Origin of the sequence: Streptomyces sp. NPDC050549 (assembly GCF_040655035.1) — a bacterium.
Lineage (GTDB): Bacteria > Actinomycetota > Actinomycetes > Streptomycetales > Streptomycetaceae > Streptomyces.
In genome coordinates this window covers 57239-168905 of sequence record NZ_JBFAJD010000013.1, presented here as the reverse complement: position 1 = coordinate 168905, position 111667 = coordinate 57239, and the positions used below count along the sequence as shown (strand labels likewise).

Genomic DNA, 111667 nt, shown 5'->3' with positions numbered 1-111667 from the left:
GGCGGGCGCTGCGGGAGGCGACCGCCTGAGTACCGGTGGCGTGCCGCTTCTGAGTACCTGTTCTGAGTACTTGTACGGATGTGGCCGCGCTCGGGTGATCGGCAGGCTGTGCCGCATGACAACTCACCGTTCTCCGAAGCCCGTTGCCAGTCCGAGCCAGCCGATCGAGCGTGCCGTGACGATCGCGCTCGTCCTGTCCGTGGCGGCGGGCCTCGCCTGGATCGGCGGGATGATCTACACGCTGTGGCCGTGAGCCGGACGGGTGTGCGGAGGCGGAGAACACTCGAGCCCCACACCGCAACAACCGGTGTGGGGCTCGGACTTGAGCGCCGGGCAGGCCTTGCACCTGCATCTCCCCGCAGGAAGCGGGGCGTCTTTCCTTGGACCACCAACGCGTAACCAGGCTCCGGGTGTTACGGCGACCGGCTCGTGATCAACTATAGCCCATCCCGAGGGCCGCTCCGAACTCTCCGATCAGCGGGGCCAGTTCGTGGCCCGGCGTTCCGCCTCGGCGTGCCACCAGCCCGGCGGGGACGGGCCGACGGCCTGGGCGGTGGGCCGGTCCGGATGCAGTCCGAGGCGTTGCAGCGCGTCGGCGCGCACCCGGACGTCGAACCAGCCGTGCCAGTGGCCGTCCGGCCCGATGCCGCAGGCGAGACCCCAGCTCAACTCGCCCTCGGCGAAGGGCATCCAGTCGATGCCGTGCTCGCGCAGTCAAGCGCGTGCGGCCGCCCACGGCGTGAGGCGGCCGGGCACGTTCTCGTAGGCCGCGACGGTGATCCAGTCGGTGTTCGGCGTCCGCATGACGCCCATGGTGCCATGGGGAGCCGACACGCTCACCGCGTCGCCGCCACCCGGAACACGATGCCCGCGGCGCGGAGTCGCTCGACGAGGGCGTTGCCCATCGCGGCCGCCGTCGTCACCTGGCCGGCGGTGGGCGGGAGTTCGTCGAGGGCCAGGGAGAGGGCCGCCTCCGCGAACATCTTCGCCGTCTCGTCGTAGCCGGGGTCGCCGCCCGAGACCTCGGTGAAGACGCGTCGGCCGCCGCCCTCGCCCACGAACCTGACGGAGAACCAGCTCTTCGCGCGTTTCTCCGGGCTCGGTCCGTCGCCCGGCTTGAGGCGGTCGGACAACCAGCGGCGGGCGGGCGGGAGTTGAGCGGCGGTGGCCAGTGCGCCGACCGCAGTGACACCGCCGAGCGCCACGGGAAGGTGCCGTACGGCCGCGTAGTGGCGGTAGCGGAAGTCGGGACCGTAGCGCTCCAGGGCCCTCGCGGATCGTTGAACGATCTGCGGGTCGATGGTCGGCAAGGGCACCGCCCAGGAGCCGATCTCCCCGGCGAACCGCGGTGCCCCGGCGGGTGCGGTGGCCCGCCGTCCCACCAGCCGCGGTTCGTGGCGCCGCCGGTCCCGCGCGGCGGCCAGCACCTGCCGGCCGCGCCCGAGTTGGGTCAGCGCCGTGGCGAACGTACCGCCGGAGAACATCGCGTCGGCGGTCACGAAGCCGTCCACCGTCAGGGGCACCCCTTCCGGCAGCTGCTGGACGGTGAAGTACGCCCCCAGGTCGTGCGGAACCGAGTCGAAGCCGGCCGCGTGCACCAGCCGTGCGCCGGTCTCACGGGCGCGTGCGTCGTGGCGGACGTACGTCAGGTCGACGAACTCCGGCTCGCCGCTGAGGTCGAGATAGTCGGCGCCGGTGTCCGCGCAGGCGGCGACGAGGTCCTCGCCGTAGGTCACATAGGGGCCGACCGTCGTGGCCACCACGCGCGCGTGCTCGGCGAGTTCGCGCAGCGAGGCCGGGTCGGCGACGTCGGCGCGCAGGACGCCCAGCGCCGTGCCGCCGGGCAGCCGTTCGCGCAGCCGCTTCAGTTTGAGCTCGTCGCGGCCGGCGATCGCCCAGCGCAGGCCCTCGGGTGCGTGCGCTGCGAGGTACTCCGCGGTGAGCGCGCCGACGAAGCCCGTGGCTCCGAAGAGCACGATGTCGTAGGGACGGTCCGTCCTGTTCAGCCTGCTCATGACACTCCTGGGTCCCGCAGCCCGCGCCGCTGTCGGTGGCTGAGGCTAGCGTGAAGAGTGCGGAGCCCGACGACGAGCCCGGAGGTATCAGGTGGCCGTGCCCAGGAACGCCCTGAAGAAGTGGGCGAAAGTACGTGAGTTCGCCCTCGGGCTGCCGGGCGCGGTCGAGGAGTTCCCCTGGGGCGAGAGCGTCGCCAAGGTCAACAAAAAGGTGTTCGTCTTCCTCGGTGTCGACGACGGCAGCCACCCGCTCGCCCTCACGGTCAAGCTCACGGACGAGACCGCCCGCACCCACGCGCCGACCTCACCGGGCGCCGAGCCCGCCGGCTACGGCCTCGGCAAGGCCGGCTGGGTGCGGATACCGCTCGCCGGGCGGGGCGCCCCGGCCGCCGAGCTGCTGAGCGACTGGGTGGAGGAGAGCTACCGCGCGATCGCCCCGAAGCGACTGACGGCCGAGCCGGCCGCGGAGGGCCGTGGCCAGGGGCGGCCCGCGGAGGTACTTTGACTAAGCGCTTGCTCGCCGAGCTCTTGTATCGAATGGAACACGTTCTTAGCATCATCGGTGTTACATCAGTTGTGTCACAGCTGGGGGCTGGATGACAGCGGCAACGACGCCCGGGCACGGCCCGCTCTCCGGCGTGCGCGTGGTCGAGCTGGCCGGGATCGGCCCCGGCCCCTTCGCGGCCATGCTGCTCGCCGACCTCGGTGCCGACGTCGTCCGCGTCGACCGGCCCGGCGGCCCCGGACTCGGCATCGCCCCCGAGCACGACATCACCAACCGCAACAAACGCTCGGTCCTCGTCGACCTGAAGGCAACCGAAGGTCCCGCACGCGTCCTCGACCTGGTCGAACGCGCCGACATCCTCATCGAGGGCAACCGCCCCGGTGTCACAGAACGCCTCGGCGTCGGCCCCGAGGCCTGCCACGCCCGCAACCCCCGGCTCGTCTACGGCCGGATGACCGGCTGGGGCCAGGACGGCCCCTTCGCCCCGCGCGCCGGCCACGACATCGCCTACATCGCGCTGACCGGCACCCTCGGCATGATCGGCAGCCCGGGGGAGCCCCCGCCCGCCCCCGCCAACCTGCTCGGCGACTACGCGGGCGGCTCGCTCTACCTCGTCGTCGGCGTCCTCGCGGCCCTCCACCACGCGCGCGTGACCGGCACGGGCCAGGTCGTCGACGCCGCCATCGTCGACGGCACCGCCCACCTCTCCTCGATGATCCACGGCATGCTCGCCGCCGGCGGCTGGCAGGACCGGCGCGCCGCCAACCTCCTGGACGGCGGCTGCCCCTACTACGGCACCTACGAGACCGCCGACGGCAGGCACATGGCGGTGGGCGCGCTGGAGCCGCGGTTCTACGACGAGTTCACGCGCCTCCTCGGCCTCGCCGACTTCGCCGACGCCCGCAGGGACTGGACCCGCTGGGGCGAGCTGCGCGAGGCGGTCGCGGCCCGCTTCCGCAGTCGCACGCGAGACGAGTGGACCGTCGTCTTCGAGGGCACGGACGCGTGCGTGGCGCCCGTGCTGTCGCTCCGTGAGGCCCCGAAGCATCCGCATCTCGCCGCGCGCGGGACCTTCACCGAGCACGGCGGGATCACCCAGCCCGCCCCCGCGCCCCGGTTCTCCCGAACGCCCACCTCGGTGCGCGGCGGGCCCGCCCTGCCGGGCGCCGACACCTCGGACGTGGCCCGTGACTGGGACGTCCCCCGGCTTGCCGACGTCGTTGAGGACTCCGGTCGGGGAACACCTCGACGCGTCCTCGAAAACCCTCAGTGAAAGGCTTGGCAGTGAGCACCGAAGCGTATGTCTACGACGCGATCCGCACCCCGCGCGGGCGCGGCAAGGCGAACGGATCCCTGCACGGTACGAAGCCCATCGACCTGGTCGTCGGACTCATCCACGAGATCCGCGAACGCTTCCCGGACCTGGACCCGGCGGCGATCGACGACATCGTGCTCGGCGTCGTCGGCCCGGTCGGCGACCAGGGCTCCGACATCGCCCGGATCGCGGCCGTGGCCGCCGGGCTCCCGGACACGGTGGCCGGCGTGCAGGAGAACCGCTTCTGTGCCTCGGGTCTGGAGGCCGTCAACATGGCCGCCGCCAAGGTGCGTTCGGGCTGGGAGGACCTCGTCCTCGCCGGTGGCGTCGAGTCGATGTCCCGGGTGCCGATGGCCTCGGACGGCGGTGCCTGGTTCAACGACCCGATGACGAACCTCGCCGTCAACTTCGTGCCCCAGGGCATCGGCGCCGACCTGATCGCCACGATCGAGGGATTCTCGCGGCGCGATGTGGACGAGTACGCGGCGCTCTCGCAGGAGCGGGCGGCCACCGCCTTGAAGGAGGGCCGCTTCGAGCGTTCCGTGGTGCCGGTGAGGGACCGCAGCGGCCTGGTCGTCCTCGACCACGACGAGCACCTGCGCCCCGGCACCACCGCCGACTCCCTCGCCCGGCTCAAGCCGTCCTTCGCGGACATCGGCGAACTCGGCGGCTTCGACGCCGTGGCCCTGCAGAAGTACCACTGGGTCGAGAAGATCGACCACGTCCACCACGCGGGCAACTCCTCCGGCATCGTCGACGGCGCCTCGCTCGTCGCCATCGGCTCCAAGGAGGTCGGTGAGCGCTACGGCCTCACCCCGCGTGCGCGGATCGTCTCCGCCGCCGTCTCCGGCTCCGAGCCGACCATCATGCTCACCGGGCCCGCCCCGGCCACCCGCAAGGCCCTCGCCAAGGCCGGGCTGACCATCGACGACATCGACCTCGTCGAGATCAACGAGGCCTTCGCCGCCGTCGTCCTGCGCTTCGTGCGGGACATGGACCTGTCCCTGGACAAGGTCAACGTCAACGGCGGCGCCATCGCGCTCGGCCACCCGCTCGGCGCGACCGGCGCGATCATCCTCGGCACGCTCGTCGACGAACTGGAGCGCCAGGGCAAGCGCTACGGCCTCGCCACGCTGTGCGTCGGCGGCGGCATGGGCATCGCGACGATCGTCGAGCGCCTCTGAGACCCCGGCGGCCGGCAGCGCTGTCTGCGGCCACCCGAGGCTTCCGCGGCGACCAGAGACTTCTACGGAGAACCCCCTCATGACCGAGAGCACCACCATCCGCTGGGAACAGGACGACACCGGCGTCGTCACCCTCGTCCTCGACGACCCGAACCAGTCCGCGAACACCATGAACGCGGCCTTCCGCGACTCCCTCGCCGCGATCACCGACCGCCTCGAAGCCGAGCAGGAGTCCGTCCGGGGCATCATCTTCACGTCCGCCAAGAAGACCTTCTTCGCGGGCGGCGACCTGCGCGACCTGATCCGCGTCACGCCCGACACCGCCCAGGAGCTGCTCGACGGCGGCCTCGCCATCAAGCGGAACCTGCGCCGCATCGAGACCCTGGGCAAGCCGGTCGTCGCCGCGCTCAACGGCGCGGCCCTGGGCGGCGGTTACGAACTCGCCCTCGCCTGCCACCACCGCGTCGCGCTCGACGCCCCCGGCTCGAAGATCGGCTGCCCGGAGGTCACCCTCGGCCTGCTCCCCGGAGGCGGCGGAGTCGTCCGTACGGTTCGGCTGCTGGGCATCACCGACGCCCTGCTGAAGGTGCTGCTCCAGGGCACCCAGTACAGCCCCCGGCGGGCCCTCGACAACGGCCTCATCCATGAAGTGGCCGCCACCCCGGCCGAGTTGATCGCCAAGGCCCGCGCCTTCATCGACGCCAACCCGCAGTCGCAGCAGCCCTGGGACAGGCCCGGCTACCGCATCCCGGGCGGCACTCCGGCCAACCCCAGGTTCGCGGCCAACCTGCCCGCCTTCCCGGCCTCCCTGCGCAAGCAGACCAACGGCGCCCCCTACCCGGCCCCGCGCAACATCCTCGCCGCCGCCGTCGAGGGCGCCCAGGTCGACTTCGAGACCGCGCAGCTCATCGAGGCCCGCTACTTCGTCGAGCTGGCGGCCGGGCAGACCTCGAAGAACATGATCCAGGCGTTCTTCTTCGACCTCCAAGCCGTCAACTCCGGCGCCAACCGCCCCAAGGGCATCGAATCGCGACCCGTCCGCAGGGTCGCCGTCCTCGGAGCCGGGATGATGGGCGCGGGCATCGCCTACTCGTGCGCCCGCGCGGGCATCGACGTCGTCCTGAAGGACGTCACGACGGAGGCCGCGGCCAAGGGCAAGGCCTACTCCGAGAAGCTCTGCGCCAAGGCCGTCTCCCGCGGTCGTACGACCCAGGAGAAGGCGGACGCGCTGCTCGCCCGCATCACCCCCACCGCCGACCCGCAGCAACTCGCGGGCTGCGACGCGGTGATCGAGGCCGTCTTCGAGGACACCTCCCTCAAGCACAAGGTGTTCCAGGAGATCCAGCACATCGTCGAGCCCGACGCGCTGCTCTGCTCCAACACCTCCACCCTCCCCATCACCGTCCTCGCCGAAGGCGTCGAGCGCCAGGCCGACTTCGTCGGGCTGCACTTCTTCTCGCCGGTCGACAAGATGCCCCTCGTCGAGATCATCAAGGGCGAGCGCACCGGCGACGAGGCCCTCGCCCGCGCCTTCGACCTGGTCCGGCAGATCAAGAAGACGCCGATCGTCGTCAACGACTCGCGCGGCTTCTTCACGTCACGGGTGATCGGGCAGTTCATCAACGAGGGTGTGGCGATGGTCGGCGAGGGCATCGAGCCCGCGTCGATCGAGCAGGCCGCCGCACAGGCGGGCTACCCGGCCAAGGTCCTCTCCCTGATGGACGAGCTGACGCTCACCCTCCCGCGCAAGATCCGCAACGAGTCCAGGCGGGCCGTCGAGGAGGCGGGCGGCACCTGGCCCGCGCACCCCGCCGAGGCCGTCATCGACCGGATGGTCGACGAGTTCGGCCGCACCGGGCGCAGCGGCGGCGCGGGCTTCTACGACTACGGTGACGACGGCAAGCGCGCCGGCCTGTGGCCGGGTCTGCGCGAGCACTTCACCCGTGAGGGCGCCGGGATCCCCTTCCAGGACATGCAGGAACGCATGCTGTTCTCCGAGGCGCTCGACACCGTCAAGCTCCTTGAGGAGGGCGTCCTGACGTCCGTCGCGGACGCCAACATCGGGTCCGTCTTCGGGATCGGCTTCCCCGGCTGGACCGGCGGTGTCCTGCAGTACATCAACGGCTACGAGGGCGGCCTGCCCGGATTCGTGGCACGCGCGCGTGCGCTCGCCGAGTGCTACGGGGAGCGGTTCACGCCGCCCGCGCTGCTCGTCGAGAAGGCCGAGAAGGGCGAGCGGTTCGGCGACGCGCGCTGACGTGTCGGCGTATCGCTGAGCGACACGCTGCCCTTGCCCTCGGGGGACGGGACCCCGACGCTGACCCGCGAACCGGTCAGCGGTCCCGTCCCCCGAGGAGCCCCCATGGGTCACCGTCCCGCCCTCGCCCTCCTCGACATCCTGCGCGGTGAGAGCGTGGACCGGATCTTCGGCAACCCCGGCACCACCGAACTCCCCTTCCTCGCCGCCTTGTCGGAGGCCGAGGACGCCCCCGAGTACGTCCTCGGCGTCCACGAGGGCGCCGTCGTCTCCATGGCCGACGGCTACGCGCGCGGCACCCGCCGCCCCGCGTTCGTCAGCCTGCACATCGCCGCCGGACTCGCCAACGGCCTCGGCGGCCTGCTCAACGCCCGCCGTTCGCGCACCCCGCTCGTCGTCACGGCCGGCCAGCAGGACCGCCGCCACCTCCAGCAGGACCCCATGCTTTCCGGTGACCTCCTCGGCCTCGCCCGGCCCGCGGCCAAGGCGACGTACGACATCCAGCACGCCCGCGACCTGCCCCTCGCCCTGCGCCGCGCCTTCGCCCAGGCCCAACGGCCGCCCGCCGGGCCGGTGTTCCTGTCCCTGCCCATGGACCTGCTGACCGAGGACACCGAGGTCGAGGTCCCCGCCCGCACCGCACCGCCCCGGCCGGGCCCCGCCGCCGGACTCGACCGGGCCGCCGTACTGCTCGGCGGTGCCGCCCGCCCCGCGATCGTCGCCGGGGACGGAGTGGGCCGCGAGGACGCGGTCGGCGCACTCGTCCGTACGGCCGAGGCCTGCGGGGCGACCGTCCACCACCAGCCGATGGCCGACTGCCTCAACTTCCCCGCCACACACCCCCTTTACGCCGGGATGCTGCCACCCCGCCACGACGCGATCCGAGCCGCCCTCTCGGCCTACGACGCCGTCCTGATCGTCGGCGCCCACGCGTTCACGCCCCACCACTACAGTCCCGGGCCCGCCCTGCCGCCCGGCATCACCGTCGTCCAACTCGACTCGGACGCCGACGAGATCGGCCGCAACTTCCCCGCCGACGCGGGCCTGGTCGGCTCCCTCGCCCCCTCGCTGCACCGCCTGGCCGAGCTGTTGCGCGAGCAGGTCCCCGACCACATCGCGAAGGCCCGCCTGCTGCGCGCCGGTGAACGGCACACCGCCGAACGGGCCCGCGCCGAGTCCGCCGCCCGCGCCGCCTACTCGGCGGCACCCCTCGCACCCTGGGCCGCCGCCCACGCCGTCGCCCGCGGCCTGCCGCCGGACGCCGTGGTCGTCGAAGAGGCCATCACCGTGGGCCTGTTGCTCCGCAGGCTGCTACGCCTGGACCGGTCCGGCAGCTACACCCACACCGTCGGCGGCGGCCTGGGCTGGGGCATCGGCGCCGCCGTCGGCCGCTCGCTCGCCGACCCCGGCCGGCCGGTCGTCTCGGTCCTGGGAGACGGCTGCGCGCTCTTCGGACTCCAGGGACTGTGGAGCGCGGCCCGGCAGCGCGTGCCGGTGCTGTTCGTGGTGATGGGCAACGGCAGCTACCGCACCCTCCAGGACACCTACAAGGCGATGGGCGGCAGCGGCAGTTGCCCCGGCACCGAACTCGGCGCCCTGGACTTCACCCGGGCCGCGCGCTTCTTCGGAGTCGACGCGGCACGGGCGGAGAGCGCGGACCACCTGCGCGAACTGGTCGCCGGAGTCGACGAGTTGACGCGCCCGATGCTCGTGGACGTACCGCTGCGGACCGCGTAGAGATACCGCTTCGATTGCGGTCGCGACTCACCGTGACCCACACCTTGTCACCCGTGCGCTGAAGCGACCACCATCGGTCCATGACGGACGGGCAGTTGCCGAAGTCGGTGCTCGCGCGCGGAGTGTTGCTGCTGCGCGCCTGCGGCGAGGCCGGGACCGCGCTCTCCCTCGCCGAACTGGCCGTGCGCACGGGCCTGCCCAAGCCGACGGCACACCGGCTGATCGGCGAACTGGTCCGCCTCGGCCTGGTCGAGCGCATGGCGGACGGCAGCTACCGCATCGGGCTCGCCCTCTTCGTCCTGGGCCAGTCCTCGCCGTCCGTACGGGAGTTGCGGGACGTGGCGCTGCCCTACCTGGGCGACCTGCACGAGGCGACCCACGAGAACGTGCACCTGGCCGTGCCGGACGGCACCGACACCCTCTTCCTGGAGAAGATCACCGGCCGCCGCGCCACCCCGATCGTCTCCCGCACCGGCGGCCGGCTGCCCGCCCACTGCACGGCCACAGGCAAGGTCTTCCTCGCCCAGGACCCCCGCCCGCCCCGCCGAACCCTGCCGCGCCTCACCCCGCGCACCCTGGTCCTCCCCGGCCAGCTCGCCCGCGACCTCGCCCTCACCCGGGCCCGCGGCTACGGCGTCAACCTGGAGGAGGCCGAGATCGGCATCTCGGCGGTCGCGGCCCCCGTCTACGCCGCCGACCGCGGCTCCCGCCCGATCGCCGCGATCTCCGTCACCGGCGGCACCCGCCGCCTGGACGTGGACCGCATCGGAGCCCGGCTTTGCGCGGCCGCGCGGGCGATCACGCGGAGCCTGTCAGTCTGACGCGGCCACCTCAGGACCCTGCCGGTCCGACGCCGCCGCCTCGGGCCGCTGCACAGCCACCGCCAGCCCGTGCTCGGTCAGCTGCTCCCCGCGCACCTCCTCCGTGACCCGCCCGCGCACGAACACCAGCACCCGGTCGCACACCTCCGTCAGCTCCGCGAGGTCGGTCGAGGCGATCAGGACGGCCGCGCCGCCCGCCGCCAACTCGCCGACGATACGGTGCATTTCGGCGCGTACGCCGACGTCGACACCACGGGTCGGATCGTCCAGGACGACGATCTTCGGCTCGGTTGCGAGCCACTTGGCGAAGACGACCTTCTGCTGGTTGCCGCCGGAAAGGCGGGCCACCAGGTCGTACGGCCCGCCGCGCAGTCGCAGCCGCCCGGTCAACTCGGCCGTCAGGCGGACGAGTTCGGAGCGGGCGGGGGCGATCCCGCCCCGGCCCAGCGCCAGCCAGCTGACCGCCGTGGTGTTCTCCCACACCGTACGGTCCGGCATCAGCCCGTACCGTTTGCGGTCGCTCGGCACGAAGGCCACGCCTGCGCGCACCGCGCCCCGCAGCGAGTGCGGCAGACCGCGGCCGCCGACGTCCACCCGGCCCCCGGCGACCGCCGTACGCCCGCACACCACCGCCAACGCGTCGAGATGACCCGCCCCTTGCAGGCCCGCGACCCCGACCACCTCACCCGCCCGCACGGTGAACGTCACATCGGTCAGCCGCCCGGGCACGGTCACCCCGGAGAGCACCACGGGCGGCGGCCGGTCCGCCAACGACCGTGCCCGGCGCGGTGGTTGCTCCGGGCGGCCGCCCAGCATCGCCGACACCAACTCCGGTACGCCGACCTCGGCCCGCTCCACGCCCGCCAGGACGACCCGCCCGTCCCGCAGGACCGTCACCCGCTGCGCGAAGCGCATCACCTCCTCAAGGAAGTGGGAGACGTACAGGACGGCGATGCCCCGGTCGGTCAGCGTGCGCAGGACGCGTTCGAGGCGGTCGACGGCCGCGGTCGGCAGCGCCGACGTGGGCTCGTCGAGGATCAGCAGCCCCGGGCGGCGCAACAGTGCGCGCGCGATCTCCGTCAACTGCTGGTCCGCGAGGGAGAGTTCACCCAGTTCGGTGCGCGGGTCCACGTCGAGCCCGAGTTCCGCGAGGACCGGCCGGGCCGCCCGGTCCATGGCGCGCCGGTCCAACAGGCCCAGGCGCAGGGGTGGATGCTGGGGGAAGAGGTTCTCGCGGACGGTGAGGTCCGGGAAGAGGCTCAACTCCTGGGAGACGACGGCGATCCGGGTGTCCTTGGCCGCCCGCACCGTCCCGCCGTCCGCACCCAGCGTCCCCGACAGGATGCGCACCAGCGTCGACTTCCCGGCACCGTTCTCGCCGACCAGCGCGTGCACCTCACCGCCGCGCAGCCGGATCGACGCGCCGTCCAACGCCCGTACACCGCCGTAGGACCTGACCAGTCCCTCCGCCACGAGGATGTCGTCGTGGACCATCTCAGCGCGCGTCCTTCAGCGGCTTGAGGTTGGCCGCCTCGTCGCCGAGCAGCTTGTCGATCGTCGGCTTGTACCAGTCGTAGGCCGCCTGCGCCGACTTCTGCCGGGCGATGATGTCGTCGATGTCGGACGAGTCGACGACCGCGCCGGGGGACAGGAACCAACCGTCGGGCAGCTTCCCCTTCTTGTCCCGGACGGCCTCGATCAGCATCGCCGTGGACAGATAGCCCTTGAGGAAGTGCTGCGGGTCGATGGTCACGAAGTTGGAACCGTCCTTCACCGCGTCCAGGGTCTTCGGGTCGACGTCGAAGCCGGCCGTGAGCCACTTGCCGTGCTCCGCCTTCTTGATCTTGGCGAGGTTGTAGCTGTCGGCGTCACCGACACCGAGGAAGGCGAGCGCGTTCGGATGGGCGTTGACCTGTGCCGACCAGGAGCTGTAGTTCTGGCCGGGGTCGCTGTACGTCTGGAAGGGGCCGAGCACCTTGACGCCGGGGGCTTCCTTCTTGAACGTGTCGGAGATGCCCTTCGCGCGGTTGTCGAGCACCGGGGTCCCCGGGTTCGGCACACCGATCACGATCTGGCCCTTCGGGTCGGCGCCGAGCCGCTTCAGGGCCTCCTTCGCCATCAGCTCGCCGAGCGCGTAATTGTCGTTGCCCACATAGAAGTTCACCTTGCTGCCGTCGGTGGGGGAGGTGTCCAGGGCGACGACCGGGATGCCCTGGTCGACGGCGCGGGCGGCGGGCCGGGTGAAGATCGGCGGGTCGAGGTTCTCCAGGACGATGCCGTCCTTGGCGACCGTGGTGAGGTTCTGGAACAGCTGCACCTCTGCCGGGCCGTCCGTGTTGGGCGGTCCCACGGCCTTGAAGTCGACCTTCCCCGCGTGGCTCGCCGCGCTCTGCGCGCCCAGCACCATCTCGTGGGCGAAGTTCAGGGAGATGTTGGCGACCGAGATCCCCATCTTCAGCCGGCCGCCGCTGCCACCGGAGCCGGCGCTGCCGCAGCCTGCGGCGGCCAGCAGGACCAGGGCGCCGAGCGCCGCGGACCACGTACGCGAACGGGGGTGCATCACGGCCTCCAAAAGGCTGGACCACTAAGGGACTTGGGGCGGAGAGGGGTTTGGGCCAGGGGGACTCGGCGGCCCACAGGTGAGACCTCACTTGCGACGGCGTCCGGCGCGGCGCAGCGCGCTGTCGGCCGCGACGGCGACGAGGATCACCCCGCCGGTCGCGAACGACGTCCAGTTGATGGGGACTTCGAAGAACACCAGGCCGGAGGCGACGACCGACAGGATCATCGCCCCGGCCACCGCACCGACCACCGAGCCGCGGCCCCCGGCGAGCGGAGTGCCGCCGATGATGCACGCGGCGATCGCCTGCAACTCGTAGCCCTGGCCCAGAGTCGGATCTCCGGCGCCGTAGAAGGCGAGCGCGAGCGCGGCGGCGCAGGCCGTGGTCAGGCCGGACAGGGCCAGCGCCTGGACACGGGTGCGGACGACCGGGATGCCGCTGAACGCGGCGGCGTCGGGGTTGGACCCGATCGCCCGCACCCGGGCCCCGAAACGGGTCCGGGACAGCACGACCGCCAGCACGACGATCACGGCCAGCAGCACCCACAGCGCGAACGGCACCCCGCCCGGATCACCGCCCGCGAACGTGAAGAACGAGTCGTCCAGCGGGAGATCGGTGATCTGCTTGCCGTCCGCGAGCGCCAGCCCGACACCCCGGAACAGCATCAGGGTGCCCAGCGTGACGATGAACGACGGCAGCGCCAGCAGCGTCGTCACCAGCGCGTTGAACACCCCCAGCACGACCCCGGTGGCCAGCATCACCGGCACCGCCAGCCAGGGCGGGGTGCCGTCCCGCACCAGCAGCGCCCCGACGACCAGGCACATCGCGTAGCTGCCGCCGACCGACAGATCGACCTCGCGCATCGACAGCGCGAAGACCATGCCGCACGCCATCAGCGAGATGTAGACGGAGTTGTGGGCGGTGGACAGGAGGTTGTTCGTGTCCAGGAAGTCCGGGTACGGGATGCCGATCCCGGCGATCAGCAGCCCCAGCACGAGCAGCACACCGAACTCGTCCCGGACCCAGCGGCGCGGGAACGGCATCGACCGGCGCCCGAAGGACCCCAACAGGCCCTGCCCGCCGCCCTGTTCACGGGCGCGCTCGGCGTCGTCCGCGTCGTCCACGGCACGCTCGGTCTCGGTCATCGGGCAGGCTCCCGTAAGCGGCTGGTGCTGGGGTCGTCACGCAGGGTGGGCCCACCGGGCGTGAGCGGCAACCAGGGCGTTTCAGCGAGTGGAATGCGCTCTTGCCGGGTGCCTGACGGATCGTCACACTCGGCCCCATGGAGACGCGTACCGCCCTGGTGACCGGAGCGGCGCAGGGCCTCGGGCAGGAGTTCGCCGTCGCGCTCGCCGGGCGCGGCTACCGGGTCGCCGGACTCGATCTCGTCGCACAGCCGGAGACCGCCGAAAAGGTCCTGGACTACGTGGAGTTGATCGGCGACGTCACCGACGAGGCCCAGATCCAGCAGGCGTTGGACCACCTCATCGGCCAATTCGGCACCCTGCACGTCCTGGTCAACAACGCCGGCGTCTACCCGTCGCACCCCTTCGAGGAGACCACCCCCGAGGAATGGCGCCGCATCATGCGCGTCAACCTGGAGGCGCCGTTCCTGCTGACCCGCGCGGTCCTGCCGTATCTGAAGGCCGCCGGCCGGGGCCGCGTCGTCAACATCGTCTCGGCGGCCGTCCTCACCGCACCGCCCACGATGGTCCCCTACGTCGCCTCGAAGATGGGCCTGATCGGCTTCACCCGATCGCTCGCGGCGGCGCTCGGGCCCTACGACATCACCGTCAACGCGATCGCGCCCAGCATGGTGCGCACCGCGACCGCCGAGCGGACGGTCGGCGCCGACGGCGGCTTCGAGCACGTCCGCGACCAGCAGGTGGTGCCGCACACCCAGCAGCCGTCCGACCTGGTGTCGACCCTGCTGTACGTGGTCGACGAGGGCAGCGGATTCCTCACCGGACAGACACTCAACGTGTCAGGAGGATCCGCCTACTTGTGAGGCGCCGAGCCACTGCTGGAGCTCCTCCCGCAGCGACCGCTGAAAGACCGTCAGCAGGGCCTGCAGCACCAGGGGTTGCATGTGCGCGGACAGTGACTTCACGTCCTGCGCGGCGCGTTGGGACACCTCCTCGCGGAATACCTGCGACAGCTCGTGGGCCGCCGCGCGGGAATGCTCGATCAGTACGGTGCGCGCGGCGAGGATCGCCGCCTGCGGCAGCGGTACGTCGAGCAACCGCACCCCGAGCCGCAGCAGACCGGAGTCGACGCGGTACGCGGCACCGTCGACCCGCACCACGTCCATCGCGCCGAGCCGCTCCACGTCCTCCTCGGTCAGCGTCCGCCCCGCCCGCCGCTCCAGCTCCCGCCGGTCCAGGGTCTCCGTGCCGTCCGGGGCCCAGGAGGCCACCACCGCGCGGTGGATCGCGAGGTCGTGTGCGCCGAGGTCCGGCGGCAGTTGCCCCACGTACCGCTCGATCGCCGCCAGCGTCATGCCCTGGTGCTGCAACTCCTCGATCAACGCGAGCCGCGCCAGATGCTGCTGCCCGTAGTGCCCGACCCGCCGGGCCCCGATCACCGGGGGCGGCAGCAACCCCTTCGTGCCGTAGAACCGGACCGTGCGGACCGTGGTGCCGGCCCGCGCGGCCAGTTCGTCGATCGTGAGCGTCGGCTCCCCGGCGTCGGTCGTCATGCGCAGCAGTATCGCTGTCTCACCAACGCTGTGAAACCACCGGAAGCTCTGTGGAACCACCGGAAGGCCGTTGTCAGTGGTGCCCTCTACGGTGGATGGCATGGGGGAGATCAACTATGTCCGGGGTGACGCCACCGTTCCGTCGGTCAAGGGCGTCAAGGTGATCGCGCATGTCTGCAACGACATCGGGGGCTGGGGAAAGGGCTTCGTGCTGGCCGTGTCGCGCCGCTGGCCGGAGCCGGAGAAGGAGTACCGCGCGTGGCATCGCGCCCGCGCGGCCAACGACTTCGGGCTGGGCGCAGTCCAGTTCGTCCAGGTCGAGCGCTACATCTGGGTGGCCAACATGATCGGCCAGCGAGGGACACGCACGGGCAGCAAGGGCGTCCCCGTGCGCTACGAGGCGATCGACACGGCCCTGGGCCTGCTGGCCGAGCGCGCGGCGGAGCTCGGCGCGTCCGTGCACATGCCCCGCATCGGGTGCGGCCTCGCGGGCGGTAAATGGTCACGGGTGGAACCACTCGTCACCGAGCGGCTGGTACGGCGGGGGATCGCGGTGACGGTGTACGACCACGAGGACTGAACCGCCGAACCAACTTGCCCCACGCTGAAAGGAGTTGCAGAATCTTGCGCAACTGCGGAGAAGGTCGTGATCATGAGCCGTGACATCGACGTCCTCGTCCTGGGCGGCGCCGGCGTGGACACCATCGTCCACGTCCCCGAACTGCCGCTCCCGTACGCCGACAGCTACATGATCGACCCGGGCATCACCACCCGGGCCGGCCAGACCGGCGACTTCGTGGCCCTGGGTCTGAGCGCGCTCGGCCTGCGCACCCACCACCTCGACCTGCTCGGCGCCGACCCCGAGGGCGACCTGGTCCGCGCCTTCCACCGCGACCACGGCATCCCGCTCACCGAAGTCCCCGGGCCCGCCGGCACCAAGCGCGCGGTCAACCTCGTGGGCCCCGACGGGCGGCGACTCTCCCTCTACGACTCGACCCGCGCCCACCCCGACGACCGCCTGCCGGAACCCACGGTCCGGGCCCTCGCCGAGGCGAGCCGCCACGCCCACGTCTCCATCACCCAGCCCTGCGCCCACGCGCTGCCCACCCTGCGCGAGGCAGGGGTGACGATCTCGACGGACCTGCACAACTGGGACGGCAGGAACCCGTACCAGGAGGAGTTCGCCCTCGCGGCGGACGTCGTCTTCCTGTCCACCACCGCGCTCACCGGCGACCCCGCGCGCACCATGCGCGCCATCGCCGAGCACGGCCGCGCCGAACTGGTCGTCGCCACGGCCGGAGCGAAGGGCGCGTACCTGCTGGCCGACGACGAGGTGACCCACATTCCGCCGGTCACCCCGCCCTCCCCACTGGTCGACTCGAACGGCGCGGGCGACGCCTTCGCCGCCGCGTTCCTCTACGGCTGGCTCAACCGGGAGACACCGCAACGCGCCGCCTTCTACGGCGCGGTCGCGGGCGCCCACGCCTGCACGGTTCCGTCGACGGAAGCGGAGGCGATAGCTCGCGGCGACCTTCTGACGAGGGCAGGGGCAGCGCGCCGTTAGGAGCGCGGGGCTGTATCAATGTGCGGCTCCGCCGCGTGGGCGCGACCAGCCACAAACCGGCCCGCAGTGCCCCACTGCCGAACCCGGCAGACGCTCAGTGCACGTCGTTGGTAGCCGCGATCTTCTTCCAGGACTTCGGCTGCGCCGGTAGAGCCGACGACTTGGTGATCGCTGCTGCCCCAGCCGCCGGGGCCGCAGGCTTCGAGGGCTGGAACAGCCACGTGTCGAAGAGCGCCGACAACGACTTCCCCGACATCTTCTCGGCGTAGGCCTGGAAGTCCTGGACGGACGCGTTGCCGTAGGCGTGCTCCTTGGGCCACCCCTTCAGAATGGCGAAGAACGCGTCGTCGCCGACCTCGTTGCGCAGCGCCTGGATGGCCAGCGCCCCCCGGTCGTAGACCGGGAGCTCGAACTGGTTGTCCGGACCCGGGTCACCGGGCGCGATCGTCCAGAACGCGTCGTCCGCCGGATGCGAGGCGTAGACGTAGTCGGCGAGTTGCTGCGCAGTGCCCTCGCCCTCGTGCTCGGACCACAGCCACTGCGCGTAGCGCGCGAAGCCCTCGTTGATCCAGATGTCCTTCCAGCCCTTCAGCGACACGTCGTCGCCGTACCACTGGTGGGCCAGCTCGTGCACGACGACAGAGGTGTTGGCGCCGTTCGCGAACTGCTTCTGGCTGTAGTAGACGCGGGTCTGCGTCTCCAGCGCGTACCCGGTGGTCGTGTTGGGCACGTACCCGCCGGCCGAACTGAACGGATACGGCCCGAAGTAGCCACTCAGCCAGTCGACGATCTCCCCGGTCCGCTCGACACTCGCCCGTGCGGACCCGTCGTTGTCGCCGAGGTCCTTGCTGTAGGCGTTGATGACCGGGACCCCGCCCTCCGAGGTACTGGTCGTGATGTCGAACTTTCCGACGGCGAGCGTGGCCAGATAGGTGGCCTGCGGCTTGTTCTCCCGCCAGTTGTAGCGGGTCCAGCCGAGCTGTGAACTCGTCGACTGGAGCGTGCCGTTGGAGATCGCCTGGGTGCCGTTCGGTACGGCCACCGACACGTCGTAGGTCGCCTTGTCGCTCGGGTGGTCGTTGCTCGGGAACCACCACCACGCCGACTCGGGCTCGTCCGCCGCGACCGCGCCGTCCGGAGTGCGGTGCCAGGTGTTGAAGCCGTAGGCGCTCTTCGTCGACGGCACCCCGCTGTAGCGGACCACGACCGTGATCGGTGTGCCCGTCGGCAGCGGGGTCTTCGGGGTGATCTCCAGCTCGTGCTGGCCGGAGGTCGCGAAGGTCGCCTTCACGCCGTTGACCCGTACCTCGCTCACGTCGAGGAGGAAGTCCAGATCGAACCGTGAGAGATCCTGCGTGGTCCTGGCGAGGATCGTCGCCGTACCCGCCAACTCGTCGGTGGCGGGCTGGTATTGAAGCCTGAGGTCGTAGTGCGAGACGTCGTATCCGCCGTTGCCGTAGTACGGGTAGTAGGGATCGCCGATACCGGGAGCGCCGGGGGAGTAGCTTGCCGCCGAGGCCGGGATCGCCAGCAGCAGGGAGGCCGCCGCGAGCGCTCCCGGCGCGATGATTCTGCGGTGCACGAGAACTCCAAGTCGTAGGGCTCCCCGGGAAACCGAAGAGCCGTGGGGGTCCACGAAGGTCGAAGCGCCGAAGAGCCGAAGAGTCCGCTCGGTCTTCAGTCTGTTCAAAGGCTATTCAGTCCCTGTGCTCCCACGCCTGTCCACGGCACCTCCTGTCACACGATCGCCATTCGGCCGACATGACTCCGAGTGCCTCTTCCAGCACGGGAGTTGATCGATGTACCGTCCGCGCATGCCGAAACGCACGCGCTTCACGATCTGGAGATCGCTCGCGACGGCGGCGACCGCCGCCCTCCTGGCCACCTTCCTCACCCCGGCAGTGGCCCAGAGCGCCCCGCAGGAAAGCCAACCCGTCTACTCCTACGCGAACGCCGTCCGCGAGGCCGTCTGGGTGGACACCGGACTCGACGGCGACGGTGACGGAAAGCCGGACCGTGTCGCCGTCGACATCGTCCGGCCGAGCGAACCCGCCCGCGAGGGCCGCAAAGTACCCGTCATCATGGACGCCAGCCCCTACTACTCCTGCTGCGGACGCGGCAACGAGAGCCAGCTGAAGACCTACGACGCCAACGGCAACGTTGTCCAGATGCCGCTGTTCTACGACAACTACTTCGTGCCCCGCGGCTACGCCTTCGTCGGCGTCGACCTCGCCGGGACCAACCGCTCCGACGGCTGCGTCGACGTCGGCGGCCGTTCCGACATCCAGTCCGCGAAGGCCGTCGTCGACTGGCTGAACGGACGCGCCAAGGCGTACACCACACGCACCGGAACCGCCCGCGCGACCGCGAGCTGGACCAACGGCAAGACGGGAATGATCGGCAAGAGCTGGGACGGCACCATCGCCAACGGCGTTGCCGCCACCGGCGTCAAGGGCCTGAAGACGATCGTCCCGATCAGCGCCATCTCCTCCTGGTACGACTACTACTTCGCCAAGGGCGCCCCGCTCTACGACTCCGGCCCCGACTGGCTCTCCGGCTACGTCGACAGCCCCGACGCGCAGGCCAAGTGCGCCGCCGTCCAGCAGAAGATCGTCGACGGGGCCCCGCGCACCGGTGACTGGACGCCGTTCTGGACCGAACGCGACTACGTGAAGGACGCGAGCAAGGTCAAGGCCAGCGTCTTCCTCGTGCACGGGCTGCAGGACCTCAACGTCCGCACCAAGAACTTCGGCCAGTGGTGGGACGCCCTCGCCAAGAACGGCGTAGAGCGCAAGATCTGGCTCTCCCAGACCGGCCATGTCGACCCCTTCGACTACCGGCGCGACGCCTGGGTCGACACCCTGCACCGCTGGTTCGACCACGAGCTCCTCGGCTACGACAACGGGATCGACCGCCGGCCGATGGCCGACGTCGAACGCCACCCCGACCAGTGGGTGACGTCCAAGGTCTGGCCGCCGAGCGGCACCGCGACCACGACCCTCCACCCCGCGCAGGGCACCCAGGCGGGCGTCGGCACCCTCGGCCTCGGCAAGGGCACCGGAACCGGGACCTTCACCGACAACCTGCAGGAGAGCGAGACCGACTGGGCCGCCGCGATCGACAAGTCGACGGCGGACAAGGCCGGTTTCGTCACGGGACCGCTCAAGGAGGACCTGCGTCTTTCGGGTTCCTCGAAGGTGACGATCACGGCGACACCCACCACCGCCACGGCCCATCTCTCCGCCGTACTGGTGGACCTGGGCCCGGACACCATCCGCGACTACGCCGACTCGGCCGAGGGCATCACGACACTCACCAACCGCACCTGCCGGGGCGAGAGCACGGCCGGCGACAGTGCCTGTTTCCTCGCAACTCAGGCCAAAACCATGGCAGTCGACTACAACGTCTTCAGCCGCGGCTGGGCGGACCTCGGCAACTACGCCTCCGCCACGAAGGGTGTACCGCTCACCCCCGGCAAGGCGTACACCATCACGCTCGACCTGGCGGCGACCGACCACGTCGTCCCGGCCGGGCACCGCCTCGCCCTGATCGTCGCGGGCACGGACAAGGACCTCATCGACCCGCCGTCCACCACCCCGACGCTCACCCTGACCCTGTCCCGCACCGCGGCCCAACTCCCGCTCGTCGGCGGCGCGTCGGCGTTCGCGAAGGCCACGGCGGGCGCCAGGTCCACGGCCCCCACCGCCCCAGCCCTCGACGGCGTACGGACACCCCGTTCCGCCACCCATCGGGTACCCGGCAGCTGATCACCGCCCCGGAGCGGAGCGGCGGCGCGAACACGCTCCGGCGCCCCGCTCCGGGCACGCCGTTCGGGGGTCTCGCCGGGCGCCCGCTCCGGGCACGCCGATCGCACACCTCGCTCCGCGTCTGCCGCTCGCGGATCTCGCTTCGCGTCGGCGTCGGGCACGGCTGCCCCAGACCTCTCGCCCGTGTCGGGCACGCCGGCGCGCACCCCGCTCCGCCGCCCGCCTCGGACACGTCGGCCGCCGAAGGATCCGAGGCTCAGCCCAGCCGGAGCCGTGCCAACTCCGCGGCCTCCTCCGCGCACCCCCACGCCACCGTGATCCCCGCCCCGCCGTGACCGTAGTTGTGCACCAACACCCGCCCGCCGCGCAGCACTTGACGCTCCAGCCGGACCGCGGGCCGGGTCGGCCGCAGGCCCACCCGGTGCTCCAGGACCCGGGCGTCGGCGATCTCCGGGCGGATCGCCGCGCAGCGGGCGATGATCGCCTCGGCGGTCGCGGGGTCGGGTGTCATGGACCAGGCGCCGTCCTCGGCCGTACCGCCCAGGATCAGCCCGCCCGGCTGGGGGAAGAAGTACGTGGACGTGTCCGCCGTGTGGTCGACCGACGTGAACCAGGTCGTGATCCCCGGGTTCTCCACCACGACCAGCTGACCGCGCACCGGCCGCATCGAACGGTCGGGCACCAGGTCCAGGGAGTCCAGCCCGGTGCAGTTGACCACGACGGGCGCCGGCACCTCGGTGAGGTCCGTCACCGACGCCTCCTCCACCGTCCCGCCCGCGCGCAGGAACCGCTCCCGCAGCCACGGCAGATGCGTCGACATGTCGATCAGCGGCAACCGTGCCCACAGCCCGCCGCCCGCGTACTCCTCGGCCCGCGCCTCGCGCAGCCCCGGCACCCGGCGCGCCCACGGGCCCAGCTCGTCCAGCCGTGTCCCGCCCTGTACACCCTCGACCATGCGTACGCCCGTCTCGCCGGGCCGCGCCGCCAACTCCTCGTACACGCCGAGCGATCGGAGCGCCCACTCACCGACGAGTGCCTCCGGCTCGATCCGGTACGGCCACCACAGCGCGCCCGCGACCGCCGAGGTCGTCAGCTCGACGGTCTCGCGCGTCCACACCCGGACCCGGGCACCGCCCTCGGCCAGGACGACTGCCGTCGTCAGCCCGATGACGCCCCCGCCGACCACGATGACTTCGCCACCCACACCGCTCTCCATGCGCGGACGGTAGCGGAATACACCATGCCGTGCTCACACCGGCATCGCGCTGGGGATACTCACAGCATGTCTGCCGAACACGCGATGTCCGCCGCGTACGCGGCCTTCGGCCTGGCACCGGCGATGCGCGCCGGTGAAGTCCTCGCGGACGGCGGCTACCAGGTGCACCGCGACTTCGTCGACTTCCTCGTCGACGGCCGCCCGCTGCTCTTCCGGCTCGCCGACCTGGACGCCGTCTCCCCGCTCGCCTCCGACGTCCCGCCCGCGATCTTCACCGCCCAGGTCCGCAGCCTCCTCCTGGAGACCGACCCACCGCTGGAGGGCGGACGCCACATCATCTACGGCTGCCCCGAGTGCGCGGACCTCGCCTGCGGCGCCGTCACCGCCGTCATCGAGCGTGTCGGCACCGACTACATCTGGCGCGACTTCGCGTGGCAGACCGACGAACACGCCGACCTGGAGCGCAACGGCTACCACGGCATAGGGCCCTTCCGCTTCGCCGGCACCGAGTACCGCACGGCCCTCGACTCCCTCATCGACGGCACCGAACCCCCGGCCGCCCGACGCCGCGTCCTCCTCATCGGCGCCCGAGTCGCCGTCCTCAACAAACTCGCCGCCGCCCTCCGCGCCATCGGCATCGGCGCCGAGATCACCGGCGACGCGACCCATGTCCCCGCCGACGAACTCCGCCGCTACGGCGCCGTCGCCTTCGGCCGCGCCGTCACCCAGGACGAACGCGCCGCCGTACGGACCGCCTTCGACCGCGCCGGAGTCGACGTGGCCTACGTCGACGGCCTCGCCCCCATCGTCCCGCTCCTCGTCGCCCAGATCGAACACGCCCTGGACGCCCGTCCGTTGGAGCAGCACCGGCTGACCCGCCTGGTCGCCGCCGACGGCGAGGCGGGCATCGAGGTCACCTCTCCCTGCCGGGTGCGCGTCACGGCGTACCGGCTCGACCGCCTCTACCGCAGCCACGCCCAGGACGTCTTCGACGGCGTCCTGGAACCCGGCCGCCACCGCATCGCCCTGGACGCGAAAGCCGTGAAGGGCGAGTCCTTCGTGGTGGCCCGCACCATGGGGAGCGTGCTGGTGGAGCCGATGGCGCGCTGAAGACCGCGGCGAGGGCGGGCAAACGGACCGATTAGGATCGGCGGTCTGATGACTGCCACTCTCGTCGCCAAGAATCTCGCCGCCGGACACGGCGACCGAGCCCTGTTCAGCGGGCTCGACCTCGTCGTCGCCCCCGGCGATGTGATCGGCCTTGTCGGTGCCAACGGCGCCGGCAAGTCCACCCTCCTGCGGATGCTCGCCGGACTCCTCGCACCGGAGGAGGGCGAGCTGCGCCTCTCCCCGCCGGCCGCGACCGTAGGACATCTCCCGCAGGAGCCGGAGCGGCGCCCGGGCGAGAGCGTGCGCGAGTTCCTGGCGCGCCGCACCGGCGTCGCCGAGGCCCAGCGCACGATGGACGAGGCCACCCAGGCACTGGTCGACGGCGCACCCGGCGCCGACGACGCCTACTCGACGAGCCTGGAGCGCTGGCTCGACCTCGGCGGCGCCGACCTCGACGAACGCGCCGAGGAGATCGCCGACACTCTCGGCCTCACGATCGACCTCGACCAGCCGATGACGTCCCTGTCCGGCGGCCAGGCGGCGCGAGCGGGCCTGGCTTCCCTTCTTCTGTCGCGTTACGACGTCTTCCTCCTCGACGAGCCGACCAACGACCTGGACCTCGACGGCCTGGAACGTCTCGAACGCTTCGTCTCCGGCCTGCGCGCGGGCACCGTCGTCGTCTCGCACGACCGCGAGTTCCTCACTCGCACCGTCACCAAGGTCCTCGAACTCGACCTGGCCCAGAACCAGATCAACCTCTACGGCGGCGGGTACGAGGCCTACCTGGAGGAGCGGGAGGTGGCCCGCCGGCACGCCCGCGACGACTTCGAGGAGTACGCCGACAAGCGCACAGCCCTCCAGGACCGAGCCCAGATGCAGCGCGGCTGGATGGACAAGGGCGTCAAGAACGCCCGCCGCAAGGCGAACAACGACAACGACAAGATCGGCCGCAAGTTCCGCAGCGAGGCCAGCGAGAAACAGGCCGCGAAGGCCCGGCAGACGCAGCGCATGATCGAACGCCTCGACGTCGTCGAAGAGCCCCGCAAGGAGTGGGAGCTGCGCATGGAGATCGCCTCCGCGCCCCGCTCCGGCGCGGTCGTCGCGACCCTGCGGGACGCCGAGGTGCGACGCGGGGACTTCACCTTCGGCCCGGTGTCCCTGCAGATCGACTGGGCGGACCGGGTCGCGGTGACCGGCGCGAACGGCGCGGGCAAGTCGACCCTCCTCGGCGCGCTGCTCGGCCGTGTCCCGCTGGACGCGGGGCAGGCTTCGCTGGGCTCGGGCGTCCTGGTCGGCGAGGTCGACCAGGCCCGCCAGCTGTTCCACGGCACGGAGTCCCTGCTCGACGCGTTCTGCGCGGCCGTCCCTGACACCGAACCGGCCGAAGTCCGCACCCTGCTCGCCAAGTTCGGCCTCAAGGCGAACCACGTGATGCGTCCGGCCGGGAGCCTCTCACCGGGCGAGCGCACCCGTTCGGCCCTGGCGCTGCTCCAGGGCCGGGGCGTCAACCTCCTGGTCCTGGACGAGCCGACGAACCACCTGGACCTGCCGGCGATCGAGCAGTTGGAGTCGGCGCTCGATGCCTACGAGGGCACGCTGCTGTTGGTCACCCATGACCGTCGGATGCTGGACGCGGTGCAGGTGACTCGGCGGTTGGAGGTGGCGGACGGGAAGGTGACGGAGCAGCGGTGAGGTTCGGGAGCGTCGTTCACTGCGGGTCGGCGGGGGCCGGTCGCGCAGTTCCCCGCGCCTCTGAAGGGGCGCTCTCCGTACCGGAGTTGAGACGATCGGCTTCTTTGGCGGCGCGCTCCACCCGATCCCGATGGGCCGCCCACCAACTCGCATCGCCCGGTGCCATGTTGTCGCCCCCGGCCCGCTGGCCCACCGCTCCGTCGATGAGTTCTCGTACGACGTCGGCGTGGCCCGCGTGCCGGGACGTCTCGTAGATCATGTGGGCGAGGGCGCGGTGCAGGGTCAGTTCGCTTCCTCCCTCACCGGGCATGCGGCCGACCGCGTCCAGGGGCAGCGCCTCGATCGTCGCGTCCGAGTGGGCGCAGATCCGCCGGTAGTCCCCGACGATCTGCTTCCGTGTCTCATCGGGCCTCGCCCACAGATCCGCGTTGGGCTCCGCGTCTCCCGCGATCCACAACTCCGGTGCGTCGACGGGCCGTCCGAAGACCGTCCCGAAATAGAACGCCTCGGCCCCGGCCAGATGCTTGACCAGCCCCAGCAGATTGGTCCCGGTCGGCGTCATCGGCCGCCGGATGCCGTACTCCGACAGCCCTTCGAGCTTCCAGAGCAGTGTGTCCCGGGCGTCCTGCAGAATGAGGCGCAGGTCGGCTTTGAAGTCCGGTGAGATCATGCGCCCAGTCTGTCGGCGAGATGATCCACGTCCACCAATTTTCGCCGCCCAGCGTCCACACCCCGGGGGCGCGGGGAACTGCGCGACCAGCCGCAACTGACCCGCAGCTCCCCACTGCCCGACCGGCAAAACCGTCAGCGCTTGCCCTTCTTGCCCGGGTCCAGCAGCCCCGCCTTCCGCAGAGCATCAGCCATCGCACTGTTGCCCGGCGGCGGAGCCACCTGCCGCGATCCACCACCTTGACCGCCATGCCGCTGCTGGCGCTGCTGAGGAGGACGCCCTCCACTCCGCTGCCCGCGCTGGGCACCCCCACCCTGCTGTCCCCGCTCACCGCCGGCGGCCGCCGCCTCGTCCTCCAGCCGCAGCGTCAACGAGATCCGCTTCCGCGGAATGTCGACATCAAGCACCTTCACCTTGACGATGTCGCCCGGCTTCACCACGTCCCGCGGGTCCTTGACGAACCTCTTCGACAGGGCGGAGACGTGCGCCAGCCCGTCCTGGTGGACACCGACATCGATGAACGCCCCGAACGCGGCGACGTTCGTGACGACCCCCTCCAGGACCATCCCGGGCGCCAGGTCGGAGATCTTCTCGACGCCGTCCTTGAACGTGGCCGTCTTGAACGCGGGCCGCGGGTCACGGCCCGGCTTCTCCAGTTCCCTCAGGATGTCGGTCACGGTCGGCAGACCGAACTTCTCGTCCACGAACTCCGTCGGCTTCAGCGAACGCAGCACCGCCGTGTTGCCGATCAGCGACGCCACCTCGCTGCCCGCCGTCTTCACCATCCGCCGTACGACCGGATACGCCTCGGGGTGCACGCTGGACGCGTCGAGCGGGTCGTCGCCGCCGCGGATGCGCAGGAAGCCCGCGCACTGTTCGTAGGCCTTCGGGCCGAGCCGGGCCACGTTCTTCAGCTGGGTGCGCGAGGTGAAGGGGCCGTTGGCGTCGCGGTGCGACACGATGTTCTCGGCGAGGCCGGAGGTGATGCCGGACACGCGCGAAAGGAGCGGTGCGGAGGCCGTGTTGACGTCCACGCCGACGCCGTTCACACAGTCCTCGACCACCGCGTCCAGCGAACGCGACAGCTTCACCTCGGACAGGTCGTGCTGGTACTGGCCGACACCGATGGACTTGGGGTCGATCTTCACCAGCTCGGCCAGGGGGTCCTGGAGCCGGCGCGCGATGGAGACGGCGCCGCGCAACGACACGTCCATGTCGGGCAGTTCCTGCGAGGCGAACGCGGACGCCGAGTACACGGACGCGCCGGCCTCGGACACCATCACCTTGGTGAGCTTCAACTCCGGATGCTTGGTGATGAGTTCACCGGCGAGCTTGTCGGTCTCTCGGGACGCCGTGCCGTTGCCGATCGCGATCAGGTCGACCGAGTGCTGTGCGGAGAGGCGGGCCAGCTTGGCGAGCGCCTCGTCCCACTTGTTCGCCGGGACGTGCGGGTAGATCACGTCCGTGGCCACGACCTTGCCGGTCGCGTCGACCACCGCCACCTTCACACCCGTTCGGAAACCGGGGTCCAGGCCCAGCGTCGCGCGGGTGCCGGCCGGGGCGGCGAGCAGCAGGTCGCGCAGGTTCGAGGCGAATACGTCGACCGCCTCGTCCTCGGCCGCCGTACGCAGCCGCAGCCGCAGATCGATGCCGAGATGCACGAGAATGCGGGTGCGCCAGGCCCAACGGACCGTGTCCTGCAGCCACTTGTCGCCGGGACGGCCCCGGTCGAGGATCTGGAAGCGATGGGCGACCATCCCCTCGTAGGAAGAAGGCCCCTCGGTGGACTCCTCGGGCTCCAGGACGAGATCGAGGACCTCCTCCTTCTCGCCGCGCAGCATCGCGAGGACGCGGTGCGAGGGCAGCGCGGTGAACGGCTCCGAGAAGTCGAAGTAGTCGGCGAACTTGGCGCCCGCCTCCTCCTTGCCCTCCCGCACCTTCGCCGCGAGCCGTCCGCGCACCCACATCCGCTCGCGCAGCTCGCCGATCAGGTCGGCGTCCTCCGAGAACCGCTCGGTGAGGATCGCCCGGGCGCCGTCGAGGGCGGCCTGCGGATCGGCGACCCCCTTGTCGGCGTCGACGAACGCGGCGGCAGCGGCCAGCGGCTCCACGGACGGGTCGCCCAACAGGCCGTCCGCAAGCGGTTCGAGCCCCGCCTCGCGCGCGATCTGCGCCTTGGTGCGCCGCTTGGGCTTGAAGGGCAGGTAGATGTCCTCGAGGCGCGCCTTGGTCTCGGCGGCCCGGATCTGCGCCTCCAGCTCCTCGGTGAGCCTGCCCTGCTCGCGCACCGATTCGAGGATCGCGGTCCGCCGCTCCTCCAGCTCCCGCAGATACCGCAGCCGCTCCTCGAGCGTGCGCAGCTGCGCGTCGTCGAGCATCTCGGTCGCTTCCTTGCGGTAGCGGGCGATGAAGGGCACCGTCGAACCGCCGTCGAGCAGCTCGACGGCGGCCTTCACCTGCCGCTCCCGTACGCCGAGCTCCTCGGCGATCCTGCCTTCGATGGACCCTACGAGGGGTGTCGTCACGCCCGTACCGCCTTCTCCACTGAGGTTGCGCGGCAATTGTGGCAGGTGGCACCGACACTCGGGGATCAGGGCGCAGTCCCGGAGTCGATTTTCGGTGATCTTCTGGACGGTGGGAGCAGAGATAGGAGAGGCTGCTGGTATCGCCTGGTATGAGCAGGCAACAGCCAACTGACACCCTTCCCAGCGAAGTTGAGGCTCATGCCCGCGACAGTCCCCCTTGCGCCCCCGTCCCCCGCAGTCGCCGAACTGGCGGCACAGCACGAACTGGGTGCGCTGCTCGCCACCTTCAAGCCACAGCGGTTCGGGTGGTTCGTGAAGTCGTCGTTCTACCTGACGCTCGCGGTGCTGTTCTTCATGTTCGTGGTGCCGGCCGTGATCTTCTACTACGTGGCGCTGCGCCGCACCCCTGACTTCAACCCCAGACAGGCGGCCAAGCGGCTGCACCTGTTCGAGCACGGCATGATCGCCGACCAGGAGACGGGTGCGGGCGCGGTGGCCGTGAGATGGGACCGGATCAGGCTCTACGAGGAGCAGGTCCAGAAGATCATCAACGGCATACCGGGTCCGATCCTGTACACCTGCGCGGCGACGAGCCCGGGCGCGAGCGTGACGGTCACCAACTTCTACGAGAACCCCCGCACCTGGGCCCCGGCCATGCAGAGGGCGGTACTTGGAGCCCAGGGCGCCGCCGCGCAGCAGGCGTTCCTGGCCGGCGAGGTCCTGGACTTCGGCGAGTTCGACCTCTCCACCGCCGGCGTCGCGCACCGCAAGAAGGTGCTGCCCTGGACCCAGGTGGGGCAGGTCAAGCTCGGCGGCGGCGCCGTCGCCGTGATGAAGAACGGTGAATCGGCCTTCTGGGCCCGCGCCATGGCCAAGAGCGTCCCGAATCTTCAGGTGTTCCTGGCCATGGTGGACAAACACCGCAGCGCGTGAGCCTTCTCTTCGCATCGCTCGGCGGGAGTGCGCCGGCGTTGCCGCGGTGACTTCCCGCCGCTGCGCCGTCGGCTAGCTCTTGCCGAGCAGATTCCCCGGAAACGCCCCGGCGGCGAGCGCGCGCCGGGCGAACCCGGTCGCCAGCTCGGTCAGCCGTACGACCCCTTCGGCGCCCAGGTGCTCGTACGGTGCCCGGTCCAGCCGGTCCGTCTCCGTCTCGATCCCGGCGCGCAGCGCGACGCCCGCCTCGGTCAACTCGCCGTCCCCGTCGAGCAGTCCGCGCTCCCGCAGCCGTCCGGCGGCGGCGTCCCACTCCTCCTGGCTCCAGCCGCGAGTGCCGAACACCCACTTCGGGGTCATGCCCTTGCCGGTCGCGGTGTGGGTCACCACGGCCTCCAGACCGTCGAGTTCGGCGGACATCAGGACGGCCAGATGACCGTCGCCGCGGTGCTCGCGCAGCAGGGTGGCGGCGTGGAAGTACGCGAGGTGCGGCTCCTCGGGGACCGGCAGATCGGCATGCGCGGCGTACAGGGGACGCGCGGCACGCGTGCACGCCTCGGCGGCCCGCAGCGCCAGCCGCGCGGCCTCGGCCATCTCCGCCGACTCGACGACGACGTCGTCCAGCAGCCGGCGCAGGGTCGCGTCGACGGCACGCGCGCGTGCCCGCAGGGCCTGCTCCGGGGAGACGGTCTCCCACACGGCGGGCACATGCCGGGCCACGAGCTCGTACTTGTAGTTGTAGAAGGTCGCCGCCACCACGCCGGGCCCGACCCGCCCCAGCGCCGCCGCCCGTACGGCGAAGTTGACGGCCCTGGAGTCCGTGACACCGAGCTCCGCCAGTTCCCTCCCCAGGTCGGGCGAGAAGTAGAGCGTGGCGTGCAGGGAGTTGAGCGCGTTGTGGCAGCGGCGCCCGGCACGGGGGTCGACGGCGGCAGTAGTCATGACGGTCACGTTACCGACTGGTTGGTACGGCCTCCAGTGGCGGGCGTCGGATGGCGGAAAAGGTGGGGTAGTCGTCATTGCGGCCACTGCGGGGAGCGCGAAGAACCGGCGGTGTGCGAACCGTCCCGGTGGCCCTCTTCGACGATGTGCAGAGCCTCGACGCCACCGGCCCGTTGAAGGTCTTCACGGGCGCCGGGCTTCCTCCTCACGCAGTCCAGGTGAAGCGCGGCGCCCGGCGCTCCAGGAACGCGGCGACCCCCTCGGCGGTGTCCTCGCTGCCGCGTGCCTGCTCGGCCCAGTAACCGTCCCTGTCCGTACGCCCGTTGGCGAACTCCTTCGCCGCGGCCTGCGTCAGCCGCGAGCGGGCGGCCAGCACCCGGGTGAACTCCGCGACACGCTTGGCGAGTTCGCCCTCGGGCAGCAGCTCGTCGAGGAACCCGGTGCGCAGCGCGCGCTCCGCGTCGATCAACTCGCCCGAGAAGAGGAGGTACTTGGCGGTCCCCGGGCCCACCAGCGACACCAACCGCCGGGTGGAGGACGCCGGATACACGATCCCCAGCTTCGCCGGAGTCACCCCGAACAGCGCCCCCTGCTCCGCGAACCGCAGATCGCAGGCCGCCGCCAACTGCGCGCCGCCGCCCACACAGTGACCCCGGATCGCGGCCAGCGTCGGCTTGGGGAACGCCGCGAGCGCCTCCTCCGCGAGCACCGCGAGCTTCTGCGCCTCACCCGCCGACTCCCGCAGCGCGGAGATGTCGGCCCCGGCACAGAACGTCCCGCCCTCACCGGTCAGCACCAGCGCCCGTACGGCCGGATCGGCGGCCAGGGTGTCGAGCAGCGGCGGCAGCGCGCGCCACATCGCGGCCGTCATCGCGTTGCGCTTGCCGGGGTGGTGGACGACGACGGTGGCGACCGAGTCGGTGACATGGTCCAGCAGTCGGGGCTCCATGCGCCGGATGCTACGTACAACCGGAAGAGTTCGCGAAGTCATCATGATCGCGACAGGACCGGTCATGAAGAGCGGTCGTACCGTGCCCGAACGGTCGGAAGGCGCCCGATAACTGCTGACTTCTGTTCAGTCGTCCGAGGTGGTGCGGGTCGTTGCCAACACTCGTCGTGTGGTGACAATCGAGCGCAAGGGTGGCGACCGGACGATGGACGACCACGGGCGTGGGTCAGGCCCACGCCCAGAAGGTGGCAGAGACGATCCCCCGGCCCCCGCCCCGCCGGATCCGCTGCCGTACGAGGGGGTCTGGCGGTTCACCGCCTCCGCCGTCGACGCCTCCGTCCCGCAGGCGCGGCACGCCGTACGGGACCTGCTCCTCCGTCAGGGCGTGCCCCTGACGGACGACCTGCTGCAGGGACTGTTGCTGATCGTCTCCGAGCTGGTCACCAACGGGGTCAAGCACGCGGCGCTGCTGTCGCCGATACTCGCGGTGGAGGTCGCCGTGGGCGCCGAGTGGGTGCGGGTGTCCGTCGAGGACAACCACCCCTACCGCCCGACCGCCCTGGTGGCCGATCACGACGAGACCGGTGGCCGTGGACTGCTCCTGGTGCGCGAGGTGACCCGGGAGGCGGGCGGCGTGTGCGACGTCGAGCACACGGCGAGCGGCGGCAAGGTGATCTGGGCCGCGCTGCCGCTCACCGCCGCGCGGGTGCCGTAGGCCGGGCGGTCACCAGCCCGCGGACGGGCCCGTCAGCTCGCGGACCGCCGGGCGGGCCGCGTCCAGCACCGTCATGAACCAGGACGAGAAGGTGTCCTTCGCGTGCCGCTCCGCCAGCTCGGAGGGGGTCACGAACGCGGTCGTGCCCACCTCCTCCGGGTCCGGCCGCAGCGCGGACTGCACCATGCCGACGAAGAGGTGGTTGTACTCCTGCTCCACCAGACCCGAGGCCGGGTCCGGGTGGTTGTAGCGCACCGTGCCGGCCTCGGCGAGCAGTGACGGCGACACCCCGAGCTCCTCGTACGTCCGCCGGGCCGCCGCCGCGAAGGGCGCCTCGCCCGGGTAGGGGTGACCGCAGCAGGTGTTGGACCAGACGCCGGGGGAGTGGTACTTGCCGAGCGCCCGCTGCTGGAGCAGCAGGCGGCCCTGCTCGTCGAAGAGGAAGACGGAGAAGGCGCGGTGCAGCCGCCCCGGTGGCTGGTGGGCGGAGAGCTTCTCCGCGGTGCCGATCGTCACGCCGTTCTCGTCGACCAGTTCGAGCAGGATCGCTTCGGCGGTGCCGTTCGACGAGCTGTGCGTCGCGGTGGCAGGTGTGATCGGCATACCCATCCTTCACATCGGTCTTCAAAGCCAAGTCTGCCGTACGAATCCGGCACTCCCGGCAGTTCATCGTGCCCGGCGCGGCGACGGGGGAACCGTCCGGGGGTGGGGTCACGGGAGTGTGGACACGGGTGTGCGCCGGACGGTTGCGTTCCGTCCGACCTGGTCGGTTTCCCTCAGATCTCGTCGGCTTCTGTCAGTCGTCAGTGGCAGAGCTTCGCCTCGTGCTCCGCGTGGCCGCCGGGCTCCAGCTGGAAGGTGCAGTGCGCCACGTCGAAGTGGCCGCCGAGGCAGCCCTGGAGTTCGTGGAGCATCTTCTCGTTGCCGATGGCGTTCAGCGCGTCCGAGCCGACGACCACGTGCGCGGAGAGCACCGGCATGCCCGAGGTGATCGTCCAGGCGTGCAGATCGTGGATGTCCTCGACACCGTCCAGGGCCAGGATGTGGGCGCGCACCTCCCGCATGTCGACGTCCTTGGGCGCCGACTCCAGCAGTACGTCGAGGGTCTCGCGCAGCAGCCTCAGTGTGCGCGGCACGATCATCAGGCCGATGACGAGCGAGGCGATCGGGTCGGCGGCCTGCCATCCCGTGGCCAGGACCACCACGGCCGAGACGATCACCGCGAGGGAGCCCAGCGCGTCGGCGGCCACCTCCAGGAACGCGCCGCGCACATTGAGGCTCTCCTTCCGGCCGCGCGCCAGCAGCGTGAGGGAGATCATGTTCGCGACCAGGCCGACCAGACCGAACACGACGGTCGGCCCGCCCTCGGTGTCGGCGGGCACGACGAACCGCTGGACCGCCTCGTACAGGACGTACCCGCCGACGCCGAGCAGCAGCAGACAGTTGGCGAGCGCGGCGAGGATCTCCGCACGGGCGTAGCCGAAGGTGCGGTTGCCGGCCGCCGGGCGGTTGGCGAAGTGGATCGCGAGCAGCGCCATGCCGAGGCCCAGCGCGTCCGTCGCCATGTGGGCCGCGTCCGCGATGAGCGCGAGGGAGTCCGCGAGCAGCCCGCCGACCACCTCGACCACCATCACGGTGAGCGTGATCCCCAGCGCGACGCGCAGCCTGCCCCGGTATGCCGCCGCGGCCGTACCGGTGACGGGAGTGACGTGCGCAGGGGAATGCCCGTGGTCGTGCCCTGCCCCCATGAAGAGCCGCCCTCCTGATTGCTGCCCGGGATCACAGTGAACTACGGGTGGGGGGTATTGGGCAACGCTGCACTGAACACCGTTGTCATCTGCCCTGACCTGCGTAAACGGATTACTGGCCGGGTCGGCGCAGAGCGGCCGGGGGAGGGGTCGGAAGGCGGGCCCGGCCGACACCCGCTCCGGTGGACCGCCGCCGTGGGCTCCGCGGAATGTCCGGCGATGCCCGCTCTGGCAGGTGCGGTTTGTCGGCCGGGGCCCGAATCCCTGATGATGATCTCGGCGGAGGCGCCTGCAGACCCTGTTGATCAGCCCATGAACGGCCGGTGAACACGGGCTTGAGAGCATCCGATAGCCTCTGCCGACATGCCGCCCGGGTGCCACCCAAGGGGCGCCACCACCATGCACATGACCGGCGCCCACGCGTCGGCACCAGGGAGTGAGTTCGGTTGTCGACCGCCATCCTCACCGGTCAGCCGGTCCCCGGATCGTCGATCGAGGACGACCTGCGCTCGCTCGGCTTCGACGTCCGGATCGCCGCCGACACCACCGAGGCGGAAACGCTTCTGGCGGCCGTTCCCGGTGACCGTCGCGTCGCCGTCGTGGACGCCCGCTTCGTCGGTCACCGGCACGCGCTGCGCCTCGGCCTCACCGACCCCCGTTTCCCGCTCGCCGCGGTACCGGGTGCCGTCACCGCGCAGCCGGTCGGCCGCCAGGCACTGACCCGAGCGATGGCCCGCGAGAACTCGGCCGGCGGCGGTACGACCCTCCTGGACAACCTCGCCGACCGCATCGTCACCGCCCTCGACGCCGACGGCTCGGACGTGCACCGCCCCGAGCTGGGCAGCCTCGTCGCCACGGTCCCCGCCGACGCGCAGGCCGGCAGCGAGGCACGGCAGGCCGTCGCAGCCGTCGACGACGAGGCCGTACGCCTGAAGTCGGCCGTGAAGTCCCGCGACGGCTTCTTCACCACCCACTTCATCAGCCCGTACTCCCGCTACATCGCCCGCTGGTGCGCCCGCCGCGGCCTCACCCCGAACCAGGTCACCACCGCCTCCCTGATCACCGCGCTCATCGCGGCGGGCTGCGCGGCCACCGGCACCCGCGCCGGGTTCGTCGCGGCCGGCGTCCTGCTGATCGCGTCCTTCGTCCTGGACTGCGTCGACGGCCAGATCGCCCGCTACGCCCTGCAGTACTCCACCCTCGGCGCGTGGCTCGACGCCACCTTCGACCGGGCCAAGGAGTACGCCTACTACGCGGGCCTCGCGCTGGGAGCGGCCCGCGGTGGCGACGACGTATGGGCACTCGCGCTCGGCGCGATGATCCTGCAGACCTGCCGACACGTCGTGGACTTCTCCTTCAACGAGGCCAACCACGACGCCACCGCCAACACCAGCCCCACCGCTGCCCTCTCCGACAAGCTCGACAGCGTCGGCTGGACGGTCTGGGTGCGCCGGATGATAGTCCTGCCCATCGGCGAACGATGGGCGATGATCGCCGTCCTCACGGCAGTGACCACACCCCGCATCACCTTCTACGTCCTCCTCGTCGGCTGCGCCTTCGCGGCGACGTACACGGCGGCGGGCCGGGTGCTGCGCTCGCTGACCCGCAAGGCGCGGCGCACGGACCGGGCGGCACAGGCGCTGGCGGACCTGGCGGACAGCGGGCCACTGGCCCAGGGCCTGACGCGCATCGCGCGCCGGGTGTCCCTGCGCGCGCCGGCCTACACCGCGCTGGTCGGTACGGCGGTCGTCCTCCTGACGGCCTGGTTCGGCGGATACGGCAGCTGGGTGCCCGTCCTGGGCGCCGTCTTCTACGTGCTCCAGTCCCCGCTCGCCGTCGCCCGCCCCCTCAAGGGCGCCCTCGACTGGCTGGTCCCCCCGCTCTTCCGGGCGGCCGAATACTGCACGGTCCTCATCCTCGCGGCTGAAGCGGAGGTGAACGGAGCCCTTCCTGCGGCTTTCGGTCTGGTGGCCGCGGTCGCCTACCATCACTACGACACGGTGTACCGCATCCGCGGCAACGCCGGGGCGTCCCCGGCCTGGCTGGTGCGCGCCATAGGGGGGCACGAAGGGCGGATTCTGCTCGTCACCGTTCTCGCCGCCGTGCTCACCGCGTCGCAGTTCACGGTCGCGCTCACGGTCCTGGCCGTGGCCGTGGCCCTGCTGGTGCTCTTCGAGAGCATCCGCTTCTGGGTGTCCGCAGGGGCGCCCGCCGTACACGATGAAGGAGAACCCGCATGATCGGCCTCGTGCTGGCGGCCGGCGCCGGACGGCGTCTGCGCCCCTACACCGACAGCCTTCCCAAGGCTCTGGTGCCGGTGGGGCCCGCGGGCATAGAGGGCGAACCCACGGTCCTGGACCTGACCCTCGGCAACTTCGCCGAGATCGGTCTGACCGAGGTCGCGATCATCGTCGGCTACCGCAAGGAAGCCGTGTACGAGCGCAAGGCGGCCCTTGAGGCGAAGTACGGCCTCAAGCTCACCCTCATCGACAACGACAAGGCCGAGGAGTGGAACAACGCCTACTCCCTGTGGTGCGGACGTGACGCCCTCAAGGACGGCGTGATCCTCGCCAACGGCGACACCGTCCACCCGGTCTCCGTCGAGAAGACGCTGCTGGCCGCCCGCGGCGACGGCAAGAGGATCATCCTCGCGCTGGACACCGTCAAGTCCCTCGCGGACGAGGAGATGAAGGTCGTCGTCGACCCCGCCAAGGGCATGACGAAGATCACCAAGCTGATGGACCCCGCCGAGGCCACCGGCGAGTACATCGGCGTCACCCTCATCGAGGGCGAGGCCACCCCCGAACTGGCCGACGCGCTCAAGACGGTGTGGGAGACCGACCCGCAGCAGTTCTACGAGCACGGCTACCAGGAACTCGTCAACCGCGGCTTCCGGATCGACGTGGCCCCGATCGGCGACGTCAAGTGGGTCGAGATCGACAACCACGACGATCTGGCCAAGGGACGTGAGATCGCGTGCCTGTACTGACCCGGCTGATCCCCTCACCCGTCGTCGTCGACATCCGCCCGGGTGCCCTCGACGACCTGGCCTGTGTCCTCGCCGACGAACGCATCTCGCACTCCGGCAAGCTCGCGATCGCCGTCAGCGGCGGCTCGGGCGCCCGGCTGCGCGCCCGCCTCGAACCCAGCCTGCCCGGCGCCACCTGGTACGAAGTCGGCGGCGGCACCCTCGACGACGCGATCGAGCTGGCCGGCGAGATGAAGGCCGGTCACTACGACGCGGTCGTGGGCCTCGGCGGCGGCAAGATCATCGACTGCGCCAAGTTCGCCGCGGCACGCATCGGCCTGCCCCTGGTCGCCGTACCGACGAACCTCGCGCACGACGGCCTCTGCTCGCCGGTCGCCACCCTCGACAACGACGCGGGGCGCGGCTCCTACGGCGTGCCGAACCCGATCGCGGTCGTCATCGACCTCGACGTCATCCGTGAGGCACCGGCGCGCTTCGTGCGGGCCGGTATCGGTGACGCGATCTCCAACATCAACTCGATCGCGGACTGGGAACTGTCCAACCGCGTCAACGGCGAGAAGATCGACGGCCTCGCCGCCGCCATGGCCCGGCAGGCCGGCGAGGCGGTGCTCCGGCACCCCGGCGGCATAGGGGACAGCGGCTTCCTCCAGGTGCTCGCCGAGGCCCTGGTCCTCACCGGAATTGCGATGTCGATCTCGGGCGACTCACGTCCCGCCTCCGGTTCCTGCCACGAGATCAACCACGCCTTCGACCTGCTCTTCCCCAAACGCGCCGCCGCTCACGGCGAGCAGTGCGGACTGGGCGCGGCCTTCGCGATGTACCTGCGCGGAGCCCACGAGGAATCGGCGTACACGGCCGAGGTACTGCGCCGGCACGGACTGCCGGTGCTGCCGGAGGAGATCGGCTTCACGGTGGACGAGTTCGTCCGCGTCGTGGAGTTCGCTCCGCAGACCCGCCCCGGCCGCTACACGATCCTCGAACACCTCGACCTGAAAACCGACCAGATCAAGGACATCTACGCCGACTATGTCAAGGCCATCGGTAGCTGAACTCCGTCCCGTCGTCCACCCCGCAGGGGTGAAGGACCGGCGCAGCGGTGAGCACTGGATGGGACGCCTCTACATGCGTGAGGTGTCCCTGCGGGTGGACCGCTACCTGGTGAACACCAGGGTCTCGCCCAACCAGCTCACGTACCTGATGACCGTATTCGGCGTGCTCGCCGCCCCGGCGCTGTTGGTACCGGGGATCACGGGCGCCGTGCTGGGCGTGGTGTGCGTCCAGATGTATCTGCTGCTGGACTGCGTCGACGGCGAGATCGCCCGCTGGCGCAAGCAGTACTCCCTTGCGGGGGTCTACCTCGACCGGGTCGGCGCCTACCTGACCGACGCGGCCGTCCTCGTCGGCTTCGGGCTGCGCGCCGCCGACCTGTGGGGCAGCGGCCGTATCGACTGGCTGTGGGCCTTCCTCGGCACGCTGGCCGCGCTCGGCGCGATCCTGATCAAGGCCGAGACCGACCTGGTCGGCGTCGCCCGGCACCAGACCGGCAAGGCCCCGGTGCAGGAGTCCGCGGCCGAGATGCGGTCCTCCGGGATGGCGCTGGCCCGCCGGGCCGCCGCCGCCTTCAAGTTCCACCGGCTGATCCTCGGCATCGAGGCCTCCCTGCTGATCCTGGTCCTCGCGCTGGTGGACCAGGTCCGCGGCGACCTGTTCTACTCGCGGCTCGGCGTCGCCGTACTGGCCGGCATCGCGCTGCTCCAGACCCTGCTGCACCTGGTGTCGATCCTCGCGTCGAGCAGGCTGAAGTGAGCGGCATGAAGGTCGGCGCGGTGATCATCACCATGGGCAACCGGCCCGAGGAACTCCGTGCCCTGCTCGACTCGGTCGCCAAGCAGGACGGCGACCGGGTCGAGGCGGTCGTCGTGGGCAACGGCTCGCCCGTCCCGGACGTCCCGGGCGGCGTCCGGACCATAGAACTGCCCGAGAACCTCGGCATTCCCGGCGGACGGAACATCGGCCTGGAGGCCTTCGGGCCCTGCGGTCGAGATGTCGACATAGTGATGTTCCTCGACGACGACGGGCTGCTCGCCCAGCACGACACCGCCGAGCTGTGCCGGCAGGCCTTCGCCGCCGACCCCCGGCTCGGCATCATCAGCTTCCGCATCGCCGACCCGGAGACGGGTGTCACCCAACGCCGGCACGTCCCCCGGCTGCGCGCCTCCGACCCGATGCGTTCCTCCCGGGTCACCACCTTCCTCGGCGGCGCCAACGCCGTCCGTACGAAGGTCTTCGCCGAGGTCGGCGGACTTCCGGACGAGTTCTTCTACGCCCACGAGGAGACCGACCTGGCCTGGCGGGCCCTGGACGCCGGCTGGATGATCGACTACCGGTCCGACATGGTCCTGTACCACCCGACCACCGCGCCCTCCCGGCACGCGGTCTACCACCGCATGGTCGCCCGCAACCGCGTCTGGCTGGCCCGCCGCAACCTCCCCGCCCCCCTCGTCCCCGTCTACCTCGGGGTGTGGCTGCTGCTCACCCTCCTGCGCCGCCCCTCGCGGCCGGCCCTGCGGGCCTGGTTCGGCGGGTTCAAGGAGGGCTGGACCACTCCGTGCGGGCCGCGCAGGCCCATGAAGTGGCGTACGGTGTGGCGGCTGACCCGACTGGGTCGACCCCCCGTGATCTGACAGGCTCGACGGTGCGTGACCGCGCGCTCGGCGCGCGGACGCCCCTGGAACCTGTCCGGCGGCGGATACGTGTCGCGTCCTGTAGCACAATTCCGTAAGACGAACACAAGACGATCGTAAGACGCATCCGAACATGAAGGCTTCCACCCTTGAGTGAGACAACGCATGACGGCGGGGTCGCGGTGAGCCCGCGCCCGTCGCCCGACGAAGGCCTCACGGCGCCGCAGCTGGCCGCCAAGTACGGGCTGACCGTGAGCGGCGCCCGCCCCGGACTCGTCGACTACGTCCGCCAGCTCTGGGGGCGACGTCACTTCATCCTGGCCTTCTCCCAGGCGAAGCTGACGGCCCAGTACAGCCAGGCGAAGCTGGGCCAGCTGTGGCAGGTGGCCACCCCGCTGCTGAACGCGGCCGTCTACTTCTTCATCTTCGGCGTCATCCTGAAGGCCAGCCGGGGCATGTCGCGGGACGTGTACATCCCGTTCCTGGTCACGGGCGTGTTCGTGTTCACCTTCACGCAGAGCTCGATCATGGCGGGCGTCCGCGCGATCTCCGGCAACCTCGGCCTGGTGCGCGCGCTGCACTTCCCGCGGGCCTCGCTGCCGATCTCCTTCGCGCTCCAGCAGCTCCAGCAGCTGCTGTTCTCGATGACCGTGCTGTTCGTCATCGTGATCGGCTTCGGCAGCTACCCGAGCCTGTCCTGGCTGCTGATCCTCCCGGTCCTGCTGCTGCAGTTCCTCTTCAACACCGGGCTCGCGCTGATCGTGGCGCGGATGGGTGCCAAGACCCCGGACCTCGCCCAGCTGATGCCGTTCATCCTGCGCACCTGGATGTACACGTCGGGCGTCATGTTCTCCATCAGCAAGATGATGGAGGGCCGCTCCGAGGTGTTCGTCCGCCTGCTGCAGGTGAACCCGGCCGCCATCTACATGGACCTGATGCGCTTCGCGCTCATCGACGGCTACGGCGCCTCGAACCTGCCGCCGCACGTCTGGGCCATCGCCACCTTCTGGGCCGTGGTCCTGTTCGCCGGCGGTTTCGTGTACTTCTGGCAGGCGGAGGAGAGGTACGGCCGTGGCTGAGCCCGACGTCGAGCAGAACCCGGTGGACCGGGCCCCGGGGTCGCCGATCCCCACCGTCGTCGCGGACGAACTGCACATCGTCTACCGCGTGCACGGCGCCAAGACCGGCAAGGGCAGCGCCACCTCCGCCCTCAGCCGCATAGTCAAGCGCGGCGAGGAGCGCGGGGTGCGCAAGGTGCACGCCGTCAAGGGCGTCTCCTTCGTCGCCTACCGCGGCGAGGCCGTCGGCCTGATCGGTTCCAACGGCTCCGGCAAGTCGACCCTGCTGCGCGCCATCGCCGGTCTGCTCCCGGCCGAGAGCGGCCGGGTCTACACCAACGGCCAGCCCTCGCTGCTGGGCGTCAACGCGGCCCTGATGAACGACCTCACCGGCGAGCGGAACGTCATCCTGGGCGGTCTCGCCATGGGCATGAGCCGCGAACAGGTCAGGGAGCGCTACCAGGAAATCGTCGACTTCTCCGGGATCAACGAGAAGGGCGACTTCATCACCCTTCCCATGCGCACCTATTCCTCCGGAATGGCGGCCCGGCTGCGCTTCTCCATCGCCGCCGCCAAGGACCACGACGTCCTGATGATCGACGAGGCGCTGGCCACCGGCGACCGCAAGTTCCAGGTCCGCTCCGAGCAGCGCATCCGTGAACTGCGCAAGTCCGCGGGCACGGTGTTCCTGGTCAGCCACAACAACAAGTCGATCCGCGACACCTGCGACCGGGTGCTGTGGCTGGAACGCGGCGAACTGCGGATGGACGGGCCGACCGAAGAGGTCCTCAAGGAGTACGAGAAGTTCACCGGTAAGTAGTCCACTCGCATATGGGCGCAAAAGCCCAGAACGCTTCCCAGGGCCCCGCCGGAACTGCTCCGGCGGGGCCCTGCGTCTGCAAAGGAAACGTCAACTCGGCCCGACCCAAGGAATCTTGACGCCAATCGGTGTGTTGTTGTGACGTGCAGGACACCCCGAGGAAGCTCGCTGCGTTGTACAACGTAAGCTGTACCGGTGTCGAATAGCGGGAAGTGGGGCGATACTGCGCGACACCCAAATACGGGTCACGGTGCGGACGACTGGGCGGCGTGTCCGAAATAGTGCGTATTGGGTCGGCAGTGTAGAACGGGAGATGTGACGGCAATGGCTACGGAAACTCCCCAGCTCACCGAAGCGTGTGCCGTCCCTGCCCCTGGCGGCGAGCGGTGACGGGAAGCGGCGCCGCCGCCTCCGGCGATCCGGAGCGCGGCACACTCGACAAGGCCGCGGGCGAGAACTTCCCCGTGGCGCCTTTTTTCCTGCCCAGGGCGTGGCGCACCGACCTCATGGCGGTCTACGGATTCGCCCGCCTCGTCGACGACATCGGTGACGGCGACCTCGCCCCCGGCGGCGCCGACGCCAGGCTGCTCGGGGTGTCGCCCGAGGATGCCGAGGACCGTCTCGTCCTCCTCGACGCCTTCGAGGCCGATCTGCGCCGGGTCTTCGACGGCACCCCGCACCACCCCCTGCTGCGCCGCCTCCAGCCGACCGTCCGCCGCTGCGCGCTCACCCCGGAACCCTTCCTCGGCCTGATCGCGGCGAACCGTCAGGACCAGCTCGTCACGCGCTACGAGACCTACGACGATCTCCTTGCCTACTGTGAACTCTCCGCAAACCCGGTCGGCCGCCTCGTCCTCGGTGTCACCGGCACCGAGACCCCCGAACGCGTCCGGCTCTCCGACGCGGTCTGCACCGCACTGCAGATCGTCGAACACCTTCAGGACGTGACCGAGGACCTCGGCCGCGACCGCATCTACCTGCCCGCCCAGGACATGAAGCGCTTTCACGTCCAGGAAGCGGATCTCGCCACGCCCTCCGCGGGCGCATCGGTGCGCGCACTGGTTGCATACGAAGCAGAACGCGCCCGCGATCTCCTGAATGAAGGCGCCCCCCTGGTGGGTAGCGTCCACGGCAGACTGAAGCTGCTGCTCGCGGGGTTCGTGGCGGGGGGACGGGCGGCGGTCCGAGCGATCGCCGCCGCCGAATACGACGTACTTCCCGGCCCGCCCAAGCCCGGCAAGATCCAGTTGCTGCGTGAGGTGGGCGTGACTCTGCGAGGAGAGGGGTGATCCGGACCGTGGAGTCTGCACCGCACATGTCCGCGCCGGTACTCGCCGCCTACAGCTACTGCGAGGCCGTCACCGGACAACAGGCGCGCAATTTCGCGTACGGCATCAGACTGTTGCCCACGCCCAAGCGCCGCGCCATGTCGGCGCTGTACGCGTTCTCACGGCGTGTCGACGACATCGGCGACGGCACGCTGGCGACCGAGGTGAAGGCGGCGCGACTGGAGGACACCCGGGCGCTGCTGACCCGGGTGCGCGAGGGCAAGGTCGAGGAGGACGACACCGACCCCGTCGCGGTCGCCCTCGCCCACGCGGCCGAGGCCTTCCCGATCCCGCTCGGCGGCCTGGACGAGCTGATCGACGGCGTCCTGATGGACGTCCAGGGCGAGACCTACGAGACCTGGGACGACCTGAAGGTCTACTGCAGGTGTGTCGCGGGCGCGATCGGGCGGCTCTCGCTCGGCGTGTTCGGCGCGGAGGCGGGGGCGCGCGGCTCCGAACGCGCCTCGGAGTACGCCGACACGCTGGGGCTCGCGCTCCAGCTCACCAACATCCTGAGAGACGTCCGCGAGGACGCCGAGGGCGGTCGTACCTATCTGCCCGCCGACGACCTCGCGAAATTCGGGTGTTCGGCCGGGTTCGACGGACCGACCCCGCCCGAGGGCTCCGACTTCGCGGGTCTCGTGCACTTCGAGGTGCGCCGGGCCCGCACTCTTTTCGCCGAGGGCTACCGGCTGCTCCCCATGCTCGACCGCCGCAGCGGCGCCTGTGTCGCCGCCATGGCCGGCATCTACCGCCGCCTCCTGGACCGCATCGAGCGCGAGCCGGAGGCCGTGCTGCGCGGCCGGGTCTCGCTGCCCGGCCGCGAGAAGGCCTACGTCGCCGTGCGCGGCCTGTCCGGACTGGACACCCGCCACGTCACGCGCAGGACCCTCAGGAGGCGCAGCTGATGGACAAAGTGGGCCAAGGTGGCGTCACCGGAGAAATGCGGCACGCAACCCTCCGGTGCGAAGTCGCGTCCCTGACTGCAACGACCTGCCACGGCGGGTACGCAGGGGGGAGTGCACGATGAGCGACGGGACGCAGCCGGCCGGGCTGCCCTCGGACAAACCGGCCGACGGGGCCGGACGGCATGCCGTCGTGGTCGGCGGCGGGCTGGCCGGAGTCACCACAGCGCTCGCGCTCGCCGACGCCGGAGTCCGCGTCACCCTGCTCGAAGGCCGCCCGCGCCTGGGCGGACTCGCCTTCTCCTTCCAGCGCGGCGACCTCACCGTCGACAACGGCCAGCATGTGTATCTGCGCTGCTGCACCGCCTACCGCTGGTTCCTCGACCGCATCGAGGGCACGGCGCTGTCCCCGCTGCAGGATCGTCTCGACGTGCCCGTACTCGACGCGAACCGCCCCGAGGGACGCAGGCTCGGCAGACTGCGGCGCGACCCGCTGCCCGTACCTCTGCATCTGGGGCGCAGTCTCGCGACCTACCCGCATCTCTCGCTCGCCGAGCGCGCCAAGGTCGGCCGTGCGGCTCTCGCGCTCAAAGCGCTCGACCTCAACGATCCCGCCCTGGACACGCAGGACTTCGGCAGCTGGCTGGCCGCGCACGGTCAGTCGGCGCGTGCCGTCGAGGCACTGTGGGACCTGGTGGGGGTCGCCACCCTCAACGCGGTGGCCGGCGATTCCTCGCTGGCGCTGGCCGCGATGGTGTTCAAGACCGGTCTGCTCTCCGACCCGGGTGCGGCAGACATCGGCTGGGCCCATGTGCCGCTGGGTGAACTGCACGACCGGCTGGCCCGCAAGGCGCTCGACTCCGCGGGCGTGCGCACCGAAGTCCGTACACGCGTCACCTCCATCTCTACTGACGAGAACGGGCGTTGGAGCGTTCAGGTTCCCGGCGAGACCCTTCAGGCCGACGCCGTCGTCCTCGCCGTACCGCAGCGCGAGGCCCATGATCTGCTGCCCGAGGGCGCTCTCGACGCCCCTGAGCGGCTGCTGTCCATCGACACCGCGCCGATCCTCAACGTCCACGTCGTCTACGACCGCAAGGTGCTCGCCCGGCCCTTCTTCGCCGCGCTGGGCAGCCCGGTGCAGTGGGTGTTCGACCGGACCGGGGCGTCCGGGCTGAAGGACGGCCAGTACCTGGCGCTGTCCCAGTCCGCCGCGCACGACGAGATCGACCAGACCGTCGCCGAACTGCGCGAGCGCTACCTTCCCGAGCTGGAACGGCTGCTGCCCGGTGCGCGCGGCGCCGAGGTGAAGGACTTCTTCGTGACCCGGGAGCGCACGGCGACGTTCGCTCCCGCCCCCGGCGTCGGACGGCTGCGGCCCGGCGCCCGCACCAAGGCCCCCGGCCTGTACCTGGCCGGAGCGTGGACCGCCACAGGGTGGCCCGCGACCATGGAAAGTGCGGTCCGCAGTGGGGTGAGCGCCGCGGACGCCGCGCTCGCTGCCCTGGGCCGGCCCCGCCCCCGACAACTCTTCGAGTTCGAGGAGGCGGCGTGATGCTCGATCGGCATGCGGCAGGCCCCCGCACCCCCGGTAGCGCGACAAGAGGAGAGACTGTGCCCACTGTGCCCCCGGCCGAGACGGCCGCTGCGAGGACCGCGGTGGACGTGTCCGCGCTCCTGGAGCGCGGCCGGACCCTTGCCACACCGGTACTGCGGGCCGCCGTGGACCGCCTGGCACCGCCCATGGACACCGTCTCCGCCTACCACTTCGGCTGGATCGACGCCGAGGGCAACCCGGCCGCAGGCGACGGCGGCAAGGCCGTACGTCCCGCGCTCGCCGTGCTCTCCGCCGAGGTCACCGGTGCCGCGCCCGAGGTCGGTATCCCGGGTGCCGTCGCCGTCGAGCTGGTGCACAACTTCTCGCTGCTGCACGACGACCTGATGGACGGCGACGAACAGCGCCGGCACCGCGACACCGTGTGGAAGGTGCACGGCCCCGCGCAGGCCATCCTGGTCGGCGACGCCCTGTTCGCGCTCGCCAACGAGGTCCTGCTGGAGCTCGGCACCGTCGAGGCCGGCCGCGCCACCCGCCGCCTCACCACCGCGACCCGCGCCCTCATCGACGGCCAGGCGCAGGACATCTCCTACGAGCACCGCGACCGCGTCAGCGTCGAGGAATGCCTGGAGATGGAGGGCAACAAGACCGGCGCCCTGCTCGCCTGCGCCTCCTCCATCGGGGCCGTGCTCGGCGGTGCGGACGACCGCACCGCCGACGTCCTGGAGAAGTACGGCCACCACCTCGGCCTGGCCTTCCAGGCCGTCGACGACCTCCTCGGCATCTGGGGCGACCCGGAGTCCACCGGGAAGCAGACCTGGAGCGATCTGCGCCAGCGCAAGAAGTCCCTGCCCGTGGTGGCGGCGCTCGCGGCGGGCGGACCCGCCTCCGAGCGGCTCGGCGAGATCCTCGCCGCCGACGCCAAGAGCAGCGACTTCGAGAACTTCTCCGAGGAGGAGTTCGCGGCCCGCGCCGCGCTCATCGAGGAGGCCGGCGGCCGCGAGTGGACCGCCGAAGAGGCACGCCGTCAGCACACCATCGCCATCGAGGTCCTCGACGCCATCGACATGCCCGACCGGGTTCGGGCGCAGTTCACGGCGCTCGCCGACTTCGTCGTCGTACGAAAGAGATGATCACTATCGGTCGAATAGCCCTCGCGTAGTCGCCGGCCGGTGCTGCGAACGAACGAGTACCGGCCGACGGCGGACCCACAGCAGAGACATGCCACTGCACGAAGGGGAAGCCATGACAGCGACGACCGACGGAAGCACCGGGGCCATGCAGCCCCGTGTTGCCGCGGCCAGCGAAACCGACATCAACACCCCCGTGGCGGCCGGGGTGCACGACGCCGCCGCACTCGCCGTACAACGCGCCACCGGCTTCCTGCTCTCCCTTCAGGACGCCCAGGGCTGGTGGAAGGGCGACCTCGACACGAACGTCACCATGGACGCCGAGGATCTGCTGCTCCGTCAGTTCCTGGGCATCCGCGACGAGTCGACGACCCGGGCCGCCGCGCTCTTCATCCGCGGCGAGCAGCGCGAGGACGGCACCTGGGCCAGCTTCTACGGCGGCCCGGGCGAACTCTCCACCACCATCGAGGCGTACGTCGCCCTCCGGCTGGCCGGTGACGCGCCGGACGCCCCGCACATGGCGAAGGCGTCCGCCTGGGTCCGCGAGCGGGGCGGTATCGCCTCGGCCCGGGTCTTCACCCGGATCTGGCTCGCGCTGTTCGGCTGGTGGAAGTGGGACGACCTGCCCGAACTCCCCCCGGAACTCATCTACTTCCCCACCTGGGTACCCCTCAACATCTACGACTTCGGATGCTGGGCCCGGCAGACCATCGTGCCGCTGACGGTGGTCTCCGCGAAGCGGCCGGTACGGCCCGCGCCCTTCCCGCTCGACGAACTCCACACCGACGCGAACAACCCGAACCCGGTCAAGCCCCTTGCCAAGGCGGCGAGTTGGGACGGCGCCTTCCAGCGGCTCGACAAGGCGCTGCACCTCTACCGCAAGGTCGCACCGCGCAAGCTCCGCAAGGCCGCGATGAACACGGCCGCGCGCTGGATCATCGAGCGGCAGGAGAACGACGGCTGCTGGGGCGGCATCCAGCCGCCGGCCGTGTACTCGGTGATCGCCCTGCACCTGCTGGGCTACGACCTCGAACACCCCGTGATGCGCGCGGGACTTGAGTCCCTCGACCGGTTCGCGATCTGGCGCGAGGACGGGGCCCGGATGATCGAGGCCTGCCAGTCCCCGGTGTGGGACACCTGCCTCGCGACCATCGCCCTTGCCGACGCTGGCGTGCCCGCCGACCACCCCCAACTGGTCAAGGCCGCCGACTGGATGCTCGGGGAGGAGATCGTCCGCCCCGGCGACTGGGCGGTCAAGCGACCCCAACTGCCGCCCGGCGGCTGGGCGTTCGAGTTCCACAACGACAACTACCCCGACATCGACGACACCGCGGAGGTCGTGCTCGCGCTGCGCCGGGTCAGACATCACGACCCGGAACGCGTCGACCGGGCCGTGGGGCGCGGAGTCCGCTGGAACCTCGGAATGCAGTCCAAGAACGGCGGTTGGGGCGCCTTCGACGTCGACAACACCAGCCCCTTCCCCAACCGGCTGCCGTTCTGCGACTTCGGCGAGGTCATCGACCCGCCGTCGGCGGACGTCACCGCGCACGTCGTCGAGATGCTCGCCGTGGAGGGCCTCGCCCACGACCCGCGCACCCGGCGCGGCATCGAGTGGCTGCTCGCCGAACAGGAGCCGGACGGCTCGTGGTTCGGGCGCTGGGGCGTCAACTACGTATACGGCACAGGGTCCGTGGTGCCCGCCCTCGCCGCGGCCGGGCTGCCCGGCTCGCACCCGGCGATCCGGCGCGCGGTCACCTGGCTGGAGACCGTGCAGAACGACGACGGCGGCTGGGGCGAGGACCTGCGCTCCTACAAGTACGCCAAGGAGTGGAGCGGCCGGGGCGCCTCGACCGCCTCGCAGACGGCCTGGGCGCTGATGGCCCTGCTGGCGGCCGGTGAGCACGACTCCAAGGCCGTCGAGCGCGGCATCGGATGGCTCGCGACCACCCAGCGGGAGGACGGCTCCTGGGACGAGCCCTACTTCACGGGGACCGGCTTCCCGTGGGACTTCTCCATCAACTACCACCTCTACCGGCAGGTGTTCCCGCTCACCGCGCTCGGGCGCTATGTCCACGGAGAACCGTTCACCCGGACCGTCTCCCCGGCCGTCCCCCAGACCAAGGGGGGCTGATGAACACCCAGCCCGCCGCTCCGCCGCTGTTGATCGCCTGCGCGCTCGGCATCGAGCACCTCGCCCTGCGCACCGGCGACCGCTCCGGCGGGCCGGTCACCGTCCTGCGGACGGGCATGGGGCCCGAGGCGGCCGAAGCGGCCGTCACCCGGCGCCTCGCCGACCCGGCGCTGTCCGAGGCCGCCGTACTGGCCACGGGCTTCTGCGCCGGACTCGCCCCCGGGATGCACCCCGGCGACCTGGTGGTCGCCGAGGAGACCCGGGACCCGCGCGGAACCGTTCCGTGCGTCGCCACCGAACTGCTCGTCAAGGAACTGGTGCGGGCCCTGCCCGGACGCACCGTCCACACCGGCCCCCTCACGGGTTCCGATCATGTCGTCCGCGGTCAGGAACGGTCGGATCTGCTCGCGACCGGCGCGATCGCGGTCGACATGGAGTCGGCGGCCACGCTGCTGAGCGCCGTGCGCACGGGCGCGCGCCCGGTTGCGGCCGTACGGGTGGTCGTGGACGCTCCTGAACATGAACTCGTCCGGATCGGCACGGTGCGCGGTGGAATATCGGCTTTCCGCGTTCTTCGATCTGTTCTTCCCGCTTTTTTCGAATGGCACCGTTCTTTGCTGCTCCCCCGGAGGTGAGCCAGATGGCCATGCCGCTGCGCCAGACAATCAAGGTCGCTACATACTTGGCTGAACAGAAGCTCCGCAAGCGGGACAAGTTCCCCCTGATCGTGGAGCTGGAACCTCTCTTCGCGTGCAACCTGAAGTGCGAGGGCTGCGGCAAGATCCAGCACCCGGCGGGCGTGCTCAAGCAGCGCATGCCGGTGGCGCAGGCCGTCGGGGCGGTGCTCGAATCCGGTGCGCCGATGGTGTCCATCGCGGGCGGCGAACCCCTGATGCACCCTCAGATCGACGAGATCGTGCGGCAGTTGGTGGCGAAGAAGAAGTACGTCTTCCTCTGCACCAACGCCATGCTGCTGCGCAAGAAGCTCGACAAGTTCAAGCCCTCGCCGTACTTCGCGTTCGCGGTGCACATCGACGGGCTGCGTGAGCGGCACGACGAGTCCGTCGCGAAGGAGGGTGTGTTCGACGAGGCGGTGGAGGCGATGAAGGAGGCCAAGAAGCGTGGCTTCCGGGTCACCACCAACTCGACCTTCTTCAACACCGACACCCCGCAGACCATCATCGAGGTCCTCAACTTCCTCAACGACGAGATCAAGGTCGACGAGATGATGATCTCGCCCGCCTACGCCTACGAGAAGGCGCCCGACCAGGAGCACTTCCTGGGCGTCGCGCAGACCCACGAGCTGTTCAAGAAGGCCTTCGCGGGCGGCAACCGCAGGAAGTGGCGGCTCAACCACTCCCCGCTCTTCCTGGACTTCCTGGAGGGCAAGGTCGACTTCCCGTGCACGGCCTGGGCGATCCCGAACTACTCGCTCTTCGGCTGGCAGCGCCCCTGCTATCTGATGAGCGACGGATACGTCCCGACGTACCGGGAGCTGATCGAGGACACCGACTGGGACAAGTACGGCCGCGGCAAGGACCCGCGCTGCGCCAACTGCATGGCGCACTGCGGCTACGAGCCGACCGCCGTCCTCGCCACCATGGGCTCCCTCAAGGAGTCGCTGCGGGCCATGCGCGAGACCGTCGCCGGAAACCGCGACTGACGTCATGACCGCCGTATCCCTGGGCGTCCCCGAGATGCCGGTCCGGCCGATCGCCGAGCGACGTGTGTCGCGACGCATCCAGGTCGGACCGGTGGCGGTCGGGGGCGGGGCTCCCGTCTCGGTCCAGTCGATGACCACGACCCGTACGTCGGACATCGGCGCCACCCTCCAGCAGATCGCCGAACTCACCGCGTCCGGCTGCCAGATCGTCCGCGTCGCCTGCCCCACGCAGGACGACGCGGACGCACTGGCGACCATCGCCCGCAAGTCGCAGATCCCGGTGATCGCGGACATCCACTTCCAGCCCAAGTACGTCTTCGCCGCGATCGAGGCCGGGTGCGCAGCGGTCCGCGTGAACCCCGGCAACATCAAGCAGTTCGACGACAAGGTCAAGGAGATCGCGCGGGCCGCCAAGGACCACGGCACGCCGATCCGGATTGGGGTCAACGCCGGTTCCCTGGACCGGAGGCTGCTCCAGAAGTACGGCAGGGCCACCCCCGAGGCGCTCGTCGAGTCGGCCCTGTGGGAGGCCTCGCTCTTCGAGGAGTACGGCTTCGGCGACATCAAGATCTCCGTGAAGCACAACGACCCCGTGGTGATGGTCAACGCCTACCGGCTGCTGGCCGCGCAGAGCGACTATCCGCTGCATCTCGGGGTCACCGAGGCGGGACCCGCCTTCCAGGGCACGATCAAGTCGGCGGTCGCCTTCGGGGCGCTGCTCAGCGAGGGCATCGGCGACACGATCCGGGTGTCGCTGTCCGCTCCGCCGGTGGAGGAGGTCAAGGTCGGCCTCCAGATCCTGGAGTCGCTCAATCTCAAGCCCCGCCGGCTGGAGATCGTGTCCTGTCCGTCCTGCGGGCGCGCACAGGTGGACGTCTACAAGCTTGCCGACGAGGTCACGGCCGGGCTCGAGGGCATGGAGGTGCCGTTGCGCGTCGCGGTCATGGGCTGTGTCGTCAACGGACCCGGCGAGGCGCGGGAGGCGGACCTCGGCGTTGCCTCCGGCAACGGCAAGGGCCAGATCTTCGTCAAGGGCGAGGTCGTCAAGACCGTGCCCGAGTCGAAGATCGTGGAGACCCTCATCGAGGAGGCGATGAAGATCGCCGAGCAGATGGAGCAGGACGGCGTCGCGGCGGGGGAGCCGGCCGTCACCGTGAGCTGAACAGCACGGACCGAAGGGGGCCCGACGTGACGATTCTGGAGAGCATCCGTCAACCACGCGACCTGAAGGCGCTGTCCGAGGCGGAACTCGGTGAACTGTCCGAAGAGATAAGGGAGTTCCTGGTGCACGCGGTGGCCAGGACCGGCGGCCACCTCGGGCCCAACCTGGGCGTGGTGGAACTGACCATCGCGCTCCACCGGGTCTTCGAGTCACCGGTCGACCGCATCGTCTGGGACACCGGCCATCAGAGCTATGTGCACAAGATTCTGACGGGCCGTCAGGACTTCTCCAAGCTGCGCGGCAAGGGCGGCCTGTCCGGCTACCCCTCGCGCGAGGAGTCCGAGCACGACGTCGTCGAGAACAGCCACGCGTCCACCGCGCTCGGCTGGGCCGACGGTCTCGCCAAGGCTCGCCAGGTACAGGGCGAGAAGGGCCATGTCGTCGCGGTCATCGGTGACGGCGCGCTCACCGGCGGCATGGCCTGGGAGGCGCTGAACAACATCGCCGCCGCCAGGGACCGCCCGCTGATCATCGTGGTCAACGACAACGAGCGCTCGTACTCGCCCACGATCGGCGGCCTCGCCAACCACCTGGCCACCCTGCGCACGACCGACAGCTACGAGAAGGTGCTCGCCTGGGGCAAGGACGTCCTGCTGCGCACCCCGGTCGTCGGCAACACCGTCTACGAGTCGCTGCACGGCGCGAAGAAGGGCTTCAAGGACGCGTTCGCCCCGCAGGGCATGTTCGAGGACCTGGGCCTCAAGTACGTCGGTCCGATCGACGGACACGACATCGGCGCCGTCGAGTCGGCACTGCGCCGCGCGAAACGCTTCCACGGCCCGGTCCTGGTCCACTGCCTCACGGAGAAGGGGCGCGGCTACGAACCGGCCCTCGCCCACGAGGAGGACCACTTCCACACCGTCGGCGTGATGGACCCGCTCACCTGCGAGCCCCTCGTGCCCTCCAACGGCCCTTCCTGGACCAGCGTGTTCGGCGACGAGATCCTGCGGATCGGGGAGGAGCGGGACGACATCGTGGCGATCACGGCGGCCATGCTGCACCCGGTCGGCCTCGGCAAGTTCGCCGCGAGGTTCCCCGACCGGGTCTGGGACGTCGGCATCGCCGAACAGCACGCGGCCGTCTCCGCGGCGGGCCTCGCGACCGGCGGACTGCATCCCGTCGTCGCCGTCTACGCCACCTTCCTCAACCGCGCCTTCGACCAACTCCTGATGGATGTCGCCCTCCACCGCTGCGGAGTCACCTTCGTCCTCGACCGGGCCGGCGTCACCGGCGTCGACGGAGCCTCTCACAACGGCATGTGGGACATGTCCATCCTCCAGGTCGTGCCGGGCCTGCGGATCGCCGCACCGCGCGACGCCGGCCAACTCCGCGCCCAGCTGCGGGAAGCGGTCGCCGTCGACGACGCGCCGACCCTCGTCCGCTTCCCGAAGGAGTCGGTCGGACCGGAGATCCCGGCGATCGACCGGGTGGGCGGCCTCGACGTCCTGCACCGGGGGGCGGGGACACCCGAGGTGCTGCTCGTCGCCGTAGGAGTGATGGCGCCCGTCTGCCTTCAGGCCGCCGAACTCCTCGAAGCCCGCGGCATCAACTGCACGGTCGTGGACCCCCGTTGGGTCAAACCCGTCGACCCGGCCCTGCCCGGCCTCGCCGCCGAGCACCGCCTGGTGGCCGTCGTCGAGGACAACAGCCGGGCCTCCGGCGTCGGCGCCGCCGTGGCGCTGGCGCTGGGCGATGCCGAAGTCGACGTCCCCGTACGGCGGTTCGGCATCCCGGAGCAGTTCCTCGCGCACGCCAAACGCGGCGAGGTGCTCGCCGACATCGGCCTCACACCCGTCGAGGTCGCCGGACGGATCAGCGCAAGCCTGGCGGTCAAGGACGCGACCGGCCACGCAGCCAAGGAGAAACCCGAATGACCAAGGAGTTCGACCTCACCGCGCTCTTGGCCGAGCGCGGAGCCGAGCGCTACGAGCTGCACACGAAGTACCTCAACCACCAGCTCCCGCGCATGCTGCACACCATCGGCTTCGACAAGGTCTACGAGCGCGGCGAGGGCGCCTACTTCTGGGACGCGGACGGCAACGACTACCTGGACATGCTCGCCGGGTTCGGGGTGATGGGCCTCGGCCGCCACCACCCCGTCGTCCGCAAGGCGCTGCACGACGTCCTCGACGCCCAGCTCGCCGACCTCACCCGCTTCGACTGCCAGCCGCTGCCGGGTCTGCTCGCCGAGAAGCTGCTCACCCACAGCCCGCACCTGGACCGGGTGTTCTTCGGCAACAGCGGCACGGAGGCGGTCGAGACCGCGCTCAAGTTTGCCCGGTACGCCACCGGGAAGCCGCGTGTCCTGTACTGCGACCACGCCTTCCACGGCCTGACCACCGGTTCGCTCTCGGTCAACGGCGAGGACGGCTTCCGGGACGGCTTCGCCCCGCTGCTGCCCGACACCGCCGTACCGCTCGGTGATCTCGACGCCCTGGCACGGGAGTTGAAGAAGGGCGACGTCGCCGCCCTGATCGTCGAGCCGATCCAGGGCAAGGGTGTGCACGAGGCCCCGCCCGGCTATCTGCGCGCCGCGCAGGAACTCCTGCGCCGGCACAAGGCGTTGCTCATCGCCGACGAGGTGCAGACCGGCCTGGGCCGCACCGGCGACTTCTACGCCTACCAGCACGAGGACGGCGTGGAACCGGACTTGGTGTGTGTGGCCAAGGCGCTGTCCGGCGGATACGTCCCGGTCGGTGCCACCCTCGGCAAGGACTGGATCTTCAAGAAGGTCTACTCGTCAATGGACCGCGTGCTGGTCCACTCGGCGAGCTTCGGGTCCAACGCCCAGGCCATGGCGGCGGGGCTCGCCGTGCTGTCCGTCATGGAGAACGAGCAGATCGTCGCCAACGCCCGTGCCACCGGGGACCAGTTGAGGACCCGGCTCGCCGCGCTGGTCGACAAGTACGAACTGCTCGCCGACGTGCGCGGCCGGGGCCTGATGATCGGCATCGAGTTCGGGAAGCCCAAGTCGCTGAAGCTGCGCAGCCGTTGGGCCATGCTGCAGGCCGCGCGCAAGGGGCTGTTCGCGCAGATGGTGGTCGTACCGCTGCTCCAGCGGCACCGCATCCTCACCCAGGTCTCAGGCGACCACCTGGAGGTGATCAAGCTGATCCCGCCGCTGATCGTCGGCGAGCGCGAGGTGGACCGGTTCGTCGAGGCCTTCACGGCCGTGATGGACGACGCGCACAGCGGTGGCGGGCTCATGTGGGACTTCAGCAGGACGCTCGTCAAGCAGGCGGTGGCCAACCGCTGAGCCGCCAGGACGGGTCTTTGCCTCTGTGGCAAGAAATTTGCCGCAGAGGCAAACGTCCGGCTGAATGGAGGGCATGAGCTCCTCCGAGACCGAGCCGGAACCGCCGGCCGGACCGGCCGACGACCTGCCGGCCACCGTCGCACCCCAGCTCCGCGCCCTGCGCCGCCGCGCCTCCCTCACCCTGGAGGCCGCAGCCCGCTCGGCCGGACTCTCGCCCGCCCATCTCTCCCGCCTGGAGACCGGGCAGCGCCAGCCCTCGCTGCCGATGCTGCTCGCGCTGGCCCGCATCTACGGTACGACAGTCTCGGACCTGCTCGGCGAGACGGTCACCGACCGGGAAGCCGTCGTACGCGCCGCCGACATGGAACCGACCAGGGCGGGCGGCTGGACCTACTGGCAGGCCGGCGCCCCCGGCCGCGGGATGCAGTCGCTGCGCGTCCGCATCCCGCACGGCTCCCAGGGCGACATCGTGCGCGTGCACCCCGGCGAGGAATGGCTGTACGTCCTCACAGGGCGACTGCGGCTGCGGCTCGGCGACACCGCGCACGTCCTCGCGCCCGGCGACAGCGCGCACTTCGACTCGCTCACCCCGCACCGCCTCGCAGCCGCCGACGAGAACGGCGTCGAGGTCCTCTTCGTCCACACCCTGCTGCAGAGTCCCACGGCCACCCTGTGCCTGGGCCCGATCACCGGAGACACACCATGAGCGGCAACAACATCGAGGACAGGTTCCCCCGTGCTCTGTGGGTACGGCTCCTCATCTACATCGCCGTCGGCCACCTCTTCGCGGCCTTCATCTACCTGTTGTTCTCCCTGGGCGCCAAGTAGCCTTCCGCAGCCGCGAGTTCAGTCGAGCAGTCGCTCCCGCAGCCGCTCCCGGATCTCCGGGGTGATCCCCAACCCCTGCTCCAGATAGGTGTCCACGCCGCCCCACGTCTCCTCGACGGTCTCGAAGGCCGCCGTCAGATACTCGGCGCGGGCGTCGAAGAGAGGGCTGAGGAGCTCCATCACCTCGGGGGAGTAGCCGGCCGAGGAGGAGTCGCTGCGGCGCACCTTGTAGCGGCGGTGCTTGGCGTTCGACTCCAGATAGTCGGCGACGATCGCCTCCCGCTCCACACCCAGGGCGAGCAGCGTCACGGCTATCGACAGGCCCGCGCGGTCCTTGCCCGCCGCGCAGTGCATCAGCGCCGGGACGCTGTCCTCGGCGAGCGCGCGCAGTACCTGGGAGTGCTCGGCGGTGCGGTCCGTGACGATCGTGCGGTACGAGGCGATCATCCGGTTGGCGCCCTTGTCGCCGCCGAGGATCTCGCGCAGCTGCTCTATCTCGCCGTCGCGGACCATCTTCCAGAACTCGGAGCCGTCCGCCGGGTCGGACAGCGGCAGGTTCACATTCCGCACGCCGGGCAGCTCGACGTCGGGGCCTTCCAGCTTCTGGTCCGACGCGTTGCGGAAGTCGAAGATGGTGTGCAGGTCCAGTGAGCCGAGGAACGCGGTGTCCTCCTCGGTCGCGTGCGCGAGATGACCGCTGCGGAACAGCACGCCGTGCCGTACCCGCCGCCCGTCCACCGTCGGAAGTCCGCCCACGTCCCGGAAATTGCGTACTCCGGACAACTCCGGCTCGGTCGACGGAATCTGCTGCGTCACGAGGGCTCCTCCCACTCGGCCCGACGACGCGGCTCACCGGCGGGCACCCAGTCGACGATACGACATGCGTACCGCCGGCCGGAGGTCGTTGGCCCTCTGACCAGGCTCTCTCGCCGAGGGCGGGGCCTCGCCGTCAGGGCAGGATCGAGTCGACGTAACCCCCGTCGACCCGCAGCGCACCGCCCGTCGTGGCCGAGGCCTGGTCGGAGCTGAGGTAGACGACCATGTTGGCGATCTCCTCGGGCTCGATCAGCCGTTGCAGCAGGGACTGCGGCCGGTGCTTCCGCATGAACTCGCGCTGCGCCTCGTCCCACGGCAGGTCGCTGTCGACCAGTTCGTAGACGAAGTCCTCGACGCCACCCGTGTGCGTGGGGCCCGCGACGACCGAGTTGACCGTCACCCCCGTGCCCGCCGCCTGCTTCGCGAAGCCGCGGCCGACGGCCAGGAGCGCGGTCTTGGACATGCCGTAGTGGATCATCTCCGCCGGGATGACGATCGCCGAGTCGCTGGCGATGTTCTGGATCCGGCCCCAGCCGCGTCCTGTCATGCCCGGCAGATACAGACGGATCAGCCGTACGGCGGCCAGCACGTTCACCTCGAAGTAGCGGCGCCACTCCTCGTCGCTGATCTCCAGCGGGTCGGCGGAACCGAAGACGCCGAGGTTGTTGACGAGGATGTCCACCTCCGGCAGCGCCTCCAGGACGCGCGCGGCACCCTCCTCGTTCGTCACATCGGCGGCCACGGGCACGAAGGCGCCACCGGGCACCAACGCCGCCAGTCGTGCGACACTCTCCGCGACCCGCTGCCCGTTCCGGCCGTTCACCCCCACCCGGGCGCCCGGGCGCGCGAGTCCGGCGGCGATCGCCGCGCCGATGCCCTGGGTCGAACCCGTCACCGGCGCGGTGCGTCCCGTCAGGTCGATCTGCATGTGGAACCAGTCCCTCTGTCGCGTCGGTCCGTCCGCGTGCCGGCACGTCTGCCGTCAGCCTGGCGGCAGGGCGACCGGCTCGCCACTTCGGCCGCTACCCCGAGCGGAGCCGTCCGATCCTCTAGACGTGCATGTCGACGACCACCCAGGTCGCGCAGTCCATCCAGTGGGCGATGGCGGCCAGGTGTGCGGGGCGGTCGAAGTACCGCTGGAAGGCGGCGGTGTCGTCGAAGAGGCTGTTCGGGGCGAAGCCGTGCCGGCGGGCGAAGAACCCCGACCTCGCCGTCCTGGGAGCCTGTCACGAACCGTTCCACGCCATGCTGAGCGGGCGCCACGACGACGTGGAGGAACTCTTCGTACGGGCCGAGAACGGCATCACGGGCACCGCCTTGCACTGGGACCGGGCGGTCCTCCGGACCAACTGGACGACGTACTGCCTCCAGCGCGGCGACAGCGACGGCGCCCGCGCCCACGGCCGGACCGCCGTCGCGGCGGCGCGTGCCGCGGGCGACGACTACGCGCGGGCGTTCTCCCTCGTGCTGCGCGGCGACGCGGACGAGAGCGGCGGCTTCCGCGACCGGGCCCGCGCGCACTGGACCGAAGCGGTCCAGCTCCTGGGACCCATCGGCGCGCGTGCGCTCTACGCGCACACCACGCTGCGGATCGTCTGCCTGGACATCGGGGAGGGCGCGATCGCGACGGCCGAACACCGGCTCGCGGAGGTGGCGCGGCTCGCCGACGAACTGGGCGCGGACGATCTGCGCGCCACCGCGGCCATCCTGCGTGGCGCACTCGCCTTCCACGGAGACCGCTTCCCGGAGGCCCGGGCGATCTTCGCCGGTGTCTGGGACAGCCCCACGGCACCGCTCGACCGCAGGGCGATGTCCGCCCTCGGCCTGGCGGTCGTCGCGGCGTTCGGACCGCCCACCCCGTCGGCGGCCGACGAGGCACGGCTGTGGAGGGACCGCGCGGCCAAGGAGCACGACCGGGTGCGCGAGCCGCTGGCCGGCCGCGCGGTCGGCGCCCTGCTCGACACCCTGGACACCTGTTTCCGGTCCGGTCCGGCGGACGGGCAGCGGGCGGACCGGGTACGGGCCCGGCTCGCCGGCAACCCCTCCGTGCTGGCCGGCTTCAGCGGAGTGCTGACCGGACCGGGCCGGCATCGCTGACCCGGACGCGGCACATGGGTTTCCACAGGTTATGAGTTCTCCACAGGCGTTGCCTCGCAGGTCCCGCACCATTGATGATGTTGGCGCTTGAGTGGACTTGTTCGAATCTGTGAGGGACTTGATGCTGGAGACCGCCGAGAACGGCCGTACGTGGGTGCTGTCCGGGCCCACGAGCAGTTACGCCGTCCATCTCACCGAGCGCGACGAACTGCTCCATCTCCACTGGGGTCCCCGTATCGCGCTCGCCGACGCCGAGGAACTCGCCGCCCGTCCGCTCCCCGGCGGCTCCTCCTTCGAGTCCCCGCTCGACGGACGCGAGGAGTACCCGGTCGAGGGCGGCCCCCGCTTCGTCCGGCCCGCCCTGTCTGTGCGCACGCCGGAGCGGCGCGGCACCGAGTGGTCCTTCGACCGCCACGACACGGACGGCGACGAACTGCGGCTCCGCTTCCGCGACGCGGGACTGACGATCACCCTGCACTACCGGACGCGCGGTGACGTCGTGGAGCGCTGGACGGTCCTCGACAACGAGGGGACCGAGCCGCTGGAGCTGCTGCGCGCCGACTCCGCCACCTGGACGCTGCCCGACCGCGAGGAGTGGCAGCTGTCGCACGTGCACGGGCGCTGGGCCGCCGAGTCACGGCTGGTGCGCTCCCCCCTCACCTACGGCGAGAAGGTCATCGGCAGCCGGCGCGGCCACACCGGACACCAGTACCTTCCCTGGGTCGCCCTCGACACCGACGCGACCGAGGAACGCGGCGAGGTCTACGGCTGCGCCCTCGGCTGGTCGGGGTCCTGGCGGATCGCCGTGGCCCAGCTCCCGGACGCGCGCGTGCAGATCACCGGCGGCGCCGGGTACGACGAGTCCGGGCTGCTGAGCCTCGCGGCCGGGGAGTCCTTCACGACGCCCCTCTTCGCGGCCCTGTGGAGCGACGCCGGCTTCGGCGGCGCCAGCCGCGCCTGGCACACCTACCAGCGGACGTACGTCATCCCGGACGCCGACCGGGACCGGCCCGTGCTCTACAACTCCTGGGAGGCCACGCAGTTCGACATCTCCGAGGAGCAGCAGGAGGTCCTCGCGCAGCGTGCGGCGGCGGCCGGCGTCGAGCTGTTCGTGGTCGACGACGGGTGGTTCGGCGCCCGCACCAGCGACCGTGCCGGACTCGGCGACTGGACCCCCAACCCGGACCGCTTCCCCGCCGGCCTCAAGCCGCTCGCCGACCGCGTCCACGCACTGGGCATGCAGTTCGGCATCTGGGTCGAGCCCGAGATGATCAACCCGGACAGCGACCTGTACCGCGCCCACCCGGACTGGGTGCAGTACCAGGAGGGACGAAAGCGGACGGAGTTCCGCAATCAGCTCGTCCTCAACCTGGCCCGTGAGGACGTCCAGGAGTACCTCTGGGAGCAGCTCGACGGACTCCTCTCCAGCGCCCCGATCGACTATGTGAAGTGGGACTTCAACCGCTGCTTCACCGACGCGGGCTGGCCCGGCGACGCTTATCCGCAACGCCTCTGGGTGGACCATGTGCGCGCGCTGTACGCCCTGTTGGACCGGCTGCGGGCGGCCCACCCCGGTGTGGCCTTCGAGTCCTGCTCGGGCGGCGGCGGCCGGATCGACCTCGGCATCCTGAGCCGTACCGACCAGGTGTGGACCTCCGACAACACCGACCCGCTCGACCGGCTCGCCATCCAGCACGGCTTCAGCCAGATCCACCCCGCGCGCGTGATGGCCGCCTGGGTCACCGACAGCCCCAACACCCAGCTCAACGACCGGGTCAGCAGCCTGCGCTTCCGGTTCGTGAGCGCCATGGCCGGCGTCCTCGGTGTGGGCGGCGACCTCTCGGAGTGGACCGAGGAGGAACTCGCCGAGGCCCGCGAGTGGATCGCCCTCTACAAGGAGATCCGGCCGCTCGTGCAGCACGGCGACCTCCACCGGCTGCGCCCGCCGACCGGCGGACTCAGCGCCGTGCAGTACACGCGCGGCGACGAGAGCGTCGTCCTCGCACTGCTCCAGGCGCAGCACTACGGCGAGCCGGTACCGGCGCTCCGGCTGCGCGGGCTCGACCCGACGGCATCGTACGAATGCCTTGAAACGGGCGAAGTCCACCGAGGTGCGGTCCTGTTGCATCACGGGCTGCGGACCGGGCTGCGCGGTGACCTCGATGCGACGGTTCTCCGGCTGCGTCACATCTGAGCATTCTGCCCGAATTGCAGCCTTCGTTACAACTCGCTCTGGAATAAGGGAAGCTGAGGGGTTGTACGTGAGCAGCGTCATATCCGTGACCGTACGTCGCTCGTCATGTTCACGTAATTGACATGCTTTTCCAGGGGAATTGAGGGAGGAGGCGGGTGGGAATTCACGGAGGGTGACTGTGAATTCCCACAGGAGATCACAAGAAAGACAAAACCGTGGAACCTCCTGCTTGTCCCTTTGCGTCTTCCTCGCTTACGTTCGCCACCAATCCGGACGGACGCCCAATCCTGCCGCCGACCGGACTCCGCACACACCCACCCGTATGCGGCAGGAGCGGGGGACCCACAGGTAGGACGCCTGTTCCGGTCTCCGGAACGGGCTTGGGGTAAAGCCGCGACCAGCGCGCGGCCGGGCATCTCCAGCCCGCACCCGACAGCTCACCTCGCAGGCGCCGGAGAGGAATTCGTCATGCCCGCGAAGGGTAAGCACCGCCGTCCCAAGTCCCAGCGCCTCACCCGCTCGATAGCCGTAGCCGGAACCGGCGGCGCCGCGCTCGCCCTTCCGCTCATGGGAGCCACCGGTGCCCATGCGGCCACTTCGACTTCCGCTCCGGAAAAGGCCGTTCAGGCGGCTCCGGCAACCGAGGGGACGGTGGCGCAGAAGGCGGCGACCGCCAAGACCGAGGGCGTCAAGACGTATTCGGTGAAGGCGGGCGACTGGCTCGCGAAGATCGCCGACGAGCAGGACGTCACCGGTGGCTGGAAGAAGATCTACCAGGACAACCGCGAGGCCATCGGCGCCGACCCGTCGCTGATCCACCCGGGCCTGAAGCTCTCCCTCGGCAAGAAGGCCACGACGAGCACGACCAAGTCGTCCGGTTCGTCCTCCTCGTCGTCCTCCTCTTCGTCGAAGAAGACGACCGCCACGCAGAGTGCCGACACCACCAGCACCGCCGGCGGCTACACCCTCCCCGTGACCGGCGGCACCATCGGCACCGGCTACCACGTCGCGGGCAGCATGTGGTCCAGCGGCTATCACACGGGCGTCGACTTCGTCGTCCCGACCGGCACCACCGTCAAGGCGGTCGCCGCGGGCACGGTCGTCTCGGCGGCCTACGACGGCGCCTACGGCAACGAGGTCGTCATCCGGCACGCGGACGGCGAGTACTCGCAGTACGCCCACATGTCGCAGCTGTCCGTCTCGGCCGGCCAGACCGTGACCGAGGGCCAGCAGATCGGCCTCTCCGGTGCGACCGGCAACGTCACCGGCCCGCACCTGCACTTCGAGATCCGGACCACTCCGTACTACGGCTCGGACGTGGATCCGGTCGCCTACCTCCGCTCGCACGGCGTCACCGTCGGCTGACTCCGGAGCCCGGCGCAGGGCAGTTCCCGGGGTCAACGCCCCTGGCCAGGGGCTTATTCCGACTTTGGGCAACCCTTTACGAGTGGCTTATCTCACCGTCCGTCAACCCCATATTACGATCGCGTAGGTCACACTCCAGGGTGAACTATGGTTGCCGTGGCTAACGATTCGAAGAGTGACAACAGATCAGTGATCGGGTCGTACGTGGCGGTGGGGGACAGCTTCACCGAGGGCGTCGGCGACCCCGGTCCCGACGGGGCGATGGTCGGCTGGGCCGACCGGTTCGCGGTACTGCTCGCGGACCGGCGGCCCGAGGGCGACTTCGAGTACACCAACCTCGCCGTGCGCGGGAAACTGCTCGACCAGATCGTGGCCGACCAGCTCACCCGGGCCAAGGAGATCGGCCCCGACCTGGTCTCCTTCTGTGCGGGCGGCAACGACATCATCCGGCCCGGCACCGACCCCGACGAGGTCGCCGAGCGCTTCGAGCGCGCGGTCGCCGACCTCACCTCCGCCGTCGGCAGCGTCCTGGTGACGACCGGCTTCGACACCCGCGGTGTGCCGGTCCTCAAGCATCTGCGCGGCAAGATCGCCACCTACAACGGACATGTGCGGGCCATCGCCGACCGCTACGGCTGCCCGGTGCTCGACCTGTGGTCCCTCAAGACGGTCCAGGACCGCCGGGCCTGGGACGGCGACCGGCTCCACCTCTCTCCCGAGGGCCACACACGCGTGGCGCTCCGCGCCGGTCAGGTCCTCGGCATCGAGGTCCCGGCCGACCCGGACCAGCCCTGGCCGCCGCTTCCGCCGCGCGGCACGCTCGACATCCGCCGCGACGACGTGCACTGGGCACGCGAGTACCTGGTGCCGTGGATCGGACGCCGACTGCGCGGCGAGTCCTCGGGCGACCACGTGGAGGCCAAGGGAGCGCTGTCGCCGTACGACATCAAGATGCGGATCGAGTCGGTCGCTTGACGGGGCGACGGGAGCGGCGCGCCGAGGGGGACGTGCCCGGGGTGTGAGAGCGACCGAGGGCCGTTCCCCTGTGCCGGAGAACTCCTCCCGTCTCAGGGAGCGGTCAACGCCGCCCGCTCCAGGCCGAGTTCCCGCGCGAGCGCCTCGTCCACCCACTCCAGGGCCCGCGTCCGCGACACCGCGCCCGCGTACGCCGTCATCTGCACGGCCAGGCCGTCCAGGAGAGCCGTCAGGCGCAGTGCCGCGGCGTCCGGGTCCGCGCAGTGGAACTCGCCCGCGATCACTCCCTCGGCGACGACCTCGGCGAGCGCCTGCTTCCACTGCCGGTCGAGATCGCGCGTCACGTCCAGGAGAGCGGGTTCGCGCAGCGCCGCCGCCCAGCCCTCGATCCACAGCCGCCAGCCCTTGGCCTGCCCGGTCGGCGCGTACCAGCGCAGCGCCGCCCGCAGCCTGCGCAGCGCGGTCGTACGGCGGCCGAGCAGCTTGCGCAGATGCGCGAGATCGTCCTCGGCGGCATGGGTGAACGCGGCGGCGACCAGCTTCTCCTTGGTCGAGAAGTGATAGAGCACCAGCGCGTTGCTCACCCCGAGAGCCGACGCCACGTCGGCGATCCTGACCGCCGCCACACCCCGCGCCTCGATCTGCTCGACGGCGGCCCGCAGCAACTCCGCCCGCCGCTCCGCCACGCCCAACCGCACTCTCGCCATGCGATGACCCTATTCCGTAGCCGGGAAAGGCGTTGCTCCGTCCCTCACCGGTACCAGCCGAACCGCTCCGCGATGACCGGGAGCCGGTCGGCGACGACGGCGTGTGCGGCGGCGCGCGGTGTCGTGCCGTCGGCCTCCGCGCGGGCCAGCACCAGGTCGATCAGGGCGCGCATCGAACGCCGGGTGTGGGCGAACGCCTCGTCCGCGTCCGCCCCGATGTCGCCGAACAGGGTCCACCACCACCAGGCGTTCGTCCCGGAGTTCACGACCACGTCCGGCAGTACGACGACGCCGCGCGCGGAGAGCAGTTCCTCCGCCTCCGGCAGCACCGGCATGTTGGCCGCCTCGACGATCCAGCGAGCGGTGACCGCCCCCTGGTTCGCGGTGTCGACCGCGTACGACACCGCCGCCGGAACCAGCACCTCCGCTTCGACGGACAGCCAGTCCCCGCCCGGGAGTTCGCGGTCGCCGGGGCGCAGCACCGACCGGTCCACGGTGCCGTACGCGTCCCGCGCCGCGAGCAGCGCGTCCACGTCGAGCCCGGCCGGGTTGGCGATCGTCCCCTTGACGTCCGCGACGGCCACGATCGTCAGCCCCCCGCGCGCGAGGAACCGTGCCGTGGCCCCGCCCATGGTGCCCAGCCCCTGCACCGCGACCCGTGTCCCCGCGTACGGCACGCCCGCCCGGTCCAGCGCCGCGAGCACCGACTCGGCGACCCCGCAGCCGCCGACCAACTCGTCGAGACCGATCCCGTCCACCTCGACCGCGAACGCGTCCGCGAGCCGCCGCCGCGCCGCGGCCTCGTCGTCGAGCAGCGGATACACGGCCTGGATCGACGACACGAGCCCCGCCTCCGCGGCGGCCCGGTCCACCAGGTCCTGGCTGAGCCCGAGGTCCTCACCCGTCGTCCAGAAACTCTCGACGTACGGCCGCATGGCCCGCAGATACCGCACGAGGAGGCCGTACGACACCGGGTCCCGGGGATCGCAGTCGATGCCGCCCTTGGCGCCGCCCAGGGGGATGTAGCGGCCCGCCGGGTTGTAGTGCAGCGCCTCCTTCATGGTCATGCCTCGGGCGAGCCCCGCCACCTCGTCGAGGGTGCAGCCCGGCCGCATCCGCAGTCCGCCGCTGGACACCCCGCGCACCAGCCGGTCGACGACCAGGAAGCCCCGGCGGCCGGTGACGTGGTCGGTCCAGGTGAGCGACATCAAGGGGGCGGTCATACGGGCTCCTCGCGGCGACGGCCGGCAGGGCAGGTGCAGAGGCGCGTACCGGACGGCGGGTACTGAACGGCGAGTCAGTATCGGAAGCTGGGCCGCGCCCTGTCAACGGAAGATCGAATTCCGCCCCGCGGCGTCAACCCCGGGCGCGGAACTTTGGTCTTTCCTTGGAATGACGGCCCCGCGAAGCCGATGCACCGGCGTTGTCACAGGGGTCGACCATAATGGAAAGCCTGACCGACTCCACCTGGAGGCATCGTGACCGGAATCCGTACCCTGAGCTCCGGGCTCCGCGCGCTGCAGCCCGCGGCCTTCGGCGCGGACCCGAGCGGCGAGCGCCTGGCGCGCATCCGCAGATCGCCCCACTTCAAGGACGGTGTCTTCCAGAACCCGGGGGGCAACACGAACGTCCGCCCGTCCGGCGGCACGATGCGCGAGATGGGCAAGGCCTATCTGGACAAGGAGGCGCGCGTCCGCCGCGCCCCCGACGGCACGCTGCCCGTGCACGCCACCACCCTCGCCGACCTGGCCAAACCCGCCGCCACCGGGCTGCGCCTGACGTGGATGGGCCACTCCAGCGTGCTGGCGGAGATCGACGGCCACCGGGTCCTCTTCGACCCGGTCTGGGGCGAGCGCTGCTCGCCGTTCCCGTTCGCCGGCCCCAAGCGGCTGCACCCGGTGCCCCTGCCGCTGGCCGCCCTCGGTCCCGTCGACGTAGTGGTCATCTCGCACGACCACTACGACCACCTGGACATGCCCTCGATCAAGGCGCTGGCCGACACGGACACCCTGTTCGCCGTGCCGCTCGGCGTCGGCGCCCACCTGGAGCACTGGGGCGTCTCCCCGGACCGGCTGCGCGAGCTGGACTGGAACGAGGAGACGAAGGTCGGCGGCCTCACCCTGACCGCGACCCCGGCCCGCCACTTCTGCGGCCGGGGCCTGCGCAACACGCAGCACACGCTCTGGGCCTCCTGGGTCGTCGCGGGCGACGAACACCGGATCTACCACAGCGGTGACACCGGCTACTTCGAGGGCTTCAAGGACATCGGGGCCGCGCACGGCCCGTTCGACGCCACGATGATCCAGATCGGTGCCTACAGCGAGTTCTGGCCCGACATCCACATGACGCCCGAGGAGGGCATGCGCGCCCACCTCGACCTCCAGGGCGGGCAGGCGCACGGGGTGCTGCTGCCCATCCACTGGGGCACGTTCAACCTGGCGCTGCACGCGTGGGCCGAGCCCGGCGAGTGGACCGCGGACGTGGCGGAGGCGGCGGGCCAGGCGGTGGCCACCCCGAGGCCGGGCGAGCCCTTCGAGCCGGGCGCCGAGCCGACCACGGACCGTTGGTGGCTGCCTCACGGGGGCACGCTCGCGCGCCCCTGGCGGGTTGCCGAGCCGGTCGTGGCGGAACCGAATCCGGTGGCGACCCCGGCGGCACTGGACCTGGCGAACGAGCGCTGACACGGACGACGGTCCCCTCGACGGCGTCGGCGGCCGGGTTCGCCACGTCGTCGAAGGGACGTCTCACCGCAGGGCGCGCAGCCGCTGTACTCCCATGCAGGTCCCCGTCGTGAGGGCGAGCGCCAGCAGGGGGAGTCCCACGAAGATCACGGGGTTCACCCAGTCCGGCACCAACTCGGTGCCCACGCCGCCCGACGTGACGCACTGCGAACTGACCGGCAGCGTCATCCGCGTCACGACGTGATCCCCCGCCACACCCTTCGCCGCGCACATCTGGTCCGGGTCCAGGATGTAGAACCCCGACATCGCGCCCCACGTGTACGCGCCGAGCGCCGCCGAGCCGGCCATCACCGCCACCAGCACACAGGTCTCGACGCTCGGCAGGTGCCACCACCCGCTGCCCGGCTGCCGATGGCAGGCCCGCCGGCCGAGCGCCACGGCGGCGGCCCCGAACACGAACGGTGTCACGAGCGGCGAGAGAACCAGGATCAGAAACAGAAGAGACGCCACTCCTGTCCGGACACCAGCCGGACAGGATCGGTTCCGCATGCTCCGCCGACGGACTCCGGCGGACACTGCCCGTGACGTGCGGAGCGACGGCGGCGGGCGGGACGTACCCACCGAAACCGCCCCGCCGGCCCGGCCGCCGGACCCTCGGCAGGCGAACGGCGGAGCCGGGCCGCATCGCACTCCCCGACTCCTGGCGCCCGTTCGTGACCGCTTCCGATCAGGGGCGATCGATTCTTTGTCCTTCTTCGCCGTGCGGCCGCCGGGGTTATCGGTCTGTCGTGCGAAGTCTCATACCAGAGCGGGACGCTCCCCGGGTGACTTTGTCAACTGCCCACCGCACCTGATGCGTTGACGACTACTGTGAGTGTCCGCCGGGCGACGTGGTGCCGATTTCTTCGGCTCTCCCGACCGGCACCGCGATGGCGTATGCCCGAATCGCGCACCCTGCGCGAGCAAACAGGTCCGACGCACCAGTACGAGGACGCCGATGTCTCAACTCCGTGCACCGGCCGCACGCGCAGACCGCCGTGAGGGCGGCCGGCACGGGCGACCGGCCGCCCGCCCCGTGCCCGCACTGCCCGAGACGCACATACGATCCCAACTCCTGCGTCTCGCCGTGCTGCCGCCCGTCGCGGTCGCGCTGAGCGCCAGCGCGGCCGTCCTGTTCACCGTCCGCTCCACCGGAGCACGGACCGGCCTCACCCTCTGGGGCGTCCTCGCCGGAGCCACGACGGTGACCTGCGCGGGCATCCTGATCGCCGCCGTGGCCGCGGGCCGCGCGGCCGGTTCCGTCAGCGACCGCATCGGCGCCCTGCGCCGCGACAGCGCGCGCGGCGAGGCCGATCTGCGCGAACTGGTCGAGGCACTGCGCCGCGGCGAGGGCCCGCCCCAGCGCAAGCCGCGCGGCCGGCCGCCGGGCGACGCCGACGACTTCGACCTGCTCGCCGCCGACCTGGCACGCGCCCACGACGGTGCCGTCACCGCCGTCGTGTCCGCCTCCCAGCTCTCCAGCCAGGCCGGCAGCGAACAGAAGGTCGAGGTCTTCGTCAACCTCGCCCGGCGCCTTCAGTCCCTCGTGCACCGGGAAATCTCCATCCTCGACGAACTGGAGAACGAGATCGAGGACCCCGATCTGCTCAAGGGCCTCTTCCACGTCGACCACCTCGCCACCCGCATCCGCCGCCACGCCGAGAACCTCGCCGTCCTGGGAGGCGCCGTCTCGCGCAGACAGTGGAGCAACCCGGTCTCCATGACCGAGGTGCTGCGGTCCGCCATCGCCGAGGTCGAGCAGTACTCCCGCGTCAAACTGGTGCCGCCCATCGACGGCACCCTGCGCGGCCACGCCGTCGCCGACGTGATCCACCTGCTGGCCGAACTCGTCGAGAACGCCACGGTGTTCTCCGCCCCGCACACCCAGGTCCTGCTCCGCGCCAACCTCGTGACCTCGGGACTCGCCGTAGAGGTCGAGGACCGCGGACTCGGCATGCCCGTCGGCGAACAGAGCCGTATGAACGCCCTGCTCACCGACCCCGACCAGGTCAACGTCGCCAGCCTGCTGGCCGACGGCCGCATCGGCCTGTTCGTGGTCTCCCAACTCGCCCGCCGCCACGGCATCCACGTCCGCCTCCAGACCAACATCTACGGCGGCGTACAGGCCGTACTCGTCGTGCCGCAGGCCTTGCTGGGTACGGCGCCGGGCGCCCCCGGCGCCGTAGGGCAGCCGGAGGACACGATGGGCGGGGGGCGCCCGCTCCTGCCTCCGCAGCAGCCTCCGCAGGGCGGGACGGGCGGAGCCCCGGGTGGGGCCGAGGACGGTCAGCGGGCCGCCGGTCGGCGGAGTGGTCCCGCGGTGACGCCTGCCGCGCCGGGGCGGCCCCAGCGTGAGTCAGGGGCACCGGGACGGCACCAACGACGGGACACCGCACCGCCCGACGCGCCGGCGCCGAACGGCAGCGGACCGGTGCCGCTGCCCGTGCGCGGCGCCCATACGGAACGGGCCAATCCGGCGGAGGCCGTACCCGGCATCCGGCCCGACGACCGGCACACCGTGGCGACGAACGTGACCACACCGCCCGTCCCACGAGGCGGCGCGGTCCGCGGCACCATGGGCAAGCCGCCCCAACTGCCCCGCCGCCGCGCCCAGGAGCACATCGCACCCCAACTCCGCGGCGGCCCCGCACCCCGCCAGGACTCCGAGCAGGCCGCCGGCCACGACCCGGGCCTGATGGCGGCCTTCCAGCGCGGGATCGGCCTCGCGGAGGCCCAACAGCACATGGAGGCGGCGGAGTCGGTGGAGGGGGCCGCCATGGCGCCACCACATGTGGAGGTGCCGCACGTGGAGGGGGCGTCCATGGAGGTGCCGCACACGGAGTCGGCCCAACTGGAGACAAACCACGCGGAGTTCCCGCGCACGACCGAGGTGCACACAGGCGGCGTCTACACGAGCACGCCCCCCATGGGCTCCGACCACACCTCCGCAGCCCACACGGAAATGCCGCCGCTCACCCTCGCTCCCCACAGGGACGCGGCGCCCATACCCGAAGCGCACGCGCATGCGCCCGGTCACGACTTCACCGCCCGGCACGACGGGAGCGCATCAGCCGGATGACCACGCATGCCCCCACCCCCACGACCACGGCGTCCCACCGCCCCACCCCCACCCGCGCTCCCGCAGACCTTCGTACCCCAAGGAGTCGATCCACCATGGCGAGCGACGCGCCGACCGGCCATGTATCCGATCTCGACTGGCTGATGAGCGGCCTCGTGCAGCGCGTACCGCACACCACCAGCGCGGTACTGCTCTCCTGCGACGGCCTCGTGAAGTCGGTCCACGGCCTCGACCCCGACAGCGCCGACCACATGGCGGCCCTGGCCTCCGGCCTGTACTCCCTCGGCCGGAGCGCGGGCGTCCGCTTCGGTGACGGCGGGGATGTCCGGCAGGTCGTCGTCGAACTCGACTCGACGCTGCTGTTCGTCACCACCGCCGGCTCCGGCACCTGTCTCGCCGTGCTGGCCGGCCGCGAGGCCGACGCGGCCGTGCTGGGCTACGAGATGGCGATGCTGGTCAAGAGCGTCCGCCCCTACCTCGTGACCGCGCCCCGCCAGCACGCCGTCGAATCCCCTGCGATGAGGCCTTGAGCGTGGCGACGGCCGGCGACGGGCCGTGGTTGGACGACGCGGCCGGACGTCTTGTGCGCCCCTTCACGGTCAGCAACGGCCGTACCCGGCCGTCCGTCGCGCTCGACCTCCTGTCGCAGGTGATGGCCACCGGCGCCACCCCCCTCGGCTATCTCGGCCCCGAGCACGCGCAGGCGCTCGACCTGTGCCGCGCGCCCGTCTCGGTCGCCGAGGTCGCCGCCCACCTGAAGCTGCCGGCGGTGGTCACCAAGGTGCTGCTGTCGGACCTGGTCGACTGCGGAGCGCTGACCACCAAGCCGCCCGAGTTCCACCACAACCCCACTGACCGGTCTCTTCTGGAGGCAGTGCTCGATGGACTACGACGACAGCTCTGACTACGAGAGCGGCCACGATCCCTTCCCCACCGCACTGAAGATCCTGGTGGCGGGCGGCTTCGGCGTCGGCAAGACGACCTTCGTCGGAGCGGTGAGCGAGATCGCGCCGCTCAGTACGGAGGAGCTGCTCACCACGGTCAGTGCCGCGACCGACGATCTCGAAGGCATCGAGAACAAGGTCGAGACGACCGTGGCGATGGACTTCGGCCGGATCACCCTCGACCCGGAACACGTGCTCTATCTGTTCGGCACGCCCGGACAGGAGCGGTTCTGGTTCATGTGGGACGAACTGTCCGAGGGCGCGCTCGGCGCGGTCATCCTCGCCGACACCCGGCGACTGGAGGAGTGCTTCGCCGCCGTCGACTTCTTCGAGCAGCGCGGCCTCGGATTCATCGTCGCGATCAACGAGTTCGACGGCTCCCACCGCTACGACCCCGAGGAGGTGCGGGCCGCCATAGACCTCGACCCCGGGATCCCGGTCGTGCGCTGCGACGCGCGGATCTCCAGTTCCGGGGTGCAGACCCTGCTGACCCTCGTACGCCATCTCATCGAGCACGCCCCGGCGCACGCGCCGAGCCATGGTGCCCATATGTGATTCCCGCACACCTTTCACGGAGTTCCTCTATGACATGCGTCCACAGGGACGGAGTACGCCCATGAGCTACGACCCGCCGCGTCCGGCCGGTCGTCTGCTGCTCACGCCCGAGGACAAGGAGGCACCCGGGCGGATGCGACGGCTGCGGGGGCTGGGCCTGGGGGAGCACCCGGACCCGGCGCTGGACGCCTTCGCGGACCGGCTCGCCGAGCTGACCGGGGCGCCGTACGCCATGGTCAACTTCATTGACGAGAACCGGCAGTTCTTCGCCGGTCTGCACACTCCGGGCAGTGCGCGGCTGCCCCGAGCGGCCACGGGAGGGGAGCACGCCAAGCCCGAGGTGGGGCGGCAGTTGGCGCGTGAATACGGGTTCTGCCCCCATGTGGTGGTCCGACGCAAGGCGCTGGTTCTTGAGGATGTCTGCGACTATCCGCGGTTCGCGGGCAATCCCGTCGTCGACGAGTTCGGCATCCGTTCGTATCTGGGGGCGCCGCTCATCGACTCCACGGGGATGGTGCTGGGCACCGTGTGTGTCGTCGACACGGAGCCGCGGCCGTGGGGGAAGCCGGGGCTGGAGACGATCAAGTCGACCGCGGCGGACCTGGTGGCCCGGCTGGAGCACTTGGGCGGTCCGTAGCCGACCGGTCGTATAGTTGCCGTATGGGCAGGACCAGTGATGCCGGAGAGAAGATCCTCGCCGCCGGGCGGTCGCTCTTCGAGGCGCGCGGCTACTCGGCGCTCGGAGTGGCCGAGATCTGCCGGGCGGCCGGAGTGCCGAAGGGCAGCTTCTACTACTTCTACGAGTCGAAGGAGGCCCTCGCGCTGGCCGTCGTCGACGAGCACTGGGCGGAGCAGCGGCGGGAGTGGACGCGCGTCCTGAGTGCCGCGAGCGGGGACGCCGAACCGCTGGAGCGGCTGCGCCGGCTGTTCGAGGAGACGGAAGCCGGTCTGCGCGCCGGACAGCAGGGCTGCGGGACCGTGCTGGGCTGCCTGTTCGGCAATCTCAGCCTGGAGATGAGCAACCAGACCGAGGCCGTCCGCGCCCGGCTGCAGGAGATCTTCGACGCCCAGGTCGAGATGGTCGACGCGGTCGTCGTCGAGGCCCGCGACCGCGGGGACGTCACCGTCACCGACACGCGGGAGGCGGCGCGGTCCGTCGTCGCGCAGTTGGAGGGCCAGGTGATGTTCGCCAAGCTCTACAACAACACCGGGCGGCTGAGCCCCCTCTGGGCCAACTGCCTCGCCCTGCTCGGCGCCCGCGCCGCCCACCCCGTCTGATCAGCGGCCGGCGTCGGTGGGCGCGGTCCGCCGCGCCTGCTCCGGCACGGACTGTCGTACCGCCACCGCGTGGTGCGGGAAGCCGGACCGCAGGACGGCGGCTGCGACGGCCGCGGCGAGGACCACCAGGGCGGCCAGCAGCAGGGCCGGGCGGTAGCCGTGGCGCAGCAGCGGAGCGACGGCGAGCGGACCGAGGATCTGGCCGACGGAGTATCCGGCGGTCAGCAGCGCCACCGAGCGCGGGAAACGCAGCTGGGCTCCGGTGGCCAGCGCGAGGGTGCTGACGCCGATGAAGGTCGCGCCGAACAGCAGCGCCGAGACCAGGGCCGCGGCCACCCCGCCGATCAGCGCGGGCAGCGCGATGCCGACCGCCTGGATCACCAGCGCCACCAGCAGCAGCCCGGGCCGCGACCACCGGCGGCCGAGCCGGGCCCAGAACGCGGAGGACGGTACGGCGGCCAGCCCGACGAGCACCCACGCGCCGCCGCCGATCCAGCCGGGGGATCCCTGAGCGATCGCCGCGACCAGGAAGGTCCCGGCGACGATGTAGCCGACGCCCTCCAGGGTGTAGCTGACGAACAGGGCGGCGAAACGGCGGGCGCCCGTCGGCGTAGGGGCTTGCGACGTGTGCGCGGCCGACAGGGGCGCGGCCGACACCTCAGGCCGTAGATTCCACGAGGCCGCCGCCAGGACTGCGGCGAGTGCGGCCGACGCCCACCACGCGGTCCGCCAGTCCGCGACCGGGCGCAGAGCGAGGACCAGGAGGCCGGAGAGCGCGATGCCTGCGCCGACACCGCCGAAGCCCCAGCCGGACAGGTGCGGCGGGTGGTCCCGGAGGTGGCCCAGGAGCGAGTTGACCGCGACGACGAAGATCAGCGCGCTCGCCGCGCCCGCCGACAGCCGCAGCGCGAGCCACAGCTCCGTGCTGTGCGTGACGGGCATCGCGGCCAGCGTGCAGATCAGCAGGACGAGTGCGCCGCGCAGGGCCGCGCGGGAGCGGATCAGGGCGGGGGAGAGGGTGCCCGCGAGCGCGCCGACGAGGTAGCCGACGTAGTTGGCGGTGGCCAGGTGCGCGCCGGCGCCGGCGGACAGCCCGGCCTGGGCGTGCATCAGCGGAAGGATCGGGGTGTAGACGAAGCGGCCGACCCCCATGCCCGCCGCCAGCGCCGCGGCGACCCGCGCGACATGCGCCCAGGGCGACAGGAGGGAGCCGTCCGCCCCTGGCGAAGGGACACGGGCGCTGGAGCTCATGACGGCGAAATCCCTTGCAGGCGGGGCGAGTTACTCCGCATGGCCGGGGTCGTTCGGATGCGGTTCCAGCGGAGTGACGGCGAAGGTCATCCACGGGGCGAGGGGCAGCGTGCCGAGCACCTTCTCGTGGAGCTGGTCCTCGTCGTCCGCGAGCCAGACGCCGATGCTGCGCCGTTCCCCGACCGGGCGCCACAGCCGCCGCAGGTGGCCGGTGGCGGCCAGCTCGCGGGAGTGGACGGCCTCGGCGGCGCGGCGCCGGTCGACCTCCTCCTGCGGGGTGCCCTCGGGGACGGTGGTGGTGATCTCGACCAGGAACTCTCGCATGACCTCGCTCCGTTCGGGCCCGCCCGGCCAGGCGACAGGGTGCCGGGTCTCCATGCCCTCATCGTGGCCCGGGACCGGCGCGGGCGCCACGACGGGCTTGCTCCCTGCTGAGAGTTCCGGCCTCCCAGCCCGCGTAGCATGACGGGCGTGGAGCTGCGCCAACTGAGGTACTTCGTCGCCGTCGCCGAGGAGCTGAACTTCGGCCGGGCCGCCGACCGCCTCCTGATCGCGGGACCCTCCCTCTCCCAGCAGATCAAGGCGCTCGAACGCGATCTGGGCGTACGGCTCTTCGACCGCGACCGCCGCTCGGTCTCCCTCACCCCGGCCGGAGCCGCGCTGCTCCCGCACACCCGCGCCCTGCTGGAGCGCGCCGACGACCTCCGGCGCCGGGCCGGCCGGCTCGCGGGCTCGGAGGCGGTCCGGCTCGGCTACGTCAACTGGCTCCCGGCCGACCTGACCGCGCGCACCGCCGGCGTGGCCCAGGTCCATGTGGACGCCTGGGTCGCGCCCTCGCACACGCAGGCCGGCCGGGTCGCGGACGGTAGCCTGGACCTCGCGGTGTGCTGGGTGCGGGACGAGGACCTGAAGCGGCACGGCCTGCGGGCCCGGCTGCTCGGCGCCGACCGGCTGTACGCAGTGGCCACGGGCACCGACACCGGTGACGTACGCGCCCGGGACACGTCCGTCCTCCTCGACGACGACACCCGGTCCTGGTCGTCCTGGAACGTCTACGCCGAGCAGCTGGCCCACGACACCGGGGCGCACGCGGTGGCCATCTCCGACGGCGGGATCACCGGCCCCGCCTTCTTCGACCACGTCCGCCGCAGCCGCCGCCCGGTCGTCAACTCGCCCAAGGGGCAGACCACTCCGCTGCCGCCCGACCTCGTCCGACGAGAGGTCGTCGGGCCGTCGGTCCACTGGACCTGGTCGCTGGTGTGGCGCGAGGGCGAGACGCGGGCCGCGGTGCTCGCCGCAGTGGACGCGCTGTGCGACGGCGTCGGCGAACTCGGGCTGCGTGCCCCGGACGCCTGGCTGCCCGCGGGCGACCCGCACCGCTGACGTGTACTGGGAGGTTCAGCCTCTCAGCAGTGAGGATTCCGGTCCTGGGAAAACCCCCTCTGAACTTTGCTTTCACTTCTCGGGGTCGCCTACCTTCTCCAATAGGCGACCGGTCGGCTAGTAGTCCGACCGGAAGCCACTCGCCAAGCACCACTACTTCGGAGAAGGTCGTCATGAGCACTCGGAACCAGAAGGTCGCGATCGTCACCGGCGCCTCGCAGGGCATCGGAGCGGGCGTCGTCGACGCCTACCGCAAGCTCGGTCACGCCGTCGTCGCCACCTCGCGCACCATCGCCCCCGCCGACGACGCGGACATCCTGACCGTCCAGGGCGACATCGCCGACCCGGCCACCGCCGAGCGGGTCGTGGCCGCCGCGATCGAGCGGTTCGGCCGTATCGACACGGTGGTCAACAACGCGGGCGTGTTCGTCGCGAAGCCCTTCACGGACTACACGGCCGACGACTACGCGAGCGTGCTCGGCATCAACCTGACCGGGTTCTTCCGGCTCACCCAACTGGCCGTTCCGCACCTGCTCACCCAGGGCGGCGGCCACATCGTCAGCGTCACCACCAGCCTGGTCGACAACGCGGACGCGCGCGTGCCCTCCGTGCTGGCCTCGCTGACCAAGGGCGGAATCCAGTCCGCCACCAAGTCCCTCGCCATCGAGTACGCCACCCGGGGCATCCGCGTCAACGCCGTGTCGCCGGGCACCATCAGGACCCCGATGCACCCGGAGGAGACCCACGACTTCCTCTCCGCCCTGCACCCGGTCGGCCGGATGGGTGAGGTGAGCGACATCGTCGACGCCGTGCTCTTCTTGGAGAACGCTCCCTTCGTCACCGGCGAGATCCTCCATGTCGACGGCGGCATGAGCGCCGGTCACTGAGAAAGGTCGACGGAGATGAACAGCGGGAACGGCGACGAACTCGTCCTGCGCGGTGTCCTGGACCCCTGGAAGGCGGCCGTGGACGCCCACGAGCCGGAGCAGGTGGCCCGGCTCTTCACCGAGGACGCGCTCTTCCAGGGGCTGCACCCCTACAGCGTCGGCCGGCGGGGGGTCGCCGAGTACTACGCCTCCCAGCCCCTCGGAATGAAGGCCGCCTACGACGTCCTGGAGACCCGGCGCCACGCCGACGACCTCGTACTCGGCTATCTGGACGCGGAGTTCACGTTCACCGACCGGCCGCCGGTCGACGTCAAGCTCGCCGTGCTCGTGCGGCGGCTGGGGGACGACTGGTACATCGCCCATTACCAGGTCTCGCGGCTCGACGGGTGACCGGTGTGAAGGAAAGCTGCGGCACCGCTTAAGAAAACCTCGATGGACCCGGGCGCTCCGGTGGGGCAGATTGCTAGCACAATCCACCCCCCACCCGGAACGGGCTCGTCCGGCATGCCCGGATCGAGCCCGGCCCCGGGACCTCACCCACAGGAGCCGTAGCGTTGAAGGCGCTGGTCAAGGAGAAGGCGGAGCCAGGGCTGCGGCTCGTGGACGTCCCCGAACCCGCCGTCGGACCCGGCGACGTACTGATCAAGGTGCTGCGCACCGGGATCTGCGGTACCGACCTGCACATCCGGGCCTGGGACGGCTGGGCGCGGCAGGCGATCCGCACACCGCTCGTGCTCGGGCACGAGTTCGTCGGCGAGGTCGTCGGGACCGGCCGGGACGTCACCGACATCGCCGTCGGTGAACTGGTCAGCGGTGAGGGCCACCTGGTGTGCGGCAAGTGCCGCAACTGCCTTGCCGGGCGCCGCCACCTGTGCCGGGCCACGGTCGGGCTCGGCGTCGGCCGGGACGGCGCCTTCGCGGAGTACGTCGCGCTGCCCGCCGCCAACGTGTGGGTGCACCGCGTCCCCGTCGACCTCGATGTGGCCGCGATCTTCGACCCGTTCGGCAACGCCGTGCACACCGCGCTGTCCTTCCCGCTGGTCGGCGAGGACGTACTGATCACCGGTGCGGGTCCGATCGGCCTGATGGCGGCGGCGGTCGCCCGGCACGCCGGCGCGCGGAACATCATGGTGACCGATGTCAGCGAGGAACGCCTCGCCCTGGCCCGCAAGATCGGCGTGAGCCTCGCGCTGAACGTGACGGACGCACAGATCGCGGACGGACAGCGGGAGTTGGGTCTGCGCGAGGGCTTCGACATCGGCCTGGAGATGTCCGGCCGCCCCGAGGCGATGCGCGACATGATCGCCAACATGACCCACGGCGGCCGGATCGCCATGCTGGGACTGCCCTCCCAGGAGTTCCCCGTCGACTGGTCCCGCGTCGTCACCTCGATGCTCACCATCAAGGGCATCTACGGCCGTGAGATGTTCGAGACCTGGTACGCGATGTCGGTCCTGTTGGAAGGCGGCCTCGACCTCGCGCCCGTGATCACCGGCCGCTACGGGCACCGCGACTTCGAGGCGGCGTTCGCGGACGCGGCGAGCGGACGCGGCGGCAAGGTCATCCTCGACTGGACCGCGTAACTCCCGTCCGACCGCGTAACTCCCTTTCGGCGAAGGAACTTTAGGAGATTCCCCATGTTCGACTCCGTGCGCGACGACCTCCGCACCACCCTCGACGAGATCCGCGCCGCCGGACTCCACAAGCCCGAGCGCGTGATCGGCTCCCCGCAGTCCGCGACCGTGCAGGTCACATCGGGCGGCCGGCCCGGCGAGGTCCTGAACTTCTGCGCCAACAACTACCTCGGTCTCGCCGACCACCCCGAGGTCGTCGCTGCCGCCCACGCGGCCCTCGACCGCTGGGGCTACGGCATGGCCTCCGTGCGCTTCATCTGCGGAACCCAGGAGGTCCACAAGGAGCTGGAGGCCCGCCTCTCCGCGTTCCTCGGCCAGGAGGACACGATCCTCTACTCCTCCTGCTTCGACGCCAACGGCGGTGTCTTCGAAACCCTGTTGGGCCCGGAGGACGCGGTGATCTCCGACGCCCTCAACCACGCGTCGATCATCGACGGCATCCGCCTCTCCAAGGCCCGCCGCCACCGGTACGCCAACCGTGACATGGCCGACCTGGAACAGCAGTTGAAGGAAGCGGCGGGCGCCCGGCGCAAGCTGATCGTCACCGACGGCGTCTTCTCCATGGACGGCTACGTCGCCCCACTGCGCGAGATCTGCGACCTCGCCGACCGCTACGACGCGATGGTCATGGTCGACGACTCGCACGCCGTCGGCTTCGTCGGCCCCGGCGGTCGTGGCACCCCCGAACTGCACGGCGTCATGGACCGCGTCGACATCATCACCGGCACCCTCGGCAAGGCGCTCGGCGGAGCCTCCGGCGGTTACGTCGCCGCCCGCGCCGAGATCGTCGCGCTGCTCCGCCAGCGCTCACGGCCGTACCTCTTCTCGAACACCCTGGCCCCGGTGATCGCCGCGGCCTCGCTCAAGGTGCTCGACCTGCTGGAGTCGGCGGACGACCTGCGCGTCCAACTCGCCGAGAACACCGCCCTGTTCCGCCGCCGGATGACCGAGGAGGGCTTCGACATCCTCCCCGGCGACCACGCCATCGCACCCGTGATGATCGGTGACGCGGCCGTCGCGGGCCGGATGGCGGAGCTGCTGCTGGAGCGGGGCGTGTACGTGATCGGCTTCTCGTACCCGGTCGTCCCGCAGGACAAGGCCCGTATCCGGGTCCAGCTGTCCGCCGCGCACTCCACGGACGACGTGAACCGGGCCGTGGACGCGTTCGTCGCGGCCCGCGCGGAGCTGGACGCCTGAGCGGAACCGGGGGCCGAGCAAACCGGGGCGGTCACGGCCACGGACATATTGCGATAATCGGTCCCATGATCGAAGCGCGGCGGCTCCACATCCTCCGTGCGGTGGCCGACCACCGCACCGTGACGGCGGCAGCCGCCGCGCTGTACCTCACCCCCTCGGCGGTCTCCCAGCAGCTCGCCGCCCTGGAACAGGAGACCGGCCACCGCCTGGTCGAGCGCGGCGCCAAGGGGGTACGGCTGACCCCGGCCGGCGAGATCCTGCTCGGCCACACCAATGTGGTCCTGGCCCAGCTGGAGCGGGCCGAGGCGGAACTCGCCGCCTACAGCTCGGGCGAGGCCGGCACGGTCACCGTCGCCGCTTTCGCGACCGGTATCGCACTGGTCGTGGCACCGGCAGTCACCCGTCTCGCGAGGCTGGCGCCCGGCATCCGGATCCGCGTCCAGGACGCCGAGGGCGACGCCAGTCTGCCGATGGTGCTGGACCGCCAGGTGGATGTCGCGGTCGCCGTCGAGTACCGCGGCGCCCCGCCCGCCGACGACCCGCGCCTCATCCACGTCCCCCTCTACGCCGAGCCCTTCGACGCGGTCGTTCCGGTCGCCCACCGCGTCGCCGGCGCCGACGAGGTCCCCCTCGCCGACCTGGCCAAGGACCCGTGGATCGGCCCCTACCCCGGCAACCCCTGCCACGAGGTCGTCGTCCTGGCCTGCGAGAACGCCGGATTCCAGCCCCGCCTCGAACACTCCTCGGACGACTTCCGCGCGGTGGTCGCCCTCGCCTCGGCCGACGCGGGCGTGGCCCTCGTCCCCCGCTCGGCCCTGCGCGGCATGGACCTGACGGGAGTCGTCGTCCGGCCCGTCGACGGGGTGGCGCCGACCCGCCGGGTCTTCGCGGCCGTACGGCGCGGCACGGAGGAGCATCCGCTGATCCGCCCGGTGCTGGACGCGCTGGCGGAAGTGGCCCGGACGTAACCTCGCCGTTTCATATCCGGGATACCGTCCCGGATATGAAACATGACGACGAGGTCCCGGACCCCATGGACGCCCGCCTCGGCGCCCGTCTGGCCGAGCTGCGGGCCCAACACGGCTGGTCCCTGGGGGAGTTGGCGGAGCGCAGCGGGATCAGCCGGTCGACGCTGTCCCGCGCCGAACGCGCCGAGACCAGCCCCACCGCCTCCCTCCTCAACCGCCTGTGCGGCGTCTACGGCCGCACCATGTCCCAACTCCTCAGCGAGGTGGAGGCCGAGCCCACTCCACTGCTGCGCGCCGCCGACCAATCCCTGTGGGAGGACCGCACCTCCGGTTTCGTACGACGCTCCGTGTCACCCCCGCACACCGGCCTGCGCGGCGAACTCGTCGAGGGACGGCTCACGGCGGGCGCCGACATCGCCTACGACCGGCCGCCCGTCCCCGGCCTCGAACAGCACATCTGGGTGCTGGAAGGCGCCCTGGACGTGACGGCCGGGCACACCGACCACCATCTCGGCACCGGTGACTGCCTACGGCTGCGGGTGTGGGGCCCGACACGGTTCCGGTGCCCGGGTCCGGACGGGGTCCGCTACGTTCTGGCGGTGGTGCTGCCGTGAGGACGAGGACCGAGCGCCTGGACGCTCCCCAACTGCTCGCTTTGGCCGAGGAGTTGGCGGACCTGCTGACCGACACCGTGCACGACGGAGCGTCGATCGGATTCCTCGCGCCGCTCGACCGGGCGGCGGCCGTCGCCTGGTGGCGGGAGCGTGCCGACGGGGTGGGCGCCGGGCGGCTCGCCGTGTGGGCGGCGCGGGACGGCGAACGGGTCGTCGGCACCGTGGGCCTGGCCTTCGCCGACAAGCCCAACAGCCGCCACCGCGCCGAACTGGTCAAGCTGATGGTGCACCGGGACGCCCGGGGCCGGGGCCTGGGCCGCGAACTCCTGACCGTCGCGGAGGACGCGGCGGTGGCCGCCGGCATCACACTCCTCCACCTGGACACCGAGACGGACAGCGCCGCCGAGCACCTCTACGACTCGGCCGGCTGGACCCGGGCCGGCGTGATCCCCGACTACGCGGCGAGCCCGGGCGGGGTGCTGCGGCCGACGGCGCTCTACTACAAGCGGGTCGGGACGGGGGCACACACTCCGACCAGGTGATTGTCAGTGCCGGCCGCTATCTTGCGTGTCATGCCGGATGCCGAAGACGTACGCCGTATCGCCCTCTCCCTCCCGGACACGACGGAGAAGATCGCCTGGAGCATGCCCACGTTCCGGGTCGCCGGGAAGATGTTCGTCACGCTGCCCGAGGAGGAGACCTCCATCGCCGTGCGCTGCCCGAAGGTGGAGCGCGACGAACTGGTCCTGGCCGAGCCGGAGAAGTTCTGGGTCGCCGATCACGAGGCGGGCTTCGCCTGGGTCAGGGCCCGGCTCGCCGCCGTGGAGAGCGAGGAGGAACTGCGCGACATCCTCGCCGACTCCTGGCGCCAGGCGGCCCCGCCCCGACTCCTGGAGTCCTACCCGGAGTTGGGCCTGCCGTCCGGCACCTGAGCTTCCTGGGCGCGGAGCCGGTCGGCGGGTCTCAGCCCCGCGTACCGGCGTGGCCGCCCCCGAAGAAACCGCCGATGCGTCCGCGCAGTGACCGGGCGTCGAGCCCGTGGGCGGACAGGTGTTCCTCGACCGTGCCGTAGCGCCGCAGTTCGGGGCGGGCCACGCCCAGGCCCAGTACCCGGTGGGGCACGTCGGCGAGCGCGTCGTTCGCGGCGGCCGTCGAGGTGCCCGCGAGATATGGCTCGACGAGTACGACGTCGGTCCCCGCAGTCCGCGTGGCCCGGCGCAGCGCGGTCGCGTCGAAGGGCCGTACGGTCGTGGCGTACAGGACGGTGACGTCGAGACCCTCCGTCGCGTCGAGTACGGCGTCGAGCATCGGCCCGACCGCGACGACCACGCCGGAGCGGCCCTCACGGACCGGGAGGAAGCGCCCGCCGTCGACCGGGAGACCGTCGGTGTTCGACTGGACGGACAGTCGTACGTACACCTTGTCGTCGCCCGCTGCGACCGCATGCCGCAGCAGGGTCTCGGCCTCGTCCGGGTGGCCCGGCACATGCACGGTCCAGCCGTCGAGCGTGTCGAGGAGTGCCACATCGCCCGGAGCCATGTGCGTCAGCCCGCCGGCCGGCCAGTCGAACGAGGCCGCCGCGCTCACCAGCACCGCTCCGACGCCCTGGTGCCCGAGATCCAGCTTGACCTGCTCGAAGGGCCGCTCGACGAGGAAGCTGGCGAAGGTGTGCAGGACGGGACGCATCCCGGTCAGCGCGAGTCCCGCACCCGCCCCGACGAGCAGCTGCTCGCGGATACCGACGTTGATCACCCGGTCCGGGTGGCGGAGTTGTGCCTCGGCGAGACCGGCCGCGCCGATCTCGGCGAGGACGACCGCGACGCGTGGATCCTCGTCGAGAAGCCGGGAGACGACCGGGACGAAACGGTCACGCATGGTGTCCATGGAGAGAGAGCCCTTCTAACTGGAACCGCTGCAGAGCGGATGGCCGACGGGATTGCTGAACCGATGGCCGAACGGACGGACGATCAGGCGGACTTGGGCTCCACCCGGGCCACGACCGCATGCGGTCGGCCGGGATGCGGCGCGGTGAAGGCGGCGTACAGCGCGTCATGATCGCGGCCGTCGGCCGTCACGGTGGACCAGCCCGCGGCCTCGAACCGGGCGGCGATGCCGCCGGGCCGGGCGTGAGTGGCGGAGGAGTTGTCGACGACGACGGTGTGCAGCCGGTCCAGTCCGGCGGGCCCGGCGAAGGCGATGGCCTCGTGGTTGCTGCCCTCGTCCAGTTCGGCGTCCCCGACCAGCACCCAGACCCGGGGCTCGGCGCGTCCCTGGGCGCGCAGTCCCAGCGCCGTCCCGACGGCGATCGGCAGCCCGTGCCCGAGCGACCCGCTGCCGATCTCGGCGCCCGGCACCAGCACCCGGTCGGGGTGGTGCCCGAGCGGGGAGTCGTACGAGCCGAAACCCGGGAGCCATTCCACCGGGACGAATCCCTTGGCGGCGAGCACGGCATAGTACGCCATCGGCCCGTGCCCCTTCGAGAGCAGGAACCGGTCCCGTTCCGGGTCGCCCATCCGCTCCGGGCCGACCCGCAGCACCCGGTCGTAGAGCACCCACAGCACGTCCAGCGTCGAGGTCGCCGCCGGACCGTGCTTCTCGTCGCCGGTCATCAGACCCATGAGCCGGGGCAGGTCGTCGTGCGTGTACGGGCGGCTGTGTTCCGCGGTGATGGTCATGCGGACGATCGTGCAACCTCAACCAAACTTCAGGTCAAGCGCCGCGGGCGAGCCGGTCGGAAGCCGGCCCCGGATAAAGGCGTGCGCGATCACCGACGGGAGTGCGGTATTGTTTCCATGCGCGTTCGACCAGGGGAAACCCCAGGTCAGATGGGCAACGGGACGTGGCGCAGCTTGGTAGCGCACTTGACTGGGGGTCAAGGGGTCGCAGGTTCAAATCCTGTCGTCCCGACCGTGTTCACCAGCGGGTCTGCCGGAAACGGCAGGCCCGCTGGATGCGTTCGTGGGACACGTGATGGCGGCGTGATGGCAACCCGCGTCGGCCTCGGCGGCTGGCCTCAGGCTGCGCGATCTTCGGACGCCGGAGCGGTCTGGTGGTGCTTGCGGTCGGCGCGGGCGAGGGCCTTGTCGATGGCGGTGACGGCGTCGCGGGCGGCGTAGGGCAGCAGGTGGCCGTAGAGGTTGACGGTGGTGGACAGCGTCGAGTGGCGCAGGTCGTGGACCCCGATCCGGGGCAGACCGAGCTCCTCGGAGCGCCGACGCAGCTCGGTCAGGATGCCCTGCGGGCGCAGTGGGGAGCCGTCCGGCTGGCAGAACACCAGGCCCTCCAACGGGGTGTCGGTCATGGGGTGTCTAGCCAGTACGTCTGAAGGGGTTGGACTATCCGTTGTGTGCTTCGGGCTCGGTCGCCAGCGTCGGCTGGGTGGCCGCCCACGATGCCAAGAGCGCCAAATTGTCAGCGGTCGGTGTGCCCGCGGGTGCGGTGTAGATGTTGAGGTGCAGGCCGGGGTCGGCGGGCAGTTCCAGGGATTCGACGTCCAAGTCGAGCTGGCCCACGATCGGATGGTGCATACGCTTGCGGCCGGACCGGTGCAGCCGCACGTCCTGAGATGCCCACCGTTGCCGAAACAGCTCACTGCACGTTGACAGTTCGCCGACCAGGGCGATCAGTTCCTCGTCGTGCGGATTGCGGCCGGCTGCCATGCGTAGCTTCGCGGCCGCGTCACCGGCAATTCGATCGTAATCGACAAAGAAATCTCTGGCCGTCGTGGGGTTCAGATAGACGAACCGCGCTATGTTCGCGGGCCGTCGCGGGTCAGCCAGCACCGGTGAATACAGCGCGCGAGCGAGTTGATTCATGGCGAGCACGTCATAACGGCCGTTACCGATCCAGGCCGGCGCATCGGAGATCGCGTCGAGCACCTGCTGCAGCGTCGAGCGCACCGCCACGGCAGGCCTGCGCCGGCGTGGGCCGCCGGGCGCCCTCGATTGGCGCGCGAGGTGGAACAGGTGGTCGCGCTCGGCCTCGTCGAGCTGCAAGGCACAGGCCAACGCCTCAAGCACGCCGTCGGAGGCACCGGCGAGGCTGCCGCGCTCCATGCGCACGTAGTAGTCGACCGATACACCCGCCAGTAGCGCGACCTCCTCGCGGCGCAGACCTTTGACCCGGCGGTTGCCGCCGTGAGCGGGCAGGCCCGCCTGCTCGGGTGCGATGCGGGCGCGACGTGAGCTGAGAAACTCCCGGATCTCGATGCGTAGATCCACCGCGGTTATCTCCTCACCGTAAGCCCGTCCCGCAATCTAGTGGATACCCGATGCGGTCGTTGCGGTACCGCCGTCCACCGGGATGATGGCGCCCGTGAGGTAGGACCCAGCCCGGCTGGCGAGAAACACGGCGGCACCCGCCATGTCGTCGTCGCGGCCGAGCCGGCGCAGAGGGGCCGACGCCGCGATCGTGTCGCCGATGGCATCGAGTGTGGAGTCCATCATCTGCGACGGGAACACTCCCGGTGCTACCGCGTTCACCGTGACGTGCTGCGGGCCCAGCTCCCTGGCAAGTACCCTGGTGAGCTGATGGAGTGCCGCTTTGCTGCTGGCGTACGAGTAGTTGGGCGAAGGGGCGACGTGGATGGCGGCGATGCTGCCGATGTTGATGATCCGTGCGGGATCATCGGCGGTGCCCGCCTTACGAAGCGCCGGGAGCAGTGCCTGCACCAGCCAGAACGGCGACTTGAGGTTGAGGTCGAGCACTGCGTCCCATGCCTCGTCCGGGAACGTCGCCAGCGGCTCGCGCCGCATCGCTCCCGCGTTGTTGACAAGGATGTCCAGGCGTTCCGAGTCGGCCTGGACAAGATCAGCGAGGCGCTGACACTCGTCGTGCCTGGACAGGTCGGCGGGGATTGCTCGCACGTCGCCGAATTCGGACAGTAGACGCTGTGCCTCCGCGCATGTGTCTGCGTTGCGTGAGCTGATGACGACGCGGGCGCCCGCCTGGAGAAGGCCGCGCGCTATCATCATCCCAATGCCTCTGGTGCCGCCAGTGACAAGGGCGTACTTTCCCCTCAGGTCGAAAAGTTCTGTGTGAGTGGTGAACTGGTTCTTCGCCATTGGTCTCCGTCCCTTCTGTCGTAAAAGAATGCGCCGACACGGTCGCGTATTCGGGGCAGCTGAATTGAATGATGATGGTAAAGCTGCACTGCGTTTGCATGGAGTCTTGTCGGCGCTTTCGACTCAATGTTGACAGGCGTTTGGAATGTCGGGGAGACCCTGGTGATACAGGTACTGTCAGACCCCCCTTCCCTGGTGCGCTGAGTCCGGATCACCCCGGCTTGATGCCCGTGGATGGTTCACTCAGAAACGAAGAAGTTCCTTGCGACTTGCGATGATGGGGTTTTTCCAGGACCACATCAGGCGCGATCGACAAGGCACTTCCGAGATGCAAAGTTGCCATGCCGCAGCCGGGGTCTCATCCGCGTTCGACGACCCGAACCTGATCGCGTACGGCGGACTGGAGCCGGTGGTGCGGCTGGCCGAGCGGCGCGGTCTGCCCAAGCCGGCCGGCGAGCACGTCCGGCTGCCCGCCTCGAAGGACGGCACTGGCGCCTTCCCAGCGGCGAAACCGATGTCGCTGGTGGGCGGCATGGCCGCGGGCGCCGACAGCATCGACGACATGGACCGGCTGCGGCACGGCGCGATGGGCCGCCTGTTCTCCGGAGTGCGGGCCCCGTCCACGCCGGGGTCGTTCCTGCGCTCCTTCACTGACGGGCATGTGAAGCAACTGCACGCCGTGGCCCGCCGGTTCCTGCACGAACTGACCCGTCACACCCCGCTGCTGCCCGGAGCGGACCAGGCCGCGTACGTGGACATCGACGACACCATCCGCCGCACCCACGGCTACGCCAAACAGGGCGCCGGACACGGAGACAGCAAGGTCAAGGGCCTGAATGCACTGCTCGACGTTGTCTCCACACCTCTGTCCGCCCCGTGATCGCCGCCACCAGGCTGCGCAAGGGACCCTCGAACCCCGCGCGCGGGGCAGCAGCGTTCGTCGCTGAGGCCATCCGCACCGCACGCGCCTGCGGTGCCAGCGGCCTGCTGGTGCTGCGGGTGTGGACCCCGCGTTCTACGGAGCCGACGTCATCAACGCCTGCCGGGCCCTTGGTGCCCGCTTCTCCCTCACCATGCGGATGAACGCCTCCGTCAAAGCCACCATCGCCCGATCGACGAGGACGCCTGGACACCGATCAAATATCCGCAAGCGGTCCGGGACGAGGAGGGCCAGTGCTGGATCTCCGACGCCGAGATAGCCGAGATCCGCTGCACGCTTTCACTTCCAAGCCGAAGAAACAGCAGGTCACCGCCCGACTGATCGCGCGCCGGGTCAAGCGCCTGAGCGCCGGTACCGTCCCCGCCGGGCAGGCACGCACTTCGATACCTGGCGCTACCACGCCGCGTTCACCGACTCCACGCTCGCCTTGAGGGATGCCGAGCGTGATCACCGCCGGCACGCTGTCGTCGAGCAGGTGATCGCCGATGTCAAGAACAGCGGCTTCGCCCACGCGCCGTTCGGTCATTGCCAGGCCAACCCTTTAAGTCGGTTGGTCCGACAAGCTCTCCGGCGCGCTGATCTCGACGCTCGACACGCGCGGCTACTTCTCCTGCACGACACCCGAGCCGTACGGCGTCTTGGGCATCATCGTCATCTGGAACGGCCCGGTCGTCTCCCTGGGCATGAAGGTCGTCCAGGCGCTGGCCGCGGGGAACTGTGTGGTGGTCAAGCCCTCGGAGTTCACCCCCTTCGCCCCGTACCTGTACGCCCGACTCCTGAGTGAGACAGGCGTACCGGACGGCGTGTCGAGCATTGTCAGCGGTGGTGCGGAGGTGGGAGGGGCTCAGGTGTGCCACCCGAAGGTGGAGAGAAGGTGAGTTTCCATGGCGGCCCTGTCGCGGCCCGTCGGATCATGCACGCCTGCGCGGAGCAACTCGAGCCCGCTGTAATGGAGTTGGGCGGCAAGGCGGGTAACATCGGGTCCCGAAGGCCGGTGACCTGGGGTCAAGGTGGCGCCGCTCATCAGCGCCGCGGCCGTGGAGCGGGTCTGTGGGATGTTCGACCGCGCCCGGCGGGACAAGGCCGGGCGGATCACCCTCGGCGGCAGCCGGGCCGGGGGCGACCTCGCCGACAAGAACCTCGTCGAGCCCACGATCATCGTCGACGTGGACCCGGAGCACGAGATCGCGCAGACGGAGGTGTTCGGCCCCGTACTGCTGGTGTTCAGGTTCTCGAACGAGGACGAGGCGGTCGCCCTTGCCAACAGCACGCCGTACGGTCTCGGCGCCAACATCCAGTCCACCAGCCTCACCGGCGTCCATCGTGTCGCCGAGCGGCTGAAGGCCGGTGGTGTCTACGTCAACGGTGCCCGGCAGAACCTCCCGTACACACCCTTCGACGGTCTCGGCCTCAGCGGTTACGGCAAGGAGGGCGGCCGGGCCGGTACGACCAGTGATCGACCAGGTCGCTGTCGCACCGCTGACGGAGAACTGGCCTCCCGGTTCTCACAGGTGGTGACTGCCGAAGTCCCGCACGGCCCGCAGCGAGGCAAGCCGGATGAGGGCCGAAGTGACCAAGCTGCACGGTGTTGTCTCGGACGGGACGCCCGGCCGTCGTCGGCAGGGAAACTGGAACTGAGACGCGACGGGTCGTCCAGCTCGACAAGGACCACGTATCGCCTGCCTGGACTGTGCGGCTGGTCGGTAACACCACGCGCCCGTTGGTACCGGTGAGGGTCTTTGAGTGTGCCGGTGTCGTGCGACACCGGCGTGGCCGAGTCGGACATCGAAGGCCAGGGGTGTCGTGTGGATCGTCTGCGGGGCCGAGACGATCCACACGGCACCCCTGGATGCAGGTGGGTCAGCCGACGTTGACCGAGTAGGAGCTGCTGCTCAGCTTGCCCTTCCCTCGGAAGACCTCGGTGCCGGCCTCGACACTGGTCAGATACGCATTGCTGGCCAGCAGTCTGCGCTGGACCAGGGCGTCGGCCATGCCGGTGATGTCGGTGGTGGCCGAGTTGGTGTTGGCGATGCGGACGTAGGAGTAGACGTTCCAGCTGCTGGTGACGCGGCCCGCCTGGTCCTTGTTGACGATCTTCCCGACGTACAGGTCCCAGGCCGTGCCGCCAATGGTGACCCGCTCCCGCTTGGTGCCCAACGGGCCTGCTCCGCCTTGGTGGTTGAGCCAGATCATCATTTCGTCGTGGGGCTGGTCCTTCCAGTCCGGGTTGGACTTCTGGTGGAACCAGACGTCGTAGGAGACGTTCATGACGGACGGGGTGTTCTGGGTGATGCCGAAGGCCCAGTTGGAGGTGATCTTGCGGCGGCTGTTGAGCTGGACGGGCAGTTTGGTGGTGGTGTCCTTCCAGCCCCAGTGCCAGCCGAGCACGATGCTGCCGTACGCCTTGACGCCGGTCGGGTTGCCGCCCGACCAGTCGAAGGATGTCTCCCAGTTGACCTTGCCGCCCCGGTAGGAGTTGAGCCAGGTGCACTGCTTGCCGGTGGCGCCGCTGGCGCCCCAGACGTTGTTGTTGAGGTAGTACGGGGACGCCTTGATGGTGTTGAAGGCGGTGCAGTTGTCGGCGGCCTGGGCGGCGGACGGGGTGAGCAGGAGCGGGGCGGCGACGGCGGCGGCGACCGACGCGGTGAGGGCCTTGAGAGTTCTGGCGGTGGACATCGTCGGTGCTCCTACTTGTAGGTGATGTCGGAGGTTTTGTAGATGCAGTTCCGGCCGTCGGGGCCTGCCCCGACCTTCGCGGGTTCGCCCGAGGTGACCCCGCGGAACTTCTGGCAGACGACGATCTTGCGCGCCGGGTCGCCCTGGATGGTGACGCGGGTCAGGCGGGCGGTGTCGCCGTAGGGCGTGGAGTTGATGCCGACGATGTCGAGGCCGGGGGACTTCACGGTGACGTTGTCGAGGACGACATGGCGCTGGTACTGGGTCTTGCAGTTGCCGCAGGAGCGGTAGAGCTTGCCGAAGTTCTCGACCTTGAAGTTCCTGATGACGAACGTGCCGGGGCCGTTCTGCTGGAACACCTTGTCGGCCGCCTTGCGGGCGCCGCCGCCGTCGATCGTCATGGTCTGGTTCGCGGCGGTGCCCTTGAAGGTGGCCGCGTCCTCGCCGACGTCCTCCCACCACACGTTCTTCAGCGTGCAGGTGCCCCGGCAGTGGATGCCGTCGGCGGCGGGGGAGCCGATGATCACGTTCGAGACGGTGGCCTTGTCGGCGAGTTCCAGGATCGGCGGCTGGTTCTCGGCCTGGTCCCCGCCGCCGAGCGCGCCGGCGCCGACGAAGCGGGTGAAGTCGAAGTCCCGGTTGCCGGTGACCTTGATCGTGGCGCGCACCGGCTGGACACGTTTCGCGGCGGGCCAGTCGGCGGCGGGCCGCGCGGAGTCGGCGCCGGCGGCGGTGGGGAGGGAAGGGACGAGGGCCACGGCCGCGAGGGCGGCGAGCGGCAGCAGTGTCCGTTTTCGGCTGTGCATAGTCGGATCGTTGGCAGAGATCCCACCCCGGCGCGCGCGGTGTCGGCCGAACGCACGACCCTGCCCCTCGAACGGGCGTCCCGTTTCTGCTCTGGGACGGATGGCGAGACCTGGCCGGACACCTGGAACACGACGGCCCCCGACGTCCTATGGCTGTCCTCCGGCCCCTGGCCCGAGGCCGCGGCCTACGCCGGCCCCTCATGGCCGACGGCCCGCTCCCGTCCTACGGAATGGGGCGCGCTGGCGGCGAGAAGCTCAAGGACCTGCTGACCCTCGGGGCGGTGCTGGTGCGGTTGGAGGAGCGGGAACGGGAGATCACTGCGCAATCCGACGCGACGCGGGAGCAGATCGCGCAGCCGACCGCACGGCTGGACGAGCTCGGCCGGGCCGCCGAGGAGGTCCGGATCACCCGTAAGACGCTGCTGGAGCTGTCCGATCCGCAGCCGCCCGCGGCGCCGGCCCCGGAACTGCCGGACCATCCGGTCTACCAGCAGATCCTGGCGGTGTTCGCCGCGGCCGACGGGCCGCTATGGGCGCGGCAGGTGTGGGAGGCGATGGACCTGGAGATCGCGCCCAACGACATCAACAACACCCGCCTGAAACTCAAGCGGCTCGCCGAGCGCGGAATCCTGGTCGAGACCGAGCAAGGCTTGTTCACCCAACCGTGGCCGTAGCCGCCCGCCGACGCCGCAGTCAGCGCGCTTTCCCCTCCCCGCTGACCGGCCGGCTCGTCGACCGCTACGGCCGTATGCCGACAGCCGCAGCCTCCGGCCCCACCCTCCTCGTCACCGGAATCACCGCCGCCGCGGCGCCTGCCGCGGCTCGGCTGGAACCTGGGCCTCGTCTCCGGCACCCGCGATGATTTCTATGGGGTTCAGAGTTCGGCGACGACGCGTCGTAGTGTGCCCGGCGCGATGCGCAGCATGGCGGGCATGACTTTCGTCTGACCGGGGAAGGCCATGTTCCGCCCCCGCCGAAGAGCTTTCATCGTGACCGCCGCCACCTGTGCGGGAGTCAGTTTCTTCCCCGTGGCTTCGGCGTTCATGGGCGTGTCCGTAGACGGCGGGAGGACCTCAAGGACATGGGTGTGACCCTGCGGGGCGAGTTGACGGCGCAATCCGTCCGCAAAGCCGTGCAGGCCGGCCTTCACCGCGCCGTGGGTAGGCGCGCGAGTGGGCGAGACCAGAGCGAACCCCGAGGTGATGAATACGATCGCGTCGGGCGACGGCCATCGCTCGAGCACTTCACCCGTCAAGTGGATGGGGGCGGTGAGGTTCAACGCCACCTCGTCATCGAGCGTCGCGTTGGGGTTCTTGCCGGCGGCATAGTCTCGTTCCTCGAACGTACCGGCGTTGTTGACCAACACGTCCAGACGTCCGAAGCGATCAGCGACTGCCTGCAACAACGCCGCCCGATCAGCTGCGTTCGTGACATCGGCCCGCACGGCCAGCGCCTGCGGGTGTGCCTGCGCGAATCGGTCAAGCGCAGCCTGCGAACGCCCGCAGACGACGACGGACGCCCCGAGCTCCACGAAGGATTGCGCGAGGCTCAAGCCGATGCCTGAGGTTCCGCCCGTGATGAGTACGGTCTGTGACATGATGTCGCCTCTCCGTATAGCGTACCGATTGGTACGAAACACGCTAGCACATCCGTACCGATCGGTATCGAATGGGTAGGATGAAGAAATGAAGACACCGGTCCCTCCTGGCAGGCCTCGCGCGTTCGACATCGACGAGGCACTCGATCGTGCAGTCCTGGTGTTCTGGTCAAAGGGTTTCGAGGGCGCCAGCCTCGACGACCTCACCGAAGCGATGGGTATCAGCCGCCCCAGCCTGTACAGGGCGTTCGGCAGCAAAGAAGACCTCTTCTATAAGGCGCTGGAGCGGTACACAGAGGGCTTGACCTCCTACTTCGCTCAAGCTCTGGCAGAGCCCACCAGTCGAGCAGTGGCTACTGCTGTGCTCCACGGGACGGTCGAGGCGGCAACCATGCCGGGATTGCCCACGGGCTGTCTTGGCGTGCTGGGCGCGTTGGCTACCGGGGATGAGAGCCGCCAAGTCCGAGACGCGCTCATTGCATGGCGCGAGGACGGGATAGCCCACTTGACGCGCCGGTTTCAACAGGCGGTGGACGCCGGTGACCTTCCGCCTTCCACGGATCCTCATCTGCTTGCGCTCTACCTGAGAACAGTGGCCAATGGGATTGCCGTCCAGGCCGCGAGTGGTAGTTCCCGCCCTGAGCTGCTGCAAGTCGCGAACCTCGCGTTGGGCAGCTGGCCAAAGCCGTAGTCAGCTGGTTGGCCCGGGATCTGCGCACGTACTTCGAATTCTGTGGTTCGCGCGGGGCAGGCGTTTACTGGTGCGACGCGTCCATGGATGACCGGGCGGCGTACGAGTGGTGGCGTCGTCGCGACGAGCGTGGACCTCGTCTGTGAGGCACGAGCTGGGACCGGGAGGTGTCCACGGTCAACGGGCCACGGAACCTGTACGAGGAGGCCATCCGCCGGCCGGCCCTCGAAAACGACGCTCTGCGCAGCGGCGGCACCGTTCTTCCACTGCCTACCGCAGTACGCCCGCGCCGTCCTGAATCCGACACCGCTCCCGGAGGCGTCCGGCGTGCGAAGGGACGCTGGGCGTGGCGCGCGGCCAACTACCGATGATCAACTGTTCGTCAAGCCATGCGTGCCGGCGGCATCCCGGCTCCCGCCCTTGTCGCGTCGGTGCCCCAGCTGGCCAGCAGTCGTAGTGCCTCCGCGGACGGGGAACCGGGTTCGGCGTGGTACGTCGCCAGCGTCTGTTCGTGGTCATCGGCCAGGTGGAACGATTCGAGGCGCAGATCGAGTTCGCCGGCGAGCGGGTGGTGCAGGCGCAGGGTGCCGTGGCACTTGTCCTTGACGTCGTGGGCGGCCCACAGCCGTCGGAACTCCTCGCTCCTCACGGAGAGTTCGCCCACCAGCGCGGACAGCCGGGGGTCGTTGGGATGGGAGCCGGCGTCCAGGCGCAGCTGAGCGACGACGTCGTTCGCTTTCTGCTCCCAGTCCACGAACAGGTCGCTGTACTCGGGCCGCAGGAACACCAGCCGCGCCCAGTTCCGCTCGTGCTCGGGCAGCTCGGCCCAGTCGCCGAAGACCGCCGCGGTCATCCGGTTCCAGGCGAGGATGTCGCCCCGCCGCCCCACAAGGATCGCTGGGCCGCCTTCCATGGTGTCCAGCAGCGTCCGCAGGGAGCCCCGCACCCGCTGGGTGCGGCCGGCCGGCTTCTTCTTCTGTTTCGGCTTCGCCAGGTGCGTGAGGTGGGCGCGCTCGGCCTCGCTCAGCCTGAGCGCGCGGGCGATGGCGTCGAGGACCTCCGCCGACACGTGCTGCCCGTTGCCCTGCTCCAGCCGCGTGTAGTACCCCACCGACACCCCGGCCAGCTGCGCCAGTTCCTCGCGGCGCAGCCCCGGCACCCGCCGGTACCGCCCGAAGTCCGGCAGCCCCACGTCCTCCGGCTTCAGCCGGGCCCGCCGGGTGCGCAGGAACTCACTGAGCTCGGCACGCGGGTCCAGCGCGCCGTCGGCCGGCTCGTGCACCGGTTCGGGGTATTCGTCCATGCCTTCGAGTATCCACGGTCGGACGCACACCAGCCTGCACCAGCCAGTGGTAGTCACAGCGGATGTACACAAAGCCGTGACCTGGGTGAATACCGGATCGTCCAGCACGCTGGAGCCCGTGCCCGGCTGGCAGGCAGCCGGGGCGTGGCTTGCATCAGGAACGGAGCACCCCCCATGACCGCAACACAGGGCACCGAGTCGAGGACGCACCAGAGCGAAACGGCCGCGGAGGCGGTCGGCCGCCTTCGTGCGACCTTCAACACCGGCGTCACCCGCGGACTGGACTGGCGCGTCAGCCAGCTGCAGCGGCTGCGGGCACTGCTGGTCGAAAACGAGCAGGAGCTGATCGAAGCGCTCTGGGCGGATCTGAGGAAGAACCCCGCCGAGGCGAAGACGCAGGAGATCGACTTCACCGTCGCCGACATCGACGAGACGCTGGCGAATCTGGAGAGCTGGCTTCAGCCTCGCCCGGTGGAGGTTCCCGCCCACTTCGGTCCCACGACCACGGCCTACACCAAGTACGACCCGCTCGGGGTGGTCCTGGTGATCGCTCCGTGGAATTTCCCGCTGCACCTTCTCATCGACCCCATCATCGGCGCCCTGGCCGCCGGGAACACCGTGGTGGCCAAGCCGAGCGAGATCTCGGTGCACACCTCGGCGGTCGCTTCACGCCTGCTGCGAGAGTACTTCGACCCTGACGTGCTCACCGTGGTCGAGGGGGGCGCCGAGGAGACCACGGCCCTCCTGGCACAGCGCTTCGACCACATCTTCTACACGGGCAATGGCGCGGTCGGCCGGATCGTCATGGCCGCGGCAGCCAAGAACCTCACCCCCGTCACGCTTGAACTCGGGGGCAAGTCGCCGGTCTTCGTGGCGCCCGACGCCGATGTGGAGGAGACCGCGAAGCGGCTGGTGGGCGCCAAGTTCGGCAACGCCGGTCAGCAGTGCATAGCCCCCGACTATGTTCTGGCCGATCCTGCGACCGCTGCCGCAATGGTTCCCGCCCTGCGTGCGGCGGTCGACGCCCAGTTCGGCACCAGCCCGCAGACCGCGGCCGACTTCGGCCGGATCATCAACGAGCGGCACTTCGACCGGCTCACCGCTCTGCTGGACTCCGGCCGGGCGGCGGTGGGAGGCCGGCACGACCGTGACGACCTGTTCATCGCACCGACCGTGCTCACCGATGTCGACCCCGCATCGCCGGTCATGCAGGAGGAGATCTTCGGTCCGATCCTCGCCGTCGTCGAAGTCGAAGACCTCGATGCCGCCATCGCCTTCATCAACGAACGCGACAAGCCCCTGGCGCTCTACGCCTTCACCGAGTCCGAGGCCACCAAGTCGCGCCTGGTGAACGAGACGTCCTCCGGCGGCGTCGCCTGGGGCCAGCCGGTGATGCAACTGCTCATGACCGGCCTGCCGTTCGGTGGCGTCGGCGAAAGCGGCATGGGCCGGTACCACGGCCGGTATTCCCTTGAGACGTTCAGCCACCTCAAGGCTGTCGCGGACGTCCCGCTCAGCTAGCCCCGCGCTTTCGTGAAGCAGGCTGTCCGATGGGCGATCGGGCGGCGGAAGTGCCTCAGGCCGAGAATGAGGATCGCTGTTCCCGCCACCGCCGCAAGCGCGTTCCAGGTGAAGCCGTGTATCGGTCCTCTGCGCGGGGGCGCGTCAAGGGAGTCGGTTGCGGCGCGCGCTGCAGACACCGATCCGTACCGACTCCGGCGGCGGCACCCATGACTTCGTCAGTTGGCCGGCCGCTGATCGTGCGCAGGGAGCGAACGCCCTTACTCCGGAGGGAAGTTGTGCTTGAAACGGCGTCGACACCGACGCCGACGGCATGCGGCTCTCGCCGCGTTCGCCGCCAACCCCGTGCCTGCCCGAGGAGCGCATCCGCGCCACCGCCGGGGCAGCGTGGACCCTCTACGTCGCAGACATTCATCCTGTTTCCATCCGTATCGCAGAAAGAAACCCATGACATGACTGTCAACACTTCAGAATTTTCGCCCGTTCCTTCGCTTTTCTCCCCCGTCTCGCTCGGGGAGATCGAGCTCGCCAACCGCATCGTCATGGCACCGATGACCCGGGTCCGGGCCGGTTCCTCCGGCATCCCCGGGGATCTGCTGGTCGAGTACTACCAGCAGCGGGCGAGCGTCGGGCTGATCATCGCCGAGGGCACCTACCCCGACCACGCGTCGCAGGGGTATGTCGGTGAGCCGGGCATCGCCACCGACGAGCAGGCGGCCGGCTGGCAGCGGGTGTTCGAGGCGGTGCACGCCGAGGGCGGCCGCATCGTCCTGCAGATCATGCACGCCGGCCGCGGCACCCACCCCGACATCAACGGCGGCCGCCGCATCCTCGCCCCCAGCGCGATCGCCATCGACAACAAGACGTTCACCGAGAAGGGCGAGCAGCCCTACCCCGTACCGGAAGCGATGACCACCGCAGAGGCCCGGGCAGCCCTGGAGGACTTCGTCGCCGCGGCCCGCCGGGCCATCGAGGCGGGAGCGGACGGCGTGGAAATCCACGGCGCCAACGGCTACCTGCTCCACCAGTTCCTCTCCCCGGCGGCCAACCAGCGCACCGATGAATACGGCGGCTCGCCGAACAACCGCGCCCGCTTCGTCGTCGAGGTCGTCACGGCCGTCGCCCAGGCCGTCGGTGCCGAGCGGGTCGGGCTGCGGATCTCGCCGGAGACCGACCTCGGGGACGTCTTCGAGACCGACCGGGACGACGTCCTGGCCACCTACGGCACCCTGATCGACCAACTGCGCCCGCTGGGCCTGGCCTACCTCTCCGTACTGCACACCGAGCCGGGCGGCGACCTGGTACAGGAGCTGCGGAAGCGCTTCGACGGCAAGCTGATCGTCAACAACGGCCCCTTCGGGGGGCGGACCACCCGCGAGGACGCGCTCCAGCAGATCGAGGCCGGCCACGCCGACGCCGTGGTCGTGGGCCGGGCCCTCATCGCCAACCCCGACCTCGTCGAGCGCTGGCAGGGTGGCTACCCGGAGAACGAGCCGCGGCCGGAACTGTTCTACGGGCCGGGCGCCGAGGGCTACACCGACTACCCCTTCCTCGAAGCGGCTTGAGGCCCACGGGCACGCCTGTCCATGCGGCAGCCCCACTCACCCATGGACAGGCGCCCGACCGGCGGCACTGTGCCCGCCCCTGTGGACCCGCGGTCACACCGGCGATCACGCCCAACAAGATGAACAACACCTGCCTGAAACCCAAGCGGCTGACCGAGCGCGGCATCCTGGTCGAGACCGAGCAGGGACTGTTCGCCCAGCCGCGGCCATGGCCGCCCGGCGGCCCTCCGAGCAGCCTGCCTACCCCAGCCGACAGGGCAATGCGGACATTAGGGCACGTACCGCACTCTCGGACGGGACTGGCCGCAGTTGAGTAGCCCAGAACGGTGGCGGCATGGGGAACCTCGCCGATATGTCGGACCTCTTGCCCGATTGACTGTGCAGGACGACGTTTCCCGCGAGCGAGGGGAAGGCCCGGCGGCGGGGGGGAAGGTGTTACCGCCGACCTTCTGCGTGGCGGATCCGGCAGGACTCGAACATTCGGCCGGGCGCTGCCAAAGCACCTGCTCCGCCTGCTGGTCTTGGCGGGCGTCGAGCTTGCTCTCCGTCGGGGAGTACGACAGGGCGGCTCACGGTATGGGCAGTTCGCCGCCAGCCCCGTCAGCCGCACTCAGGAGGGACCGCGCGCACCTGCCCCGTGGGTTCAAGTCGCCACCGTGGTCGTCGAGTTGGTGGCAGGGCCTGGTTGACCTCGCGGCGGTGGTCCCATCCTCACAGACTCCTATACTCGGCCGAGTACGTTGAACACCGACCTCGAAGAACGACCCGTCGCAGGCCGCTCAGTGACTCCGTAACTGGGGGTCAAGGGGTCGCAGGTTCAGATCCTGTCGTCCCGACTCGATGGAGTCGCTGGTGAGGGGCGGTTTCGGAGGAATCCGGAACCGTCCCTTGATCATTCCTGGGGACAAGTTGGGGACCAGTCTGTCTTGACCGGTGTCAGCGGGTGAGGACAGTCGTTGCAGGCAAGGGTGCGCGGGGCGCGCAGCACGCTGAGGTGTGCGGAGAGTGCCGTACCCGCAGCTGTGATCTTGTGGATGTCCGGGTGCAGGTAGCGTCGAGCGGTGGTCAGTGATCCGTGGTCGGCGATCCTGTGCAGTACGGGGATGGGGACTCCGGCGTCCGCGAGCCGGGTCAGTCCGGTGTGGCGGAGATCGTGGCGGCGCAGGTGCTCGTAGCCGAGGCGGGTGACCACCTCGTCCCAGCGCCTCACACACCGCCCGCACTCGCAACGGGGCATCGGTCGCGGCGAAGACCGCCATGACCTGCTGGTAGGCGGGATGGTCGGGTAATTGCGCGGCCGGCGACGCGGGTGGTGGTGGATCGGACAACTTCAACAGCGTCTTGCGGGTGGTCCGGATCTCCTCGGCGGCGGTGTCGAATCCGTCCAGCAGCGGCTGTGCGCACTCGCTCGCAGGGGCGAGGGCTATTTGGGCTTCTTTCCTTTGCCCTTGGCTCCGCCCGTCTGGCCGGTGCCGGAGGAGCCGGTGTTGCCCGCCGTGCCGTTGCCGGCGTCTGCGGCCTGGCTGGGTCTGCCCGTGCCGACCGACTTGCTCGGTGCGGACGTCGCCTGCGCCAGTTGCTCGGAGCAGTACGCGGCGACCTTGTCACTCCCGCCGGCGGCCGCGACGAGCTGCTGCCAGGCCGTAGCTTCGAGCGCCTTGCCGCGGTTCTTGACCTGCTCGTAGGCGCGGCAGTGGGCTTCGGTGTCCTGGGCGGGGGACGAACCGTCCGCCGGCCGGCCGGCGCCGGCCGGCGCCGACGAGGTCGCACTGCCCGGCCGGTCCGGGGCGACCGACGGGTGCTCGGCCGCCCGGCCGGTACCGGCACCGTCCGTGGACGAGCCGGCGGAACCGATGGCCGCGACCGCGACGCCACCCAGGGCCAGGCTGGCGAACACCACGCCGAACGTCGTTTTCACGGGTCGCCCGGCGCGCCGCTTCGCGGGCAGTCGCCAGTCGTCCCGGCGCCGGGTCCGCGCCCGGCGCGTGCCAGGTTTGCGGGTGGTCCGGAAGGCGACCAGGGCGCGCTGCTCGGCCTCGGGGTCGAGATCTCTGTCACGGATGACGGCGTCCAGCGTCGCTTCCAGTCCGGCGGTGTCCCGCTCGTCCCACGAGCCGGGCGCGGCGCCACCGGGGTGCACGCGTTGGCGGCCCGGAACTCCGTCGCCGCTCAGCCGTTCACCCATGTCCGCTTCCGTTCTTGTCCGACAGGTTCGATTCGTTCGGCATATCCGTCTGGTGCCTGCACATCGGCCCACTGTGGCCGCCGATGTTCATTTCTGCTGCTGTCGTTGTTCGTTTCGACTCCACCAGCGTTCGGGAAGCCTCATCCGTCACACCCGTGTCCTCTTCGCTGCCGACGCCCAGCTGGCGTGCGAGGCGTTTCAGTCCGCGATGGGCGGAAGTGCGCACCGCTCCTGGGCGCTTGCCGAGGACGCGGCCGGCGGCGGGACCGTCCAGGCCGACGACGACGCGCAGGAGCACGGCCTCGGCCTGGTCCCGCGGCAGCCCGCGGACCAGGTCCAGGGCCCGCTCGGTGGAGAGGGACTCCAGGGCCTGGTCGTAGGTGCTGTGCGGGCCGGGCAGGTCCAGTACGTCCTGTTCGGTCCCGCCCGCCCGGGGCCGCACGCGCTGGCGCCGCAGATGATCCAGCGCACGGTGCCTGGCGATGGTCGCGGTCCAGCCACGGAACCCGGCCCCGTCTCCCTTGAAACGTTCGAGGTCACGGGCAATTTCCAGCCAGGCGTCCGACGCCACGTCCTCCGCGTCGTCGCCGACAAGCCCGTGCAGGTAGCCGAGCAGACTGGGCTGCACGATCCGGTACAGGATCGTGAAGGCGGATTCGTCGCCCTCCTGGGCTCGCTCGACTGCCGCGCCCAATTCCCCGTCGTACGTCTGTACGCGCCGGGGTCGCCGTAGCTGGCCCAAAACTGTCCTCGTTCGCACCGTTCACAGTGGGTCCGTGCCGTCCGCCGTGCTCCGGTCGCATCGACGGCCCCATGTTGACCAGCGTCCGTGCTCACAGAAGTGTCACAACGCATCAGCCTCCTCCACGGCGTCGCCGGCGCTCCGCCACGCAGCCGCCACCGGCACGAAGGCCGGCTCGGCACCTCCCCGGCGCCCCGTGAATCCGGTGTGCGGACGGCGGTGTGCGACCGGCGTCGCCGCCGCCCGGTGACGTTTCGCATCGGCCGAGCGCTGAGTGAGTACCGGGTTCGGAACGACACGGGCCGAGGGCGACCGCCCGCCGGATGCCGACACCGCAACCCGTCCCCCAGACCTCTCTCCGTACCGCTTGTGACTCCCCCCGTGAGCGGAGCGGAAGGGGAGGCGGTGGCCGGAACTCGCCCCCATTGCGCGGGTTCCGGCCGCCCCGCACACGCCTCGGACCAACAGCAGGCGGGCAGGCAGTCGGGCGCGGCGCGGGCGACATCACCCACGTACGCCCGACAACATCACCCTCGCGCGCACGACGGTCGCGGGGGCTTGCCGGAACGGGGTCCGACGGGTCGCGTAATGCTTCGGCGTCCCCGTGCGCTCCTTCTGGCATGAGTACGTACCTCCGACTGCGAGCGGTGCCGCCCCCGGCGCTGCGCAACAGCGCGACCTGGTTTGAACGACTGTTCGGGGACAGCACGGCGACCGTCCGGCACAGGCTCGGCCGCCACCACGAGGAGGTGCTGGACAAGCGTTATCTGGACCAGGAGCGGATCTACGCCGGTGCTCTCCCGCATCGTGCCGAGGGCCGGCCACGGACCCAGGTGGTGCTCGGCGGCCGGCCGGTGTTCCGCCCCGACCGGCACAAGCCGCCCCTCCTGGTGCTGACGGCGGCCCAGGTGCACCGGGTTGCCGGGTTTCTGGCGGCGGCCGACTTCGACGAGTTGTGGGATGTCGCCCGCGACGAACTGGTGCCGCGCTACGGCGGCGTGACCGCGGAGCCCGAGACCTGGGGTGCGTTCGCGGCCGCGCACCAGGAGCTGAAGGCGTTCTACGCGCAGACGGCCGAGTACGGAGACGCGGTGGTGAAGTGGCTGCCGGCCTGAGACACACGAAAGGCCGGGGCCGGGGCTGGGGCCGGATGACCGAGGCCGACGGCCAATTTCTTGTTCGGATTGCTCAGTTAAGTCTCATTGGCCCGTTATGCGAAACCGAGGTGTAACACTTCCGGCCGCGTTCGCTCTGTCCATGCGGGCGACCGCGGCGGTCGGACAGGACAGGGGGCACGACTCGTGCAGTGGACGAACGAAAGCGGCGGGGCGTACGGCGAGGATCCGTATGGAGGCGCCGGGTACGCGTATGCCCACGGCCACGAGTGCGGCGGCAGCGCGACGGCCGGCACGGAACCGCTGACCTGGGACCCGCCCGCCAGGCGCAGTGGGCATACCCGACAGAGCGCACCCAGATGCCGGGGGCGGCCCCCCAGGCAGCCGGGATGTCTTGCCTCGCGGCCGAGCCGGACCCGGTCACGACGGCGTGGGACTCTCCCCACGGTGACGTCCTCGCCGTGCCGCTCACGGAGACCGACCCGTCCGGCCTTCCCGTACCAGGACCGACGACGCCGACGAGACCGCCGGTGCGACCGGTGTTCGTCGATTCCTCGGGGCGCCGCCGACGTCGCGAGCTCCGCGCCGCCCGGCTCCTGGTGATCCCCGCCGGCGGCTACGTCGCCCTGCTGATCAGCTCCGCGCTGGGCGGCCCCACCATCAGCTCTCCGTTCGTGCCGCAGCCGCACTCCACGCACCCTGCCACGCCCCGGGCGACCGCACCCGGCACCGCTCTGTCCCCGGAGCGTGCGAGCCCGACCGCGGCCCGCAGGACCCCCGACCCGACGGCGACGCGGACGACCTCCCGCCCCACCGACAGGCCGACAGCCTCAGCCGCACACGCGCCCGCCGTGGCACCCGCGTCGTCGGCCTCGACCCCCGCCGTCACCCCCGGTTCCACATCCAAGGGCCGCGCGATCGGCTCGTCCCGCAAGCCCGTGAAGAAGTGATCCAGGGCCCGTTGCCGTGACCAACCGCCGACGCGGCAACGCCGCTCCTTCCCGTGCCTGGTCGTGATCCACTCCGCCGTCACCGCCGTCACCGCCGTCACCGCCGTCACCGCCGTCACCGCCGTCACCGGCTCACGGCTGGGGTGGCAGCGCATGGAGTGCTACGGCAGCCTGCGGGTCCCGGCGGGCGCCGAGACGCCCGGCACGGACTTCCCGCGAAAGGGCCCCCGCCTCCCGCAGCAGTATCCGTACGAGACGCGGCAGTTGCACTGAATCACAACTATCCGTAGCGAATTGAACCCATCCATACCGACAGGACAGTGGCCAGAGCCCATGAGCGGACACCGGCGCCGACCGCAGGCACCACCAGGGGATCGCGAACCCCCGAAGAGACGCACGGTCCGGCCATCCGATCGCGCCAGGCGGTGGCAGAGCAGTGAATCCCCTTGCGCTGAAGAGTCCGGAGTTCGCGCACTTGGCGGAGCGTCAGCGCCGTGTGACGGATGCTGTCGACCGCGTCATCCGCTACTGCTTCGCCCGTCAGCCCCACGGTCGGCTCGGCGGCGAGGCCGCGGGCCCGGTCTCGTGCGCCGCGTCTACCGGTGCGTGCGGAGTCCGTCGAGGATGAGCGCCAGCATGTGGGGTGCCCGGTCCTCGGGGCTGGATGCGGCGCGCCACAAGGCGCCGGTGAGCTGGAGGAAGTCGCCCGGGTCGGCGTCCGCGCGGATGCTCTCGTCCTTCTTGCCGGCGTCGAGGAGCTGGGTGATCGCGGCGATGACCGGCCCGTAGCTCTGCTCGGTGATCGCCTGGTGTGCGCCGGGGCTGAGGGCGTCGCCGAGGCCGTGTTTTCTGCGCATGGCCTCGACGAGGTCGGTCGTCCAGTGGCGGAGCGCTTCCAGCGGCGGCAGCTGGGCCAGCAGATCGGGCACGGTGGCGATGATGCGTGCCACTTCGTCCTGGTAGACGGCCAGGACCAGCGACTCTCGCGTTGGGAAGTTGCGGTACAGGGTGCCCGCGCCGACTCCCGCGCGCTGGGAGATCTGGTTCATCGACGTGCTGCCGTCCGCCGCGAGGGCTTCGCGTGCGGCAGCGAGGATGCGCGCCCTGTTCTCGCGGGCGTCTGAGCGGACCACAGGACCTCACCTTGCTAAGTGGAGAGCTCTCCACTACGGTATTCGGAGAGCTCTCCACATACTTTAAGGAGCGACATGCATTACATCAAGCTGGGCATGACCGGCCTCGACGTATCCCCGATCGCGATCGGCGCGATGACCTACGGCGAGCCCGAACGCGGGCACCCCGTCTGGTCGAAGGGCGAAGAGGACGCGCGCCCGCTCATCAAGCACGCGCTGGAGGCGGGGATCAACTTCTTCGACACCGCGAACATGTACTCCAACGGCTCCAGCGAGGAGATCCTCGGCCGGGCGCTCAAGGACTTCGCAGCCCGCGATGCTGTGGTGATCGCCACGAAACTGCGCCACCCGATGCGGCTGGGCCCCAACGGCCGCGGCCTGTCGCGCAAGGCGGTCATGACCGAGGTCGACCACTCGCTGCGCCGCCTGGGAACCGACTACATCGACCTCTACCAGGTGCACCGCAACGACCACGCGACACCGCTGGAGGAGACCCTCGAAGCCCTCAGCGACCTCGTCAAGGCCGGCAAGGTGCGCTACCTCGGGGCCTCGTCCATGCACGCGTGGGAGTTCGCGAAGGCGCTGCACCTGCAGAAGCTGAACGGCTGGGCGCGGTTCGTGTCGATGCAGGACCACTACAACCTGCTCGCCCGCGAGGAGGAGCGGGAGATGATCCCGCTGTGCCTTGACGAAGGCGTCGGGACGATCATCTGGAGCCCGCTGGCCCGCGGTCGCCTGGCCCGCGCCTGGGACGACGCGAGGTCCACGAGCCGTTCCGCCACCGACGGCGCCTACGCCGACCTGCTCTACTCGTCGGCCGAGGAGGCGTCCAACCGCGCGATCATCGACGCCGTCGGGAAGGTCGCCGAGGCGCACGGCGTGACCCGTGCGCAGATCGCCCTCGCGTGGCTGGGCCATCAGCCCGTCGTCACCGCACCGCTGGTCGGGGCCGGCTCGATCCGGCAGATCGACGAGGCCGTGGCCTCCCTCGACATCGAGCTCGCCGACGACGAGGTACGCGCCCTGGAGGTCCCCTACACCCCCCGGTACGACTGGCAGGGCGTCTCGGACGAGGCCGAGTTGGAGGCCATCCGCAGGCGCGTCCCCGGAATGGCTCTCGCATGAAACCCATCGTCCGCTCCGGCGCCGCTGCCCGCGCCGGAGCCCTCCTCATCCTTCTCGGCCCGCTCGCGTCCTGGGTCGCCGAGTTCGTCACCGCCGCCTTATGGCAGGACCCGCCGTACTCACCCCTGTGCAACTGGGTCAGCCACCTCGGCCTGACCGGTCCCCCGCAGACCGCGTTCGGCCAGGTCGCCAACTCCCCCCTCGGTGCCGTGACGGACGCCGGCTGGGTGATCTACGGCATCCTCCTGATCGTCGGCGCGTTCCTCGTGTTCGACCCGCGCAGGGGCACCCGCCCGGTCGCCATCGTGATCCTCGCCGTCCTCGCCGGCGTAGGGGTCTCGCTCGTCGGCATCTTCCAGGGCCTCAACGCCAACGTCGACAACGGCCTGATCGCCTTCCATACCGTCGGCGCGCAGGGCGTCATGCTCGCCGGCAACGTCATGGCGATCGTCGTCGGAGCCGGCGGAGACCGCATCGGTCTCACCAGGGGTCGGTCGATCGCGAGCATCACGCTCGGCACCGTCGGACTGATCGCGTTCCCTCTTTTCATGGCCGACGTGTTCACCGGCCGGATGTGGGACATCGGGCTGTTCGAGCGTGCCGTGATCTACCCGATCATGATCGGCCACGCCCTCCTGGGAAGCGGCGTGGCCGCCGCCCAACGGCATCGCGCGACGCACTCGCCGGCACCCCTTGTTGCACGAGTCGAGAACTGAGGAGAGACAGATGACCCAGGTACTGGTCACCGGCGGAACGGGATTCATCGGGAGCTGGTGCGTGACGGCACTGCTGGATGCCGGGCACTCCGTACGTACGACAGTTCGTGACCTGCGGCGCGAGCCGGCACTGCGTTCCTGGCTGCACGCGGCCGCACAGTTCGACGACGACCGGCTCACGGTCGTACGCGCCGACCTCGAACACCCCGACGGCTGGGACGCCGCTGTCGCCGACTGCGACTTCGTCCTCCACGTGGCCTCGCCGACCCTGCGCCATACGCCGGCGAACGACGACGAGTTGGTGGTCCCGGCACGCGAGGGCGTCCTGCGGGTGCTGCGCGCAGCCCGCGACGCCCGCGTGCGCCGGGTCGTCCTGACCAGCGCCTTCGGTGCCGTCGGGATCGGGCACCCGCCGCGCTCGACCCCGTTCACCGAGGAGGACTGGACCAACGTGGACAGCGACATCCCGCCCTACCAGCGGTCCAAGACACTCGCCGAACGCGCCGCCTGGCAGTTCGTCCAGGACGAAGGCGGTGGTCTGGAACTGGCAGCGGTTCATCCCGTGGGCGTCCTTGGGCCACTGCTCGGCCCGGACGACCCGCCATCCCTGCGTCTGGTTCGCAGAATGCTCGAAGGACGGGTGCCCGCGTGCCCACCCTTCGGGATGGGCTTCGTCGACGTGCGCGACGTCGCGGATCTGCACCTGCGCGCGATGACCGATCCGGCAGCCGCCGGCGAACGCTTCCTGGCGATCGCCGGACACAGCCTGCGCGTCGTCGGCATCGCACGCATTCTGCACGACCGCCTCGGTGAACGCGCCGCGAAGGCCCCGACCCGTGAACTGCCCGTGTGGCTCGCCCGCGCACTGGGCATCGTGAACCCGGAACTGCGACTGCTCAGGCACCAGCTCGGCCGGGATCTCGACGCCACGAGCGCCAAGGCGGAGAAGCTTCTCGGGTGGCGGGCGCGTCCCATCGAGGACACCGTCGCGGAGACCGCCGAGAGCCTCCTCGCCCACGGCATCGGGACATGACGGGCTCATAACCGACCGACGCGGCAGCCCCGCGCGCCGAAGGGGCGTCGAACCGGATACATGGCGGATCCCGGGAGTGCTTTCGGCCATTGATCTGACTCCCCGTCAGTTCTCGCTGTTCTCTCCCGACCCCCACAGGCGTGACGGCAACAGTGAGGCCGCGGCCCCGGGCCAGGGGCCCGAGCCGCGGTCTGCCGTCCCCTCATGCCTGAGGAAGCCATGACTCCCACCCCCCACCTCACCGAACTCGCCGGCCGCGTGGAGCGTCCAGCCCCCTTCCAGCCCGTCGAACGTTCGTTTCCCGCCCGGGCCGGTACCGCGACGGTGGACATCGTCGTTCCGGTCCACAACGAGGAACGAGCCCTGCCCGGATGCCTGCGCACGCTCCATGCTCGCCTGTCCCGGGGCTTCCCCTTCGCCTGGCGGATCACCGTCGCCGACAACGCGAGCACCGACGCAACCCTGGCCACCGCCCGTCGCCTCGCGGACGAGCTGCCCGGGGTCGGCGTCGTCCACCTGGACCGCAAGGGCCGCGGACTCGCACTGCGCACGGTCTGGGGCGCCAGCGACGCGGACATCGTGGCGTACATGGACGTGGACCTCTCCACCGGTCTCGACGGGCTGCTTCCGCTGGTCGCGCCGCTGGCCAGCGGGCACTCGGACCTCGCGATCGGTTCCCGGCTGGCTTCCGGCGCACGCACGGTGCGCGGGCCGCGCCGCGAGTTCGTCTCCCGCTGCTACAACGGCATCGTCCGGCTCACCCACGGGGTCCGCTTCACCGATGCCCAGTGCGGATTCAAGGCGGCCCGCACCGAGGTGCTCGGGCCGCTGCTGGAAGTCACCCGCGACGACGCGTGGTTCTTCGACACCGAGTTGCTCCTGCTCGCCGAGCACAACGGACTGCGTATCCACGAGGTCCCGGTCGACTGGGTCGAGGACGTCGACACCCGGGTGGATGTGGTGAGCACCGCCAGGGAAGACCTGCGGGGCCTGTGGCGCATGGCGCGGCTCAAGGCGTCCGGTGAGGCCCGGGTCGAGGTGCCGTCGCGCCCCGAGCCGGCCGCAGAACATCCCGACGCCGTTCTGGCACCTCCCGCGCGGCGCGGTGCGCTGTCGTGGGAGGTCGGCTGTTTCGTCGCGATCGGCGCCGTCTCCACGGTCGGACAGGCCCTGTTGTACTGGCTGCTGCGCGGTTGGTGGTCCCCGGCCCTCGCCAACCTGATCTCGCTGTTCGCTCTCACCGTCCTCAACACCGAGGCGAACCGGCGCCTCACCTTCCGGCACTCCACCACCGCGCCCGCACGTGCGCACCTCGGTGCCGGGGGTCTCTTCGTCCTCGGCTATCTGGTCACGTCCGCGGCGGTCCTGTGGTTCAAGTGGCTCGATCCCGGTGCCTCACCGGCTGCGGAGACCGCGGTCCTCGCCACGGCTTCCGTCGCGGTCACCTGCGTGCGCTTCGCCGTGCTGCGACTGGCTGTCTTCGCCGCCCCCCGTAGCCGTATCCGTTGATGAGAGCGAATCCAGACATGAGCAACTACGCGCACATCAGGTCCGCACCGGCGGCGTCGGCACACGAAGAGAGGCGTACGCGTCCGTCCGTCCGCCCGCTGCCCGCCTGGGCGGCACCCGCGGCGCTCGGAGCCGTCCTCGTGCTCGCGGCCGTTCTGTACGGCTGGGCCCTGAACTCCCTTGGCTGGGGCAACAGTTACTACTCGGCGGCCGTGAAGTCGATGGGGAAGAACTGGACCAACTTCCTCTTCGGCTCCTTCGACCCGGTGGGCGTGGTCACGGTCGACAAACCCCCGGCCGCGCTGTGGCCGCAGGTGATCAGCAGCAAGATCTTCGGGTTGCACGGGTGGGCGCTGATCCTGCCGCAGGTGCTCGAAGGCGTGGCCGGGGTGCTGGTGCTGCACCGCACCGTGCGCCACTGGGCGGGGGAGAGGGCGGCACTGGTCGCGGCTCTCGTGCTCACCCTGACCCCCATCACCGTGGCCATCAACCGGGACAACAACCCGGACACACTGCTGGTCCTGTTGCTGGTGTCGGCGGCGTACGCGCTCACCCGTGCGCTGCGGGCCGAGGGCCGGGCCGCGACCTGGTGGCTGTGCGCGAGCGGCTTTCTGATCGGGTGTGGATTCCTCACCAAGATGCTCGCCGCCTGGATGGTCGTTCCCGCGTTCGCCGTCGCCTGGCTCGTGGGAGGAAGCGGCGCCTGGATACCGCGAGTGCGGCGTCTGCTGGGTGCGGGGGCCATCCTGGCGGCGTCCTCCCTGTGGTGGGTCGCCATGGTCGCCCTGTGGCCGGGCGACCGCCCCTACATCGGCGGCAGCACGGACGGCTCGGCCTGGGACCTCGTGATCGGCTACAACGGGCTGGGGAGGGTCTTCGGCTCCAGCGACGGAGCGTCCCAGACGATGGGCGGGTTCGCCGGGGGATTCGGCGGCCGGTCCGGCCTGGGCCGGCTGTTCGGCGCACAGGTGGGCGGTCAGATCAGCTGGCTGCTTCCGGTCTGCGCGCTGGCCCTGGCAGTCGCCGTCGCCGGCGTGGTGCTGCGCCGACGCGGCCGACTGCCCGGCTCCGCCGTACTGCCGGCATCGGGCTGGCTGCTGTGGGGGACCTGGCTGGTGGTCTGCGGGGTCGTGTTCTCGACCCAGAAGGGCATCTTCCATCCGTACTACACCACCCAGCTTGCCCCGGCGATCGCCGCCCTGTGCGGCGGGCTGACGGCAGCTCTCGTCCGCGTCCACCGCGCCGGCCTGCGCTGGGCACCCCTGGTCGGCGTGGCCGCGGTCGTGGTGAGCGTCGCCTGGGCCGTGACGCTGGTCCGCCGCGAGCCCGACTGGAACGGCTGGCTGGTGTGGCCCGTACTGCTGGCCGGCTGCGCCGCGGTCGTCCTGCTGGTGCTGTCGCGACGCCGTGGCCGGCTGCCGGCGGTCGCCGGTTGCGCCGCGGTGCTGTCGGTTCTGCTGGCGCCGGGAGCGTGGGCGTTGACCGTACCCGGCTCGACCAACATGGGAGGCTCCAACCCGACGGCCGGGCCGCAGGCGCTCGGATTCGGTGGCGGCGGTGGCATGCCGCGGCAGAGTCCGAACGGCGGAGGCCTTCCCTCGGGCATGCCGTCCGGGATGCCGTCGAACATGCCGGGCCTCCCCGGCGGTGCCCCCTCTTCGGGAGGGACCGGCGAGCTCCCGACCGGCGGAGTGCCTTCCGGCATGCCCACCGGGGGAGCGAACGGTATGCCCGGTGCACCCGGGGAAGCGGGCTCGAACAACCGCGGTACACCGTCGTTCCCGGGAACCGGCTCGGGACCGGCCCCTGGCGCGCGCGGCGGCTTCGGCGACGGAGAGCTCACCGCCGAGCAGCGCAAGATCCTCCGGTACGCCGTCGAGCACGCACCCGGCGCGCGCATCAAGCTCGCCGTCGAGGGCGGCGCCCTCAGCGCCAGCGCCTTCATCCTGGGCACCGACGAGACCGTCATCGGCATGGGCGGCTTCACCAACAGCGACAACGCGCCGTCCGTGGCCCAGTTGGAGAGGTGGACCAAGAACGGCCAACTACGCTACGTCCTGGGCTCCGACACGAACGGCGGCGGCGCTCCGGGCCTGTCGGGCGGCTACACCAAGCAGCGCTCCGACTGGATCGCCGACCACTGCACCAAGGTTCCGGCGTCGGCATACGGCGGCACCTCCGGCACCTCGTCACAGACCAACGGCGGCGGTGCGACGGGAATCGGGGGAGGCAACGTGCTCTACGACTGCGCCGCCAAGTAGCCGACCCCCGAACGCCGGCCGCGACACGGCAGAACGGACCAGCAGACGCATGACCGAGCAGCCCGCAGCCGCACGGCCGCGGCATCGGCTCCTCGTGGTCGAGGACGAGCCCAGCATTCGCACCCTGCTGGAGGCGACGCTTCGCCTGACCGGATACGAGGTGAGCGGCGCCGACACCGGCCGGGCGGCCCTCCTGGAGGTCGAACGCCTTCAACCGCATCTGGTGCTGCTGGACGTGATGCTGCCCGACCTGGACGGCTTCGCGGTGACCCGCAGGCTGCGGGAGGCGGGCAACGACTGTCCGATCCTGTTCCTGACCGCCCGCACCGGCACCGACGACCGCATCACCGGCCTCAGCGCCGGAGGGGACGACTACGTCGCCAAACCCTTCAGCATCGAGGAGGTGCTGCTGCGCATCGAGGCCATCCTGCGCCGCACGGCACCGGCCGCCGAATGGCAGCCGGTGCCGAGTGTCCTGCGCTACGCCGACCTCGAACTCGACGAGGGCGCCCACGAGGTGCACCGCGCAGGACAGTACGTCGCCCTGTCGCCGACGGAGTTCAAGCTCCTGGCCTACCTCCTGTCGAACGCGGGCCAGGTGGTGAGCAAGCTCCAGATCCTCGACCACGTCTGGAGCTACGACTTCGCGGGCGACGCCCGGATCATCGAAACGTACGTCAGGTACCTGCGCAGGAAGATCGACTGCATTGAGCCGCCGCTGATCCACACCGTGCGTGGCGTCGGCTACTGCCTCCGGCTTCCCCGCGACCACACAGGGACGCCGGAGCAGTGACCCGGTTCCTGCCCCGGCCGCCCAAGTCGCTGCGACGCCGCCTCGTCCTCGGCGCCGCTCTCCTCGCCACCGCCGCTGTCCTGGCCTCGCAGGCGATCGGCTATGTGGTGCTCAGCTCCTGGCTGCTGGACCGCGTCGACGCGCAGCTCGTCGAGTTCCATCCACCGGCTCCCGCCTACTACGACGCGCTCCAGGGCAGACTCCCGGACCCGGGAGGCCGGCAGGACGTGCTTCCCTCGGACTTCCACATCTACTTCTACGACGCCTCCGGGCGCCGTCTGAACGACTCCCTGGGCTCCGAGACCAAGCCCGGGCCTCGGTTGGCCGATCACGCAGAGGGCCTCGGGCTGAAGGACGGGCACCCCGCGACCGTGCCCGCCGTCAGCGGTGACGGCCGCTGGCGGGTGCTGCTGAACGCCGGTCCGGACGGCATGAGCGCCGTGGTCACCCTTCCGCTCGACACCGTCGACGGCGCCACGTCGAAGCTCCTGTGGCTGAACGCCGTGCTGCTGGCCGTCACGGTCGTCGCCCTGATCGCCCTGGGCCGGTGGGTGGTTCGTCTGGGGCTGCTGCCCCTGACCAGAATGGAACGGACGGCACAGGACATCACCGCGGGCCGGCTCGACCTGCGGTTGCCCGACACCGACGCGCGTACCGAGATCGGACGACTCGGCCGGGTCCTGAACTCCATGCTCGACCGCCTGCAGAAGGCGCTGCTGGCACGGGAGGCCTCGGAAGCCCGCCTCCGCCGGTTCGTCGCCGACGCCGGGCACGAGCTGCGCACTCCGCTCACCGCCATCCAGGGCTACGCCCAACTCGCCCTGCGCCCCGAACCGCGTTCGGCCCTCGAACGAAACGAGGCCAACCGGTTCATCGCACAGAACGCGGAACGCATGAGCCTGCTCGTCGACGATCTCCAGTTGCTCGCGACCCTGGACAGGGAGCCGTCCTATCGCAGGGAGCGGGTCGACCTGCTGTCCCTCGCGGCCGACGCCGTCAGCGCCGCCGCCCTCCACAGCGAGTCCCACCTCTTCGCTCTCGGCCCGCTGCACACCCCGTCCGATCCCACCGGAGCGGAGGAACTCGATGTCGCGGAGACCGTCGGCGACCCGCACCGATTGCGGCAGATCGTGGAGAACCTGCTGTCCAACGCCCGCATCCACACCCCGCCGGGCACCCGGGTCCATGTTCGTGTCGGCACGACCGGGGCGGGCCCTGGAACCGGCGGCACGGACCGGCCCGGACGCACCACCGCCTCACCGCCTTTGCCGGAGGGCCTGCCGATCAGCGTGATCGAGGTGGCGGACGAAGGGCCGGGCCTCGAACCGGTGGATGCCGAGCTCGTCTTCGAGCGCTTCTACCGCGCCGACCCCGCCCGCTCCCGCATCCACGGCGGCAGCGGCCTCGGCCTGGCCATCGCCGCGACCATCGCCGAGGGCCACGGCGGCCGCCTCGAACTCGACACGGCCCCCGGCCGCGGCTGTACGTTCCGCCTGGTTCTGCCCGCGGCCCCCTGACGTGGCGACGCGACGCGGAGAACGCCCCACGGCCGATGCGAGGGGATCCTCCTCCGGAGCCGGAGCCGGAGCCGGAGCCGGAGCCGGAGGCCGTCAGCCACGGCGCTGTGCCGCCGTACCCGGCGCGCCGAGAAGTCCGCGGCAACCTTTGCGCCGCCTGTGACCACTGAGGAGTGCAATACCGACTCGCTCTTCCGAACGGATGGACATGCAGGAGACAACACGCCAGGCGGCGCGGCAGCGCAGGCGCAGACGCCGACTGACGGTGGGCACCACCACGGGACTGATCGTCACAGGACTTCTCGTCTGCCTTGCCATGACGATGCAACCGGACCGCAAGGAGGACGCAGGGTCGGCGGCGGCCACGGCCGTCGCCAACTCCCAGGGGACTCTCCCGTCGGCCTCGCCGGGGCACAAGCCGTCCTCGGCGTCGCCGTCCGCGACCTCCACGAGCTCCGTGACACCGTCCGCCGGTCCGACCACGCCGAAGGCTTCCCCGTCCAAGTCGGCGGCGCGATCATCGGCCACCCCGCGGAAAGCTCCGGTCACGACCTCCCTGGCCGGGCGGATCCGGCCCGAGGTCACCTACCCGGGTGTCGCCACCGTCTACAAGGCCGGGGTCGGGGACGGCGCCTGCTCGTACGGTCCGAGCAGCGACATGATGATCGCGGCGATGAACACCACTGACTACGAGACGTCCAGGGCGTGCGGGGCGTACATACGCGTCCACGCGGCGAACGGCGCCTCCGTCACGGTCCGGATCACCAACGAATGCCCGCTGCCCTGCGCACCCGGGCAACTCGACCTCAGCGAACAGGCCTTCGCCGAACTGGCCCCCGTCTCGACCGGCCGGCTCGCGATCACCTGGAGCCTGCTGAGCCCGGACGCGGTGGGCACGATCTCGATCCGTTACAAGACCGGGTCCAGCCCTTACTGGTGCGGCATCCAGGCGATCGGCCACCGCAATCCGCTGGCCCGGCTGGAGATCCGCAGCGGCGGCAGCTGGCGCCAACTGGCCCGCACCGACTACAACTACTTCCTCTCTCCCGACGGCAGCGGGTGCGGCGGCGCCATCAGGCTCACCGACATCTACGGACAACAACTCACCGTCAACGGGATCGCGGTGCGGCCCGAAGTCGTGCAGTCCACAGGGGTCCAGTTCGCCCGACACTGACCCGACCGCCCTGCCGGCCCCGCGCGGGCGGGACGCTCCGGGGCGGCAGTCGGCGGAGACCAGGGCTTGTGGCTCGGTGTGGAGCGCGCGGGGCGGGG

At 70.6% G+C, this 111667-nt stretch carries 107 protein-coding genes, 1 tRNA gene, 1 pseudogene and 1 riboswitch (1 of these 110 only partly in view); of the genes and pseudogenes, 75 read left to right on the top strand and 34 right to left on the bottom strand.

Going from position 1 to position 111667, the window contains the following annotated elements; genetic code table 11:
• Together AB0I51_RS21040 and AB0I51_RS21035 are read left to right on the top strand one after the other, a co-directional pair.
• Positions 1 to 29, top strand: partial view of an endonuclease V gene (locus AB0I51_RS21040; RefSeq protein ID WP_362977219.1) — the 3' end only. It extends 661 nt beyond the left edge of the window; 29 of the gene's 690 nt are visible here — the last part of the coding sequence; its start codon lies off the left edge, out of view; the stop codon is at positions 27 to 29.
• Between the two features lie 86 nt (positions 30 to 115).
• Positions 116 to 253, top strand: coding sequence for a hypothetical protein (locus AB0I51_RS21035; RefSeq protein ID WP_362977217.1), 138 nt, complete (start codon positions 116 to 118; stop codon positions 251 to 253).
• Between the two features lie 221 nt (positions 254 to 474).
• On the opposite strand, the gene AB0I51_RS21030 is transcribed toward AB0I51_RS21035, so the two are convergent.
• Both AB0I51_RS21030 and AB0I51_RS21025 read right to left on the bottom strand, forming a co-directional pair.
• On the bottom strand, positions 475 to 690 hold the full coding sequence (locus AB0I51_RS21030) for a hypothetical protein (protein WP_362977215.1): 216 nt from the start codon (positions 688 to 690) through the stop codon (positions 475 to 477).
• A gap of 146 nt (positions 691 to 836) precedes the next feature.
• On the bottom strand, positions 837 to 2015 hold the full coding sequence (locus AB0I51_RS21025; RefSeq protein WP_362977213.1) for a saccharopine dehydrogenase NADP-binding domain-containing protein: 1179 nt from the start codon (positions 2013 to 2015) through the stop codon (positions 837 to 839).
• 91 nt (positions 2016 to 2106) lie between these two features.
• Here AB0I51_RS21025 and AB0I51_RS21020 point away from each other — a divergent pair, with 91 nt between their 5' ends.
• From AB0I51_RS21020 to AB0I51_RS20995, 6 genes are all read left to right on the top strand, one after another.
• Positions 2107 to 2520, top strand: coding sequence for an MmcQ/YjbR family DNA-binding protein (locus AB0I51_RS21020; protein WP_362977211.1), 414 nt, complete (start codon positions 2107 to 2109; stop codon positions 2518 to 2520).
• A gap of 91 nt (positions 2521 to 2611) precedes the next feature.
• Complete coding sequence (locus tag AB0I51_RS21015) at positions 2612 to 3793, top strand: CaiB/BaiF CoA-transferase family protein (protein WP_362977209.1); 1182 nt, start codon at positions 2612 to 2614, stop codon at positions 3791 to 3793.
• 11 nt (positions 3794 to 3804) lie between these two features.
• On the top strand, positions 3805 to 5019 hold the full coding sequence (locus tag AB0I51_RS21010; protein ID WP_362977207.1) for an acetyl-CoA C-acetyltransferase: 1215 nt from the start codon (positions 3805 to 3807) through the stop codon (positions 5017 to 5019).
• Between the two features lie 79 nt (positions 5020 to 5098).
• Positions 5099 to 7276 (top strand): 3-hydroxyacyl-CoA dehydrogenase NAD-binding domain-containing protein, encoded by a 2178-nt coding sequence (locus tag AB0I51_RS21005; protein WP_362977205.1) that lies wholly within the window; start codon positions 5099 to 5101, stop codon positions 7274 to 7276.
• 105 nt (positions 7277 to 7381) lie between these two features.
• Positions 7382 to 9013 carry a thiamine pyrophosphate-binding protein gene (locus tag AB0I51_RS21000; RefSeq protein ID WP_362977203.1) on the top strand — a complete coding sequence of 544 codons (1632 nt, stop codon included), beginning with the start codon at positions 7382 to 7384 and terminating at the stop codon, positions 9011 to 9013.
• Between the two features lie 80 nt (positions 9014 to 9093).
• Positions 9094 to 9834 carry an IclR family transcriptional regulator gene (locus AB0I51_RS20995; protein ID WP_362977201.1) on the top strand — a complete coding sequence of 247 codons (741 nt, stop codon included), beginning with the start codon at positions 9094 to 9096 and terminating at the stop codon, positions 9832 to 9834.
• On the opposite strand, the gene AB0I51_RS20990 is transcribed toward AB0I51_RS20995, so the two are convergent.
• From AB0I51_RS20990 to AB0I51_RS20980, 3 genes are all read right to left on the bottom strand, one after another.
• Positions 9826 to 11328 (bottom strand): sugar ABC transporter ATP-binding protein, encoded by a 1503-nt coding sequence (locus tag AB0I51_RS20990; protein ID WP_362977199.1) that lies wholly within the window; start codon positions 11326 to 11328, stop codon positions 9826 to 9828. The two genes, AB0I51_RS20995 and AB0I51_RS20990, sit on opposite strands and share 9 nt — an antisense overlap.
• 1 nt (position 11329) lies before the next feature.
• The gene (locus tag AB0I51_RS20985) at positions 11330 to 12394 is read right to left on the bottom strand and encodes a substrate-binding domain-containing protein (protein WP_362977197.1); all 1065 of its coding nucleotides are present in this window, start codon (positions 12392 to 12394) and stop codon (positions 11330 to 11332) included.
• An 87-nt stretch (positions 12395 to 12481) separates the two neighbouring features.
• Positions 12482 to 13540: an ABC transporter permease gene (locus tag AB0I51_RS20980; protein WP_362977195.1), complete on the bottom strand. Its 1059-nt coding sequence runs from the start codon at positions 13538 to 13540 to the stop codon at positions 12482 to 12484.
• A 137-nt stretch (positions 13541 to 13677) separates the two neighbouring features.
• Here AB0I51_RS20980 and AB0I51_RS20975 point away from each other — a divergent pair, with 137 nt between their 5' ends.
• On the top strand, positions 13678 to 14403 hold the full coding sequence (locus AB0I51_RS20975; RefSeq protein WP_362977193.1) for an SDR family oxidoreductase: 726 nt from the start codon (positions 13678 to 13680) through the stop codon (positions 14401 to 14403).
• On the opposite strand, the gene AB0I51_RS20970 is transcribed toward AB0I51_RS20975, so the two are convergent.
• Positions 14380 to 15093 (bottom strand): MerR family transcriptional regulator, encoded by a 714-nt coding sequence (locus AB0I51_RS20970; protein WP_362977191.1) that lies wholly within the window; start codon positions 15091 to 15093, stop codon positions 14380 to 14382. The genes AB0I51_RS20975 and AB0I51_RS20970 overlap by 24 nt on opposite strands.
• 100 nt (positions 15094 to 15193) lie before the next feature.
• Between AB0I51_RS20970 and AB0I51_RS20965 the strand changes: the two genes are divergently transcribed.
• Together AB0I51_RS20965 and AB0I51_RS20960 are read left to right on the top strand one after the other, a co-directional pair.
• A complete protein-coding gene (locus AB0I51_RS20965; protein WP_362977189.1) occupies positions 15194 to 15673 on the top strand; it encodes a macro domain-containing protein in 480 nt (159 codons plus the stop codon).
• A gap of 72 nt (positions 15674 to 15745) precedes the next feature.
• The gene (locus AB0I51_RS20960) at positions 15746 to 16657 is read left to right on the top strand and encodes a PfkB family carbohydrate kinase (RefSeq protein WP_362977187.1); all 912 of its coding nucleotides are present in this window, start codon (positions 15746 to 15748) and stop codon (positions 16655 to 16657) included.
• Between the two features lie 94 nt (positions 16658 to 16751).
• Here the strand turns inward: AB0I51_RS20960 and AB0I51_RS20955 are convergent, their stop codons facing one another.
• A complete protein-coding gene (locus AB0I51_RS20955; protein WP_362977185.1) occupies positions 16752 to 18239 on the bottom strand; it encodes a M1 family metallopeptidase in 1488 nt (495 codons plus the stop codon).
• A gap of 232 nt (positions 18240 to 18471) precedes the next feature.
• Here AB0I51_RS20955 and AB0I51_RS20950 point away from each other — a divergent pair, with 232 nt between their 5' ends.
• Positions 18472 to 20424: a Xaa-Pro dipeptidyl-peptidase gene (locus AB0I51_RS20950; RefSeq protein ID WP_362977183.1), complete on the top strand. Its 1953-nt coding sequence runs from the start codon at positions 18472 to 18474 to the stop codon at positions 20422 to 20424.
• Positions 20425 to 20680: 256 nt separating this feature from the next.
• Here AB0I51_RS20950 and AB0I51_RS20945 read toward each other — a convergent pair whose 3' ends face one another.
• The gene (locus tag AB0I51_RS20945) at positions 20681 to 21640 is read right to left on the bottom strand and encodes an FAD-dependent oxidoreductase (protein WP_362977181.1); all 960 of its coding nucleotides are present in this window, start codon (positions 21638 to 21640) and stop codon (positions 20681 to 20683) included.
• Positions 21641 to 21724: 84 nt separating this feature from the next.
• Between AB0I51_RS20945 and AB0I51_RS20940 the strand changes: the two genes are divergently transcribed.
• Both AB0I51_RS20940 and AB0I51_RS20935 read left to right on the top strand, forming a co-directional pair.
• Positions 21725 to 22750 (top strand): oxidoreductase, encoded by a 1026-nt coding sequence (locus tag AB0I51_RS20940; protein WP_362977312.1) that lies wholly within the window; start codon positions 21725 to 21727, stop codon positions 22748 to 22750.
• Between the two features lie 48 nt (positions 22751 to 22798).
• Complete coding sequence (locus AB0I51_RS20935; RefSeq protein WP_362977179.1) at positions 22799 to 24442, top strand: ABC-F family ATP-binding cassette domain-containing protein; 1644 nt, start codon at positions 22799 to 22801, stop codon at positions 24440 to 24442.
• Between the two features lie 16 nt (positions 24443 to 24458).
• Here the strand turns inward: AB0I51_RS20935 and AB0I51_RS20930 are convergent, their stop codons facing one another.
• Entirely contained in the window at positions 24459 to 25112 is a 654-nt protein-coding gene (locus AB0I51_RS20930; RefSeq protein WP_362977177.1) for a DinB family protein, read from the bottom strand.
• Between the two features lie 134 nt (positions 25113 to 25246).
• On the bottom strand, positions 25247 to 27637 hold the full coding sequence (locus AB0I51_RS20925) for a Tex family protein (RefSeq protein ID WP_362977175.1): 2391 nt from the start codon (positions 27635 to 27637) through the stop codon (positions 25247 to 25249).
• A gap of 198 nt (positions 27638 to 27835) precedes the next feature.
• On the opposite strand from AB0I51_RS20925, the gene AB0I51_RS20920 reads away from it, so the two are divergent.
• Complete coding sequence (locus AB0I51_RS20920; protein ID WP_362977173.1) at positions 27836 to 28570, top strand: DUF6585 family protein; 735 nt, start codon at positions 27836 to 27838, stop codon at positions 28568 to 28570.
• Positions 28571 to 28642: 72 nt separating this feature from the next.
• On the opposite strand, the gene AB0I51_RS20915 is transcribed toward AB0I51_RS20920, so the two are convergent.
• Positions 28643 to 29512: a hypothetical protein gene (locus AB0I51_RS20915; RefSeq protein WP_362977171.1), complete on the bottom strand. Its 870-nt coding sequence runs from the start codon at positions 29510 to 29512 to the stop codon at positions 28643 to 28645.
• Between the two features lie 205 nt (positions 29513 to 29717).
• Entirely contained in the window at positions 29718 to 30461 is a 744-nt protein-coding gene (locus AB0I51_RS20910; protein WP_362977169.1) for an enoyl-CoA hydratase/isomerase family protein, read from the bottom strand.
• Positions 30462 to 30666: 205 nt separating this feature from the next.
• Between AB0I51_RS20910 and AB0I51_RS20905 the strand changes: the two genes are divergently transcribed.
• The gene (locus AB0I51_RS20905) at positions 30667 to 31176 is read left to right on the top strand and encodes an ATP-binding protein (protein ID WP_362977310.1); all 510 of its coding nucleotides are present in this window, start codon (positions 30667 to 30669) and stop codon (positions 31174 to 31176) included.
• Between the two features lie 9 nt (positions 31177 to 31185).
• On the opposite strand, the gene idi is transcribed toward AB0I51_RS20905, so the two are convergent.
• Both idi and AB0I51_RS20895 read right to left on the bottom strand, forming a co-directional pair.
• Entirely contained in the window at positions 31186 to 31779 is a 594-nt protein-coding gene (gene idi, locus AB0I51_RS20900; RefSeq protein ID WP_362977167.1) for an isopentenyl-diphosphate Delta-isomerase, read from the bottom strand.
• Between the two features lie 200 nt (positions 31780 to 31979).
• Entirely contained in the window at positions 31980 to 32924 is a 945-nt protein-coding gene (locus AB0I51_RS20895) for a cation diffusion facilitator family transporter (protein WP_362977165.1), read from the bottom strand.
• A 446-nt stretch (positions 32925 to 33370) separates the two neighbouring features.
• Between AB0I51_RS20895 and AB0I51_RS20890 the strand changes: the two genes are divergently transcribed.
• The 20 genes from AB0I51_RS20890 to AB0I51_RS20795 all read left to right on the top strand — a co-directional run bounded on the left by AB0I51_RS20890 (position 33371) and on the right by AB0I51_RS20795 (position 54490).
• Positions 33371 to 35164: a DUF5941 domain-containing protein gene (locus AB0I51_RS20890; protein ID WP_362977164.1), complete on the top strand. Its 1794-nt coding sequence runs from the start codon at positions 33371 to 33373 to the stop codon at positions 35162 to 35164.
• A complete protein-coding gene (locus AB0I51_RS20885; RefSeq protein ID WP_362977162.1) occupies positions 35161 to 35913 on the top strand; it encodes a phosphocholine cytidylyltransferase family protein in 753 nt (250 codons plus the stop codon). Before AB0I51_RS20890 ends, AB0I51_RS20885 begins: the two co-directional genes overlap by 4 nt.
• On the top strand, positions 35901 to 36962 hold the full coding sequence (locus AB0I51_RS20880; RefSeq protein WP_362977160.1) for an iron-containing alcohol dehydrogenase family protein: 1062 nt from the start codon (positions 35901 to 35903) through the stop codon (positions 36960 to 36962). The genes AB0I51_RS20885 and AB0I51_RS20880 overlap by 13 nt, the downstream gene beginning before the upstream one ends.
• Complete coding sequence (locus AB0I51_RS20875; protein WP_362977158.1) at positions 36940 to 37719, top strand: CDP-alcohol phosphatidyltransferase family protein; 780 nt, start codon at positions 36940 to 36942, stop codon at positions 37717 to 37719. The genes AB0I51_RS20880 and AB0I51_RS20875 overlap by 23 nt, the downstream gene beginning before the upstream one ends.
• Before the next feature lie 5 nt (positions 37720 to 37724).
• Positions 37725 to 38597 carry a glycosyltransferase family 2 protein gene (locus AB0I51_RS20870; RefSeq protein WP_362977308.1) on the top strand — a complete coding sequence of 291 codons (873 nt, stop codon included), beginning with the start codon at positions 37725 to 37727 and terminating at the stop codon, positions 38595 to 38597.
• Between the two features lie 149 nt (positions 38598 to 38746).
• Positions 38747 to 39676 carry an ABC transporter permease gene (locus tag AB0I51_RS20865; RefSeq protein ID WP_362977156.1) on the top strand — a complete coding sequence of 310 codons (930 nt, stop codon included), beginning with the start codon at positions 38747 to 38749 and terminating at the stop codon, positions 39674 to 39676.
• Positions 39669 to 40475 (top strand): ABC transporter ATP-binding protein, encoded by an 807-nt coding sequence (locus AB0I51_RS20860; RefSeq protein WP_362977154.1) that lies wholly within the window; start codon positions 39669 to 39671, stop codon positions 40473 to 40475. The genes AB0I51_RS20865 and AB0I51_RS20860 overlap by 8 nt, the downstream gene beginning before the upstream one ends.
• A gap of 386 nt (positions 40476 to 40861) precedes the next feature.
• Positions 40862 to 41764: a squalene synthase HpnC gene (hpnC, locus tag AB0I51_RS20855; RefSeq protein ID WP_362977152.1), complete on the top strand. Its 903-nt coding sequence runs from the start codon at positions 40862 to 40864 to the stop codon at positions 41762 to 41764.
• Positions 41761 to 42711 (top strand): presqualene diphosphate synthase HpnD, encoded by a 951-nt coding sequence (hpnD, locus tag AB0I51_RS20850; RefSeq protein WP_362977150.1) that lies wholly within the window; start codon positions 41761 to 41763, stop codon positions 42709 to 42711. The genes hpnC and hpnD overlap by 4 nt, the downstream gene beginning before the upstream one ends.
• The gene (locus tag AB0I51_RS20845) at positions 42711 to 42833 is read left to right on the top strand and encodes a DUF6380 family protein (RefSeq protein WP_362977148.1); all 123 of its coding nucleotides are present in this window, start codon (positions 42711 to 42713) and stop codon (positions 42831 to 42833) included. The genes hpnD and AB0I51_RS20845 overlap by 1 nt, the downstream gene beginning before the upstream one ends.
• On the top strand, positions 42830 to 44260 hold the full coding sequence (hpnE, locus tag AB0I51_RS20840) for a hydroxysqualene dehydroxylase HpnE (RefSeq protein ID WP_362977146.1): 1431 nt from the start codon (positions 42830 to 42832) through the stop codon (positions 44258 to 44260). Before AB0I51_RS20845 ends, hpnE begins: the two co-directional genes overlap by 4 nt.
• Positions 44260 to 45393 (top strand): polyprenyl synthetase family protein, encoded by a 1134-nt coding sequence (locus tag AB0I51_RS20835; RefSeq protein WP_362977144.1) that lies wholly within the window; start codon positions 44260 to 44262, stop codon positions 45391 to 45393. The genes hpnE and AB0I51_RS20835 overlap by 1 nt, the downstream gene beginning before the upstream one ends.
• A gap of 112 nt (positions 45394 to 45505) precedes the next feature.
• On the top strand, positions 45506 to 47521 hold the full coding sequence (gene shc, locus AB0I51_RS20830) for a squalene--hopene cyclase (protein WP_362977142.1): 2016 nt from the start codon (positions 45506 to 45508) through the stop codon (positions 47519 to 47521).
• Positions 47521 to 48156, top strand: coding sequence for a 1-hydroxy-2-methyl-2-butenyl 4-diphosphate reductase (locus tag AB0I51_RS20825; RefSeq protein WP_362977140.1), 636 nt, complete (start codon positions 47521 to 47523; stop codon positions 48154 to 48156). The genes shc and AB0I51_RS20825 overlap by 1 nt, the downstream gene beginning before the upstream one ends.
• Positions 48157 to 48161: 5 nt before the next feature.
• Entirely contained in the window at positions 48162 to 49184 is a 1023-nt protein-coding gene (gene hpnH, locus AB0I51_RS20820; protein ID WP_317880960.1) for an adenosyl-hopene transferase HpnH, read from the top strand.
• Between the two features lie 4 nt (positions 49185 to 49188).
• Positions 49189 to 50346, top strand: a complete 1158-nt coding sequence (gene ispG / locus AB0I51_RS20815) for a flavodoxin-dependent (E)-4-hydroxy-3-methylbut-2-enyl-diphosphate synthase (protein WP_362977138.1) — start codon at positions 49189 to 49191, stop codon at positions 50344 to 50346.
• A gap of 26 nt (positions 50347 to 50372) precedes the next feature.
• The gene (gene dxs, locus AB0I51_RS20810; protein WP_362977136.1) at positions 50373 to 52280 is read left to right on the top strand and encodes a 1-deoxy-D-xylulose-5-phosphate synthase; all 1908 of its coding nucleotides are present in this window, start codon (positions 50373 to 50375) and stop codon (positions 52278 to 52280) included.
• On the top strand, positions 52277 to 53662 hold the full coding sequence (locus AB0I51_RS20805; protein WP_362977134.1) for an aspartate aminotransferase family protein: 1386 nt from the start codon (positions 52277 to 52279) through the stop codon (positions 53660 to 53662). The genes dxs and AB0I51_RS20805 overlap by 4 nt, the downstream gene beginning before the upstream one ends.
• Positions 53663 to 53735: 73 nt before the next feature.
• The gene (locus AB0I51_RS20800; protein ID WP_362977132.1) at positions 53736 to 54368 is read left to right on the top strand and encodes an XRE family transcriptional regulator; all 633 of its coding nucleotides are present in this window, start codon (positions 53736 to 53738) and stop codon (positions 54366 to 54368) included.
• Complete coding sequence (locus AB0I51_RS20795) at positions 54365 to 54490, top strand: DUF6126 family protein (protein WP_362977130.1); 126 nt, start codon at positions 54365 to 54367, stop codon at positions 54488 to 54490. The genes AB0I51_RS20800 and AB0I51_RS20795 overlap by 4 nt, the downstream gene beginning before the upstream one ends.
• A gap of 18 nt (positions 54491 to 54508) precedes the next feature.
• Here AB0I51_RS20795 and AB0I51_RS20790 read toward each other — a convergent pair whose 3' ends face one another.
• Both AB0I51_RS20790 and AB0I51_RS20785 read right to left on the bottom strand, forming a co-directional pair.
• On the bottom strand, positions 54509 to 55306 hold the full coding sequence (locus tag AB0I51_RS20790; protein WP_362977128.1) for a tyrosine-protein phosphatase: 798 nt from the start codon (positions 55304 to 55306) through the stop codon (positions 54509 to 54511).
• A gap of 133 nt (positions 55307 to 55439) precedes the next feature.
• Positions 55440 to 56234: an SDR family oxidoreductase gene (locus AB0I51_RS20785; RefSeq protein ID WP_362977126.1), complete on the bottom strand. Its 795-nt coding sequence runs from the start codon at positions 56232 to 56234 to the stop codon at positions 55440 to 55442.
• A 131-nt stretch (positions 56235 to 56365) separates the two neighbouring features.
• Here AB0I51_RS20785 and AB0I51_RS20780 point away from each other — a divergent pair, with 131 nt between their 5' ends.
• The 4 genes from AB0I51_RS20780 to AB0I51_RS20765 all read left to right on the top strand — a co-directional run bounded on the left by AB0I51_RS20780 (position 56366) and on the right by AB0I51_RS20765 (position 61937).
• Entirely contained in the window at positions 56366 to 57403 is a 1038-nt protein-coding gene (locus AB0I51_RS20780; protein ID WP_362977124.1) for a hypothetical protein, read from the top strand.
• 121 nt (positions 57404 to 57524) lie between these two features.
• Positions 57525 to 59597, top strand: coding sequence for an alpha-galactosidase (locus AB0I51_RS20775; protein ID WP_362977122.1), 2073 nt, complete (start codon positions 57525 to 57527; stop codon positions 59595 to 59597).
• A 301-nt stretch (positions 59598 to 59898) separates the two neighbouring features.
• A riboswitch (cyclic di-AMP (ydaO/yuaA leader) is annotated at positions 59899 to 60061 on the top strand.
• Positions 60062 to 60065: 4 nt separating this feature from the next.
• A complete protein-coding gene (locus AB0I51_RS20770; protein ID WP_362977120.1) occupies positions 60066 to 60962 on the top strand; it encodes a LysM peptidoglycan-binding domain-containing M23 family metallopeptidase in 897 nt (298 codons plus the stop codon).
• 189 nt (positions 60963 to 61151) lie between these two features.
• Positions 61152 to 61937 carry an SGNH/GDSL hydrolase family protein gene (locus AB0I51_RS20765; protein ID WP_362977306.1) on the top strand — a complete coding sequence of 262 codons (786 nt, stop codon included), beginning with the start codon at positions 61152 to 61154 and terminating at the stop codon, positions 61935 to 61937.
• A 92-nt stretch (positions 61938 to 62029) separates the two neighbouring features.
• Here AB0I51_RS20765 and AB0I51_RS20760 read toward each other — a convergent pair whose 3' ends face one another.
• The gene (locus tag AB0I51_RS20760) at positions 62030 to 62644 is read right to left on the bottom strand and encodes a TetR/AcrR family transcriptional regulator (RefSeq protein ID WP_362977118.1); all 615 of its coding nucleotides are present in this window, start codon (positions 62642 to 62644) and stop codon (positions 62030 to 62032) included.
• 44 nt (positions 62645 to 62688) lie between these two features.
• Positions 62689 to 63867 carry a Glu/Leu/Phe/Val dehydrogenase dimerization domain-containing protein gene (locus tag AB0I51_RS20755; protein ID WP_362977116.1) on the bottom strand — a complete coding sequence of 393 codons (1179 nt, stop codon included), beginning with the start codon at positions 63865 to 63867 and terminating at the stop codon, positions 62689 to 62691.
• A gap of 255 nt (positions 63868 to 64122) precedes the next feature.
• Here AB0I51_RS20755 and AB0I51_RS20750 point away from each other — a divergent pair, with 255 nt between their 5' ends.
• A complete protein-coding gene (locus AB0I51_RS20750) occupies positions 64123 to 65325 on the top strand; it encodes an MBL fold metallo-hydrolase (RefSeq protein ID WP_362977114.1) in 1203 nt (400 codons plus the stop codon).
• A gap of 63 nt (positions 65326 to 65388) precedes the next feature.
• Here AB0I51_RS20750 and AB0I51_RS20745 read toward each other — a convergent pair whose 3' ends face one another.
• A complete protein-coding gene (locus tag AB0I51_RS20745) occupies positions 65389 to 65793 on the bottom strand; it encodes a hypothetical protein (protein ID WP_362977112.1) in 405 nt (134 codons plus the stop codon).
• A 529-nt stretch (positions 65794 to 66322) separates the two neighbouring features.
• On the opposite strand from AB0I51_RS20745, the gene AB0I51_RS20740 reads away from it, so the two are divergent.
• The 6 genes from AB0I51_RS20740 (at position 66323) to AB0I51_RS20715 (ending at position 71220) form a co-directional block, all read left to right on the top strand.
• On the top strand, positions 66323 to 68443 hold the full coding sequence (locus AB0I51_RS20740) for an ATP-binding protein (RefSeq protein WP_362977110.1): 2121 nt from the start codon (positions 66323 to 66325) through the stop codon (positions 68441 to 68443).
• 95 nt (positions 68444 to 68538) lie between these two features.
• The gene (locus AB0I51_RS20735) at positions 68539 to 68973 is read left to right on the top strand and encodes a roadblock/LC7 domain-containing protein (protein WP_019069670.1); all 435 of its coding nucleotides are present in this window, start codon (positions 68539 to 68541) and stop codon (positions 68971 to 68973) included.
• A gap of 2 nt (positions 68974 to 68975) precedes the next feature.
• Positions 68976 to 69347: a DUF742 domain-containing protein gene (locus AB0I51_RS20730; RefSeq protein WP_019062160.1), complete on the top strand. Its 372-nt coding sequence runs from the start codon at positions 68976 to 68978 to the stop codon at positions 69345 to 69347.
• On the top strand, positions 69325 to 69942 hold the full coding sequence (locus AB0I51_RS20725; RefSeq protein WP_362977108.1) for an ATP/GTP-binding protein: 618 nt from the start codon (positions 69325 to 69327) through the stop codon (positions 69940 to 69942). Before AB0I51_RS20730 ends, AB0I51_RS20725 begins: the two co-directional genes overlap by 23 nt.
• A gap of 61 nt (positions 69943 to 70003) precedes the next feature.
• Positions 70004 to 70579, top strand: a complete 576-nt coding sequence (locus tag AB0I51_RS20720) for a GAF domain-containing protein (protein WP_362977106.1) — start codon at positions 70004 to 70006, stop codon at positions 70577 to 70579.
• A 23-nt stretch (positions 70580 to 70602) separates the two neighbouring features.
• Positions 70603 to 71220 (top strand): TetR/AcrR family transcriptional regulator, encoded by a 618-nt coding sequence (locus AB0I51_RS20715; protein WP_362977104.1) that lies wholly within the window; start codon positions 70603 to 70605, stop codon positions 71218 to 71220.
• Here AB0I51_RS20715 and AB0I51_RS20710 read toward each other — a convergent pair whose 3' ends face one another.
• Positions 71221 to 72471, bottom strand: a complete 1251-nt coding sequence (locus AB0I51_RS20710; protein ID WP_362977102.1) for a YbfB/YjiJ family MFS transporter — start codon at positions 72469 to 72471, stop codon at positions 71221 to 71223.
• Positions 72472 to 72501: 30 nt separating this feature from the next.
• Positions 72502 to 72795 (bottom strand): muconolactone Delta-isomerase family protein, encoded by a 294-nt coding sequence (locus AB0I51_RS20705; protein ID WP_362977304.1) that lies wholly within the window; start codon positions 72793 to 72795, stop codon positions 72502 to 72504.
• A gap of 138 nt (positions 72796 to 72933) precedes the next feature.
• Here AB0I51_RS20705 and AB0I51_RS20700 point away from each other — a divergent pair, with 138 nt between their 5' ends.
• From AB0I51_RS20700 to AB0I51_RS20660, 9 genes are all read left to right on the top strand, one after another.
• The gene (locus AB0I51_RS20700; RefSeq protein WP_362977100.1) at positions 72934 to 73854 is read left to right on the top strand and encodes a LysR family transcriptional regulator; all 921 of its coding nucleotides are present in this window, start codon (positions 72934 to 72936) and stop codon (positions 73852 to 73854) included.
• Between the two features lie 173 nt (positions 73855 to 74027).
• Positions 74028 to 74741 carry an SDR family oxidoreductase gene (locus AB0I51_RS20695; RefSeq protein WP_362977098.1) on the top strand — a complete coding sequence of 238 codons (714 nt, stop codon included), beginning with the start codon at positions 74028 to 74030 and terminating at the stop codon, positions 74739 to 74741.
• A gap of 15 nt (positions 74742 to 74756) precedes the next feature.
• Complete coding sequence (locus tag AB0I51_RS20690) at positions 74757 to 75131, top strand: SgcJ/EcaC family oxidoreductase (RefSeq protein WP_362977097.1); 375 nt, start codon at positions 74757 to 74759, stop codon at positions 75129 to 75131.
• A gap of 164 nt (positions 75132 to 75295) precedes the next feature.
• Entirely contained in the window at positions 75296 to 76324 is a 1029-nt protein-coding gene (gene tdh, locus AB0I51_RS20685) for an L-threonine 3-dehydrogenase (protein WP_362977095.1), read from the top strand.
• 54 nt (positions 76325 to 76378) lie between these two features.
• Positions 76379 to 77572, top strand: coding sequence for a glycine C-acetyltransferase (locus tag AB0I51_RS20680; RefSeq protein WP_362977093.1), 1194 nt, complete (start codon positions 76379 to 76381; stop codon positions 77570 to 77572).
• A 65-nt stretch (positions 77573 to 77637) separates the two neighbouring features.
• Positions 77638 to 78540, top strand: a complete 903-nt coding sequence (locus tag AB0I51_RS20675; RefSeq protein ID WP_362977091.1) for a LysR family transcriptional regulator — start codon at positions 77638 to 77640, stop codon at positions 78538 to 78540.
• 35 nt (positions 78541 to 78575) lie between these two features.
• Entirely contained in the window at positions 78576 to 79154 is a 579-nt protein-coding gene (locus AB0I51_RS20670) for an XRE family transcriptional regulator (RefSeq protein ID WP_362977089.1), read from the top strand.
• Entirely contained in the window at positions 79151 to 79696 is a 546-nt protein-coding gene (locus AB0I51_RS20665; RefSeq protein ID WP_362977087.1) for a GNAT family N-acetyltransferase, read from the top strand. The genes AB0I51_RS20670 and AB0I51_RS20665 overlap by 4 nt, the downstream gene beginning before the upstream one ends.
• 30 nt (positions 79697 to 79726) lie before the next feature.
• Complete coding sequence (locus AB0I51_RS20660) at positions 79727 to 80086, top strand: MmcQ/YjbR family DNA-binding protein (protein ID WP_362977085.1); 360 nt, start codon at positions 79727 to 79729, stop codon at positions 80084 to 80086.
• A gap of 31 nt (positions 80087 to 80117) precedes the next feature.
• Here AB0I51_RS20660 and AB0I51_RS20655 read toward each other — a convergent pair whose 3' ends face one another.
• Positions 80118 to 81038 carry a transketolase C-terminal domain-containing protein gene (locus AB0I51_RS20655; protein WP_362977083.1) on the bottom strand — a complete coding sequence of 307 codons (921 nt, stop codon included), beginning with the start codon at positions 81036 to 81038 and terminating at the stop codon, positions 80118 to 80120.
• Positions 81039 to 81121: 83 nt separating this feature from the next.
• Positions 81122 to 81829 carry a transketolase gene (locus AB0I51_RS20650; RefSeq protein ID WP_362977081.1) on the bottom strand — a complete coding sequence of 236 codons (708 nt, stop codon included), beginning with the start codon at positions 81827 to 81829 and terminating at the stop codon, positions 81122 to 81124.
• 158 nt (positions 81830 to 81987) lie between these two features.
• On the opposite strand from AB0I51_RS20650, the gene AB0I51_RS20645 reads away from it, so the two are divergent.
• Positions 81988 to 82061 (top strand) — tRNA-Pro (locus AB0I51_RS20645).
• A gap of 106 nt (positions 82062 to 82167) precedes the next feature.
• Here the strand turns inward: AB0I51_RS20645 and AB0I51_RS20640 are convergent.
• The 3 genes from AB0I51_RS20640 to AB0I51_RS20630 are packed head-to-tail and all read right to left on the bottom strand — an operon-like array spanning position 82168 to position 84217.
• Positions 82168 to 82455 (bottom strand): hypothetical protein, encoded by a 288-nt coding sequence (locus AB0I51_RS20640; RefSeq protein WP_362977079.1) that lies wholly within the window; start codon positions 82453 to 82455, stop codon positions 82168 to 82170.
• Positions 82456 to 82489: 34 nt separating this feature from the next.
• Positions 82490 to 83374, bottom strand: a complete 885-nt coding sequence (locus AB0I51_RS20635) for a helix-turn-helix transcriptional regulator (RefSeq protein ID WP_362977077.1) — start codon at positions 83372 to 83374, stop codon at positions 82490 to 82492.
• A gap of 36 nt (positions 83375 to 83410) precedes the next feature.
• Complete coding sequence (locus AB0I51_RS20630; RefSeq protein WP_362977075.1) at positions 83411 to 84217, bottom strand: SDR family oxidoreductase; 807 nt, start codon at positions 84215 to 84217, stop codon at positions 83411 to 83413.
• Between the two features lie 328 nt (positions 84218 to 84545).
• Between AB0I51_RS20630 and AB0I51_RS20625 the strand changes: the two genes are divergently transcribed.
• The 3 genes from AB0I51_RS20625 to AB0I51_RS20615 all read left to right on the top strand — a co-directional run bounded on the left by AB0I51_RS20625 (position 84546) and on the right by AB0I51_RS20615 (position 86890).
• A complete protein-coding gene (locus AB0I51_RS20625; protein ID WP_362977073.1) occupies positions 84546 to 85097 on the top strand; it encodes a hypothetical protein in 552 nt (183 codons plus the stop codon).
• A gap of 635 nt (positions 85098 to 85732) precedes the next feature.
• On the top strand, positions 85733 to 86035 hold the full coding sequence (locus AB0I51_RS20620) for an aldehyde dehydrogenase family protein (RefSeq protein ID WP_362977302.1): 303 nt from the start codon (positions 85733 to 85735) through the stop codon (positions 86033 to 86035).
• Between the two features lie 132 nt (positions 86036 to 86167).
• Positions 86168 to 86890, top strand: a complete 723-nt coding sequence (locus AB0I51_RS20615) for an aldehyde dehydrogenase family protein (RefSeq protein WP_362977071.1) — start codon at positions 86168 to 86170, stop codon at positions 86888 to 86890.
• A gap of 127 nt (positions 86891 to 87017) precedes the next feature.
• Here the strand turns inward: AB0I51_RS20615 and AB0I51_RS20610 are convergent, their stop codons facing one another.
• Together AB0I51_RS20610 and AB0I51_RS20605 are read right to left on the bottom strand one after the other, a co-directional pair.
• Positions 87018 to 87833 carry an endo-1,4-beta-glucanase gene (locus tag AB0I51_RS20610; protein ID WP_362977069.1) on the bottom strand — a complete coding sequence of 272 codons (816 nt, stop codon included), beginning with the start codon at positions 87831 to 87833 and terminating at the stop codon, positions 87018 to 87020.
• An 11-nt stretch (positions 87834 to 87844) separates the two neighbouring features.
• Positions 87845 to 88639, bottom strand: a complete 795-nt coding sequence (locus AB0I51_RS20605; protein WP_362977067.1) for a pectate lyase — start codon at positions 88637 to 88639, stop codon at positions 87845 to 87847.
• A gap of 200 nt (positions 88640 to 88839) precedes the next feature.
• Here AB0I51_RS20605 and AB0I51_RS20600 point away from each other — a divergent pair, with 200 nt between their 5' ends.
• Positions 88840 to 89313, top strand: a complete 474-nt coding sequence (locus tag AB0I51_RS20600) for a hypothetical protein (RefSeq protein WP_362977065.1) — start codon at positions 88840 to 88842, stop codon at positions 89311 to 89313.
• Between the two features lie 200 nt (positions 89314 to 89513).
• Here the strand turns inward: AB0I51_RS20600 and AB0I51_RS20595 are convergent, their stop codons facing one another.
• The gene (locus AB0I51_RS20595) at positions 89514 to 90236 is read right to left on the bottom strand and encodes an SDR family NAD(P)-dependent oxidoreductase (RefSeq protein WP_362977063.1); all 723 of its coding nucleotides are present in this window, start codon (positions 90234 to 90236) and stop codon (positions 89514 to 89516) included.
• Between the two features lie 88 nt (positions 90237 to 90324).
• Here AB0I51_RS20595 and AB0I51_RS20590 point away from each other — a divergent pair, with 88 nt between their 5' ends.
• Positions 90325 to 90927: a TetR/AcrR family transcriptional regulator gene (locus tag AB0I51_RS20590; protein ID WP_362977061.1), complete on the top strand. Its 603-nt coding sequence runs from the start codon at positions 90325 to 90327 to the stop codon at positions 90925 to 90927.
• 382 nt (positions 90928 to 91309) lie between these two features.
• Here AB0I51_RS20590 and AB0I51_RS20585 read toward each other — a convergent pair whose 3' ends face one another.
• The gene (locus tag AB0I51_RS20585; RefSeq protein WP_362977059.1) at positions 91310 to 92230 is read right to left on the bottom strand and encodes a helix-turn-helix transcriptional regulator; all 921 of its coding nucleotides are present in this window, start codon (positions 92228 to 92230) and stop codon (positions 91310 to 91312) included.
• Positions 92231 to 92404: 174 nt separating this feature from the next.
• On the opposite strand from AB0I51_RS20585, the gene AB0I51_RS20580 reads away from it, so the two are divergent.
• Positions 92405 to 93751, top strand: a complete 1347-nt coding sequence (locus tag AB0I51_RS20580; protein WP_362977057.1) for an aldehyde dehydrogenase family protein — start codon at positions 92405 to 92407, stop codon at positions 93749 to 93751.
• A gap of 452 nt (positions 93752 to 94203) precedes the next feature.
• Positions 94204 to 95316: an alkene reductase gene (locus AB0I51_RS20575; RefSeq protein ID WP_362977055.1), complete on the top strand. Its 1113-nt coding sequence runs from the start codon at positions 94204 to 94206 to the stop codon at positions 95314 to 95316.
• 892 nt (positions 95317 to 96208) lie between these two features.
• Here the strand turns inward: AB0I51_RS20575 and AB0I51_RS20570 are convergent.
• The 3 genes and pseudogenes from AB0I51_RS20570 to AB0I51_RS20560 all read right to left on the bottom strand — a co-directional run.
• Positions 96209 to 96517: pseudogene (locus AB0I51_RS20570) on the bottom strand (tyrosine-type recombinase/integrase); the annotation flags it as partial.
• Positions 96518 to 96739: 222 nt separating this feature from the next.
• On the bottom strand, positions 96740 to 97501 hold the full coding sequence (locus AB0I51_RS20565; protein WP_362977053.1) for a hypothetical protein: 762 nt from the start codon (positions 97499 to 97501) through the stop codon (positions 96740 to 96742).
• Positions 97494 to 98243, bottom strand: coding sequence for an RNA polymerase sigma factor (locus tag AB0I51_RS20560; RefSeq protein WP_362977051.1), 750 nt, complete (start codon positions 98241 to 98243; stop codon positions 97494 to 97496). The genes AB0I51_RS20565 and AB0I51_RS20560 overlap by 8 nt, the downstream gene beginning before the upstream one ends.
• 620 nt (positions 98244 to 98863) lie before the next feature.
• Here AB0I51_RS20560 and AB0I51_RS20555 point away from each other — a divergent pair.
• From AB0I51_RS20555 to AB0I51_RS20545, 3 genes are all read left to right on the top strand, one after another.
• Entirely contained in the window at positions 98864 to 99358 is a 495-nt protein-coding gene (locus AB0I51_RS20555) for a DUF1877 family protein (RefSeq protein WP_362977049.1), read from the top strand.
• Positions 99359 to 99747: 389 nt separating this feature from the next.
• Positions 99748 to 100308: a hypothetical protein gene (locus tag AB0I51_RS20550; RefSeq protein WP_362977047.1), complete on the top strand. Its 561-nt coding sequence runs from the start codon at positions 99748 to 99750 to the stop codon at positions 100306 to 100308.
• Positions 100309 to 100371: 63 nt separating this feature from the next.
• Positions 100372 to 100581 (top strand): hypothetical protein, encoded by a 210-nt coding sequence (locus AB0I51_RS20545; RefSeq protein WP_362977045.1) that lies wholly within the window; start codon positions 100372 to 100374, stop codon positions 100579 to 100581.
• A gap of 323 nt (positions 100582 to 100904) precedes the next feature.
• Here the strand turns inward: AB0I51_RS20545 and AB0I51_RS20540 are convergent, their stop codons facing one another.
• Positions 100905 to 101441: a TetR/AcrR family transcriptional regulator gene (locus AB0I51_RS20540; RefSeq protein ID WP_362977044.1), complete on the bottom strand. Its 537-nt coding sequence runs from the start codon at positions 101439 to 101441 to the stop codon at positions 100905 to 100907.
• 75 nt (positions 101442 to 101516) lie between these two features.
• Between AB0I51_RS20540 and AB0I51_RS20535 the strand changes: the two genes are divergently transcribed.
• The 8 genes from AB0I51_RS20535 to AB0I51_RS20500 all read left to right on the top strand — a co-directional run bounded on the left by AB0I51_RS20535 (position 101517) and on the right by AB0I51_RS20500 (position 111569).
• The gene (locus tag AB0I51_RS20535) at positions 101517 to 102566 is read left to right on the top strand and encodes an aldo/keto reductase (RefSeq protein ID WP_362977042.1); all 1050 of its coding nucleotides are present in this window, start codon (positions 101517 to 101519) and stop codon (positions 102564 to 102566) included.
• Positions 102563 to 103282: a DUF998 domain-containing protein gene (locus AB0I51_RS20530; protein WP_362977040.1), complete on the top strand. Its 720-nt coding sequence runs from the start codon at positions 102563 to 102565 to the stop codon at positions 103280 to 103282. The genes AB0I51_RS20535 and AB0I51_RS20530 overlap by 4 nt, the downstream gene beginning before the upstream one ends.
• Before the next feature lie 10 nt (positions 103283 to 103292).
• Complete coding sequence (locus AB0I51_RS20525; protein WP_362977038.1) at positions 103293 to 104315, top strand: NAD-dependent epimerase/dehydratase family protein; 1023 nt, start codon at positions 103293 to 103295, stop codon at positions 104313 to 104315.
• Between the two features lie 219 nt (positions 104316 to 104534).
• A complete protein-coding gene (locus AB0I51_RS20520; RefSeq protein ID WP_362977036.1) occupies positions 104535 to 105824 on the top strand; it encodes a glycosyltransferase in 1290 nt (429 codons plus the stop codon).
• 17 nt (positions 105825 to 105841) lie between these two features.
• Positions 105842 to 108085, top strand: coding sequence for a glycosyltransferase family 39 protein (locus AB0I51_RS20515; RefSeq protein WP_362977034.1), 2244 nt, complete (start codon positions 105842 to 105844; stop codon positions 108083 to 108085).
• A 49-nt stretch (positions 108086 to 108134) separates the two neighbouring features.
• Positions 108135 to 108878, top strand: coding sequence for a response regulator transcription factor (locus AB0I51_RS20510; protein WP_362977032.1), 744 nt, complete (start codon positions 108135 to 108137; stop codon positions 108876 to 108878).
• Positions 108875 to 110395 carry a HAMP domain-containing sensor histidine kinase gene (locus AB0I51_RS20505; protein WP_362977030.1) on the top strand — a complete coding sequence of 507 codons (1521 nt, stop codon included), beginning with the start codon at positions 108875 to 108877 and terminating at the stop codon, positions 110393 to 110395. The genes AB0I51_RS20510 and AB0I51_RS20505 overlap by 4 nt, the downstream gene beginning before the upstream one ends.
• A gap of 208 nt (positions 110396 to 110603) precedes the next feature.
• Positions 110604 to 111569: an expansin EXLX1 family cellulose-binding protein gene (locus AB0I51_RS20500; RefSeq protein WP_362977028.1), complete on the top strand. Its 966-nt coding sequence runs from the start codon at positions 110604 to 110606 to the stop codon at positions 111567 to 111569.
• Positions 111570 to 111667 lie beyond the last annotated feature (98 nt).

What these genes read in the sequence shown, in the direction of transcription:
- AB0I51_RS20525 (WP_362977038.1), top strand. Translation starts at nt 103,293, where the DNA reads ATGACCCAGGTACTGGTCACCGGCGGAACGGGATTCATCGGGAGCTGG.
- AB0I51_RS21035 (WP_362977217.1), top strand. Translation starts at nt 116, where the DNA reads ATGACAACTCACCGTTCTCCGAAGCCCGTTGCCAGTCCGAGCCAGCCG.
- AB0I51_RS20960 (WP_362977187.1), top strand. Translation starts at nt 15,746, where the DNA reads ATGAGCCGTGACATCGACGTCCTCGTCCTGGGCGGCGCCGGCGTGGAC.
- AB0I51_RS20875 (WP_362977158.1), top strand. Translation starts at nt 36,940, where the DNA reads ATGTCAAGGCCATCGGTAGCTGAACTCCGTCCCGTCGTCCACCCCGCA.
- shc (WP_362977142.1), top strand. Translation starts at nt 45,506, where the DNA reads ATGACAGCGACGACCGACGGAAGCACCGGGGCCATGCAGCCCCGTGTT.
- AB0I51_RS20500 (WP_362977028.1), top strand. Translation starts at nt 110,604, where the DNA reads ATGCAGGAGACAACACGCCAGGCGGCGCGGCAGCGCAGGCGCAGACGC.
- AB0I51_RS20885 (WP_362977162.1), top strand. Translation starts at nt 35,161, where the DNA reads ATGATCGGCCTCGTGCTGGCGGCCGGCGCCGGACGGCGTCTGCGCCCC.
- AB0I51_RS20660 (WP_362977085.1), top strand. Translation starts at nt 79,727, where the DNA reads ATGCCGGATGCCGAAGACGTACGCCGTATCGCCCTCTCCCTCCCGGAC.
- AB0I51_RS20520 (WP_362977036.1), top strand. Translation starts at nt 104,535, where the DNA reads ATGACTCCCACCCCCCACCTCACCGAACTCGCCGGCCGCGTGGAGCGT.
- AB0I51_RS20575 (WP_362977055.1), top strand. Translation starts at nt 94,204, where the DNA reads ATGACTGTCAACACTTCAGAATTTTCGCCCGTTCCTTCGCTTTTCTCC.
- AB0I51_RS20920 (WP_362977173.1), top strand. Translation starts at nt 27,836, where the DNA reads ATGCCCGCGACAGTCCCCCTTGCGCCCCCGTCCCCCGCAGTCGCCGAA.
- AB0I51_RS20945 (WP_362977181.1), bottom strand. Translation starts at nt 21,640, where the DNA reads ATGGAGAGCGGTGTGGGTGGCGAAGTCATCGTGGTCGGCGGGGGCGTC.
- AB0I51_RS20565 (WP_362977053.1), bottom strand. Translation starts at nt 97,501, where the DNA reads ATGGGTGAACGGCTGAGCGGCGACGGAGTTCCGGGCCGCCAACGCGTG.
- AB0I51_RS20735 (WP_019069670.1), top strand. Translation starts at nt 68,539, where the DNA reads ATGGCGAGCGACGCGCCGACCGGCCATGTATCCGATCTCGACTGGCTG.
- AB0I51_RS20585 (WP_362977059.1), bottom strand. Translation starts at nt 92,230, where the DNA reads ATGGACGAATACCCCGAACCGGTGCACGAGCCGGCCGACGGCGCGCTG.
- AB0I51_RS20590 (WP_362977061.1), top strand. Translation starts at nt 90,325, where the DNA reads ATGAAGACACCGGTCCCTCCTGGCAGGCCTCGCGCGTTCGACATCGAC.
- hpnH (WP_317880960.1), top strand. Translation starts at nt 48,162, where the DNA reads ATGGCCATGCCGCTGCGCCAGACAATCAAGGTCGCTACATACTTGGCT.
- AB0I51_RS20780 (WP_362977124.1), top strand. Translation starts at nt 56,366, where the DNA reads ATGTCGACGACCACCCAGGTCGCGCAGTCCATCCAGTGGGCGATGGCG.
- AB0I51_RS20915 (WP_362977171.1), bottom strand. Translation starts at nt 29,512, where the DNA reads ATGACTACTGCCGCCGTCGACCCCCGTGCCGGGCGCCGCTGCCACAAC.
- AB0I51_RS20720 (WP_362977106.1), top strand. Translation starts at nt 70,004, where the DNA reads ATGAGCTACGACCCGCCGCGTCCGGCCGGTCGTCTGCTGCTCACGCCC.
- AB0I51_RS20695 (WP_362977098.1), top strand. Translation starts at nt 74,028, where the DNA reads ATGAGCACTCGGAACCAGAAGGTCGCGATCGTCACCGGCGCCTCGCAG.
- AB0I51_RS20610 (WP_362977069.1), bottom strand. Translation starts at nt 87,833, where the DNA reads ATGTCCACCGCCAGAACTCTCAAGGCCCTCACCGCGTCGGTCGCCGCC.
- AB0I51_RS20625 (WP_362977073.1), top strand. Translation starts at nt 84,546, where the DNA reads ATGCAAAGTTGCCATGCCGCAGCCGGGGTCTCATCCGCGTTCGACGAC.
- AB0I51_RS20690 (WP_362977097.1), top strand. Translation starts at nt 74,757, where the DNA reads ATGAACAGCGGGAACGGCGACGAACTCGTCCTGCGCGGTGTCCTGGAC.
- AB0I51_RS20950 (WP_362977183.1), top strand. Translation starts at nt 18,472, where the DNA reads ATGCCGAAACGCACGCGCTTCACGATCTGGAGATCGCTCGCGACGGCG.
- hpnE (WP_362977146.1), top strand. Translation starts at nt 42,830, where the DNA reads ATGAGCGACGGGACGCAGCCGGCCGGGCTGCCCTCGGACAAACCGGCC.
- AB0I51_RS20935 (WP_362977179.1), top strand. Translation starts at nt 22,799, where the DNA reads ATGACTGCCACTCTCGTCGCCAAGAATCTCGCCGCCGGACACGGCGAC.
- AB0I51_RS20825 (WP_362977140.1), top strand. Translation starts at nt 47,521, where the DNA reads ATGAACACCCAGCCCGCCGCTCCGCCGCTGTTGATCGCCTGCGCGCTC.
- AB0I51_RS20640 (WP_362977079.1), bottom strand. Translation starts at nt 82,455, where the DNA reads ATGACCGACACCCCGTTGGAGGGCCTGGTGTTCTGCCAGCCGGACGGC.
- AB0I51_RS20965 (WP_362977189.1), top strand. Translation starts at nt 15,194, where the DNA reads ATGGGGGAGATCAACTATGTCCGGGGTGACGCCACCGTTCCGTCGGTC.
- AB0I51_RS20550 (WP_362977047.1), top strand. Translation starts at nt 99,748, where the DNA reads ATGTCTTGCCTCGCGGCCGAGCCGGACCCGGTCACGACGGCGTGGGAC.
- AB0I51_RS20755 (WP_362977116.1), bottom strand. Translation starts at nt 63,867, where the DNA reads ATGACCGCCCCCTTGATGTCGCTCACCTGGACCGACCACGTCACCGGC.
- AB0I51_RS20970 (WP_362977191.1), bottom strand. Translation starts at nt 15,093, where the DNA reads ATGACGACCGACGCCGGGGAGCCGACGCTCACGATCGACGAACTGGCC.
- AB0I51_RS20650 (WP_362977081.1), bottom strand. Translation starts at nt 81,829, where the DNA reads ATGACCATCACCGCGGAACACAGCCGCCCGTACACGCACGACGACCTG.
- AB0I51_RS20630 (WP_362977075.1), bottom strand. Translation starts at nt 84,217, where the DNA reads ATGGCGAAGAACCAGTTCACCACTCACACAGAACTTTTCGACCTGAGG.
- AB0I51_RS20655 (WP_362977083.1), bottom strand. Translation starts at nt 81,038, where the DNA reads ATGGACACCATGCGTGACCGTTTCGTCCCGGTCGTCTCCCGGCTTCTC.
- AB0I51_RS20710 (WP_362977102.1), bottom strand. Translation starts at nt 72,471, where the DNA reads ATGAGCTCCAGCGCCCGTGTCCCTTCGCCAGGGGCGGACGGCTCCCTC.
- AB0I51_RS20530 (WP_362977040.1), top strand. Translation starts at nt 102,563, where the DNA reads ATGAAACCCATCGTCCGCTCCGGCGCCGCTGCCCGCGCCGGAGCCCTC.
- AB0I51_RS21025 (WP_362977213.1), bottom strand. Translation starts at nt 2,015, where the DNA reads ATGAGCAGGCTGAACAGGACGGACCGTCCCTACGACATCGTGCTCTTC.
- AB0I51_RS20980 (WP_362977195.1), bottom strand. Translation starts at nt 13,540, where the DNA reads ATGACCGAGACCGAGCGTGCCGTGGACGACGCGGACGACGCCGAGCGC.
- AB0I51_RS20605 (WP_362977067.1), bottom strand. Translation starts at nt 88,639, where the DNA reads ATGCACAGCCGAAAACGGACACTGCTGCCGCTCGCCGCCCTCGCGGCC.
- AB0I51_RS20725 (WP_362977108.1), top strand. Translation starts at nt 69,325, where the DNA reads ATGGACTACGACGACAGCTCTGACTACGAGAGCGGCCACGATCCCTTC.
- AB0I51_RS20795 (WP_362977130.1), top strand. Translation starts at nt 54,365, where the DNA reads ATGAGCGGCAACAACATCGAGGACAGGTTCCCCCGTGCTCTGTGGGTA.
- AB0I51_RS20675 (WP_362977091.1), top strand. Translation starts at nt 77,638, where the DNA reads ATGATCGAAGCGCGGCGGCTCCACATCCTCCGTGCGGTGGCCGACCAC.
- AB0I51_RS21000 (WP_362977203.1), top strand. Translation starts at nt 7,382, where the DNA reads ATGGGTCACCGTCCCGCCCTCGCCCTCCTCGACATCCTGCGCGGTGAG.
- AB0I51_RS20670 (WP_362977089.1), top strand. Translation starts at nt 78,576, where the DNA reads ATGAAACATGACGACGAGGTCCCGGACCCCATGGACGCCCGCCTCGGC.
- AB0I51_RS20905 (WP_362977310.1), top strand. Translation starts at nt 30,667, where the DNA reads ATGGACGACCACGGGCGTGGGTCAGGCCCACGCCCAGAAGGTGGCAGA.
- AB0I51_RS20680 (WP_362977093.1), top strand. Translation starts at nt 76,379, where the DNA reads ATGTTCGACTCCGTGCGCGACGACCTCCGCACCACCCTCGACGAGATC.
- AB0I51_RS20930 (WP_362977177.1), bottom strand. Translation starts at nt 25,112, where the DNA reads ATGATCTCACCGGACTTCAAAGCCGACCTGCGCCTCATTCTGCAGGAC.
- AB0I51_RS20535 (WP_362977042.1), top strand. Translation starts at nt 101,517, where the DNA reads ATGCATTACATCAAGCTGGGCATGACCGGCCTCGACGTATCCCCGATC.
- AB0I51_RS20910 (WP_362977169.1), bottom strand. Translation starts at nt 30,461, where the DNA reads ATGGAGCCCCGACTGCTGGACCATGTCACCGACTCGGTCGCCACCGTC.
- AB0I51_RS20995 (WP_362977201.1), top strand. Translation starts at nt 9,094, where the DNA reads ATGACGGACGGGCAGTTGCCGAAGTCGGTGCTCGCGCGCGGAGTGTTG.
- AB0I51_RS20595 (WP_362977063.1), bottom strand. Translation starts at nt 90,236, where the DNA reads ATGTCACAGACCGTACTCATCACGGGCGGAACCTCAGGCATCGGCTTG.
- AB0I51_RS20975 (WP_362977193.1), top strand. Translation starts at nt 13,678, where the DNA reads ATGGAGACGCGTACCGCCCTGGTGACCGGAGCGGCGCAGGGCCTCGGG.
- AB0I51_RS21015 (WP_362977209.1), top strand. Translation starts at nt 2,612, where the DNA reads ATGACAGCGGCAACGACGCCCGGGCACGGCCCGCTCTCCGGCGTGCGC.
- AB0I51_RS21030 (WP_362977215.1), bottom strand. Translation starts at nt 690, where the DNA reads ATGCCCTTCGCCGAGGGCGAGTTGAGCTGGGGTCTCGCCTGCGGCATC.
- AB0I51_RS20740 (WP_362977110.1), top strand. Translation starts at nt 66,323, where the DNA reads ATGTCTCAACTCCGTGCACCGGCCGCACGCGCAGACCGCCGTGAGGGC.
- AB0I51_RS20785 (WP_362977126.1), bottom strand. Translation starts at nt 56,234, where the DNA reads ATGCAGATCGACCTGACGGGACGCACCGCGCCGGTGACGGGTTCGACC.
- AB0I51_RS20715 (WP_362977104.1), top strand. Translation starts at nt 70,603, where the DNA reads ATGGGCAGGACCAGTGATGCCGGAGAGAAGATCCTCGCCGCCGGGCGG.
- AB0I51_RS21005 (WP_362977205.1), top strand. Translation starts at nt 5,099, where the DNA reads ATGACCGAGAGCACCACCATCCGCTGGGAACAGGACGACACCGGCGTC.
- AB0I51_RS20870 (WP_362977308.1), top strand. Translation starts at nt 37,725, where the DNA reads ATGAAGGTCGGCGCGGTGATCATCACCATGGGCAACCGGCCCGAGGAA.
- AB0I51_RS20775 (WP_362977122.1), top strand. Translation starts at nt 57,525, where the DNA reads ATGCTGGAGACCGCCGAGAACGGCCGTACGTGGGTGCTGTCCGGGCCC.
- AB0I51_RS20770 (WP_362977120.1), top strand. Translation starts at nt 60,066, where the DNA reads ATGCCCGCGAAGGGTAAGCACCGCCGTCCCAAGTCCCAGCGCCTCACC.
- idi (WP_362977167.1), bottom strand. Translation starts at nt 31,779, where the DNA reads ATGCCGATCACACCTGCCACCGCGACGCACAGCTCGTCGAACGGCACC.
- AB0I51_RS20600 (WP_362977065.1), top strand. Translation starts at nt 88,840, where the DNA reads ATGGCCGACGGCCCGCTCCCGTCCTACGGAATGGGGCGCGCTGGCGGC.
- AB0I51_RS20835 (WP_362977144.1), top strand. Translation starts at nt 44,260, where the DNA reads ATGCTCGATCGGCATGCGGCAGGCCCCCGCACCCCCGGTAGCGCGACA.
- AB0I51_RS20985 (WP_362977197.1), bottom strand. Translation starts at nt 12,394, where the DNA reads ATGCACCCCCGTTCGCGTACGTGGTCCGCGGCGCTCGGCGCCCTGGTC.
- AB0I51_RS20940 (WP_362977312.1), top strand. Translation starts at nt 21,725, where the DNA reads ATGTCCGCCGCGTACGCGGCCTTCGGCCTGGCACCGGCGATGCGCGCC.
- AB0I51_RS20805 (WP_362977134.1), top strand. Translation starts at nt 52,277, where the DNA reads ATGACCAAGGAGTTCGACCTCACCGCGCTCTTGGCCGAGCGCGGAGCC.
- AB0I51_RS20705 (WP_362977304.1), bottom strand. Translation starts at nt 72,795, where the DNA reads ATGCGAGAGTTCCTGGTCGAGATCACCACCACCGTCCCCGAGGGCACC.
- AB0I51_RS20760 (WP_362977118.1), bottom strand. Translation starts at nt 62,644, where the DNA reads ATGGCGAGAGTGCGGTTGGGCGTGGCGGAGCGGCGGGCGGAGTTGCTG.
- AB0I51_RS20515 (WP_362977034.1), top strand. Translation starts at nt 105,842, where the DNA reads ATGAGCAACTACGCGCACATCAGGTCCGCACCGGCGGCGTCGGCACAC.
- AB0I51_RS20555 (WP_362977049.1), top strand. Translation starts at nt 98,864, where the DNA reads ATGAGTACGTACCTCCGACTGCGAGCGGTGCCGCCCCCGGCGCTGCGC.
- AB0I51_RS20990 (WP_362977199.1), bottom strand. Translation starts at nt 11,328, where the DNA reads ATGGTCCACGACGACATCCTCGTGGCGGAGGGACTGGTCAGGTCCTAC.
- AB0I51_RS20510 (WP_362977032.1), top strand. Translation starts at nt 108,135, where the DNA reads ATGACCGAGCAGCCCGCAGCCGCACGGCCGCGGCATCGGCTCCTCGTG.
- ispG (WP_362977138.1), top strand. Translation starts at nt 49,189, where the DNA reads ATGACCGCCGTATCCCTGGGCGTCCCCGAGATGCCGGTCCGGCCGATC.
- AB0I51_RS20800 (WP_362977132.1), top strand. Translation starts at nt 53,736, where the DNA reads ATGAGCTCCTCCGAGACCGAGCCGGAACCGCCGGCCGGACCGGCCGAC.
- AB0I51_RS20580 (WP_362977057.1), top strand. Translation starts at nt 92,405, where the DNA reads ATGACCGCAACACAGGGCACCGAGTCGAGGACGCACCAGAGCGAAACG.
- AB0I51_RS20895 (WP_362977165.1), bottom strand. Translation starts at nt 32,924, where the DNA reads ATGGGGGCAGGGCACGACCACGGGCATTCCCCTGCGCACGTCACTCCC.
- AB0I51_RS20845 (WP_362977148.1), top strand. Translation starts at nt 42,711, where the DNA reads ATGGACAAAGTGGGCCAAGGTGGCGTCACCGGAGAAATGCGGCACGCA.
- AB0I51_RS20700 (WP_362977100.1), top strand. Translation starts at nt 72,934, where the DNA reads ATGACGGGCGTGGAGCTGCGCCAACTGAGGTACTTCGTCGCCGTCGCC.